Genomic DNA, 115343 nt, shown 5'->3' with positions numbered 1-115343 from the left:
TTAATAAAAATGAAACCGACCTGGAACTACTGAAAAAGGTATATGCCTTTGATCCGGGTTCTCCCGCATTGAGTGTTTTATTGGGGAGAGAAATCAGCAAGCTCGAAAACGGATATCTCAGCCCGCAGCTGAGCCGTAAACTGGTACCGGGCGATATCGTGAGTTTATCTGAATACGATCGGCAGGAGATAGCCGAAATGGAATCCGGATTACGTCGGTTACAGGTATGGATAGATGGTGTAGTTGATAAAGGAAAGCTGAAAGATCCTGAACTGTGGCGTATTTCATCTGCCTATTTAGCTTATATGCAACAGGATTATACGACGGCTGCCAATAAATTACAACAGATCAAAGTAAAAGATCCTGCGCTGAAAGATCACTGGGAAATTGTGAACCTGCTGGTAAATATCAACCAGCAAAAAACAATGGACAGTACGTTTGAATCGCGGTTGCTGTCGTCCTTCCAATGGCTGGATACAAAAATCCATGTCAGAAAGGCCGACGAATGGTATCATTCCGATAAAGATTATTTCTTCAATAAAACCTACCGCAACCTGTTGTTTGCGATCCTGGCGCCACGTTACCACCAGGAAGGCAAGTTCGTGAAAGAAGCGTTGATACGTAGCCGTTGTGAAGCCTTGGAGATGAATGATTATTTTATAGGCGGACAAAGTGGTACAGACCTGATCTCGAATGATATGAAACCGGCAGCATTGCTACAGTTACATAGTTTCCTGCAGCAACCTGGCAAGTCTCCGTTTGATACTTATCTCGCAGATGCTTTCCCCAAAAAACTCAGCCTGGAAAAAGTAATCGGTACCAGCTATATGCGGATACATGATTTTAAACATGCGCAGGAATGGCTGAAAAAAGTACCGGCTGCCAGGCAGGAGGTGTCTTATCAGGTATTCCGGGATCAGCTGCAGGACTTTGGAAATGATGAAGCCGTACAGGGATATACGAGAAAGATAACGCAGCTGCAGTTTTGCGAGCGGATGGTAGCGCTGGAAGAGAAAATGAAAATAGTGCCGGTGCCGGCTAAAGTATATTATGATTATGCCACGGCGCTGTTCAATATTTCTTACTATGGTAAAACGTGGTCTTTCCTGAAAGATTACCGTCCTTCCTCAGATTGGTACGATCCTGCTGACAATAAAGATACTTTTAGAAAACAATATTTCGGCTGTTATTCGGCAGAAAGTTATTACCTGAAAGCCGCGCAGGCCACTACGGATAGAGAGCTGAAAGCCCGGTGTATCTTTATGGCTGCCCGCTGTTCCCAGAAACATATTCCGGTAACCGGAGATGACCAGAAAGATTTTGCTGCCTGGCTGCACAACCGTTATTTCCCGTTGCTGAATAAAAGCTACAGCGATACCCGCTTCTTTCAGCAGGAATATAACCAGTGCAGTTACCTGCGGGATTATGTAAAAAGTGCTGTTAAGTAGTTGACTATTTAAACTGGATCGCTTTTACAGGAGTGATCCGGCGAATAATCAGCGAAGGGATCAGCAGTATCAGCAGGCAAATTATAAAAGTGCCCACATTAATCAGCAGTATCTCTGCCCAATCCAGGGATACTGCTGCTACTGACATATAATAGGATTCTTCCGGCAGTTTGAACAGCCCTGTGCTTTGTTGCAGGAAAGCTAATCCGATACCCACACAGTCGCCAATCAATACGCCCAGTAAAACGATGTAACCCGCCTGGAAAACAAAGATCTGTTGTATATTCCAGTTCCGCATACCCAGCGCTTTGGCGATGCCAATCATATTGGTGCGTTCCAGGATAAGGATGAGAATGGCCGTAATCATATTGATGATAGCCACAATGATCATGATAATAATAATGATTACTTCGTTCTGGTTCTGTAGTTGCAGCCAGTCGAATATGTTGGGATAAATATCGCGTATGGTACGGGTAAACAGATGAGGAGGTAAGAGCTGCTGATCAATATACCGGCTCATGGTATCCATCTGGTGATAATCCTTCAGCATGATTTCATAACCACCCACCTGGTCAGATTCCCAGTCATTCAGCTTGCGTATCAGGTTAAGATCGCCGATGACATAGGTTTTATCATATTCTTCGATACCCGTTTTATAAATGCCGCTGATGGTGAGTTTGCGGGCACGGGGTGGCAGTCCGTTGCCCTGAATAAAATATACAATGACTTTATCATTTACTTTTACCTGCAGTTCCCGGGCCATCACGGTAGAGAGCATGATTTCCGGCGCATAGCTGCTATCGTTGAAATGAAGCAGTTTACCGGATTGCAGGAAACGTTGCAGTTGCGGCCAGTCGTAGCTTTGATCTACCCCTTTGAAGATAATCCCATCCATTTCCTTGTCCGACTTGATGATAGCCGATTTTGTGGCGTAGTTACTGAGCTTTTTGACGCCGGGTACCAGCCGGATACTGTCGGCCAGGGTACGGCTGTTGGTAAAGGGTATTTCTTCGGTTAACGGGCCGGCATTGGGTTGATACTGGTTAATATGCAGATGTCCCCAGAAGCTGAATATTTTTTCCTGGATGACCTGCTGGAAGCCATTTACCAGTCCTGTTGCCAGTATCATTACTGTTACGCTCACAGCAGTTGCCGCTACCGCAATATTGATAATGAATTTTGAAAAGGTAGACGCTTTATTGAAAGCTATCCTTCTGGCAATAAAAAATGATAAACGCATGGCTCAAACCTAGGGAAAAAAGTGGAAAGCAGAAAACGAACGGGCAGGAATCCGGTTGTAATGCCGGTAATATCCCTGATCATTTCGTTAGCTTTGTACAGAAGCGGCATTACTTTGTGTTTTCTGCTTTTAGTTGTAAATTCAAGATCATCAAATAACCCGTATGCGTACAGCAGCATTTATTTTTGTATTGGGCCTGGTCCAATGCCTGTTTCATGGGGCTGCAAATGCCCAGGCAAATGTTATTACACCGGATCATGTATACCATAGTAATATCAGAACGGTAAAATTCAGCCAGGCGGGTGATTTGCTTACAATGCCCATGTATACCGTTGGCTCAGATGAAAAGCTGGAGCTGTCTTTTGATGATATGGATAATGATGTGAAAAACTATTATTATTCCTTTGTATTGTGTAATGCCGACTGGACACCGGCGCAGGTAAATCCTTTTGATTACATGCGTGGATTTTCTGAAACCAGGATACTGAACTACCGTTTGTCGAGTGTATCGTTGCAACGGTATACGCATTACAGTGTGCAGTTGCCGGGTACCAACAGCTATCCGGTGAAGTCGGGCAACTATATGCTGAAAGTATTCCTGGATAGCGATACCTCCCAGCTGGCATTTACCCGCCGGATGTATGTGGTGGAGAATAAGGCAGGCATTACCGGATTTATTAAACAGCCTATTTCGCCCAAACTATTCCGCACTTCCCAGAAAATAAATTTTGAGGTCAATATGGGTTCGCTCAATATCCAGAATCCATTTGATCAGGTGAAAGTGGTGATCCTGCAGAACTATCGCTGGGATAATGCCATTACCAACCTGAAACCACAGTTTATTAACGGCAATGTGATTAAGTATAATGCAGAACAGAATTGTATTATGCCGGGTGGAAAAGAATTCCGGTGGATAGACCTGCGGAGCTTCCGGTTACAGACGGAGCGGGTACGGAACACAGAATATCATAACAATAGTACAGATGTATATGCCGTGCCGGATGTAGAGCGGGCCGATAAAGTATATCAGTTCATCAAGGATGTCAATGGTAAATTTTATCAGGCTACCTTGGAGAATTACAATCCCAACTTTGAAGGAGATTATGCCGCTGTGCATTTTTCTTTCCTGTCGCCGGAACCTTACGCCGGATATGATATGTATCTGCTGGGAGAATTGACCAATTACGAATTTAATGACAACAGTAAACTAACGTATAATCCAGCCAGCAGAGCCTACGAAGGTACCCTGCAACTGAAACAGGGATATTACAACTACATCTATGGCCTGATAGATAAAACCATTCCTGATGGTAAGTTCAGTACAGAATTGACAGAAGGAGATTCCTGGGAAACGGAAAATAACTATACCATTTTATTGTATTTCCGGCCATTGGGCGGAAGGGCTGATGAACTGGTATCCAGTATCACACTGAATTCTATTCTTGACAGAAAGTAAGTAAGGCAACTACTATAAAAAAACGCATACCTGTTGATCAGGTATGCGTTTTTTTATAGTAGTTTTTTTTAGACGCCTACCGTTTGCCGTAGCTTCACAATATTGGCCGCACCGCGTTTAATGATAATACGGGTACCTCTTTCGTAGGTGAAGTAACGGTAAAACCAGTTGATGAATACCACCAGTTTATTCCTGAATCCGAGAAGACTCATCAGGTGTACAATCATCCACACGATCCAGGCGAAGTAACCACTGAAACGCATATTGGAAAATTCTGCTACCGCCCTGTTACGGCCAATGGTGGCCATGCTGCCGAGGTCTTTGTAGTAGAAGGCTTTCATGGGTTTTTGTTCCATGAACAGGCGCAGGTTCTGGGCTACATTTTTTCCCTGTTGTATGGCTACCTGTGCTACCATCGGATAACCTTTCGGGAACCGCTGATCGTTGGTCATCTGGGCAATATCGCCGATGGCAAATATGTTGGTATAACCTTTTACCTGGTTAAATTCATTGACGAGAATACGTCCGTTGGGGAGTCGTACCTCTTCCGGTATGCCCTTCACGGGTACGCCTTTTACGCCGGCAGACCATAACAGTGACTGGGAGTGAATTACTTCTCCGGTACTAAGCGTTACGACTTGTCCATCATATTCTTTTACACCGGTGTTGCACATTACCCGTACGCCAAGGGCCTGCAGGTCGTGTTGTGTCTGGTGGGAGGTTTTTTCTGAGAAGGAAGCCAGCAGCCGGGGACCGGATTCAATCAGGTATACATTCATCAGGTCCTGTGGCAGGTCCGGATAGTCTTTCGGCATGATGTATTTGCGTAGTTCTGCAAAAGCGCCGGCCAGTTCCACACCGGTAGGGCCGCCACCTACCATGACAAAGTTGAGTTTAGGTTTGATCAGTTCCGGATCGGAGAGGAGCAGACTTTCTTCAAATTGTTTCACCACATAGTTTCTGATCTGCACAGCTTCAATGAGTGATTTCATGCCAATGGCATTATCTTCTATGCCTTTGTTGCCGAAGAAGTTGGTATTGCTGCCGGTAGCAAAGACGAGATAATCGTAGCGTACTTCCCCAACGCCCGTTTCCAGGATATTTTCGGTGGAGCGGATGCCGGTTACTTCGGCCATGCGGAAGACGATATTTTTCTGTTTTCGGAAGATGCCGCGCAGCGGAAAGGCGATACTGTCGGGTTCCAGGCCGGCAGTAGATACCTGGTATAGCAGCGGCTGAAAGAGGTGATAATTATTTCTGTCCAGTAGAACTACCTGAACGGGTGCATGTTTGAGCTGTTTGGCAAGGTTTACGCCGCCAAATCCACCGCCTACAATGACTACGCGGGGGAGCGTGGTTTCCGGGATGTTGGGCTGAGTCATAATTCGTCTTTTTATGTTGTACCTCAATTTGCATTGATCTGACAATCTTTTATCTCAACAGATAATACGCTTTGCTATGCGGCAAACGCTGTACCAATGCTAAAGATTCTCAAAATTACGAAACTTTCAGAAAAAAATGAAAGTTTTGATTTTTCTGACGGAGAAACAACAAAAAAATAACCCTGCCGGTCTGCTCATCTGTAGGAGGAGTGGGCCGGCAGGGCTTATAGAGATAGTGGAAAAAAACGTTACTGCAAACAGTATTTAAATATAAAAGCGGCAGCGGCAGCGCCACATAAAGGTCCCAGAATGGGCACCCAGGCATATCCCCAGTCACTATCGCGTTTATCTTTGATCGGCAACAGGAAGTGCGTCAGCCGTGGACCCAGGTCTCTGGCCGGATTGATGGCATAACCTGTAGGGCCGCCCAATGATAATCCGATGGCCAGTACTACAAAGGCTACGGGCAAAGCATCCAATGAACCCAGGCCGGTAGCTGGTTTGCTGATAAATAAAACAGCGATCACAAATACGAGGGTGGCCACAAATTCTGTGAGGAAATTATACCCCTTATTGCGCACAGCGGGAATCGTACAGAAAACGCCCAGTTTGGTGTTGCCATCACTGGTTTCATCGAACTGTTGTTTGTAACAAAGCCATACGAGGAAAGCCCCCAGCATGGCGCCCAGCAGCTGTGCCGCTACATAGGCAGGTACTTCCTGCCACGGGAAATCGCCTTTCAGCGCCAGTGCAAAAGTAACGGCAGGATTCAGGTGTGCCCCGCTGTACTGTGCGGCGCAATAAACCCCAATGAATACCGCCATGGCCCAACCCATGGTGATGACCATCCAGCCACCTCCGTTGCCCTTGGACTTATTGAGGATCACATTGGCCACTACACCGTCTCCCAGGGCGATGATAAAAGCTGTTCCGATTATTTCGGCTAAAAAAGGTGACATAAGCAGTAGATATATAAATACACGTGGAAAAAATTATGCTTCGGTCCAGGCCTGTGCTGCTTTGATAGCCCGTTTCCAGTCGCCGCACAGCCGCTGCCGGGTGGCTTCTTCCATACCGGGGTCAAAGGAGGCGTCTATCTTCCATTGCTGGGCAATGGTGTCGATGCTGTCCCAGAATCCTACTGCCAGTCCGGCGAGGTAGGCAGCTCCCAACGCGGTGGTTTCTGTAATCACCGGGCGGATGACCTGCGCCTGCAGAATATCGGCCTGAAACTGCATCAGCAGGTTGTTTTTGGTAGCACCGCCATCTACGCGCAATTCACGGATAGGCATACCGGCATCCGCTTCCAGGGCTTTGAGTACGTCCATCGTCTGAAAAGCGATGCTGTCGAGGGCTGCACGGGCAATATGTGCTGCACTGGAGCCCCGGGTGAGGCCTACCATGGTGCCGCGGGCATGCTGGTTCCAGTAAGGCGCTCCCAGGCCGGCAAAAGCGGGTACCAGGTATACGCCATCGCTGTCGGGTACCGTCGCTGCCAGCTTTTCTACATCGGCAGAATGCCGGATAATACCAAGGCCGTCGCGGAGCCATTGTACCACGGCGCCGCCGATAAAGATGCTGCCTTCCAGGGCATAGCTGGTTTTACCATTGATCTGCCAGGCTACGGTGGTGAGCAGGTTGTTTTTGGATGGAACTGGTTTGTCGCCGGTATTCAATACCATAAAACAACCAGTGCCATAGGTATTTTTGATCATCCCGGGTTCCGTACACAGCTGCCCGAAGAGCGCTGCCTGCTGATCGCCGGCAATACCGGCAATGGGTATACGATAAGGCGTCAGAATCGCTTCTGAATAGCCATATACTTCACTGGAAGGTTTTACTGCCGGCAGGAGGGAAGCGGGTATGTCGAAAAGAGATAACAGGTCGTTATCCCATTGCATGTCGTGTATATTAAACAACAAAGTGCGGGAGGCATTACTCACATCGGTAATATGGAGTTGTCCGTTGGAAAAATTCCAGGCCAGCCAGCTGTCAACGGTGCCAAAAGCGAGTTCGCCGTTATTGGCTTTTTCGCGGGCGCCGGGTACATTGTCCAGCATCCATTTTATTTTGGTAGCAGAGAAGTAGGCGTCGATGCGCAGGCCGGTCTTGTCTCTGATGAGTTGTTCTTTGCCGGCTTTGATCAGTTCATCGCAGTAGGCGGCGGTGCGGCGGTCCTGCCATACAATGGCATGGTGGATCGGTTTCCCGGTTTTCCGGTCCCATACGATGGTGGTTTCCCGCTGATTGGTAATACCGATGGCGGCGATGTCCTGGCCGGTAAGCCGGGCTTTCAGGATCACTTCTGCGGCCACACTGGCTTGTGATGTCCATATTTCCATGGCATCGTGTTCTACCCATCCCGGTTTGGGAAATATCTGTTTGAATTCTTTTTGTGCTACCGCTTTAATACTACCCTGATGGTCAAAGATAATAGCACGGGAACTGGTGGTGCCCTGATCTAACGAAAGGATATATTTGTCCATAGGGTCCGTTTTAATTGTTTGAAATGACGTGGATATGATGACTGAATTTAAATAATTATAACAATATAACACAATCAGCTGCTGTATGTTACCGGATAGCAGGGGGATATATAAAAAAATTCCCCGGCGCAATAGCTACACCGGGGAAACACCATCTAAAAAAAATAATTTACGGATTACATCTTTTTTGCATCCTCCAGGAATTTGGCGAGGCCAATATCTGTCAAAGGATGTTTCAGTAAACCGAGAATAGAATCTAACGGGCAGGTACATACGTCAGCACCTACTTCCGCGCATTTAACAATGTGGAGTGCACTACGGATAGATGCAGCGAGGATTTCAGTTTTAAAACCCTGTATGCTGTAGATCTGTGAGATCTGAGCAATCAGTTCCACACCATCCCAGTTGCTGTCATCAATACGACCAATGAAAGGAGATACGTAAGCGGCGCCTGCTTTGGCAGCCAGGATAGCCTGACCGGCAGAGAATACCAGCGTACAGTTGGTTCTGATACCATTTTCCGTAAACCATTTGATGGCTTTTACACCGTCTTTGATCATCGGAACTTTCACCACGATGTTCGGGTGAATGGCAGCCAACTTCTTACCTTCTTCAATAATGGATTTAAAATCGGTAGACAATACTTCCGCACTTACATCACCATCTACTATTTCACAGATAGCTTCGTAATGCTTTAAAATAGCTTCTTCTCCTTTAATACCTTCTTTCGCCATCAGGGACGGATTGGTAGTCACCCCATCCAAAACCCCTAAATCGTGAGCTTCCTGTATTTGCGCCAGATTAGCTGTATCGATAAAGAATTTCATACTATGAATAAATTAGTTTGTCAGGAAATAATCGTCATTGCTGGAGTAACTGTCATTAGTGAAAGAGATGGAGAAAATAGCAACCAGGTACGATACTATTGACAAGTAACTAATGACCTTCTATAAAAGAAAAAAAGGCAAGTTACTTATATCGCACCGCTACAACCACCTACCCTTGCTACATTCCTGTCCTGGGGGAGTTCAGTAGGAGCTGGTCGTATAAGACTTGCCGGTTGCAAAGGTAATCCAATACGTTGAATATCCAAATATTATGAAGAGAATTTTTTAAAAATTTTTTCAAAAGGCTGCCGGCGCCTTCTTTTTGAGGGTTTAAAATGTGTAAACTATATATAGGGAAGAACTGTTATTCAGGATACATGTGATTCATCTAAACATACACTGCCATGGATACAACCTTCACAGACAACCCTGCCATTTACTCCATCCTGCTGGTGCCTTTTATCTGTTTTGCCCTGCTTTGCAGCATCTTTAGCCTGATCTGCTGGTGGAAGATTTTTCAGAAGGCAGGCTACCGGGGCTGGGAAAGCATTATCCCTATCTACGGGGCCCTTATCTTGCTGCGTATTATAGGGAAGCCTTGGTGGTGGCTGCTGCTGTACCTGATACCCGGTGTGAATATCATTTTCGGGATATGGACGTTGAATCTGCTCAGCCTTAGCTTTGGGCAGGGAACAGGTTTCACCCTGGGGCTGGTATTCCTGGGTTTTATCTTTGCCGCCATCCTGGCTTTCGACCGCAATATTATTTACAAGGGGCCGGCCGGTGATCCCAACCGCCAGCTACAGGATGATATCTCTGCCCTGGGACGGAATTTTCCCGGACAATCGCCTTTTAAGCGGGAAGAATAAAAAGGAAATGAAACCCGTCAGTGCTTTTTCTTTCGTTTGTTGAATAACTCCCGGCTATCCTGGATGATGAGGGAATCATTATCAGGTGCCTGTTTTACGGGGATGGTGGAGCGGAGATACATAGCCGGATTATATTTATACCAGGCCTGTACCGTAACTGTTTTGACCGTATCATTTTTTTCGAGCAGCAAATCCTGCCCGATGATTTTTCCTGCAGACGTTTCGAACCGGATCGTGGCCGTATCCAGCGGAAATATATGACCGCTGCTGAACTTCCCTTCTACATTGAGGTAATACCGGATATCACGTTTGATACTGTCGGCATAATGATTAAAACGGATGCCGGTAACATAGGGCAGCCGGATAGCAGTTTCGAAAACCTGGTTGTCTGGCAGGGTAACGGTGAAGTCTACACGGTAACCTGTTTTTGCCAGCTGCTGCCGGTTGAAGGTAAGATAGCCGTTTTGCACAACGCCGTTGGAGGTGCGTATAGCTACCCGGTTCCAGCGGTAGCTACCCTGCAGAAAGCCGGTGGTACGCTGTACGGAGTTGTCGCTGTATTGTAGCTGCAAGCCCAGTGGTACACGATTATACAGTTCTGCTACGGCAGTGGTATCATACAATGCCTGTACTGCTACTACTTTAGCCTGCTGCGCATGTGCCAGCAGCGAACAACATAAAGTACCGATCAGCAGGTGTAGTTTCAAATGTCTGATTTTACAGTAAACAGTATAAGTATCCCGAGGTAGCAATAATACTGCCATCCCGTGCAGGAGATGGCAGTATCTTATTTTATGGCGGTACTACTTACATCAACGGTTTACCAGCAGTTGCCGGGCAACATACTTACCGAGGATATCAAATTCCAGGTTCACGCGGGAACCGGGTTGTACAGCGGAAATATTGGTGTGTTCAAACGTATACGGAATCACCGCGATGGAAAATTCCTCTTCCGTTACATCAAATATAGTTAAGCTGATACCATTCAGGCAGATACTACCTTTTTCCACCACCAGCGCAGCAAATTCACGTGGATACCGGAAACGGTATAACCAGCTGCCGTTCTGATCTTCGCGGAGGGTGCAGGTACCGGTGCTGTCTACATGGCCTTGTACCAGGTGTCCGTCGATGCGGCCATTGAATACCATGGCTCTTTCCAGGTTTACCTGCAGGCCGGGTGCCAGCTCTCCGATATTGCTTTTGATGAGGGTTTCAGCTACGGCTGCGGTTTCGTAGGTGTCGCCCTGGATGTGGGTCACGGTCAGGCATACGCCGTTATGCGCTATGCTTTGATCTACCTTTAATTCCCCTGCCAGGGGCGTTTGTATGGTGATCACCAGGTTACCGCCTTCCTGCCTGGTAGATACTACTGTTGCTAGTGTTTCTATAATTCCTGTAAACATATAACGAATGTAAGATAATTTCTACACCCTGGGCTGCCAGGGAATTTCATCTACGCCCAACTGCTGTCCTACCCAACGGGATAGTACAAATAGATAGTCACTGAGGCGGTTAATGTATTTCAATACCAGGGGTTCAATGAACATTTCCTGCTCCTGCATACCTACGCAGAGCCGTTCGGTGCGGCGGCATACGCAGCGTGCGATGTGGCAGGTAGATACGGCTACGTGGCCGCCCGGCAGGATAAATGACTTCATCACAGGCAGGTCTTCATTCATTTTATCAATACTGTTTTCCAACAACAGGATATCTGCCTCGTGCAGATCCGGTATTTTCATTTTTGTTTCTTTATCCGGATCGCAGGCCAGTGCAGCGCCGATGGTAAAGAGGCGGTCCTGTATTTCCTTCAGCAATATTTTGGTGTCCGGGTCGGACATATAATCGTTGACCAGACCGATATAGGAGTTCAGTTCATCTACCGTACCGTAGGCATCGATACGGATATCGCTTTTGGGTACTTTGGTACCACCAATCAGGGACGTTTTCCCTTTGTCGCCTGTTTTAGTATATATTTTGAAAGCCATGTGTTGGAAGATTGTTCTATCGCAAATTAAGGTATTCGCAGGAATGCATAAAGCGATTAAAGCGGAGACAGAATAGGTGGATACCTGTGTTCTGTTCCGCTTTAATCGCTTTATATGTTCCGGTAAAGGAAAGAATATTATCCCAGTACAGCCATTTTCTGATTGACACGATCGGATTCAATGACACCGTCGCGCAGGCGTATCACTCTTCTGGCGTGATCCGCAATATCTTCTTCATGGGTTACCAGTACAACGGTATTGCCGGAGGCATGGATGTTACCGAATATCTCCATGATTTCCACGGAGGTTTTGGTATCCAGGTTTCCGGTAGGTTCATCGGCCAGAATCAGAGAAGGATTATTAACCAGCGCACGGGCAATGGCCACACGTTGACACTGTCCGCCGGACAGCTCATTAGGCTTATGTTTACCGCGGTCTCCCAGTTTCACCTTTTCCAGCATTTGCCGGGCACGTTCTTCTCTTTCTTTTTTACCGACACCGGCATAAATCAGGGGCACTGCCACGTTTTCCAATGCGGTCAGGCGCGGCATGAGGTTAAACTGCTGGAATACAAATCCGATTTCCTTTCCACGTACAGTCGCCAGGTCGTTGTCGGCCATCGTACTAACGTCATGTCCGCTCAGAATGTATTTACCGCTGGTAGGGGTGTCCAGACATCCGAGAATATTCATGAGCGTAGACTTGCCGGAACCGGAAGGTCCCATCAGTGCTACATACTCATTTTTGAAGATGTCCAGCGATACGCCTTTGAGTACCGGCAGTTCATTCTTTCCGAGGTAATAACTTTTTTTGATGGCTTCCAGGTGAATAACGGACTTTTGCATGGGAGTTATTTCTTTATGATTTTCGGCACCTTGAAATATTCGTCTGTGGCTGCCGGCGCATTAAGCAGCCCTTCTTCCCGGGTAATGGAAGGTATCACTTTATCTTCCCGGAAAACATTATAATCTTCTGTCAGGTGGAGTAAGGGATCAACCTGGGTAGTATCCAGCTCATTGAGTTTTTCCACGAAAGTGATCATCCTTTGCAGATCTCCCCGTATCTCCGCTTTTTCCTGCTGGTTAAATTCCAGCCTGGCCAGTTCAGCCAGCTGTTGTACCAGGGCGTCGTTTACTTCCATAATCAAATTAAATCAAAAGATAATGAAATATAAATAGTAAATATGATGGTATCCCAAAATTAGTGATAAACGGCCATTTAAGTGCAGAAAGCCTTAAAAGTGCTTTAGGTTGAGCTTTCAGCTTAAAGCTTTTTATTTAACTTGCGACCTATTATGGCTACTAAAAAGGAAATTGTGGTGAGTGGCATTCGCCCCACCGGTTATTTGCATTTAGGCAATTATTTTGGCGCGATCCGTAACTATATCCGGATGCAGGAAGACTTTGACTGCTATTTCTTTGTGGCAGACTGGCATTCATTAACCACCCACCCCGATCCGAAAGATCTGAAGGGAAATGTAATGCGCGTACTGGCAGAAAATATCGCTTCTGGTCTGGACCCTGAAAAAGTGGCGCTGTATGTACAAAGTGATGTTCCGGAGATTGCAGAATTGTATCTCCTCATGAATATGCTGGCTTATGTTGGTGAACTGGAAAGAGTACCTACCTTCAAAGATAAGGTACGTTTGCAACCGGATAACGTAAATGCCGGTTTGCTGACGTATCCGGTATTGATGAGCGTGGATATATTAATTCAGCGCGCCGTGAAAGTGCCGGTAGGTAAAGATCAGGGACAACACCTGGAAATGGCCCGCAACTTTGCACAACGTTTCAACCAGCGCTATGGTGATCTGTTCCCGGAACCGCAGGCGTTTAACTATGGCGATTCACTGGTACGTATCCCCAGCCTGGACGGTAAAGGCGGCAAGATGAGCAAAAGTGAAAATGAAATGGCGACCCTGTACCTGGCTGACACTGATGAGCAAATCCGGAAAAAACTGAGCAAGGCTAAAACCGATAGCAGCTCTGGAGAGGAAGGTGCTCCCATGCCGGAATCCGTACAGAATCTCTTCGACCTGATGAAACTGGTGTCCACACCGGAAAGCATTGCTACTTTTGACGCAGCATATCACGCAGGTACTCTCCGTTATAGTGATCTGAAAGGACAGCTGGGTGAAGACATGGTGAAATTTATTGCACCTATCCGCGAAAAAGCAGCGGCACTGCAGCAGGATACCCAGTACCTGGAAAAAGTAATGAAAGCCGGTGCAGAAAAAGCGAGGGCAAATGCGGCACAAACTTTGCACCAGGCGAAAAAACTAATTGGTCTCAATTACTACCAGTAATCGTAGTTGTAGCTATTTTCAGTATTTACCTTCTATCATCGCATGGCAAAACAGAACAAGATCAAGCACATAGCCATCGCCGGTAATATCGGCGCAGGCAAAACCACACTTACCGAAATGCTATGCAGGCATTATAAGTGGCACCCGCAATATGAAGATGTTGAGCATAATCCTTATCTGAATGATTTTTATGAAGATATGCCCCGCTGGTCTTTCAACCTGCAGGTATATTTTCTGAACGGAAGGCTGAAACAACTACTGGAAATCCAGAACGGAAAAGAAACAGTTATCCAGGACCGTACCATCTATGAAGATGCCCACATCTTCGCTCCCAACCTGTATGAAATGGGGCTGATGACCAAACGGGACTTCGATAACTACTTCAACTTTTTTGAAACACTGAAAAGCATGGTGAAACCACCGGACCTGCTGATCTATCTGCAGGCATCCGTACCAACACTGGTGGCCCAGATTCAGAAAAGAGGAAGAGAGTATGAAGAGAATATACGGCTCGACTACCTGAAACGCCTCAACGAATATTATAATAACTGGATCGAAAAATACAAGGAAGGTCCTTTGTTGGTGATCGATATTGATAAGAATAAATTTCCGGAGAGTGATGAAGACCTCGGAGAAATTATTTCCAGGATCGATTCCCAGTTATACGGACTTTTTTAGATCCACGACATAAAAAAAGAGCAGCTATCACCGTGATAGCTGCTCTTTTTTTATGGGTAGCCTTCACCTTTGATTAACACTTTTCTTTGTTGCTTTCGGTAGCTTCGGTGTATTGTTAACCTGATCATATCCGGCCACGTACCGGCCGTCATTGTTAAACCCGCTACACGATGAAACAGCTTTTCACACATCTTATCATACCCACTATTATAGTTATACCATTAGCAGCAACGGATGCCTGATTACCATACGCTTCCCGTTAGTCTTGCCTGAATTATTAATCAGCCATTCATCATGAAATTATTGTTGTTAACCCTGGTGTGGGTGCAGACAGTATCTGCACAGCCACTATTAACGCCTGTTGGCAGTAATGCCGGTATAGGTGCCTACAGCCGGCATTTTCAGGATGCGATTACCGCATACCGGCATCCGGCGGCTTTATCAGGTATATCGGCCTTCACGGGTGGTAGCTATGCAGAAAACAGGTTCCTGCTTCGTAGCATTACGCTGTATATAGCTGCAGCAGCTATACCGGTGAAACCCGGCGCCTTTGGTATCGGTATTACCCGCCTGGGTAATACGGACTGGTATCAGCAACAACTCAGCCTTTCCTATGGCAGGGCGCTTGGCAACAGGTGCGGCATCGGACTGCAGTTTAGTTATGAAACCACCGCGGTAACCGGCTATGGGAAGTCGGGTAGGTCAGCTGTTACTATAGGCGGCTTATGGCACATCGATGAAAAATTTCATGTTGGCGGGCAACTGGAAAAAATACCCGGATTGCCGGTTACCTACATCATCGGCGCCGGCTTCGAAGCCTCCCGCAACTGCCTGCTGGCGACAGAAGTCAGCCGTCAGGAAACCACCGGCACAGATGTAAAAGCAACGGCTCATTACCGGATAACTCCCGCTTTGGCCTTACAGCTGGGCTTTGCGGCACAGCCTCCCCGGCACAACGCCGGTGTAATGGTATACTGGCATGCCTGGCGGATCGATATGACTGCCAGCTTTCATCCGCAACTGGGTATCACTCCCGCAACTACAATTATATGGCAACGATCCGCAACACCTGCCGCAGAATAATTTGTTGTACCGGCCTGCTGTTATGCCTGCTGCCGGCCACTGCCCGCCGCCAGGAGGAAGTGCCCATGCCTGCCGTGCTGGAAAATAACCTGGAACAGGAAATGGAAAATACCACCACGGTGCAGGAAGATGATGCACAATGGCAGCGGTTAAATACGCTGGCCCGGCATAAGATTCCCTTGAACCGGGCAGATGAAGCCATGCTGCAGTCACTAGGTATACTCACGCCGGTACAGATCAATAATTTCCTGCGCTACCGGCAGCTATTGGGAGAACTGGTCAGTATTTATGAACTACAGGCGATACCCGGTTTTGATCCGGAACTGATCCGCCGCATCCTGCCATATGTAGCGGTGGGCAACGACTTGGCGCCGCATTATTCCCTGCGCGACTATCTGCATAAAGGTGATCACTCCTTGCTGATGCGCTACGGACAGGTCATGGAGAAAGCAAAAGGTTATCAGCATACCGACAGTACCTTACCTTATTACCGGGGAAGTCCGGGAAAAATGTTTATCCGTTACCGTTATAATTTTTCACATTATATCAGTGCCGGTGTTGTCATGGAGAAAGATGCCGGCGAAGCATTTTTTAAAGGCGCCCAACGACTGGGTTTTGATTTTTACAGCGCACATATTTTTATCAATACCCCCGGAAAAATAAAAGCACTGGCATTGGGTGACTATACCATCAGCATGGGGCAGGGCCTGTTGAACTGGCAATCCCAGGCCTATGGAAAAGGAGCTGCTGTGATGCAGATAAAAAGAGAAGGGGAGGTCTTGCGGCCTTATACATCTGCCGGCGAATTTTATTTTTTCAGAGGCGCGGCTATAACCCTGCAACAGCAAAAATTACAACTCACCGGTTTCGTTTCACATCGACTGCTAGATGGCAGCACTGATACATTGGAAGACGAACGTATTGCTACCGCAGTGATGAGCAGTGGTTATCACCGCTCCATTAATGAGATCGCCAAACGGGGTGTAGTACAACAACGCAGTGCCGGTGGTAATCTCCGGCTTACTGCCGGCAGATGGCAGGCCGGCGCTAATGTGATCTGGCACAGCTTTGTACCCGGTTGGCAGAAAACATTATTGCCGTATAATCAGTTTGATTTCAATGGGCAGCAATTATTAGGTGCCAGTGTAGACTATGCCGGTAGTTGGAAAAATGTACATCTTTTCGGAGAAGCTGCGTGGAGTGATAATGGAAAACCGGCAATCGTACAAGGCTTGCTGACCACTATCGCGCCTGCTATAGATATGGCGATGGTGTATCGTTATTACGACCGTGCCTATCAGGCTTTATATGCTAAAGGCTTCGGTGATAATTACCGTACCGTCAACGAAAATGGATGGTATACGGCGCTTTCGGTAAGGCTGCATGCCCGGCTGAAACTGGACACCTACGCAGATCTCTTCCGGTTTCCGTGGTTGAAGTATCGCGCCAACGCGCCTGGTACCGGTAAAACATTTTTTGTACAAGGTACCTACACTCCCAACAAAAAAGTAACAACGATACTCACTTATCACTACCGGCAAAGTGAAGAAAATACCACACTGCCGGACAATCCGATGAAAGTAACTGCGCCTGTAACGCAGCAGCATATACGTTTGCAATGGAGCCGGCAGCCGGGGAAAAAATTAGGAATACGAACCAGGTTGGAGTATAGCCGGTGGCATACTAGTGCAGCTATACAGCAGGGATGGTTGTTGTACCAGGAAGTGAGTTATCATTTCCAACAGCTGCCCTTGCAGGTAAATGTCAGGATAACACGTTTTTTTGCCGATAGCTATGATACCCGCATCTACGCAGCAGAAAGCAGTGTACTGTATGATAATGCGGTATCCATGCTGTATGGTAATGGATGGCAGTATTACGGGAACCTGAAATGGAAAATAAACCGGCGGCTATCCTGTTGGTTAAGATGCCATCAAACCCTTTACCCGGGAGCATCTGCGATAGGGAGCGGATATGATGTCATGGAAGGAAATCATAAAACAATGTGGCAATGTCAGTTACAGCAACTATTCTGATAAAAGAAAAGCAGATAATTCAGGCGTGAATATTTTTTTTCAAAAAATAGATATCTGATTATCAGTTTTTTGAGCAGTAAAATAATCTCACAAAAAAAATAAGCGGAAGCGGAAATATAATAAAGTCCTTTTTTTTTATAACTTGTGTCTGTTCAACCAAAATCTAAATTGGGTTTAGTTTATGAGAGAGGCGCTGCTACAAGACGCTGGACCCTGGGAAAAGACAATACCTGTTGCCGTTGTTTTCATTTATCATTTATTATTGAGTGGAGAAAATCCAAATAACCAGGTTAAATAAAATAACCATCAGTGCTATGCCATATATGGGGTATACGGTACCGGGAATGGTATGCGGATAACCCTTAGTTGCTGTATTTACGTATAAAATATGAATAGGGAGCCACCTCCCGCTTTTCTTTCTTTCAACCAAAATCTGAATCTTTTTTATGAAAAAGATGCTACTTCTTTTTGCCATACCCCTGGCAATTGTAAGCCAGGCCCAAGCCCAGCAGCGGCAGGTAACCGGCGCAGTAACAGGTAGTGATGGAAATCCCTTACCACTTGTTGCGATCCAGATCAAAGGCACTACCACCGGTACCACTACTGATGAGAAAGGTCATTTCAGTATTAATGTCAAAGACAATCAAACGGTGTTTATCGTTAGAAGTAACGGTTATCAGACACAGGAAGTACAGGTGGGCAGCGAGTCCCGGGTTACTATCGTACTGCAAATAGACACCAAGGAATTGCAGGTGGTAGTCGTAACCGCACTCGGTATCAAACAGGAAAAAGTGACTTTAGGATATGCGGCACAGGATATTTCCGGTGAAGCCATGACGCGAACAGCTCCTTCTAATCCCCTCAGTTCCCTTTCCGGTAAAGTGGCTGGTGCTAACATCATTACGGCCTCCGGCACACCTGGCGCACCTGTGAGAGTGCAGATGCGGGGTGCCACCACAATTGTAGGTAGCAACCAGCCACTTTTTGTTATCGACGGACTGCCTGTAGATAACAGTGAAACCAATACCGCTGGTGATGGCAGTGGTACAGGTGGGGTAACCCAGTCAAACAGGATGGTAGATATCAACCCGGATGATGTGGAAAACATTACCCTGCTCAAAGGGCCTGCAGCAGCGGCATTATACGGCAGTTCCGCCTCCAATGGCGTGGTGATTATCACCACCAAAAAAGGAAAGCGCAGCGCAGAAGGGAAGACCTTTAATTTATCCTATGGTGTGACCATGAACTTTGATAAGGTCAATAAATTACCAGACAGACAAAATAAATATGCGCAGGGATTCAGAGGCGGAATAGCTGCGCCGGATTATATTCCACCCGGAGGTTCCAACGCTTACTCTTTTGGGCCGGAAATCGATACCCTGGTTTACGATGGAGACGGTACTTACCTCTGGAACAGAAATGGCCGGCTGGTAGGTAAAAGCAGTAACCCCGGTGGTAAAAAAGCAGAAGTATACGATCCCTATGATTTCTTTCGTACCGGCGTAGGCGTGCTGCATAACCTGTCACTCAGCGGTGGCAATACATCGCTGGGCTATCGTATTTCTGGTTCGTATTACAACCAGGAAGGGATTATTCCGCTGACGAATTTCAAAAAAACAACCATCGCTTTCTCTACCGACTATAAGTTCAACAATAAACTCAATGTTGTTACCTCTGTCAATTATGCCAACTCTGGTGGCCGCCGGCCGCAACAGGGTAGTAACATCAGTGGGGTGATGCTGGGATTACTGAGAACGCCCCCCACCTTCGATAACAGCAATGGTATTTCAGGTGCTACCGATCCGTCGGCCTACATCCTCGGAGATGGTTTAGGCGAACAACGCAGTTACCGCGGCCGCGGCGTATATGATAACCCTTACTGGACTGTGAATATGAACCCTTACCGCGATAATGTTCATCGCGTATTCGGTAATGTCGGCGTTATCTTTAAACCATTTGAATGGTTATCTATTACAGAAAGATTTGGAGGCGACTACTCTTTCGATAACCGTAAACAGATCTATTCAAAATTCTCTGCCGGTTTTCCGGATGGACAATATTTCGAAGATCAACGTACCACTTTGCTGATCAATAACGATATCTTTGCCACCTTCACCAAAAAAACGCATGATTTCGATTATTCGTTACTGGTAGGTCAGAACCTGTATGACTATACGACAAAGTACCTGCATACCCAGGGGGATGGCTTGAGTGGTAACGATTTTCAGGGTATTACCAACACCGGTAGCAATACCCTCTCCATTTCCAACAGTCAGCAGCGGAAGGTAGCCTTTTACGGTAAGGCGAATATCGGTTTCAAAAATTATCTCTTCCTGGAACTCACCGGCCGCTATGAAGGAAACAGCACGTTACCGGTGAAAAATCAATTCTTCTTTTATCCGGCTGCCAGTGTGAGTTATGTGTTCTCTGATGCCTTGCGGCTGGAAAATAACGTCTTTTCATTTGGTAAATTAAGGCTGGCTTATTCCAGCGTGGGAAGGGGCCTGAATCCATACAGCCTGCAGAATTACTATACCAGAACAGCTCCCGCCGATGGTTGGACAGGCGGTATTACCTTCCCTTTCAATGGCCTGGTAGGTTACTCCAAAAGCAATACCCTGGGCAATCCCGACCTGACGGCAGAAAGAACGAATCAGTTTGAGCTGGGTGCAGAACTGCGTTTTTGGGATAACCGGGTATCTGTTGATTATACCTATTACAACGGAAAAAGTAAAGATCTGCTGAATGCCGTATCGGTAGCGCCTACCAGCGGTTACAGCTCTGTATACCTCAATGCGGCTTCTATGACCAATCAGGGACATGAAGTTACCGTAAACGTACAACCGGTGCGTACCCGCGATTTTAACTGGAATCTCAGCATCAATTATGCACAGAACAGGAACAAAGTGGTGGAACTGGCCAAAGGAATTGATCGTTTCGATTTTAATGGATTCACCGGCATATTTGTATCAGCCATTGTAGGTAAGCAATATGGCTCCCTGTATGGTACCGGTTACCTGCGCGATGATCAGGGCAGGCTCGTGATCAACGACCAGGGACAACCCGGTGATGGTTCTTATGGTTTGCCGATATTATATGCGCCCCTGCAATACCTGGGCGATGTAAACCCTAAATGGACAGGATCGGTTGCCAATAATTTTTCCTACAAAGGATTTACCTTATCTGTATTGTTTGAAACCCGGCAGAAATTCGATATCTGGAATGGTACCTGGGGCGCTATGACGAATTTCGGTACCAGTGCCAACACATTGGATAGAAATACAGAGAAAGTTTTTGAAGGGATAAAAGGTCACCTGGATGATAACGGTCAGCTGATATCCAAGGGCGAGGCGAATGACCTCAAAGGAAAGCTGGATCAGCGTTACTATACCAGTATCGGCAGTGGCTTCACCGTGAACGAACCTTTTGTACAGGACGCCAGCTGGATACGCCTGCGGGAACTGTCACTCGGTTATCGCTTTACCGGTAAAGCATTCTTCAAACAAAAGCCCTGGTTCCAGGCTATAACGGTAACGGCTACTGCAAGAAACCTGTGGCTGAAAACCAACTACACCGGCGTAGATCCCGAAACCAGTTTATTTGGTACCCAGGAAGCACAGGGGTTTGATTATTTCAATAATCCCGGTACAAAAACCTATGGTTTCAGTGTAAAACTGGATTTCTAATTCCCTGATTTAAAATTGAACAGATCATGAAATGCATACATAAATTAGCGCTGACGATAGGGGCAATGGCTTTGATCATGAGCAGCAGCTGTAAAAAATACCTGGATGTAAATACGGATCCGGACAGACCTGTAGTAGCGCCGCCAGCCTCTATTTTAACAGGTGCGGAAGTAACGGCTGCCTATACAATCGGTGGCGCCGACTTCGCGTTGGTAGCCAGTATCCTGTCTAACCAGACGGATGGCGCCAGCCAGCAGTTTGCTTCCTATCAGAACTACCTGCTGGTAGCCGATAATTTTTCCAACTCCTGGAGTAATATGTATCAGGGGATTTTGCTGAACCTGGTAGAGTTGCGCCGCCTGGCAGAAGAAAAGAAGTATTATCATTACAGCGGCACCAGTAAAATACTGACTGCCTATGTACTGGGTACGGTTACCGATATGTGGGGGGATGTGCCTTACAGTGATGCTTTTAAGGGCGCCAATTTTGATTTTAAATCGAAATATGATAAGCAGGAAGACTTGTATAAAACGATCGATGGTTTGCTGACAGGGGCGATTGCAGATCTGAATCAGCCGGCACTGGGTATTCAGCCGGATGTTAATGATGTCATATTTGAAGGCGATGTACAGAAATGGATACAGTTTGCCAACTCTTACCGGTTGCGGTTATTGATTCATCAAACTAAAAAAGATGCGGCCGGTTTTGCGCAGAAGGTGATTGCCGCCGCCGCGGCGCCGGGCGGTATCATCACGCAGGAAGCAGATGACGCGCAGGTGGTGTTTCTGTCAGACCCTTCCCGGGCGAATCCCATTTACCAGTTCAATGTAACACGTGGTGGCTATGTGGCCTATGAAAGTTCCTATCTTATTAAATCCATGCAGGCGCTGGGAGATAGCCGGGTAAGCCGGTACCGGCCGGGTAGCTTCTATGGCAATAAAACATCTCCGGTGATATTTCTTTCCAGTTATGAATTGCAGTTTATCCTGGCAGAAGCACACGAGCGACTGGGACATCATGCAGAAGCCAAAGCTTTTTATGAGGCAGGAGTGAAAGGCTCATTTTTAAAAGTGGGTGCAGCGATCGGTAATTACCTGAGCCATCCGGAAGTGAGTTTTGATGCAGCAACAGATAAACTGAAACTTATCTTAACGCAGAAGTATTATGCTTTGTACCTGCAACCGGAAGCATATACCGATTGGCGTCGGACGGGTATTCCGGCATTAGTCTCCAAAAACGGCGATAAACCGATTCCCAGAAGATTACCTTATCCACAGACAGAGTTATCCTACAATGAGAGTAATGTGCCTACTGGTATCACTTTGACGACCAGAATGTGGTGGGATCAGTAAGACATTTGACAGCAAATAAAAAAAGAGGGCTCATTTGAGCCCTCTTTTTTTATTTTTGTACCGCTAAATCTTACAACATGGAAAATCAGCATGAAGAACAGAATCAGCTTAATATTGAGTTGAATGAAGAAATTGCAGAAGGGCAGTATGCGAATCTGGCTATCATTACCCATTCCAACGCAGAATTTGTAGTGGATTTTGTTAACGTGATGCCTGGTCTGCCGAAGGCAAAAGTCAAATCCCGTATTATACTCACTCCGCAGCATGCAAAACGTTTCATGAAGGCCATGCTGGATAATATCAAAAAATACGAATCCGTACACGGTACTATTCAGGATCAGGAACCTGTTTCCGTGCCTATGAATTTTGGAGGTCCAACCGCTCAGGCATAACTACAGATCCGATGGAACATATTTTTTCTTATCATCATTTAAGGGAGTTCACCCGGGAAGTGTTTATTCACATGGGTTGCCCGGTAGAACAGGCTGCATTGGCCAGTGAAGTATTGGTAGCCGCAGATTTACGGGGAATCGACTCTCATGGTGTAGCCCGTTTGTCGGGATATGTACGTTTATGGGAAGCCGGCCGTATCAACAGCCGCCCGGATATCCGGATTGTGCATGAAACACCCAGTACCGCAGTAGTGGATGGCGACGCAGGTTTAGGCCTGGTAGTAGCTCCTTTTGCGATGGAAGTGGCCATGCGAAAGGCAGCAGTAGCGGGTACCGGCTGGGTGAGTGTGAAAAATTCCAACCACTTCGGTATTGCCGGTTATCACGCCATGAAGGCGCTGGACCAGGATATGATTGGCATGGCGATGACCAATGCCAGTCCACTGGTAGCACCTACGTTCTCCACAGAACGGATGTTGGGTACCAATCCGATTGCCGTAGCTATTCCCGCTAAGGAGCAGCCGGCGTTTGTAGCGGATTTTGCTACCACCACTGCGGCCAATGGTAAACTGGAAATTTTACAACGTAAAAATCAGGAAGCACCATATGGCTGGATACAGGATAAAGAAGGTAACAGCAGTACCAACCCGCACGAACTGAAAGCAGGCGGCGCTTTGCTGCCGCTGGGAGGTGACCGGGATCACGGAAGTCATAAAGGGTATTGTTTGGGAGCAATTGTTGATGTATTTTCGGCCGTTCTTTCAGGTGCCAACTATGGTCCGTGGGCACCGCCATTCGTGAGTTTTCTGCCATTGGCGCCCGATCCGGTAGGAGAAGGACTGGGACATTTCTTCGGCGCGATGCGCGTAGATGCCTTCCGCCCGGCAGATGAATTTAAGTCTCACATGGATAATTGGATCAGCCGCTTTAGAGCTGCCACCCCTGTAGCAGGTGAGCAGGTATTAATACCCGGAGACCCGGAAAGGGAGATGCAACAGCATCGCCTGGAAAATGGGATTCCGGTCTTAGCCCCGGTAGTAAAAGATATGCAGGAGGTAGCTGCGAAATTTAAATTGAATTTCTAATCGCAATCATTCATATTAACCCTCCCGGAATAAGGCTTGTGCTGGATTTCGGTAACTAAGCAAAAACAAATCATATTCAGATGAAAGTGTTAAAATTTGGTGGAACCTCAGTGGGAAAACCAGAGCGTATGCAGTCGGTAGCACAGCTGATCACCGCAGATAACGATCAGAAAATTGTGGTACTGTCTGCCCTGTCAGGCACCACCAACTCGCTGGTGGAAATTAGTCAGTCACTGTCAGAAGGAAAGAAGGAACAAGCAAAGCAGCAAATAGATAAGCTGGAGCAACATTACCGCACTTTCGGGGAAGAACTGGTGAAGCAGGAAGCCGGTCGCGCTGCCGCGAAGGCCATCATTGATGAACACTTCGAATTTCTGAATATCATCCTGAAGATATCCTTTAATGAAGCCCTCAATAAAGATATCCTTGCACAGGGTGAACTGCTGTCTACCCGCCTGTTCTGTGCCTATCTCGAAGAAGCCGGTATTCCTGGTGTACTCCTGCCTGCACTGGATTTCATGAGCATTGATGAACACGAAGAACCAGAGATCCCTAAAATCAAGATCAAACTGGCGAACCTCATCAGTCAGCATAAAGACAACAAAGTATTTATCACCCAGGGATATATCTGCCGCAATGCAAGAGGCGAAGTAGATAACCTGAAACGAGGCGGCAGTGATTATTCTGCATCCCTGATTGGTGCTGCTATCCAGGCATCTGAAGTACAGATCTGGACAGACATCGACGGTATGCACAACAATGATCCGCGGGTAGTGAAAAAGACTTTCCCGATTGATCAGCTGTCATTTGATGAAGCAGCGGAGCTGGCCTACTTTGGCGCCAAGATCCTGCACCCGGCTTCTATCTGGCCGGCACAGCACTTCAACATTCCTGTGAAATTGCTGAACACCATGCAGCCGGAAGCTAAAGGTACCATCATCACCGAAATGCCTAAAGGCAATGGTGTGAAGGCGGTAGCTGCCAAAGATGGTATCATTGCCATCAAAATCAAATCCAGCAGAATGTTGCTGGCATATGGTTTCCTCCGTAAGATCTTCGAAATATTCGAAAAGTACCGCACACCGATCGATATGATCACTACTTCCGAAGTAGCCGTATCCATCACGATCGATAGTGCACAATACCTGGATCAGATCCTGAAAGAGCTGCAGCCTTTCGGTACCGTAGAGCTGGATCATCATCAAACCATCGTTTCTATTGTGGGTAATGAAGTAGCGGCAACGCCTTCTATTATCACCAAGCTGTTTGATGCCATGGATGAAATTCCATTGCGCATGATTTCCTATGGTGGCAGCAGACACAATATCTCTATCCTGATCAATGGTCAGTATAAAGAAAGAACGCTGCAGGTACTGAACAAAGGATTGTTCGGTCTGGAATAATAAGCTTCGTTATACATTATACTAAAACGCACCGGCAGGATGCAGACGCGGATAAACACCGCTGCAGGCATCTTCCCGGTGCGTGTTTTTTTTGATGGGGGCTGTAAATGTCTATGTGGTGAATGGGGGAGCATCCCCCAAAAACAGTTTGGATGGAATGGTGATATTTTAATGTTTTAGGTAGATGACCGGATATAGCTGTTTTATTTTCCGGTGAGCGGGTAATATCGTATAACCATCACTGTTATAACTGTACGGGGCAGTAAAAATAATTGACAAAAAAATGGATAACATATGCCTGCAACGCTTGTTGGCGGGTATATGCTATCCAGTAGACAAAGAAAATATTTATTTTTTCAACCGTTGATCAAATACAAAAGGCTGCATATCCACAATGGTGATTTCCGCAGCTTCCGGATGCAGTGGGTTGATGAGATAGTTGAATTCATCGGCAATCACCACGGAGGGAATACGTAACGCCGCATATTTAGCGGTATCTACCCATTCGTCTCCGATACATTGCAGTTGAGGAGAAGGGGTAAGGGATTGCCAGCCCGAAGGCAGGTCATCTTTGGTGAGCGCCTTGATCGCAATGTGATCCGGAATATGAATGGTAGCGATGCAGAAATCCTGCACAATGTTTTTCAGCGGTATATGCACCAGTACTTCCAGTGCAGACAGGGCCCTGCTGCCGGCGGTATATACTACTGCATGTCCCGGACTGTTCCAGCGGCCTCCATACAGGCGTGCACCCGTTCCACTCAGGTCATTGATGTAAGCGCACTTACTGATCCTGTATACTTCCATGACTTATGATGCATTAATTTAAGCAAAGATACCATGCTCGATGCGGCCCAGCTCATCCTGGATGAGCTGAAACCCAAACGTAGTATCTAAAAGCGAAATAGGGGATTGATAGTTGAAGGCGGGTAATGGAGTTCTCATCCATTCCTTGAAATTCTCGAGTTGACCAAATACTTCTGTACCGCGTTGGTAAAGCTGGGAAAGTAAAATGGCCCGTTCAGATGTGTCAGCAGAAAGTTTTGCGTCGTCTGCATATCGTTGTAAGGTTCGTTCTGATATATGCAGCACCTGGGCAAGCTCTGATAAAGAGAAGGAAAGCTGGCGGCTTAAATTCAGCAAGGCTCTTTTAATAATGCCACTTCTCGAAAGCTGAATAAAATCAAAGTACCCGCTGCCCAGAATATAGGCTGCGCCAGGGTCTTCCACGATCATTAATGCATTCTCCTGAACACGGTATCCTTTTATATGTTTCATAAAAAACCGACATTTGACACAAAAATACAACATTTTGTCGGTTATTGCATCTTCTTATCTTCAAAATACCCGATTTTACGCATTTTGTTGATTTCCAATGACAATACCCCATATTCATCCGCCACCTTGCCCTGTAATACGTAAAAACCACTTTTCTGCAGCGGATACTGCCGTAAACTGTCCGGAAAATGGGTGGTATCTATAAAGCTGCCTTCCCGGTCGAGGAAGGTACCAAAACACATCGGTTCTCCCTTCGCACTGCGAAGAAACTTGGTGGTAACCAGGTAGCCCAGGGTAGTAATGTATTGCCCCCGGTATTGCCCGAACATACGGGCAGGGATATATGTACTTTGATCATGCTGCAACACCTCAAAAGGAGATGTCAGCGGAAATCCCAGGAGGTCTATTTCATCGAAGGCATCTTCATGGGCGTGGTAGGTCAATGTAGGTAGCTGACAGTCAACCGGCGCGCTGGGAAATAAAGACATGGCCGGTACCTGGCGGGTATCTTTTTGTTTAACGAGCAGGCTGCCTTTCCACAATAATTCCTTTTTGGTATGTCCGGTAAATTTAAAGCCCCCGATACGGATCAGTATTTCCAGTTGTTCCGGTGCGGGTGATATCCGGGCGGTAAAATCTTCCAGGTGGAGAAAAGCCCCGTACAATCGCCGGTTTTCCAGGATCCGTTCTGCCAGCCCCTGTTCCAGGCCTTCAATATGAATCAGACCTACATATACCGCGTCACCTTTTATTTTCGTAGGGTAGTCACTGTTATTCACACAGGGGGGATGTAGGGTAACGCCTGTTTTGAGTAGTTCCCGGAAATACAGTTCCCGGTTATAGAAGCCGCCGAAGTTGTTGATAACCGCCACCATGAATTCAGCGGGGAAATAGGTTTTCAGGTAAAGGCTTTGATAGCTTTCCACTGCGAAGCTGGCAGAATGGGCTTTGGAAAAAGAGAAGTTGGCGAAGCTGGCAATTTGTCGCCACACTTCTGTTGCTACATCCAGTGGACGTCCCAGGCGTGCGCAGTTGGCAAAATACAGTGCTTCTATTTTTTCAAAGTCTTTGGAACCTCTGTATTTGCCAGCCATGGCGTGGCGCAGGGAGTCGGCGTCTGCTAATTCCATATCTGCAAAATGATGCGCCACTTTAATCACATCTTCCTGATACACCATAATCCCAAACGTCTCATGTAATAGCGCTTCAATAATAGGATGCTGGTATACGACCTGTTCCGGATGATGATAACGCTGGATGTATTGTTTCATCATCCCCGACTGTGCTACGCCCGGGCGTATGATAGAACTGGCGGCTACCAGGGTGAGATAATCATCGCACGATAGCTTTTGCAGCAGTTGTCGCATGGCGGGAGATTCAATATAAAAACAGCCGATTGTATTTACGTTTCTCAGGTTTTCTTTTACCTGCGTATCAATCATAAATGCCTTTACATGATGAATATCAATCTCCACCTGTTTGTTTTCACGCACCAGCTGAATGGTATCCCGGATATGGCCTAACCCGCGCTGGCTCAGGATATCGAACTTATGCAGCCCGATACGTGCTGCCTGCAGCATATCCAGCTGGGCAGTACAAAATCCTTTGGGAGGTAAATAGGTCGTACAGTAATGATGGATAGGGGCTTCGCTGATCAGGATACCGCCGGCATGTATGCTAAGGTGGTTGGGAAAAGCTTTTTCCGTGGTCATCAGGTTGCTGAAATGCTGTATCTTTTTCTGGATGTCGTCTCCGTCCAATCTGATATCAAAGCCGTTTTCCAGGATTTTATCGATCTCTTTTTTGGGCAGACCATATACTTTGCCCAGCTCCCGGATAATGGCATTTGTCTGAAAGGTAGTAACGGTACCCAGTAAAGCCGTATAGGCGTTACCGTATTTTTCAAAAACATAGCTGATAATTTCATCCCGGTCGCGCCAGGAGAAGTCAATGTCGAAATCCGGCGGAGAAGAGCGGTAAGGGTTGAGGAAACGTTCAAAGTATAGATCCAGCGCAATGGGGTCTACATCCGTAATTTTCAGGCAGTAGGCGATGATGGAATTGGCGCCGCTGCCACGTCCCACATAAAAAAAATCCCGCTCCCGGGCATATCGGATAATATCCCAGGTGATGAGGAAGTAGGCTTCAAAATTCAGCTGGGCAACAATGGCCAGTTCTTTTTCGATGCGTTGCCGGGCAACGGTATGCTGATCACCATAACGATATAACATGCCTTCCAGTGCCAGTTCCCGGAGTTTTTCCCGGTCTTGTTCCACACTGCCTGTGAAATTTTTTTTATTTCGGGAGATGTTAAAATCGACCTCCATGGTACAGGCATCCATGACCGCCAGGGTGTTTTGCACAATATGCGGATGGGCTTCAAAAGCGGAGAGCAGTTGGGCCGGCGTGCGGAATTGTTCGTCCGGATGCGCTGTAGTAGCAGGTTCCAGCTGGGAAATCAGGATGTTCTGATCAATGGCGCGCAGCAGGCGGTGTAATTCGTAATGGGTATCATCCTGAAAGGTCACCGGCTGCATGATCACCAGCTTATCGCGGATGGCGGCGGTATCGGTCCGGAATAGCTGGTTAACTTCGCGGGGCCGGATGCCCAGTAGTTCATGCGGCGCCAGGGCAGCGGGAGAGCGGTTGCCCCAGGCATAGATGACAAAAGTGTGGGGCAGCACCGGCGCGGTATCCGGAAAGGGTTGCTCCGTCTGCAGATAGGCCGAAAGAAAAGCATTGATATGATACCAGCCTTCCTGGTTGCGGGCCAGCAGGAGATATTTGAACGTGTGTTCATTCCTGCATTCCACACCCAGTATCGGTTTGATGAGGTATTCGCGGCATTGCGCCACAAACTCCCAGGCATCGGAAGTATGGTTGATGTTGGTAAGAGCCAGCGAGGTAATACCCAGTTCATGGGCTTTTTCCAGCAGGGTAGATGCCGGCATGGTGCCATAGCGGAGACTGAAAAATGTTTTACAGTTGAGATACATAAACCGGATCGTTGTGAAAAGCGATGGAGTGGACAGACAGGCAGGAATAAAAGAACAAGGGATTATCTTTTAAGATAAGGCATGATGTCTGTAGCAGGCCGGTGGCGGTCTTTGCTGTCGGGCGGCAGCACATTGGTGCCTTTCATCAGGTATTGCCAGCCAAAGCGGTTTTTGATGTGATCAATGGCCTGGTAGAGGGCAATCATTTCCTGACTGTCGTCGAAGAGACTGATCTGGTAGTTGCCTTGTACGAGGTGGCTGAAACGTACGCCTATCAGGCGAACCAGCAATCTCCGGTCATAGGCTTTTTTAAACAGCTCTTTCACTTTTTCCAGCAGAATGTGGTCGGCGCAGGAGTAGGGGATAGACATTTGCCGGGTAACGGTTTCAAAATCCGAGTAGCGGATTTTCACGGTAACGCAGCCGGTGAGTTTATTTTGCTGTCGGAGTTCGAAGGCAATCTTTTCGGTCATGCGTACCAGCTCTGCATGCAGGAATACCATGTCGATAGTATCTGCCGGAAAAGTATTTTCAGTGGAAATAGATTGTTGTTCATAATAAGGCACCACTGGAGATTCATCAATACCATTGGCTTTTTTCCAGAGGGAGATCCCGTTTTTTCCCATCCATGCTTCCAGCAGGGAGATGGGTACTTCACTGAGTGTTTTTACGGTTTCTACGCCGCGGCGCCTCAGTTGGGAGGCTGTTTCGCGGCCTACCATGGGGATTTTTTCAATGGCCAGTGGTGCCAGGAAGCTTTTTTCTTCTCCGGAGAGTACTTCCAGCTGCCCGTTGGGTTTGGCTTCATCAGTAGCTACTTTGGATACCAGTTTATTGGTGGCCAGCCCAAATGAAATGGGTAGACCGGACGCTTTCATGATGGCTTTTCTCAGTTCAGCCGTCCATTTGAGGGACCCAAAAAACTTATCCATGCCGGATAGGTCCAGGTAGAATTCATCAATCGATGATTTTTCATACAGGGGTGCTTTACCTGCGATGATGTCGGTGACTTCCCGCGATTTTTTGCTGTAGTTTTCCAGGTCGCCGCTGCGTACAATCGCATGCGGACAAAGCCGCAGGGCTGTTTTCATGGGCATGGCGGAATGAATGCCATAACGCCTTGCTTCGTAGCTGCAGGCGGCTACGACGGCCCGGTCGCTGCTGCCTCCTATTAACAGGGGCTGACCTTTTAACCGGCTATCCTGCTGGCATTCCACAGACACAAAAAAGCAATCCAGATCAAAGTGCGCAATCGTACGCTGTTGTAAAGTAATCATAAATCCTTCGGTTTACGGCTACAGCAGGATGAAGTAATACACCGTATAAAGAGCGATGCGGATGGCAGACCGGGCAGAATGATGGGCAGGATAGTGACCAGCGGGGCCTGCCAGCCGGAATCACCTGTTTTCTGCTGCTAAGATACTAATTATTTTAGCTTTGCTAAGATAATTAGTAAAATAAGATTGCTTTTTTATCCCCATTGTCAATTTTCGTAACTTTATTGCAACATAACAGGCAGACTATCTGTAGTATAGGAGTGAGGAATGAACGGACAAGGGAATCAGGTGAACGATCAACGTTAAAACTATCTTCCCATGAAACAACCGGATTATACAAAAGAGATACTTATCCTGGTACTGTTACTCATACCGATGGCCTATCTGGGCATTATCTGGCCTTCCCTGCCAGCAATTATTCCTACCAATTTCAATATAGAAGGGGTGCCTGAACGGGTAGGTACCAAGCGGGATTTTCTGTTACTGATGATCTTTTTGTTTTTTACTAATGCTTTGATCTATTTTCTCTTCCGGTATATTCCCAAGGAAGACGAAATAACGGATAGCGGGGAGGTGTCACATAAAGAGTTTTACCGGATCCGTTTTCTGATCCATACCTACCAGGCTGTTTTTACTTGTATCATTATTTTCATGGTGAGTCAGGGAAAACCATTTGCCATGGAACGCTGGGCATTTATCGGGGTAGGATTGCTGTTAACGGCGATCGGCTATTATCTCCGGAACCTGAAACCCAATAACTATGTAGGGGTAAGAACGCCGTGGACGCTGCAGAGTACCGAGATATGGACAGAGACACATCGGATGGCCAGTAACCTGTGGTTGAGTGCAGGCATTGCCGTTATTATCGCCGGTTTTTTCCTGTCACTGGTCACAGGGGTGTTTATTATTTTCTTTATAGCTATAGTATTGGCAGCTTTGCCGTATATTTACTCCTTCAGATTATTCAACAAAGACAAGGGATAATCTGTCAGCAACTTCGTTTATTTTTTAGTGGTCAACGATAAAAAAATGGCGGCTCTTGACAGGCCGCCATTTACTATTTCAAGGAAATGATAGTTGTTTAGAACCAGGCGGCGCCCAGTGCTGCCCGGAATGGCCAGGGGATCAGTGCAATGATCAGGATCAGCGCGATGCCGTAGAAAGTAAGTGCCAGCTTATGTTTCTGCGCATCAGAAGTAGCTTTCTTTACTTTGGATTTACCAATGTGTACCAGCGCAATCGCCAGAACAGCCATGATAGTATGTTCTATAGCAAAGAATCTTAAAGTGGAATCTTTCATGGCAGCACCCATATTGGAGAGAGCCAGTCTGGCTTTTTCACTGGTAACGAAGTACAATACCAGACCTACCAGCAGTTGAATGTCGCAGAAGATCATGAAAAACAGGCCGGCTTTGCTGTCTGCCGCCGTAAATGCTGCTTTTCCGGAAACGCCTTTCAGTGCGCGGATAACCGCCCATAGCCCAGCCAGTACTATAGCCCATCTTAAGATGGAGTGTAGATGTATCATATTGAGTTGGATTTTACCGGGCAAAAATAAGCGAAGCGCCCCGAATATATTTGGTAAATCATAAAAAAAATTGCTAATTTTGTTAGCAAGGTACTAAATTATTTAGGTTATGTCCGTAGTATGCCAGAATTTGAAATATCTGCGTAAGCAAAAAGCATGGACGCAGCAAGAGTTTGCCGATAAACTGGGCATCAAGCGTTCCCTGCTGGGCGCATATGAGGAAGAACGTGCGGAGCCACGTACAGAAGTGTTGGAACAGGTCAGTGATATGTTCCGGGTGTCTATTGATGACCTGTTACGACGCGACCTGGGGTCTCAGAAAGATAATTTCCTGGAAAAACGCCGCCAGCAGAAATTGGGAAATCCCCGCCAGGCCATTCAGTTTGTGCCGGTAAAAGCCGCAGCTGGTTATCTGGCTGGTTATAATGATGATGAATTTATCGAAGAGTTAAACACATTCACCCTGCCTATGCTGGGAGCTGGTGATTACCGTGCATTTGAAATTGCGGGTGATTCCATGTTACCGGTGACTTCTGGTTCTGTGATCGTATGTCACAAGGTGGAAGGCTGGGAAGAGATAAAGAATAACGAAACTTACGTGGTAGTTACTTCCCGGGAAGGAATCGTCTTTAAGCGTATTATCAAGAGTAACCGCACCAAAGCCAGAATTACGCTGGCATCTGATAACCCGCAGTTTGAGCCGTATGCCGTAGAAATGGAAGAAGTGCTGGAATTATGGCAGTCGGATGCGGTGATCAGTAAAGCCGGGCAGCAAAGCCGGATGAGCGTTAACCATCTGGCAGACATGGTCAGCCACCTGCAGGATCAGGTAAGTCTGCTGAAAAAGAAGCTGAAAGACTAAGATCGGTTATTAATAATATACATGGCCAGCAGCAACAGCGCGGTACGGTTACTCCGTTCACGGCTGTTGCTGCTGGCCATTTTTTATAGCAGGAAACCGGTACCCGGGCTGTTGGCGGTTCGTGCTAAAAGTCCTAATTTTAGTACATCTCTGAACTCGTAAATCACCAATCAGATGAGGTTTCATGTTTCTTTTGCCGAGTCATTACGACAATTGCAGAAAAGCGACGACGACTTTGCGGTATTGTTTGAACACGGATCTATGAAGGGGATTATATTTGGTCCCGATGAGATAGATGGGCAGGAACCCCATATACAGGATGAGATTTATCTGGTGATGCGTGGCAGCGGGGAATTTGTGCTGGACGACAAGATCGTAACCGTAGGCCCTGGGGATTTCCTGTTTGTACCTGCTGGTATGGAACATCAGTTTCAGAATTTTACCCCTGATTTATTGTTATGGGTCATTTTTTATGGGCAGGATGGCGGGGAAAAAGAATAATCCGCGTGTGTATTTTGTTTATTTGAAATCTTGTCTTATCTTTGCTGTCCTTAAAAATGTAAAAAAAATAAGAGGCAAAAATTATGTTGATCATTGATTCTAAAGATTGCGAAAACATAGACAAGGCGCTTAAAAAATATAAAAAGAAATTTGAGAAAGCTCGCATTTTACTGCAGCTGAGATCGCGCCAGTCTTTTACTAAACCTTCTGTTAAACGCCGTACTCAGGTGTTGAAAGCTGTTTACAAGCAACAGTTGGCTACCGGTAAATTCGAAGATTAATTATTGTTTTAGCTATCAGCTAACAACAACTCAAAATATTTGATGATTGTAAGGTTATTTAGTAACTTTACAATCATCAATCTTTTTGCGTTGAACGAACCATTATACTCCTTAGCCGAGCGATTCATCTCCTATATTCAGCTCGAAAAGCGATACTCCGAACATACCTGTACGGCCTATCGCAACGATCTCCTCCAGTTTTTCGATTACACTACCGCCAGTTACGGCAGCACTGCTGTAGATGAATTGAGTCATGTTATGATTCGCAGCTGGCTTGCCCGGTTAATGGAAGATGCCATGACCGCCAAAAGTGTAAACCGGAAAATCTCCACCCTGAAATCCTTCTTTAAATTCTGCCTGCGGCTTGGACTGGTCAAACAGTCGCCTATGATTAAAGTAGCGGCGCCGAAAATCAGCCGCCGGTTACCCGGCTTTATTGAAGAAAAGGGCATGAAGGCACTGGAAGATAACCGCAGTCCGGTATCTGTTACCTCCCTGCACATCTTTGCCGACGATTTTGAAGGCACTACCCATCGGTTGATTTTTGACATATTTTATCAGACGGGTATCCGATTGTCTGAATTGATCGGTTTACAGGAATTCCGGGTAGATAAAAGCAGCCTCTCCATTAAGGTGATGGGGAAGGGAGGGAAGGAGCGCGTTATTCCTATTAATGAGGCCCTTTATGCCCAAATAGCAGATTATATGGCAGCGAAGCGCAGCCACCTGGAAGATTTCGAAGGAGGCGTATTGCTGGTGCATCCGCATAGCGGACAACGTTTGTATCCCAAGTATGTATACTTAACGGTACGCAAATACCTGACGGAGCATCAGATTACCACCCTGAAAAAGAAAAGCCCGCATATATTACGACATACGTTTGCTACCCATCTCACCAATAATGGTGCAGACCTGAATGCGGTGAAAGAGCTGTTGGGGCACGCCAGTCTCGCTGCCACGCAGGTTTACACGCATACTACCATTGAGCAGTTGAAGAAGGTTTATAAGCAGGCGCACCCCAAGGCGTGAGGGATTTAGTATCCTTTTAACAAAAAATTACGCATCGGATTAACATTGCATTACAAAAGTGACTATATTAGTAATGAAGTTCTTTCACAACCAACGAGAATGCCTATGACCATAGTCTACAAACTAGAACCTAGATTGTTAAATATTTAAAAAATTAGTGCTATGAACGTACAAATTCAAACTGTGCATTTTGATGCTGATTCAAAACTGATTGATCACGTGAACAAAAAGATTCAGAAACTTAATACATTTTATGACCGGATTGTTAGTGTAGATGTATTTCTGAAATTAGATAATCTAGCACATCAGGTTAAGGATAAAATTGCTGAGATTAGAGTACGTATCCCGCGCCAGGACTTGTTTGTCAAGCACGAGTCCAAATCCTTCGAAGAGTCTTTTGACCTGGCTTTTGACTCCCTTGTAGGGCAGGTTAAAAAACAAAAAGAGAAGAAATTTCAATAATTTTTTAAAATAATTTTGGAAATATTAATCTCTTTGCTACCTTTGCCATCCCGATTCAAAAAGAGGGTCGGTAAAGGTAGCAAAGTTCTTTATGGTAGGGCGTTTTCAAGGAAACAAATAATTTTTTAAATATTTGTAACAAATTGAAAAAAAGATTTTGAGAATTGAAAAAATCTCTTAATTTTGCGCTCTCTTTCAACGAGTTACTTGAAAGAATGTTTTTTGAAAAGATGCCAGCATAGCTCAGTTGGCCAGAGCTACTGATTTGTAATCAGTGGGTCGGGGGTTCGAATCCCTCTGCTGGCTCATCGATTTAGATTGGAACATTTAGAGATTTGAATAAAATATCATTTGAGTCTTTAAACCGGGAAAATCCAAAAATCAAAATTTAGTTAGGGCAGGTTCCAGAGCGGCCAAATGGGGCGGACTGTAAATCCGCTGTCTACGACTTCATAGGTTCGAATCCTATCCTGCCCACCAAAACAGCGTGTTCCGCTTTTGCCCTTGCAGAGGCGGAACATAGTTGTTAAGTGAAAGGTGAAACGTTCAGAAGTTGACAACAGACTATCCAAACCCTGTGGTACAACAGCCTTTATGTTCTTTAACTTATTTCTATAATTCATAAAGTGGAAAATGAATATCATTTTCCGAAAACTGGATGAATTACAAATGCGGGAGTAGCTCAGTTGGTAGAGCGACAGCCTTCCAAGCTGTAGGTCGCGGGTTCGAGCCTCGTCTCCCGCTCGCATTAAATGCAATTTTCAAGCTGTTGTAGCTCAGGGGTAGAGCACTTCCTTGGTAAGGAAGAGGTCGTGAGTTCAATTCTCATCAACAGCTCATTGAATTTTTGAAGAATAGTTGTAGTGAGATGATATCGCATCAACAAGCTCCATAAAATTCGAATTTCGGAATTCGAATTTGTAAATTCCGCACTCCGAAATTAAACTTAGCGTTGTAGCTCAATGGAAGAGCGTCCCACTTTTTATTTTACGGGAAGGCCGTGAGTTCAATTCTCATCAACGGTACAAGTTTGTAAAACCGTTTTTTTAAAACAACTATCAATACAATCTTTACAAACCATCTAAAAAGAAAATAAAATGGCAAAAGAAACCTTTAAGCGGGATAAACCCCACGTAAACATTGGTACCATCGGCCACGTGGACCACGGTAAAACTACCTTGACTGCTGCCATTACCACAATTTTGGCAAACAAGGGTCTGGCAGAGAAGAGAGGTTATGATGAGATCGATGCTGCTCCTGAAGAAAAAGAAAGAGGTATTACTATCAATACAGCACACGTAGAGTATCAGACAGCTAGCCGTCACTATGCTCACGTTGACTGTCCAGGCCACGCTGACTATGTGAAGAACATGATTACTGGTGCTGCGCAGATGGACGGTGCTATCTTGGTGGTTGCCGCTACAGATGGTCCTATGCCACAAACAAGAGAGCACATCCTGCTGGCTCGCCAGGTAGGTGTACCTCGTATCGTAGTATTCATGAACAAAGTGGATCTGGTTGATGATCCTGAACTGCTGGAACTGGTAGAGATCGAAATTCGTGACCTGCTGACCTCCAACGGCTTTGATGGTGATAACGTGCCAGTTATCCAAGGTTCTGCTACCGGCGCTCTGGCTGGTGACGAAAAATGGGTTTCTGCTATCGACCAACTGATGGAAGCTGTTGATACTTATATCCCACTGCCTCCTCGTCCGGTTGATCAACCATTCCTGATGTCTGTAGAGGACGTATTCTCTATCACAGGTCGTGGTACTGTTGCTACAGGTCGTATCGAACGCGGTCGTATCAAAGTTGGTGAGAACGTTGAAATCGTAGGTCTGCTGGAAGAATCACTGAAATCAACTTGTACCGGTGTTGAAATGTTCAAAAAACTGCTCGACGAAGGTGAAGCTGGTGACAACGCTGGTCTGCTGCTGCGCGGTATTGAGAAAACTCAGATCCGTCGTGGTATGGTTATCTGCCAGCCAGGTTCCATCACTCCGCACACTGAATTCAAATGCGAAGTTTACGTACTGAGCAAAGAAGAAGGTGGTCGTCACACTCCATTCTTCAACAAATACCGTCCTCAGTTCTACTTCCGTACTACGGACGTAACTGGTGAGGTTGAAATGCCAGCTGGCGTTGAAATGGTTATGCCTGGTGATAACGTTTCTCTGACTGTAAAACTGATCGCTCCAATCGCGATGGATAAAGGTCTGAAATTCGCTATCCGTGAAGGTGGACGTACAGTAGGTGCTGGTCAGGTTACTGAAATCCTGAAATAAGCATTACAATAATATTACAAGCCATTAGCTTTGGCGATTAAAAACCGGCATTTTTTAATACATTTGCCGGATATCAAAAAGCTGAGCTAATGGCTTGATACACGGGTATGGTGCAACGGTAGCATACGGGTCTCCAAAACCTTTGATCTGGGTTCGAATCCTAGTACCCGTGCCAAGGTTGATAAATAACTAAATGGTTGAATTGTTGTTATTAATAAATAGAACAACTCAACCATTTTTTAGGCTTTAAACAAATTGACCATAAATAGTTAACTTTATCTAATGAATAAGATCAGAAACTACTTCCGCGAGTCTTATCATGAATTGGTTTACAAGGTGTCCTGGCCTACCTGGCAAGAGCTCCAGTCATCTACCATGATTGTACTGATAGCAACAATTTTTGTTACTGCGCTGGTTTGGGGCATGGATGCCGCTTCTAACTTCGTGTTAACGCACTATTACGAAATATTCAAAGCTAAATAAATGGATGCAGCCAATATTCCTGCTCAGGAAACAAAGTGGTATGTACTCCGCGTTGTTAGTGGCAAGGAAAAAAAAGTGAAGGAATACCTGGATATCGAAGTACGTCGCTCCGACTGGGGTAACGTTATCAGCCAGATCTTCCTGCCGGTAGAAAAGGTGTATAAAGTGCAGGCTGGTAAAAAAGTAATGCGCGAAAAAAACTTCTACCCCGGTTATGTGATGATTGAAGCCATCGATGGCAAAATGACGGATGAAGTAATACAGGCTATACGTAACGTATCCGGTGTTATTCACTTCCTCGGAAAAGAAAAACCAATCGCACTCCGTAAAGCGGAAGTGAATAAAATGTTAGGTAAAGTAGATGAACTGAGCGATCAGGGACTCACGATGAGCGAACCTTTCATTGTTGGTGAAACAATCAAAATCATTGATGGTCCGTTCAACGACTTTAATGGTGTGATTGAAGAAGTAATCGAAGACAAAAAGAAACTGAAAGTAACCGTGAAAATCTTCGGCCGTGCTACACCGGTAGAACTGAATTTCATGCAGGTAGAAAAACTCGCTTAAGTTTTTTTTCAATATTTTTGAAGCCACCCTCAAAACAGGGTGGCTTTTTATTTTTAGATCTCCCTATATCCCTGTATTATATGAAGAAGTCTGTTATAGCGCTGTTGGCCAGCCTGTATCTGGGGCTTACCGCCACCGCTCAGTTGAAACCAGCTGCCATTGCTGCTACGATTCCGGAATCTGTTACCGGTTCTCCTGTCACTATCGCCAGATGGTTGAAAACAAATACCAGCAACTCCACCGCTTTTCAACAATCCTTGTTTAACTGGATGGCCACCCGTATCAGTTACGATGCGGCCAATATGAACCGGCAACCCAGTTATAAAGATACTGCCGCCGCTGTGCAACGCACCCTGCAAACCAGGAAAGGGCTGGCGATTGACTATGCCGTATTATATGCACTGGTATGCCGCGAAGGTGGGATCAATGCTTTTGTGGTAAGCGGTTATGGTTTGCAGCAAAATGTGCTGATTCCTGCAGGCACCCATGAATGGGTAGTGGTAAAACAGGAGCATCAATGGACCGTTACTGATCCGGCATGGGGCGCCGGGGTAGTGGAAAACGGCCGTTTCATCCGGCGGATCAACTGGTCCTGGTTCCGGATGGCCCCACAAATAGCCGTCAAAACACATATGCCCTATGATCCGTTGTGGCAGTTGCTGGCTTTTCCGCTCCGCCACGATGAAACGGGCAGTCAGGCTTTTGCGACGGCGGCCAAAGGTGCCGTGTTTGCCTATAATGATACCCTGGCTGTGTGGACGAAACAATCCCGCCTGGAACGGCTACAGGGTGCACTGGCCCGGATACGGCTGTATGGTGGCGCTGTAAATCCCTTTATCATGAATGAGATGGAATGGATGGAACAGGCGATCCGTGTACAGGAAGCCAACCGCGAAATTGCTGCCCGGAATAGTGTGGTAGACCGTTTTAGCGCATTGACTACCACCTATGCGGAAACAGTAAAACGCTATAATAATTATGTGGCCTTTAAAAACCGGCAGTTTACACCGGAGGTATCCGATGCCCAGCTGAAGAAAATGATGGAAGAGATGACTGGTAGCCTGACAACGCTGGAGCAGCAGCTGGGTGGTATGCAGGATGCGGATGCCACCATGCAGCAGCAACTGGAAGAAATGAAGGGGACATTAGCAGCTATCGGCAAGCAGTGGAAGCAGGAACAATTATTTGTGCCGCAATACCTGAGAACGGCGCCTGCAGAACGGAAAAACCTGTTTCGATATAATTAAGGAAGAAAGCGTAATTTTGCGCGCTCTGGATTATAAGGAAAATTTACGGGAAATGCAATGGATTTGTAAAAAAAAGCTCCCTTAAAGCAAAAAGGATGCCCAATTTCAAATACTTTTTGACAATTTCATAATAATATATACCTTTGCATCCCCTTTAAAAGGTTATTTTCGTTCCTTTTAGTTTTGGGAGTTCTCTGTTTGGCAGAGAGCGTTTTAACCAAATTAAATCATATAGTATGGCAAAAGAGATCGCAACGTACGTGAAATTGCAGGTTAAAGGCGGCCAGGCCAACCCTGCACCTCCAATTGGTCCCGCTCTGGGTTCCAAAGGTGTGAACATCATGGAGTTCTGCAAACAGTTCAATGCCCGTACCCAGGATAAAATGGGTAAAGTATTGCCTGTGTTGCTGACAGTTTACACTGACAAATCTTTCGACTTCGTAATCAAGACTCCTCCTGCTGCTGTTCAGCTGCTGGAAGCTGCTAAATTACAAAGTGGTTCTAAAGAACCTAACCGTAACAAGGTGGGTAAAGTTTCCTGGACTCAGGTTGAAGCTATCGCACAGGATAAGATGGCAGACCTGAACTGCTTTACGTTAAACAGCGCTATGAAAATGGTTGCCGGTACTGCACGTAGCATGGGAATTACTGTAGATGGTAAAGCTCCTTGGGAAAACTAATTGTTTCACCCTGTTAAGGCAGGAATCTTAAAATCATTTTGACAATGGCAACTAAAAAGAGAAAAGTAGCTGATGCGAAGCTGGACAAAAATAAAGTGTACAGCCTGAAAGAAGCTTCCAGCTTAGTTAAAGATATTAACTGTACTAAATTCGACAGTTCTGTCGATTTACATATCCGCTTGGGCGTTGATCCTAAGAAAGCAGACCAGGCTATCCGTGGTTCCGTAACGCTTCCGCACGGTACTGGTAAAACCAAAAAGGTTTTAGTGCTTTGCACACCTGACAAAGAAGCTTCTGCTAAAGAAGCTGGTGCTGACTTCGTTGGTCTGGATGAATTTATCCAGAAAATCGAAGCTGGCTGGACTGACATCGATGTAATCGTTGCTACTCCTGCAGTAATGCCAAAAATCGGTAAACTGGGTAAAATCTTAGGTCCACGTAACCTGATGCCAAACCCTAAAACCGGTACTGTTACTAACGACGTAGCTGCAGCAGTTAACGAAGTGAAAGGTGGTAAAATTACTTTCAAGGTTGATAAAGCTGGTATCATCCACGCTTCTATCGGTCGTGTGTCTTTTGCATCTGATAAAATTGAGCAGAACTCTCAGGAGCTGATCAATGCGATCATCAAGCTGAAACCAGCTACTGCAAAAGGTACTTACCTGAAAGGTTTGTCTATGGCCAGCACTATGAGCCCAGGCATTGCAATCGACACTAAATCTGTTCAAAACTAATTGATCACGAGTTGTAGCCGTTGTCTGTAAAGATGGGGCTTGCTACAAACGTTATAATATGAATAAAGATCAAAAACAAGAAGCGATTGAACTGCTGAAAAGTAAGTTCACTCAATATAGCAACTTTTACATCACCAACACTGAATCATTAAGCGTTGCGCAGGTAAATGATCTGAGAAAAGTTTGCTTTGATAAACAAGTGGAAATGAAGGTGGCTAAAAACACCCTGATCCGCAAAGCACTCGAGTCTCTGGATAGCGAAAAATATGCAGGTGTACTGGATTCTTTACATGGTGTAACTGCCCTGATGTTCTCCGATAGCCCTAAAGAGCCGGCGCTGATCATCTCTGCTTTCCGTAAGGCAAACAACAAACTGGAAAAACCTGTACTGAAAGCTGCTTTCGTAGCTGACGAAGTATTCGTAGGTGATAACCAGCTGGTTGCCCTGACCAACATCAAAACCAAAAACGAACTCATCGGAGAAGTTATTGGTCTGTTGCAATCTCCTGCAAAACGCGTTATCGCTGCTTTGCTGGAAAAAGGCAAGAAAGAAGAAGCTGCAGTGGAAGCACCAGCAGCAGAATAAGAGTGGCTGGATCTATTATCCAACACTTTCAACAAATTTGGCTTCCAAGTCACAATATAATTAACAATCATTACAAACATTACATTAAAACATTATAAAATGGCAGACGTAAAAGCATTAGCTGAACAATTAGTAGGTTTAACTGTTAAGGAAGTACAGGATCTCGCAGACGTACTGAAAAATGAGTACGGTATCGAACCAGCTGCTGCTGCAGTTGTTGTTGCTGCTGGTAGCGACGCTCCGGCTGTTGAAGAAAAAACAGCTTTCAATGTAGTTCTGAAATCTGCAGGTGCTAGCAAACTGAACGTTGTTAAGATCGTTAAAGATCTGACCGGCTTAGGTCTGAAAGAAGCGAAAGAACTGGTAGACGGTGCGCCTAAATCTGTAAAAGAAGGCGTAAGCAAAGCTGAGGCTGAAGACCTGAAAGCTAAGCTGACCGAAGCTGGTGCTGATGTTGAAATTCAGTAATTCTTTGCTTAGTATACATCTTTTAAAGGTCAAAAGTGCTTTTGCACTTTTGGCCTTATTCCCTTTGGGAAAGTGTCTTTTTCAGAGAGTCAAAACGGGGAATCACTATTAAGGTGACTTTGACAACGTGCAGAAGGCATAAATAAATTAGGATGGTATTGGCAAAGAAATCTTAATTTCCCTAATTCTTACAAGTCATATAACTGCTAACTTCGAATATGTCTCTAAAAAAAGCCCAAACAAACGAAAGAGTAAATTTTGGAAAGATCAAACAAGTTACTGAGACACCGGATCTGTTGGCTATCCAAATCCAATCTTTCAAGGATTTCTTCCAATTAGAAACCACACCAGACAAGCGAAATAACGAAGGCCTTTTTAAAGTATTTAAAGAGAACTTTCCGATTACAGATACCAGAAATATCTTTAATCTGGAGTTCCTCGATTATTTCGTTGACCCTCCGCGTTATACGATTGAGGAGTGTATTGAGCGTGGGCTTACTTACTCCGTACCGTTGAAAGCGAAACTTCGCCTCAGCTGTAACGATGAAGAGCATGTGGATTTCCAGACAATTGTGCAGGATGTGTTCTTAGGTAACATTCCGTACATGACTCCAAGAGGTACTTTCGTTATTAATGGTGCTGAACGCGTGGTTGTATCCCAACTGCATCGTTCACCTGGTGTGTTCTTTGGTCAATCTGTACATCCGAACGGTACCAAAATCTACTCTGCAAGGGTTATTCCGTTCAAGGGCGCATGGATGGAGTTTGCAACGGACATCAACAATGTGATGTACGCTTACATCGACCGTAAGAAGAAATTCCCGGTTACCACCCTGTTACGTGCGATCGGCTATGAAACAGATAAAGATATTCTGCAGCTGTTTGGCATGGCAGATGAAGTAAAAGCAGACAAGAAAAGTCTTGATAAATACGCCGGCAAAAAGCTGGCTGCCCGTGTTTTAAGAAGCTGGGTAGAAGACTTTGTGGATGAAGATACCGGAGAAGTGGTGAGCATCGAGCGTAATGAAATTATGCTGGAGCGTGATAGCGTTCTGGACGAAGCGAACATTGAGACCATCGTAGACATGGATCTGAAGAGCGTTTTCGTACAGAAAGAAGAGGTGAGTGGTGATTTCTCCATCATCTACAATACATTAAACAAGGATACATCTAACTCCGAGCTGGAAGCCGTTCAGCACATCTACCGCCAATTGCGCGGTGCGGATGCGCCGGATGATGAAACAGCAAGGGGCATCATTGATAAATTATTCTTCTCCGACAAACGTTATGACCTCGGAGATGTTGGTCGTTACAAAATCAACAGAAAATTAGGTCTTCCTACTCCGTTAGACATGAAAGTGTTAACGAAGGATGACATCATCTCCATCATCAAGTACCTGGTACAACTCACCAACGGTAAAGCAGAGATCGACGATATCGATCACCTGAGCAACCGTCGGGTACGTACTGTAGGCGAGCAGTTATATGCTCAGTTTGGTGTTGGTCTGGCACGTATGGCTCGTACCATCCGTGAAAGAATGAACGTACGTGATAACGAGGTATTTACACCGGTAGATCTGATCAACGCCAGAACACTGTCTTCTGTGATCAACTCCTTCTTCGGTACTTCCCAGTTGTCACAGTTCCTGGATCAGACAAATCCGCTCTCTGAAATCACGCACAAACGTCGTATCTCCGCACTCGGACCCGGTGGTCTGAGTCGTGAAAGAGCAGGCTTTGAGGTACGTGACGTTCACTATAGCCACTATGGCCGTCTGTGTACCATCGAAACACCGGAAGGTCCGAACATCGGTCTGATCTCTACCCTTTGCGTACACGCGAAAGTGAATGAGATGGGCTTCATCGAAACACCTTACCGTAAAGTAAGAGAAGGTAAAGTAGATATGCATAAAGTAGAGTTCCTGAGCGCTGAGGAAGAAGATTCCGTAAAAATCGCACAGGCAAATGCTCCGCTGGATGATAAAGGCCACTTCGTAAACGAGAAAGTGAAATCCCGCGAAACCGGTGACTTCCCGATTCTCGACAGAGAAGACGTAGAATTCATGGACGTTGCTCCGAACCAGATCGTAGGTTTGAGTGCTTCCCTGATTCCGTTCCTGGAACACGATGATGCCAACCGTGCGTTGATGGGATCAAACATGCAACGTCAGGCGGTACCTTTGATCAACCCTGAAGTGCCTATCGTAGGTACTGGTCTGGAAGCGAAAGCTGCCCGTGACTCCCGCCTGCAGATTACCGCAGAAGGTAAAGGTGTGATCGAATTCGTAGATGCCAATGAAATACATGTTCGTTACGAACGTGATGAAATACAGAAACTGGTAAGTTTTGAAGATGATCTGGTGATATATAACCTGACCAAATTCGTTAAAACCAACCAAAGCACCTGTATCAACCTGAAACCTTGTGTGAAGAAAGGTCAGCGTGTGGTAGAAGGCGACTTCCTCACGGAAGGTTACGCTACCCGCGGTGGTGAGCTGGCACTGGGACGTAACCTGAAGGTAGCGTTCATGCCATGGAAAGGTTACAACTTTGAGGATGCGATCGTAATCTCTGAGCGTGTTGCACGTGAAGACTTGTTTACATCTATCCACATTGATGAATATGAACTGGAAGTACGTGATACCAAACTGGGTGAAGAAGAACTGACGCCAGATATCCCGAACGTGAGCGAAGAGGCTACCAAAGACCTCGACCAGAACGGTATTATCCGTGTAGGGGCCCACATTAAAGAAGGTGATATCCTGATCGGTAAAATTACCCCACGTGGTGAATCTGATCCTTCTCCGGAAGAAAAACTGTTAAGAGCGATCTTCGGTGATAAAGCTTCTGATGCGAAAGATGCTTCCCTGAAAGCACCTCCATCTACGGAAGGTGTGGTAATCGATAAAAAACTGTTTAGCCGCGCGAAGAAAGATAAGAATTCCAAAACCCGCGAAAAAGCAGCCATCGAGAAACTGGAAAAAATCCACCAGAAGAATGCAGAAGACCTGCTGGAAGTGCTGATGAGCAAATTGCTGGTATTACTGAAGGATAAAACCTCTCAGGGTATTACCAACACTTACGGTGAAGTGCTGATTTCCAAAGGTTCCAAATTCTCTCCTAAAAACCTGGTGAATATTGATTTCATGAACGTAAATCCACTGGGCTGGACAACAGACGAAGTGGTGAACGATCAGATCAATACCCTGCTGCATAACTATAACATCAAGTTCAACGAAGAGCTGGGTCGTTACAAACGTGAGAAGTTCAACATCTCTATCGGAGATGAGCTGCCAGCGGGTGTACTGAAACTGGCGAAGGTTTACCTGGCCAGCAAGCGTAAGTTGAAAGTAGGTGATAAGATGGCAGGACGTCACGGTAACAAGGGTATTGTGGCAAAAATCGTACGTGATGAAGATATGCCGTTCCTGGCAGATGGTACACCACTGGACATCGTGTTGAACCCGCTGGGGGTACCTTCCCGTATGAACCTCGGACAGATCTACGAAACCGTATTAGGTTGGGCTGGTCTGAAACTGGGAGTACGTTTTGCTACGCCAATCTTTGACGGTGCTACTACAGAAGAAATTGCCGGTTATATCTCTGAAGCTGGTCTGCCTAGCTTTGGTCACACTTACCTGCACGATGGTGAAACGGGCGACCGCTTCCACCAGAAAGCAACCGTGGGTGTTATCTACATGCTGAAACTGAGCCACATGGTGGATGATAAGATGCACGCCCGTTCTATCGGACCGTACAGTCTCATTACCCAGCAACCATTGGGTGGTAAAGCACAGTTTGGTGGTCAGCGTTTTGGTGAGATGGAGGTGTGGGCACTGGAAGCATACGGTGCATCCAATATCCTGCAGGAACTGCTCACTATTAAATCAGATGATATCGTAGGCCGTGCCAAAGCGTACGAATCTATCGTGAAAGGTGACAACATACCTAAAGCAGGTGTGCCTGAATCCTTCAACGTATTGATTCATGAGTTACGTGGTCTGGGTCTGGATCTGAAATTTGACTAAGAGCTTTTAGTTACCAGCCATCAGCAGCAATGCGGATGGCTGATAGCTTGGAATATTTCGCAGGAATAAAATTTTTGTCGCTGGCTTACGACCAACGGCTAACAGCTAAAAGCTAATTACAGATGGCTATCAAAAAAGAAAATCGTCCTAAATCAAATTTTAACAGCATTACCATCAGTCTGGCTTCTCCGGATGTTATTCTGGAGCGTTCATACGGTGAGGTGCTGAAACCCGAAACTATCAACTACCGGACCTACAAACCGGAACGTGATGGTTTATTCTGCGAAAGAATATTCGGGCCTGTAAAGGACTACGAATGCTATTGCGGAAAATATAAGCGTATCCGTTATAAAGGTATTGTATGTGACCGCTGTGGGGTAGAAGTAACGGAGAAAAAAGTACGTCGTGAAAGAATGGGGCATATCCGGTTGGTTGTGCCGGTAGTACATATCTGGTATTTCAAATCTCTTCCTAATAAAATCGGTTACCTGCTGGGAATGTCTTCCAAAAAGCTGGAAACCATCGTTTATTATGAAAGATATGTGATCATCCAGGCAGGTGCGAAACAGGAAAAAGGTATGAACTACGGTGACCTGCTCACGGAAGAAGAATACCTGGATATCCTGGATACCTTACCTAAAGACAATCAGCTGTTGCCGGATGAAGATCCCAACAAGTTCATTGCCAAAATGGGTGCGGAAGCGGTAGAAATGATGCTGGCCCGTATTGATCTGGACAGCCTTTCCTATCAGCTGCGTAACCAGGCTGCTACTGAAACTTCCCAGCAACGTAAAGCGGAAGCGCTGAAACGTCTGAGCGTAGTGGAAGCTTTCCGTGAAGCTAATACCCGCGTAGAAAACCGTCCTGAATGGATGGTTATGCAATATATTCCTGTGGTACCACCAGAACTGCGTCCGTTGGTTCCTTTGGATGGTGGCCGTTTTGCGTCTTCCGACCTGAACGACCTTTACCGCAGGGTGATCATTCGTAACAACCGTCTGAAACGTCTGATCGAAATTAAAGCACCTGAGGTGATCCTGCGTAACGAAAAACGTATGCTGCAGGAAGCCGTGGATTCTCTGTTCGACAACTCCCGTAAATCCAACGCGGTAAAAGCGGAAGGTGGTCGTGCACTGAAATCACTGTCTGATGTACTGAAAGGTAAACAAGGTCGTTTCCGTCAAAACCTCTTGGGTAAACGTGTGGATTACTCCGGTCGTTCTGTAATCGTGGTAGGTCCTGAACTGAAACTGCATGAGTGTGGTTTACCTAAAGACATGGCAGCAGAGCTGTTCAAACCATTTATTATCCGTAAACTGATCGAAAGAGGCATCGTGAAAACCGTGAAATCAGCTAAAAAGCTGGTAGACCGGAAAGAAGCGGTGGTTTGGGATATCCTGGAAAACGTACTGAAAGGTCACCCGGTTATGTTAAACCGTGCACCAACCCTGCACCGTTTGTCTATCCAGGCTTTCCAGCCTAAACTGGTGGAAGGTAAAGCGATTCAGCTGCACCCGCTCGTGTGTTCTGCGTTCAACGCCGACTTTGATGGTGACCAGATGGCGGTACACGTGCCTTTGAGCAACGCTGCTATTCTGGAAGCCCAACTGCTGATGCTGTCTTCTCACAACATTCTTAACCCGCAGAATGGTACGCCTATCACCCTGCCTTCACAGGACATGGTACTCGGTCTGTACTACATTACCAAGGGTAAGAAAACAATGGGTGATGTAATCGTAAGAGGAGAGGGTAAAGCCTTCTATTCTGCCGAAGAAGTAATCATCGCTTACAACGAAGACCGTGTTGACCTGCATGCGCACATCCGCGTAAAAGCTGATGTAAGAAATGCAAATGGTGAGCTGGAAAGAAAACTGATCGAAACAACTGTAGGTCGCGTACTGTTCAACCAGTTCGTACCAAAAGCTGCCGGTTATGTAAATGCCCTGCTGACCAAAAAATCACTGCGTGAAATCATCGGTGATATCATCAAAGCTACTGACATCCCTAAAACTGCGAAGTTCCTGGATGACATCAAACAATTAGGTTTCCGCATGGCGTTCCGCGGTGGTCTGTCATTTAACATCAATGACCTGATCATCCCGGATGTTAAACAGGATATGATTGATGGTGCTACCAGCGAAGTAGACGAAGTATGGGAGAACTATAACATGGGTCTGATCACCAACAACGAACGTTACAACCAGATCATCGATATCTGGTCACGTGTGGATACGAAGGTGACAGAAACCCTGATCCGTGAACTGGCGGCCGATAAACAAGGATTCAACTCTGTATACATGATGTTGGATTCCGGTGCGCGTGGTTCCAAACAACAGATCAAACAGCTGGCTGGTATCAGAGGTCTGATGGCCAAGCCGCGTAAGAGTGGATCTACCGGTTCCGAGATTATCGAAAACCCGGTATTGTCCAACTTTAAAGATGGTCTGAACGTATTGGAATACTTCATCTCTACGCACGGTGCCCGTAAGGGTCTTGCGGATACGGCGTTGAAAACGGCGGATGCGGGTTACTTAACCCGTCGTCTGGTAGACGTTGCACAGGATGTAGTAATCAATGAAGAAGATTGTGGTACCCTGCGTGGTATTGCTACTTCCGCATTGAAAGATAATGAAGAAGTAATCGAAACATTATACGATCGTATTCTGGGCCGTACTTCCCTCCATGATGTATATGATCCGCACACAGAAGAGCTGATCGTTGCTGGTGGGGACCAAATCACAGAAGAGATTGCACACAGAATCGAAGAAAGTGCGATTGAAACGGTGGAAATCCGTTCCGTACTGACTTGCGAAAGTCGTCGTGGTGTGTGTGTGAAATGTTATGGTAAAAACCTGGCAACCGGTTATACCGCACAGAAAGGTGATGCTGTAGGTATCATCGCTGCGCAGTCCATCGGTGAGCCTGGTACACAGTTGACACTGCGTACCTTCCACGTGGGTGGTGTGGCTGGTTCTACTTCCGTTGAATCCGGCCTGCAAGCCAAGTTTGATGGTACTATTCAGTTCGATGGTTTACGTACAACCACCTACGAAAATAACGATGGTGAGAAAGTACAGGTGGTTATCGGTCGTACCGGTGAGCTCCGTATCATGGACGTGAAAAATGACCGTCTGCTGGTTACCAACAACATTCCTTACGGTTCTACCCTGCTGGTAAAAGACGGACAGAAAGTAGCGAAAGGTGATCAGATCTGTACATGGGATCCGTTCAACGCCGTTATCGTGTCTGAAATTCCTGGTAGCATCCGCTTCGATAGCATCATTGAAGGTATCACCTTCCGTGAAGAGGCTGACGAGCAGACAGGTCACCGTGAGAAAGTGGTAATTGAAACCAAAGACAAAAATAAGATTCCGTCTATCTTCGTAGAAGGTAATAAGGAAGTGAAATCATACAACTTACCAGTAGGTTCCCACATCGTTATCTCTGAAGGTGACAATGTAAGAGCCGGTCAGGTAATCGTGAAGATTCCACGTATTATCGGTAAACTGCGAGATATCACGGGTGGTCTGCCACGTGTAACCGAGCTGTTTGAAGCCCGTAACCCAAGCAACCCTGCTATCGTTTCTGAAATTGATGGTGTGGTAGCATTTGGTAACATCAAACGTGGTAACCGCGAAATTATCATCGAAAGCCGTGAAGGTCAGATCAAAAAATACCTGGTGCCATTGACACGTCATATCCTTGTACAGGATGGTGACTTCGTGAAAGCAGGTACTTCCCTGTCTGACGGTTCTACTACTCCTGCCGATATCCTGGCCATTAAAGGACCATTTGCGGTACAGGAATACCTGGTAAATGAAATCCAGGAAGTATACCGTTTACAAGGTGTGAAGATCAACGATAAACACATTGAGGTGATCGTTCGTCAGATGATGCGTAAAGTAAACATCGAAGATCCGGGTGATACCCGCTTCCTCGAAGGCGATACCGAAGATAAATTCGAATTCTTTGAAGAAAACGATATGATCTTCGATAAGAAGGTAGTAACCGAAGCAGGTGAATCCGCTACCCTGAAAGCAGGTCAGATCGTGACGCTGCGTCAGGTGCGTGAAGAAAACTCCCTGCTGCGTCGTGCAGACAAGAAACTGGTTGAATTCCGTGATGCAAGTCCGGCTACTTCCAGCCCACTGTTACAGGGTATTACCAAAGCGTCCCTGGGTACCCGCAGCTGGATCTCCGCTGCATCGTTCCAGGAAACTACCAAAGTACTGTCACAGGCAGCTATCAACGGTAAAACCGATGATATGATGGGTCTGAAAGAGAATGTGATCACAGGTCACCTGATCCCTGCCGGTACCGGTTTACGCGAGTTCGAAAACATGATCGTAGGTTCGAAAGAAGAATACGATATCCTGGCATCTTCCAAAGAAGTATTCCAGTTCGACGAAGAAGAATAGTTTATCCGGAGATATTAATAGTAAAAAAGCGTCTGCCATCCGGCAGGCGCTTTTTTTATGGCCCTATACCACCTGCTGCGGGACACTCACTGCCGGGGAATAAGCTGTTATTCTTTTCCTGTAGCTTTTCCTGCAGCATAGGGAATACGTAATTTGTAATTCGTAATTGTTTACTTTTGGCTGCGTAAATATGCAACTCATGGGTTTTATGAAACAATGGATACTTCCGGTACTGGTAATATTGGGGTTATTGGCTGCCTGTAAGAAAGACAGCGATAGTTCCATCCCGGTGACAGCCTCTCACATCATGTTTTTTAACGGTGTACCGGGAACCGCCACCTTCTCTGTATTGCTGGATACACTCGAGGCAGCCAGTGAGGTTAGCTATGGTAAATCTACTTCCTATAAATCTTTCCGGGCACAGAAATACAACCTCTATATTTATGATACCCGTAATCCGGAAAGGAAGATGTATGTGCAGCAGATCAACCTGCGGAATGGCCGTTACTATTCTGTATTTCTGGGCGTAGACAGTATCGGTAAAACACTGACATTGCGTGCTGTGGAAGATGACCTGAACCCGGCATTGGCAGATAGCAGCAAATTCAGGGTAGTCAATTTAAGTGAAGCTTTCCGGCCTAACCGGCAGCCGCTGGTGATGGACATCTGGTCTGGTAAAAACAATCGTTTTTTCAGGGGATTGGGTTATACCGATATCAGTCCCTACGCAACGGTATATGCAGACAGCACCTATGATATTAATTTCCGCTGGATAGATTCCAGTCTGGTGTTTAAGCAGATGCCCCTGCGTGCACAGAAAGGGAAAATATATACCCTGGTTACTACCGGTCATGTATTGACCGCCGAAAAGTTTCAGGTATTCCAGGTAACACATAATTAGCAGCATACAATAGGAAAAGAGGCTAACGTATATGGGTATACGTTAGCTTTTTTTGTAAAAAAAGCAAAAGCTTTATGTTAATTTAACAGGGCTGTGGGAGATGACTGACGGGGAATAGATAATTTGCACGCCATTTTGAGGAACAAACGGAGTATTATGAATCAGGTTAAAAAAATGTTGGTAATGGCAGGATGGGGAATACTGGCACATACGGGTATGCAGGCGCAGGAAGTAGCTGCTCCTTACCTGAATGCCTACACGATTCCGGTGGCAAAGAAAGGTGCTGTTATTGCCCAGGTATATGACCGTACCGGCCATCCGGCGGTTTCCGCTGCATTGGTGGAAGATGCGTCCGGATTATTTACCCTGGAGAAAACAGGGATATTAAAGCTGAAAAAGAAGGCTGGCATCGCGAAAGAAGGGGCGTTTACCTATCCGGTAAAAATTGTGGCCGGTGCGGATACTGCCTCCTTTACACTGGTAGCCGATGCCTTTATTCATAATAAAGTGATTGCCCACAGAGGTGCGTGGAAACACCATGAAGGCAGCCAGAATTCGGTGACTTCCCTGAAAGACGCTATTAAGCTGGGCTGCGCAGGGTCTGAGTTTGATGTATGGTTATCGGCAGATGAGGAACTGGTAGTATCCCATGATCCGGAAATTGGCGGCAAAAAAGTGGAAGGCTCCACCCTGGCTGAATTGCAGACCGTACAACTGAAAAATGGCGACCGGGTACCCACCCTGGATGAGTTTATAACCATCGGCATGCAGCAGCATGCTACCCGCCTGGTATTGGAACTGAAGCCTTCCGGCACCGGCCGCGGACCGTTGCTGGCCACCAAGGCAGTAGCACTGGTAAAGGCCCGTCAGGCGCAGGCATGGATGTATTATATCAGCTTCGATTATGACATCTGCAAAAAAATAAAAGCACTGGACCCGATGGCGAAAGTGGCTTATCTCAACGGGGATAAAACGCCGGAAGTTCTTCGGCAGGATGGCATCTGGGGACTTGACTACCACCAGAAATTTTTCACGCAGCAGCCGGACCTGATCAAAGTTGCCCGGCAGCAGGGAATTACCACCAATGCCTGGACCATCGACAATCCTGCTGTGATGGATACTTTGCTGAAAGAGGGGATCGACTTTATTACCACGAATGAACCGGAGATATTGCTGGAAAAAGTGAAGCCATCATATTAGTTAAAACCTAGCTAAAAAAGCGATAATACAATTTGAAAATCCGCTAAAAGCCTTATTTTAGCCGTTCCATTTTAAAAATGTTATTTAAAGGAGTAAATCTACCTATCAACATGCGCACTCGTAAACAATTTGTGACAAAAGGATTATTAGCGGCATTAGCAGCCGGTTTATTTATGGCCTGCCAGGGAAACAAGTCTGGTAACAGCGCAACATCAGCTAACTCCGATCCCGCCGCAAACCCTACTGCACCTGCAGCTGCCGGTTTTAAGATTGCTTACGTAGATATGGATTCACTGGAAGCGCATTTTGATTATTTCAAAGAGAAAAAAAGTCAGCTGGAGCAAAAGCAACAGCAGATGGAGAATCAGCTGAAAGGTAAAGCCAATGCACTCCGCAGCGAATATGAAGACTTGCAGCGCAAGGCTTCCACACTCACGCAGGAACAGGGTGAAACCGCTCAGCGTTCCCTGATGGCTAAACAACAGCAGCTGGAACAGGAAGCGCAGAACATGCGTGCTTCTTATTCTGAGCAGGAAGCCAAGTTTACGGAAGAACTGCAGAAAAAGCTGGACGACTACCTGAAAGGATTTAATGCTGACAAGCGTTATGCTTTCATTTTCTCTTACCGTGCCGGTCAAAGCAACATATTATACAGAGATCAGGCGTATGACGTCACCTCAGAGGTAATTAAAGGAATCAATGAAAAAGGTGCTACGCCAGCCAAATAAGCGTTAAACCTTAAGAATTTTTTCTACCTTTTAGTCCCGGTTCACCTTTGAGCCGGGATTTTTTTATAACTAACATTATGGAAATCAACCAAACTAACTCGTTTAAGCCATCCCTTGGCTTATTAGATGCCACCATGATCGTTGCTGGATCCATGATTGGTTCCGGTATTTTTATTGTTACGGCAGAAATTGCCCGCAGTGTAGGCGGAGCAGGCTGGATTACCGCCATGTGGGTACTGGCTGGTGTCGTAACGCTGATAGCAGCCCTCAGCTACGGAGAGCTGTCAGGTATGTTTCCTAAAGCCGGCGGACAGTACGTATACCTGCGGGAAGCCTACAATCCTTTTATTGCCTTTTTATTTGGCTGGACGCAGTTCGGTGTGATCCAGACGGGTACCATTGCGGCGGTAGCCGTGGCTTTTGCCAAATTTACGGCGTACCTGATTCCTGCCTTCAGTGAAAAGAACATCCTGCTGGATGCGGGCCCTGTGCAGATTTCGGCCGCACAGGTTGTAGCCATTGTTTCTATTGTGCTGTTAACCTATATCAATACAAAAGGGGTGAAGCACGGTAAGGTGATTCAAACCGTGTTTACACTGGCCAAGCTGTTCTCGTTATTTGGGCTGATTATTTTTGGTTTGCTGCTGGGAGCGAAAGCTGATATCTGGCATGCTAACTGGCAGCATGCCTGGGATGCAGCAGCTGTGAGTAATGTAAACGGCGGGGTGGTATCTGCCGGGCTTTCCGGGCTGGCGTTGTTTGGTGCTATTGCGGTATCTATGAAAGGGTCCTTGTTTTCCAGTGATGCCTGGAACAATGTCACCTTCATTGCGGGGGAGATTAAAAATCCCGCAAAAAATATTGGTCGTTCCCTGTTTCTGGGTACGCTGATCGTGACTATTATTTATGTAAGCTGCAACCTCATGTACTTGGCGGTATTGCCACTGCATGATATTGCTTTTGCTGCCAACGACCGGGTAGGGGTAGCTGCTGCTGAAACCATTTTCGGACATAGTGGTTCCCTGATTATTGCAGTGATGATTATGATTTCCACTTTTGGCTGTAATAATGGGCTGATTCTCTCCGGCGCCCGTATTTATTATACCATGGCGCAGGACAAGCTGTTTTTCCACAAGGCGGGGGAATTGAACCGCAACAGCGTGCCGGGTAATGGTCTTTGGATACAGTGTATCTGGGCTTCGCTGCTGTGTCTTACAGGCCGGTATAACGACCTGCTGGCACTGGTGATATTCGGGGTACTCATTTTTTATGTACTGACGATCCTGGGCATTTTTATCCTGCGGAAGAAGCGCCCTGAAATTGCGCGGCCCTATAAAGCTTTCGGATATCCGGTGCTGCCGATGATCTATATCGTGGTCGCATTATCACTGGCAACACTGTTATTGATCTTTGAAAGTAACTATACTTTACCGGGGTTAGGTATCATTTTATTGGGTATTCCCCTCTATTATATCGCCATGTCGCGTCGGTCAAAGGCTGTTGAAAGCTAAAAAGGACAAATAAAATGCAATTTTCACACAAAAGTTGTATAAAAAAACAGGTCCACTGCTGTAGAACTTGCAGTGGACCCTCTTAATTTGCACCAAGACACAAGAACATATGCGACTTTAAAATTTTGACCCTGTTAATTTGTTTGAATAGAAAACCCGAAGGAGCTGGCAGTATGAAATTGTAAGTATTGTCTGCAAGAAAATAAGGAATCAGAAAAAGTTACTATAGCGGTTGTGGCCCGCGCCTGTTGACGATGCATGGTATGCCTGATGGCAGTGTATGGAGAGCAGGAGGAGATTGTTAGTTGTAGATTTTATTTTGAAACCCTCAAAACGTATAACCATTTAAGTGAATTATATAAATACTACATCCGAAATAAATCATTACCAACAAAGATATTATTGCCAATTATTGATGTGATCATTGCATCATGATTTTAGAGTATTGAAATTATCAGGTGGTAAACCTTGACGGCATCTCAACCCCAAGATAACCATTAAAAGCCTACACGATTTGCATTCTCGAACATTCACATGACAATCTTTTACAATAAGCGTATGGTTTCAACCATGCGCTTCTTTTTTTTAGTGAGATCAACTACCTGGCCTGCGGAAAAAGTATGATGATAAATTTGAATTCATCATTTGTAATTGGGAATTCTTTATACTTTTGCGGGATGTTTACACAGTCATGTAATAAGATATTCAACGCGAGTATCACGGCCTACCACGAGAAAAACGACGTACACACGGCTATATCCAATCCGTATGAAAAAAGCAGTATCGAGCATTTGCTGTTCCTGAAAAACTGGATCGATACGGTGCAGTGGCATCTGGAAGATATTATCCGCGATCCGCAGATAGATCCTGTGGAAGCGCTGGGCATTAAACGGTGGATTGACCGGTCCAATCAGGAGCGTACAGATGTAGTGGAATATATAGACAGTTATTTCCTGGAGCAGTACCGGCAGGTGCAGCCGCAGGCGGATGCAGTCATCAATACAGAAAGTCCGGCGTGGGCGATAGATCGTTTATCTATTCTGGCGCTGAAAATTTACCACATGCAGGAAGAAGCTACCCGTGCGGATGCTACTGCAGAGCACCGGGCAGCCTGTCAGCGTAAACTGGACATTCTCCTGGAGCAGCAGCAAGATCTCAGTACCGCTATTGAAACGTTACTGGCAGATATTGCAGCAGGTAAAAAATATATGAAGGTCTATAAGCAGATGAAGATGTATAATGATCCTGCTTTGAATCCTGTACTGTATAAAAGTGAAAAATAAACCGGCTATCTTGGGCACTTCCAAAACAATATTAGTTACCCGTCTTTCTGCATTCGGAGATGTGGCGATGACCATACCGGTGATGAAGCAGGTACTGGAAAGCAATCCGGATGTCTCCATTGTTTTTGTATCTAACAAAAACTGGGGTGCATTATGTGCCGGTATTCCGCGGCTGGTATTTTTTCCGGCAGATGTAAAAGCGGCGCATAAAGGCGTGAAGGGATTGTACCGGTTATTCCGGGAGATCCGGCAGGCGCATCGGATCGATGCGGTGGCCGATCTGCACAATGTACTGCGCTCCAAAATTGTGCGTACCTTTTTCCGGTTAACGGGTACACCGGTAGCAGCCATAGATAAGGGCCGTGCCGGTAAAAAGGCACTCACCCGCCAGGAAAATAAAGTATTGCAGCCACTCACCAGCACCATTGAACGCTATGCATTGGTATTCCGGCACCTGGGGTTAACCGTTGAAATGGGTCAGAAACCCGTTTTTCCGCCCCAACCGCTGCAGTTATCCGTGCAGTCGGTGACAGGTGCCAAAGGAGAGGAGAAGTGGATAGGAATAGCTCCTTTTGCCACGTATCGCGAAAAAATGTATCCGCTGGACAAAATGGAAACCGTTTTATCGGAGCTGGTTACACAACCCGGCCACAGGATTTTCCTGTTTGGCGGTGGGCAGCAGGAAACAGCCCTGCTGACGGAGCTGGCAGCCAGATACCCTGCGGCCCTGGTGGTAGCGGGCCGTTTTTCCCTCACCGATGAAATGGCGCTGATTAGTCAGCTGGATGTGATGATCAGTATGGATTCTGCCAATATGCACCTGGCTTCTTTATACGGCGTGCCGGTGGTATCCATTTGGGGCGCTACACACCCGTATGCAGGTTTTATGGGATATGCCCAGGCGGCTGCCAATGCCGTGCAGCTCAATGAGCTGGCATGCCGGCCTTGTTCTGTATTTGGCAATAAACCCTGTTTCCGGGGCGACCATGCCTGCATGGAAGGGATCAAACCAGCACAGGTCACTGCCAGGGTGATGACGATCGTGCAGTAAAAAGCCTTTATAGATAAGCTTTTGCAAGGATGTTAGAAAAAAAATGCAAGTTTTTTTTGCAGAAATAAAAAAAGTTATACTTTTGCCATCCCAAACAACAAGGGTATTGCCCAATAGTATAATGGTAGTACGACAGATTTTGGTTCTGTTTGTCTAGGTTCGAATCCTGGTTGGGCAACCAGAAAAAGAGAAGATCACAAGATCTTCTCTTTTTTTATTCATCTTTAAAACAGGCGGTACAGAGCTTTTGTATAAACCGGATCCTGCTTACGATAAGGTGATTTCCCGCTATCCCCATTCCTGCTGTTACGCTATGACTATCCATTTGAACAGGTATACAGACCTTTACAGATATTAGATAAAATAATCATAAAAGGTTGATAATCGCTAATTTAGATACCTTTGTGATCAAACAACATGCATATGAAAAAAATGTTATCCGCTTCACGTTTTTGGCTATCCGTAGCTGCTGCTATTGTTTTTCTGGCTTCCTGTGCCACTTCAAAAAAGGCGATTAATCCGCATACTTACATGAACAAACAATACAAGGAGTTGAAATCGGTATTGAATGACGCAGAAGTGAGCATTATCAAGGATAGTGTAAAAGTAATTTTCCCCAACAATGTGTTGTTTGCCAGTTCTTCCGACGAGCTGAAAGAAGAGGTAAAACCTACTTTTGAGCGTTTCGCCGGTGTACTGAACAAATATGATAAAACAAAGATCCTGATAACCGGCCATACGGATAATACCGGTGCAGCAGCCTATAACCGCGACCTGTCTGAAAAGCGTGCAGCCAGCGCAAAAAGATTGCTGGGCAGTGAAAAAGTAAGCAGCGACCGGATGTTCACCTGGGGCCTGTCTGACCGTGATCCGATAGCAGGCAATGATACAGAAGCAGGAAAAGCCAGAAACAGACGGGTAGAGTTTGTGATACTCTACGATGTCAAACAATAATACCGGCAAAAAGCAGGTAACAAAAAGCCGTTTCAGTGACAAAAGCAACTGAAACGGCTTTTTAGTTATCGGCTTTCTTTAATTTTGTGTATATGAATATGACTGAAGAACAGCTGTTAAGCTGGATAAAACGGGCCATGCAACCCGTAGGGAAAATAACCATCAATGCCGTAACAGAAGGACATCATATTTATTGTGACGGCGTGCAGTTTGCGTTGGTGGATAAAGGAGTGATCTGGTTTAAATCAGATGATGAAAGCGACCTGGTATGGGATGCCGCTGGTAGCAGTACACTCAGTAACACCCGTAAAGACGGCACCATGGTATATCTGCATTACCGCAGTGCGCCGGACGACGCCTACGATGATGAAAAAGGTATGCGCAAATGGGCCAAACAAGGAATAGCCGCCGGTAAAAGAGCCAAAATGAAATGAGAGCCGTCAGGCTCTTTTTTTATTTCAGGGAGATCATCACGGTGCCGGTAGTACGAATATTACCCGTTCTTTGAGCGAATACTGCATAATCTATCAGTATCTCCGGGTATCTGCTACCGTAAGATCAAAGATAAAATATACACCACTGCCAGTGTGGTTAACCCCATCAGGAGCGTTGCCACGGAATATACTTTCAGCATAGCTTTCATTTCCACGCCGGAGAATTTGGCTACCACCCAGAAATACGCATCATTCGCATGCGAAATCATCATAGAGCCCCCACCCAGTGCCAGCATACAAAGTAGTCGTCCGGTCGGGTCATTCAGTCCCAGTGCCGGTAATAGTGGTTCTACAATGGCCGCCGCCGTGATGATGGCTACCGTGGAAGAACCCTGGGCTGTTTTCAGCAAAGCTGCCAGCAGAAAAGGAAAGAAGATGCCTGCCTGTCCCAGGTGAAAGGCGGTGCCCAGGTGCCGGCCCATACCGGTAGCGGCAAGTACCGCCCCAAATGCGCCGCCCGCGCCGATGATCACCAGTATACCGCCGGCTTTTTCTGCCGCTTCCTGCATCAGTGGACTGATAACCGCGGCAGTGCGGGCAGGAAGCTGCATAGCTGCCAGTAAGATACCGATAGATAAAGCAATCACCGGATCGCCCAATATGCCGGTAATGCGGGCAATGGGTGTTGCCTGTTTTTCCAGGCCGGTAAAGGCGCCAATACCAATGAGCAGAATCGGAATGGCTACCGGTAGAAATGCCAGCCATACCGGTATCCGGGGGATTGTTTCCATTTCGGGGGTGGTGACAGCCGGTATATCCGGCAATTTTTTACCTGCCCACGCAGCCCACCAGCAGCCAGCTATAGCGGCAGGAATAGCCACTGCGATACCTGTGAGCATCAGCAGGCCTGGTGATACCCGTATCATGCCGGCAGCAGCGGTAGCGCCGGGATGCGGTGGTATGAGGCAATGCACGGCGTATAAGCCCGCTGCCAGCGAAACCGACATCGTGACCATAGCCACCCGCGTACGCGCTGCTACCGATTTATTCAAACCACTGAGTACAATATAGCCGGAGTCGCAGAAGATGGGCAGGCCTACAATGAAACCGGTGATGCCCATGGCCAGGGCGGCATTTTTTTCTCCTGCCAGTCGTAGTATGAAGGCAGCCATCACGCGGGTACCGCCGGTATATTCCAGGATAACGCCCAACAGGGTGCCCAGCACAATAATAAATCCCAGGGATTTAAGGATGTTGCCGAATCCGTCTTTCATGGCGCTGATGATGGCAGGTACCGGCAGCTGTACGCCCCAGCCCACCAGGAAGCAGGCGAGGAACAGGGCGAAGAAGGCGGGTATCCGATACTTCGCTGTCAACAGGATGATGATACCGATGCCTGCTGCCAGTGACACCAGGAGTTGTAAAAATGCAGTGGTCATGGGGAACGGTTTCGTTCTACAATATAACTAACGGACAAGAATATATTTTCAACAACGTTTTTCCGGAGTGAATATTCTTAATTGGAAAAATCGTAAGTAATTACTAAATTTAATAACCATATGAAAAATACAATCGATTTAAATTAGATGAATTGAATGATTCAACCCATTCAGCCAAAGAAGCAACTGGTAACCCTTGTACGATCTCCACTTATTTCACGTTAAAAAAAACAAAATGAAACCCAGATCAAACATGTTGACAGTGATGGTTACAGCCACCCTATCACTGGTTGTAACCGCCTTCTCCTGCACTAAACCCAATGAGGCCTTCGCGCCATCATCTGACAACAACACCGCTGCTGCCAAAGATGTTAGTGCCGCCGCAGTCAACAGCACCTGGTCGGTGAATTGGGACAACCGCACTACCGGCACCTACAGCAGCGCCGATGCCAACACCGACTTCGGTAACATCTCCGGCTGGAATGCTTCCCGTGCCTACATTTCCAATGGCAGCTGCAGAATTACCCTGCTTAAAAATGCCCTGTCGGGCGCCGGAGGTCTGATCGGCAATATTGATGTAGCAGATGGGGAGGCCTATGAAATGGATTATGATATCCGCTTCCACAGCCAGTTCGACTGGAGTCGCGGCGGTAAGGTGGGATTTGGTTTCCTGGTAGGGGAAGGGAATACCGGCGGCGATCCCGGATGGGATGGCAACGGCGGCAGCTTACGCCTGATGTGGTACAGCAGCGGCCCCGGTCGGGTGTATTTCCAACCCTATGTTTATTATAAAGATCAGCCAGGCGATTTCGGGGATACCTTTGGCAAATCATATCCGGCTACCGGCAGCCTGAACAAAGGACAAACCTATCACGTACACCTCTATATCAAAAGCAATACCGGCAGCAATAAAAATGGTCATGTGCAAATCGTTATCGATGGTACTGTAGTACTGGACACGGATATCCGCTGGACAACCAACGACAGTCAGCGGCTGATCAAAAAAGTTGCTTTCCATACCTTCCGGGGCGGCAGCCAGACCTACTGGCAATCGGATACCGACGGTTATATCTACTATGATAACCTGACTGTGCATAAAATAAATTAGGCACAACGGCAGGTGGTATCGCACCTTTCGGGCAGCTATACGGGAAGATCTTCCTGTATAGCTGCCCGAAGCTGTTTAATTAAGGCTTTATTCTTTACTTTCGGGTTCATTTTCTGCAGGGAACTACACCGCTGCATCATAACAACCTATATATGGAACATCTTTTTACGGCAGATGCTTTGATAAGCCTCTTAACTTTAACCGTACTGGAAATAGTACTGGGAATCGACAACATTGTATTTATTTCCATTTTGTCCGGTAAACTACCGGCAGAAAAACAAAAAAAAGCCCGCCAGCTGGGCCTGGGACTGGCCATGTTTATCCGCGTGCTGTTGCTGTTATCCATCAGCTGGATCATGTCTCTTACACAACCTCTTTTTAACATAGGCAGCTGGATTGGTTTGCAGAACCCGGAATGGCTGGCTAAAACAGCTATTTCCGGCCGCGACCTGATTTTACTGATCGGTGGTTTATTTCTCATTTACAAGAGTACGGCAGAAATCCACGAAAAGCTGGAAGGCGGTGAACATGCTACCTCCGCGAAAAAAGTACATAGCTTCTGGCAGGTGATTATTCAGATCCTGTTGCTGGATATTGTATTTTCTCTCGATTCCGTTATTACGGCAGTAGGTATGGCGGATCATGTGGAAATCATGATTGCGGCTGTGGTAATCGCAGTGGGCGTCATGCTGATTGCATCTGAGTCGATCAGCAATTTCGTGAACAAACATCCGACTGTAAAAATGCTGGCGCTTTCTTTCCTGTTACTGATTGGCGTATCGCTGCTGGCAGAAAGCTTCGATCAGCATATTCCGAAAGGCTATATTTATTTTGCGATGGCCTTCTCCGTATTCATTGAGGTGCTGAATCTGAAAATGAGGGCCGGCGCCTCCAAGCCGGTAAAACTGCATCAGCGGGAGCTGGATGAAAAATAACGCAGCAACGTGTTAGCGAACAAAACGCATGGTTTACGGACTGATTGTCTTCACAAATGTCTGTTAAACCATGCGTTTTGCTTGTCTGGAAATGCGTAATTCTTAATAGTTTTGCGTCTTAATAAAAAAAATGTCATGAACTTTTATACGAGGAAATGGGTGAAGCCGGAGGACCTGAATGCACACGGGACTTTGTTTGGCGGTAGTTTGTTGCGGTGGATAGATGAAGAAGCTGCTATCTATACCATCATTCAGCTGGGTACCAATCGTTGTGTAACAAAATACATGTCGGAAATCAATTTTATCAATTCTGCCCGCCAGGGCGACATTGTGGAATTGGGTATCAAAGCCATTCATTTCGGTACTACTTCCCTGACGCTGGCCTGTGAAGTGAGAAATAAAATTACCCAGAAGAGTATCCTCACCATCGATAAAATTGTATTTGTGAGTGTGGATGAACATGGCAGACCGGTACCGCATGGTAAAACCACCATCACGTATACCGACGAACGATTAAGAGAAGAATAAATCTTTTACCATATTATTTCCTGATGCGTTGCTTTCCCGGCAACGCATTTTTTTTTCCTGATTGCGTAAATAGGATTCCCGATCCGCGTGGGGGTACTTTGATACTCTTCCTAGCTTTGCCCCGCATTTCCCTGTTTTATACCCTGGGCTTTATAGATATTGTATTTATGCGTAAACTATTACCTACCCTCCTTTGCTGCTGCTTTAGTTTCATTTATTGGATGGCTGCTGCCCAAACACCCGGCGGTACTGTAAAAGGAAAGATTACCACTTCCGATAACAAGCCGGCTGCTGCCGTTTCTGTTTTGTTGAGAACATTGAATAAAACAGCCTTATCGGATGATGATGGAAATTTCGTGATCCCGAAAGTGAAACCGGGTCAATATACCCTGGAAGTATCCTTAATGGGACATCATGCTACTGCAACTACCGTAGATGTGGAAGCCAATCGTACAACGGAAGTGACGATACAGCTGCAAACAGCGGCGCAGGGATTGAATGAAGTAGTAGTGACCTCCGCAGCTACCCGCTTTGCCAAAAAACAAAGTGAATACGTAGCCCGTATGCAGCTCTCCAACCTGGAAAATCCGCAGGTATATACTGTTATTCCGAAAGAATTATTTACTGAACAGATTGTGACAGACTTTAAAAGCGCGTTGCAAATGGCGCCCGGTGTAAGTAATGTTACACAGGGTGTAGGTTCCGGTGGTATCGGGCTTTCTATCCGGATGCGTGGCTTCAGCGGCGCCAATGCCGGCGGTGCTATCCGCAATGGTATGGCAACTAACTGGGTATCTATGTCTGATCCGGTAAACCTGGAATCCATTGAAGTGATCAAAGGACCATCCGGTACTTTGTTTGGTGGTGTTATGTTGTCTTATGGTGGTTTGGTGAACCGGGTTACTAAAAAACCTTTGGAAGATACCCGCCTGGAAATAGGTTATACCGGTGGCAGTTTTAACCTGCATCGGGTAAATGCAGATGTAAACCTGCCCCTCAACAAAAATAAAACGATCCTCTTCCGCCTTAATGCGGCAGCAGAAAAACAAAACAGCTTCCTCGACGAAGGCCGCTCCAATACACTGGCAGCTGCACCCGCCTTTACCTTCAAGCTGAATAAACGCCTCACGGTAGATGTGGATTTTGAACTGTTCCATACCAAACGCAATACCACCTATATTGGTAGTGTAGCCAACACCGTAAAAGCGAAAAGCTTTGATGAACTGAACTTCGATTTCAAACACGCCTATACCAATAATGATCTGCAAAGCCGCGCCAATATCTTCAACGCTTTTGCCAAAGTAACTTATCGCATCAATGACCAATGGACTTCTACCACCAGTTATTCCTATGCGAATACCGACAATAACGCCAATTACCTGTTCCTGCTGCTGGGTAAGGAAGATTCCATGACCCGCAGGATCATGCATATCCCCAGCTCCTTTGGCGTCAATCAGGTACAACAGAATTTCAACGGCGACTTCAAAATAGGTCGTATGCGGAACCGCCTGCTGGCAGGACTCGATTATACCCAGGTAACCTCTACGGATACACGTGCTACCGTGAATAATTACGATGTGGTAAAAGTAAATCAGCGTCCGGCAGACATCTCCATAGATAAATATGAACAAATGCTGGCTGCCATGAAACGCACGCCTTACGACAGAAACTATCAGACCTATAGTGCCTATATCTCTGATGTACTGAGTATTACCGATGCATTACTCGTAATGGCCAGCGCCAGAATAGACCATTATAACAGCAAAGGCGATGACTACAGCCAGACGGCTATCTCTCCTAAATTTGGAGTGGTATACCAGGTGGTGAAAGATAAAGTTTCCCTGTTTGGTAACTATACCAACGGTTTTACGAATGTGCCTCCAGGACTGGTATTTAACGCCGATCCGAAAGAAAAAACCACCTTTAAACCGGAACATGCCAACCAGCTGGAAGGTGGGGTGAAACTCGAATTGCTGAATGGTAAATTATCCGGTACCCTTAGTTACTACAACATTGAAGTGAAAAACAGGGTACGGAATGACCCGGAACATCCCAACTACTCTCTGCAGGATGGTACCCAACGCAGCAGCGGTTTTGAGGCCGATCTGATTGCGAATCCGTTCCGTGGTTTCCACGCTATTTTCGGTTATGGTTACAACAGCAGCAAATTTACCCAGGGCGATTCATCTGTGCTGGGACTGCGTCCTACTTCTGCCCCGCAACATACCGCCAACACCTGGATCAGCTACAAACTGATGGAGGGTAAGCTGAAAGGCCTGGGTATCGGTATCGGTGGTAATTATCAAAGTGAATCGTTCTTTATGAACAACCGTACCAAGAGAAAAGATGGTTCCTTCAATAAAGATCCGTTCACGTTTATGGTGCCATCCTTTGTTAAGCTGGATGCCACTATTTTCTACGAACGTCCTAAGTATCGTGTAGGCATTAAGGTGAATAACCTGACCAACAAGGAATACTGGACCAGTGATGCCTGGGCATTGAGAGAGAGTACCCGTCAGTTTGTATTCAACGTTTCCTACAAGATTTTCTAAAGGATCTTAACTTATTGATAACGCCCCGCAATCCACCAGGTGGTGGTTGCGGGGCCTACTTATTATCATCATGTTCGCAAAAAAGACCAACAATTCCGCTACACCAAAAAAGAAAGGCCCTTCCTTATTCAGCCGTATCAACAGCTGGCTGCATCTTTGGTTGGGGCTTAGCTCCGGCATTATCATCTTTGTGGTATGCCTCAGCGGTACCATCTTTGTTTTCTGTGATGATATCATCGACTGGCGGGCAGGTAAAGCCATCTCCGTACAGGAAGCCAAAGGGCCGCAAATGACGCCGGAGCAACTCATTGCAGCCTTCCGCAAGGCCAACCCCGACCGGAAACCATTTTATTTTGTCGCCTATAAAGACCGTACCAGCAGTTTCAAAATAGCTTCTGCAGATAAACAGCAACAATTCAAATTTACCTGGGTAAATCCGTATACCGGTGAAATGCTGGCAACAGATGGTGCGTATTACTTTTTTTATACGATAGCGCATATCCACAGCCAGTTGCTGTTACACGAGCCTGGCAACCTGATTGTGGAGATGGCCACCTTTATCTTTTTACTGGAACTGATTGGCGGACTGATTTTATGGTGGCCGAAGAAATGGAATAAATCAGGTAAAGAACAATGTTTCAAAATAAAATGGAAAGGTAAGTGGAGAAGGGTGAATTATGACCTGCACAATGTACTGGGTTTTTATAGCTTGTTACCAGCTCTGATGCTGACGGTTACCGGGCTTATCATTGTGAATAAAACCATGAACAAAACGCTGCATCAGGCATTGGGCGGACAATCAGGCGCCTATCAGGCAATGCGCAAATTTGCACCGGCCTATGATGCCAACAGTACTGTGATGCCATTGCAGACAATTTTGGACCGCCAGTTTGCACAGGATGGTGTGACCCAGGTAAGGCTCACCATTCCTCCGAAAGACAGCGTTACCACCTATTACGCTATTGCCGGCAGCCGGATCGGATTAAAAGGTTACGACGGTAAAATGACGCTGATGAATAAATATACCGGTGAAGCCATGGCGATACCGGTAGCTTTGCAAAAAGCGGAAAGAATTGAAAATATGAATATGAACCTGCACCTGGGATTCTGGTATGGCTGGACAGGTAAGATCATCACTTTCATGGTGGGACTGATCTGTACCTCCTTGCCGATTACCGGTTTCCTGATCTGGTGGGGAAGAAGAAAAAAAACAAAAAAGCCGGCACCTGTAAAAAGAACTGCCGCTATTGCCTGATGATATAATCCTATTTTATGCGTTCGATATTTGTTGTTTTATTATGCAGTATTTTCTGTTTGCCGCTGTTCGCACAGCAGGATACAGGAAAAAGCTTGCTGATTGGAAATAAACAGGTGTTACATTCCAACATCCTGAAAGAAGACAGACCTTATTGGGTATGGTTGCCGGAGTCTTATAACAGTAAAGACTATACGCCAGGAAAATATCCGGTGATGTACCTCCTGGATGGCGACATGAATTTTCACAGTGCTTCTGCCATTGTACAGTACCTGTCGAGAGGCATGTATGCCATGATACCGGAGATGATTATCATCGCCATTCCCAATACAGATCGTACCCGTGATCTTACGCCTACCCGTTTTATCACTACCCGTCCCGGTAAAAAAGGCATGTTGTATGAAACCAGTGGTGGCGGCGAACAGTTTGTTGCCTTCCTGGAAAGAGAGTTGATCCCGCATATCAATAAAAACTACCGGACCAGCGGCTATCAGCTATTAACCGGCCATTCTTTCGGTGGACTGTTTACCGTGAATGTTTGTCTCAAACATAATCATCTCTTTAATGCCTATATCGCACTGGACCCGAGTTTGTGGTGGGATAATGAGAAACTGAATAATGAAGCAGCCAGCCTTTTAAGTGCTGTTGCTTTCAAGGGTTCCCAGCTGTATGTAGCACTGGCCAATAAAGTATTGCTGCCACAGGACACCACTACAGATCATCCCCGTGCTATCCGCCGTTTTACAACCAGTATACTGCCGGCAGCGGCGGAAAGCGGCTTAAGATGGAACTGGCATTATTATGAGGAGGATGACCATGGCACGGTGGCCTTACCGGGCACCTATGACGGGTTGAAATTTATTTTTAAGGGATACCAGTCGCAGGTAAAACAGCTGGTAGATGCACCGGAGCTGTATACGCATCAATTTGAAAAACTATCACTGCAAAACGGTTTTACGTTTGTGCCATCCGAAGCACTGACAGATGGAATCGGACGTTATGCCCTGAGTCAGGAAAAACTCAACAGTGCTATTCAGCTGTTATCACTTAACGTACGTAATTATCCGATGAGTGCACATGCGCAGCAGATGCTGGCGCAGGCCTACGTACGTATCGGTAACAAAGATAAAGCCCTGGCGGCTTATCAGGCTGCCTTAACCCTGGCACCCAAGAATCAGCAGATCCGGAAAGAAATAGATGCTTTAGCTGCTAAGAAATAATTTATCACGCTACGATAAAAGTCCATTGTTTGCTACTCCATTGTTTGTTAGCCCATTGTTATCCTCAGGCACAGGTAATCCAGCCCGCTATCCCTCGTTATTCACGGTTTTATGTTTGCTCCCCCATTGGCTCAGCTGTTGCCAGATGGGCATCAGTTCTTTCCCGATAGCCGTCAGGCTGTAAGCAACACAGGGAGGTACCGTAGCATAGGCGGTACGGGTGATCAATCCGGCTTTCTCCATCTCTTTTAATTGTAGTACCAGCATTCGTTCTGAGATCTGAGGAATCAGTCTTTTCAGTTCGCTGAAACGTACCGCGGCTGTTTCCAGATTGCTCAGAATAACGAGTTTCCACCTGCCGCCGATCAGGTCGATGGCGTGTACCAGGTCGCAGTTGCCGGCCATCAGCTGTTTGTTCAGGCTGTTGGTCGATTGTTCTTTTCTTTTAGTCATTACACACTTTTTTGTTAGCGGCATACAATGGGCTGCACTGCAATTTACCAATAAAGTATCTATCTACTTTTACAGGCTTATATCAGTTAGTATCATGAATAAAATTGCATACATCGGTTGTCTGGGCCTGGTGAGTATTATTACGACGGAATTCGGCATCATTGGTATACTGCCGCAGGTAGCAGCCCACTACGGTATCAGTATAGACAGGGCGGGTATTTTATTGAGTGCTTTCGCATTGGTGATTGCCTTGACGGGACCCTTTATGACATTATTGGCTGCGCGTTTTGACCGCCGGAATGTGATGGCACTCAGTATCGGTATTTTTCTGCTTGCAGGTATGGTATCCCTGTTGTCTCCACCATTCTGGTTATTGCTGTTGGTAAGGGTATTGCCGGCATTTTTGCAGCCGGTATTTATTTCTACTGCCATAGCCGTTGCCGTTAGTAATGCCGGTAAAGGCGAAGCGCACCGGCTGATGGCGGTGGTGCTGGGTGGTATTAGTCTGGCAACGGTAACTACTTTGCCGGTAGCCACCTGGCTGGCGGGTGTATATGGCTGGCAGGCCTCCTTTGGGCTGCAGGCACTGATGAGCGGGATCGCATTGGTAGCTATATTATGGCTACTGCCGCCTATGCCGGTAACCGTCCGGAAGTCGTATGGGGCACAGCTGCGGGTGCTTACCCAGCCCAATTTCCTGCTGAGTGCCGTGATGAATTTTTTGATGATTGGCGCCTGGTTTTGCAGCTACAGCTATTTTGCCGACTACCTGGGAAAGGTAAAGCATATGGATACCGCCATGATCAGCAGCATGATGTTGTTGTTTGGTATTACAGGCGTATTGGGTAACCGGCTGGCCGGGAAAATGCTGGGGAAAAGTGTGGCCGGTACCACGGCTTTTTTTCTGGCGGGTACGTTGTTGCTCCCTGTAGGGCTGTATTATGCCGGCGATAATCAGCTGCTGACGATCTTCATGATTGGCCTATGGGGATTGTTTTATGCTCCCTGCTTCCTGACTGCTTCCGCCTACATTATTGCTGCTGCTCCGGAGGCATTGGAGTTTGCCAATAGCTTTTCTACCTCCTGTGGTAACCTGGGCGTTTCGGTAGGGACGGCAGTCAGTGGGATGGTCATTGCCTCATATGGGGTACAATATACCCCGTGGACGGGTATGGTGTTTGGCGGGGCAGCATTGCTGGTAATGTACTGGCGTAGCAGGTTACGGCCGGCGGCGGCTAAGGTGCCGTGCATGGCACAATGATTGTTGCGTTGCCGGTATGAAAAAAGTAACGATATCTACCTTCATCCGGGTGCTGGGACTGGGCATTGTGAGCGGTATGCGTGGTGCGATGGGCCCTGCTTTTGCCAGCTATTATGTGAATAAACATCCTTCCCGGGAACTGAATAAATCGCCATTGGGATTTATGAAAAAAGAGGCTACCGGTAAATTCCTGCAGACCATGGCGGCGGGTGAACTGGTGATCGATAAGGCGCCGTCTACAGGTGACCGTACTACAGTAACCGGTCTGACAGGGCGGGCGCTTTCCGGCGGCCTGGTAGGAGCTACCTTGTACCAGGCGAAAGGAGACAAGGCATGGCAGGGCGCACTGATTGGCGCTGCAGCAGCGGTGGCCGGCGCCTATGCCTTCTTTTACCTGCGGCAATATGCCGGTAAAAAACTAAAGGTAAGGGATGCTGCTGTAGGTGGTGTGGAAGATGCTATCGCAGTGGGTATTGCCGCCGGTGCTGTCATGAAATAGGAGGTCGGTATGATCGGATAGGTGGTCATTATATCGTGACTATTGCCGGTTCCGGCAGGGTAACGTGTACGTGTATACGCGATTATTTTTTTTGATATTTTTCTCCCACACTTGTTTTTTATGGAAAAAGTATTACATTTGCGTCCCGTTTAACGGTGCCCAATAGTATAAAGGTAGTACGACAGATTTTGGTTCTGTTTGTCTTGGTTCGAATCCAGGTTGGGCAACAAAACGTGATACAATTTTATAGTTAAATTGTATCACGTTTTTTCTTTTTTAGACGACTGACTATCATATACTCATACACGCATTCAATACTCTCCTTTAATTTTTTACGGTACTATTTTATAATAATATTCTTGTTATAATAATCAAAAAAATATATCTGATTATCGGATAAATAACATATTGTTCACTTCTCATGTTTCTTGAAAATTTGTAATCCAGGGAGCTTCGAGTAAACTATATTAGAACCCTTGCTTCCTACTAAGCATTCTTGTGATATTTTAGCCAAGTCGTACAAACATTGAAGAACGTTCTTAAAAGTCTCGAAATCGGTTGTGTTTTTCTTCTTATACTTGATTAGTCTAATCTTCGCAAACACACATTGAATTATCGAAATTGGGGTTGAAATTTTGGAGTTTAGATTTACACAATGTTTTTTCCTGGACTGAGGAAAAACGAGTTTCCTGATCAGGTATACCATTAACAATTTTATGTTACTCCCCAAGATTTAAGAGGTGAATAACGTGTTATTAATATATATACCGATCAGTATTTCCTGTCGATAACTCTGAGGAATATGAAGATCATGTGTAGCTGTCAAACCAGTCAAGGGCGGCTTCATATTTTACTGTAACTGGCACAATGGGTTCTGAAAGGGAAGTTGAATGGTCCCAAACAAAGTATGTAGATCCTGGAAAATTCATTTCAGAAAAAGGAAATATGGGGTTATTTTTATTTATATCTAACAGGCTTCTTATTTATGGATTTGCTCGAAGAAATAATGCCGTTTTACACAAAGGCAATGAGAACAGCGATCGTTGCAGAAGATGTAGTGACAAAGAAGTGGTACCATGTCTTTTCTGTAATTGAACTTTTGCCGGAGGAATTTCTACCTTATAAAATTCCAGACCAGACTTGGTATAAATATAGAACTATTAGACCGAAATTGGAAGGGAAATGGGATATCTACAAGCTTAACCTGGTGGTGGAAGAAATGGCTGATGTTGGTAAAGCCATCGAGTATTTTAAGAACCCTTTACAGCAAGGTAAAGCGGTAGATATTACCGATCATTTTATAAACGGGAAGTTCTCGATGGAGCCTGCGGGAGCCTCCCCTTTAGTTTTGCCCTCCAATATTTATACTACCGAGGGGGTCGGCGCAATCTTGCCCAAAAGAGATTCTGGCCTTTTAGTATGGACGCAAATTGATACAGATAGGGTGGTGCAGCAGAAGTTTCAACAAACAACCGGCAAGGAAAAGGAAATAATTAGTAAACTTACCTCTGAGTGGCTGGGTTTTGATCTCTTTACCTTTCCTGAGCATATAGGCAATATGTATCTATCGTTGCCTAATCCCTACTTTAGAAAACTGAATTTTACACATCAATCTAACCCGGAAGGTATCATCTACAATTTATTGCTGCGGCAAGGAATCAAGAACGAGCTGCTCTCTATCCATATTACTGATTGGCATGGCGATGAAATTGCTTTTGATGGGACCTTCGATATCAACGAGAAAATTGGCTTTTTGAATTTGCCGCATAAACCGGGAATGATCGAAACAAGGGTCTATAATAAAAGTAAACATTTGATTGCTATGCTGCCAAAGGCGGCTTTCATACATCGTATCAACTTCGGCGTATCGATTGGGCACTCTAAACTTAAAATCAACAGAGAGGGAGAAAACCCGGTTATCATTCAAAAATATTCAACTGAACAAACCGTGAAGGTGGGAGATGCTGAGCAACTGAACGAAACTTACTATTTTAAAACAGGAGAAAAAAGCAGGCAGTTTCAGAGGCATCAGAGAAGGAATGAATTTCATTTTTTTGCTGCTGGCCAAACTGAGGTAGATAAAGTTGAAACCAAGACGAAAGCACGAAAGATCGTTAAGGAAATTATCAACCAAGCAAAGGATAGTTGCTACTTGGTGGATCCCTATTTCATGGTAAATGATTTGATTGAATACGCCTATCAAATAAAAAATATATCGGTCACCTTGCGGATCCTTAATTGTAAAGGCAAAGACTTTGTTAATAAGGAGGAAGCTCAGAAATTATATGACGCCATAGAGGAGTATAACAAAAAGCCTTATCAAAAAATAGAATGTAAAATGCTTATGGGATCTACCCTACATGATCGTTTTATTATTACCGATACCAATGCTTATTTTCTGGGAACCTCTTTCGCTGAAATCGGCAAACGAGCCGGCTGTATTGGGAAAATTCCAAATTCGAGTGATCTGCAGGTTGTAGATCAGGTAGAAAAGTGGTTTTGGAAGGAAAGCGTGACTTTAATGGAGTATATTAATAGCAAGGAATTATGAGCCGGCCAATATTTCCGACTAACCCTAATAATACGACACGAATGCATGATGATGGTCAGCCTGTTTATTGGTTCTACCATAAGGAGTCATTTCCTGTCGATCCACCTTTGCTATATCAACAACTTATTGCAGGTGCAAAATCCTTCATTGAAATTTGGAATCCTTATTTTAACGTGCCGTCAGGAACTCCAGGCGATGCAATAATCTTTACCTCTGTACAACTGCAAGTTACCATTAAGTTATTAACACAGAAGGGCATGACAAGAGGAAATCCATATTTACAGGCAGTAGAAAATGCCATGCAGATAGTGATTCCTGCCAGTCGGCAAGTTCGCTTTGGTCTTCGCGTAGTTAATAAATCAAATACAACTATGGAAAATTGGTGGTTCCATGATCGAATGCTAATAATTGATAAAACCAATTTTTATTTAGTAGAGGCTCCTATTGGTCATCATATTTCCGTCCAAGGTTCAACAGGTATTTATTCTGTCAAAGACCATGCAACGCAGTCTTTTATGCGACAATTATTTGATATTTACTGGTTACAAGCAAGCAATTGCGAGATAGCAGTAAAAAACCTATACTTGTAATGATAACAAAGAGTGAATATCTAACCATACATATTGATACCTTGCTGGTGCGGGAGCGTCAGGATCGTTTTATAACTTTTTTGAACGGTGCCGGGTTGCCTGCAATACTTAAGCCATCAATGATAAAGTTTGCTCAGATTGCACTGGCCTCATTGGATAATAGGACAGTTGATCAAAGTCTGACAACCGATTACTTTGATCTAGATCCTGCGGTAGGAGCAGAATTGGATCGGATCATTTCGCTTGACTCCGTATATGTTGGCATTTTTGAAGATAAATCTGCCTCTGCAATATTAAATGAAGTTTGGGCACGGCTGTTTAAAGTGGCCCTGAAAATGGATTATGATAGGTTTTACATTTCAGAAGCAGACAAATGGATGCAGGCCTGGTTGGAAGAGCAATGGGCCAATGCCATAGCGGAAATAAGTAGACCACTTGATTGCAAGCAAGTACTTACAATTATTAAAAACACCGAGTTACTCTATAATTTCATAAGGTTCTTTATTACTCTTCTGCCAAATAAATGGCTAGAGAGTGACTGGTTGGCTTGGACGAGAGGAGAGGAAAGGCCCGAAAAAATGATGGTACATTTGCAACATGAAGACTATATTTTTGAGCAATACTGCCGGCCGGAAACTAGTGTAACGGAACCAATGGAATGGGCGTTGCTCAAACGTATGCAGGTGATTAGTCAGCATCTGACATTTTCAGAAGAGTTCTCCTTGAAAGGATACGTGCTGCGAGAAAGAAATGTTGCGATGTGGATCCAGTATTGGGATAACCTTCGCCACCCAATACTGCAGGCAGCCGCTTTGAATGCTATCAAAACCGACGAAAAGATAAGGGATATACTTTCCGCTTTGATTAGTGGAAAAAAAGATCTTAAGACCCCGCCATCGGAGCTTGCCCTTTTGCTGCTTGATAAATTTTTTCATCTATTGAGATATTCGTGGCAGATGTTAACCCAGTATGAGCAAGACAGCTCCGGGTCTGCTTCCGAAATTTTCAAGGAAAAAAACGAGCTTATGCAAAGTAGGAGGTTGGCATTGCAAGAATGGAAGGTATATAAGCCTGTATTGGGTAGGGAAATAGTTACATTGATTAAAGAAGTAGCCTCGCCGATTTATATTGCTGATTGGTTATTTGAACAGCGGCCCGAGTCCAACGGGCATCCCGCATATGCGGCTCATTGCAATATAGAACTTGAATTTTTTAGGACATTGCTCAAGCCTCTGATTGCTAGTATCCCAGTGACAGACCAAATTGAGCTGTTAGAAAAGAAATTTAGTTTTTACAGGGTAAAATTTATTACAGGGTTGCTGGATGGTATAAATGATACAGATGAAAATAAGAAGCGACTGTTGGAGATTCTAAAGCAGCACCTTAAAGCCGATAAGTACATTTGGCTTGGCGTATTTGACGAAAGGGCAACAGAAAATCTCAATATAACTGCAAATGTAATTGTACTATTGTCGGATCCGCGAAAACAGTATCAGTCGTTACTAGATGAGTATTGTACCAATTTTGAAGGATGGAATGTGCAGACAGAGAACTTTGGCTCAGCGGCGGCTAGAGAGTCTTTCCTGTATGCTGCTACCATTCCCTATTTTGAGCGAGGCATTGGAGAGACCTCTGTTGACGAGGATATTTTGTTTTTCAAAGAGGTATTAGATAAAATTATCAGACAAAATAGGTTTTCGGGCAACATAAAATATTATACACCGGTAATTGCAAGGATGGCTTATACGGCCGAAATACTGGGTGTGCAGGAAGTATATGATGCGGTGGTTATTACGAAAGTGGACTCTTTGTTTGAAGTATTGGAAATGCTACAGGAGCGTACCGGCAGTATTAGTGAGGGTAATAAGGATTTGCTGAAAGAACGCGTTGATAGGGAAATGGTATTTGAAAGGCTTAAACTTAGGGAGGCCAACCCCGCGCATACCCTTAAGCGTATGGACGAGATATTGGAAACTCTTCGGTTATAAGGTCAGTTTGATCAACAATGTATGGATCGTACTGCTTGTGTCTCGACATTGGATTATAATTTTTGCTTTTCACCTAAGTTGTTAAGTGGTATATACTTACGGTTACTAATCTTCGTAAACCCGTTAGAAGAAGGTTCGAATCCAGGTTGGGCAACAAAAAAAAGAGAAGATCTGCACAGATCTTCTCTTTTTTTATGTCCTTATTTTTCTTGCTACCAGCAGGTTGCTACTTTTAAATCCCGCTCCGGCGAAAATATTCTTGCATTTTTTCTCTATATTAGAATCAGGATTTATTCCCCCGCCTGTTAACAGATTAACACAACAACTGATCGTTGGATACAGCACCATCTCCTCCCCGTTAAAAATATTGCACCCTCATTCATATCGATTCATTAATAACCTTAAATAAAGAGCATGAATCCGACAACACAGGAGGCCATTTCCCTCTATCCTCCATTAACATTGGCATTGGCTACCGCTTCTGTAGCCGCTTATGACGATTTTGAAGGTAAGACCGTTATTCCTCCACCTGATTATAAGATCTATGCCCGCTTTACGGGCTGGAACGAATGGTTTGGGGAGTGGGGACAGGAAGAACGTTTTGGGCTGATCTTCAAGTACCATGGTCCCAACCCATTGTTGAAGCGATACATTGTCGCTTTCCGCGGTACCAAATCGTATTCCGATTTGTTTGATGATCTGTTCTGGAGTTTTGTGCCGTTTCAGCCTTATCACAACAGCGTTTCGCCGGTACCGAATGTTAGCAGTGGTTTCTATGGTATTTATTCAGGAATAGGTGGTACGATGCAGCACTCTATGCAGCAGCAGGTATTCAGTTTATTACCGGAAGATCCGGGCGAGGTGTATATTACCGGACATAGTCTTGGTGGCGCTTTATCCCAGTTGTTTACGCTGGATGCACGTGTCAGCCGGCCGGCGTTGCCGGTTAAAACCATCAATTTTGCCAGTGCCCGGGTGGGGGATAGTAACTGGGCAGCAGCCTGTCAGGCTGCCGGAGCTACGGCCAGGATTATACGGGTGGTGAATTACTGGGACATTGTACCGGATTATCCGTTTAAGATTTCCGGGTATGAATCCATCGGTACCCAGTTTGATGTGGCTTTCAGCCGGAGTTCTTTATTTCCCAGCTGGTTATCTGATCATAGTTTATTGAATTACCGGATTGTATTGCGCCATTGTTTATACCTGCATCCGCAGGTGTGGGTGGGGAAATTCACCGATGCGATCAACTCCTGGTTTGAGATGTACAGTACAGATATTCCGGCGATCTCCCATGAAGAGTGGGTAGCAGCTGTACAGGCCATTACGCAGCATAAAGAAACAATCCTGCGAAGTGCCAGACAGGAGAGTGGTATTGTGCCCGGCGAAAATTTCTGGGGAATATAAATAACTACGTACTACCTTTTCCGTTAGATATATATTTTCCCTCATCTTCCTGTATTTTTTTATTACAGGAAGATGAGGGGAAAATGGTAACAGCTATTTTTATTTAGCGGTCCATCCGGTGTTGTCAAAGCCGGATTCCTTCACATATAAAGTAGTGCCGGGGCCTCCGTCATTACGGGTATAGAGGCTGCCCACCGGCGCTGTCACCCTGCCTTCTGGACTACCTACACCTGCGAAGATGGTAGATCCACCCAATTGCAGCGTGCCGGCTATTTTGGCATCGCCGGCAACATCCAGTTGCACGGTAGGCGTATTGGTACCAATGCCCACCCGGTTGGTATTAGCTTGTACGAAAATGGCTACATTCTCATCGGTTAAATAATCATGCGCAGAAATCAGGATATCCTTCGTTGTACCGCTACCATTTTTACTGGACCCCATCAGAATACCGGTAACATATGTCCAGCGTCCGGCGGCAGCGGTATTGCCAAATAAACCATATCCGGAATTGGTGACATCATTTTTATCGTAGAAATCAAATACGCAGGAGAAGTTAGGTTCTGCGGCTCTTGTAGGCAACAATCTTAAGCAGGTATTTTGTATGGTAGATTCACATACAATACTGCGGGATACCGTTAGTCCGCCGTTTACGTTGATAGGTCCGGTAGTATTAGCATCCCTGGCAGTAACAGTTCTCAGGGTTTCCCTTGGTAGCTGCGAATCCGGAATCCGGCCATCTGGTCCCAGTGAGGCTACGCCATTGGGAGTACCCAGCTGGGATTGTGAAATTGCATCCGTAATACCGTAGGCTGCCAGTGTGGTACCTTTGTCGGCTTTGTGCTGCAGTGCTGTTGTTAGTTTGGCGGGTGTAACGGCCTGGTTGTCATCGGTGCCATCTGCCACTTCCTGATAGGTGGCGATCCTGACATAACCGGCCGTTGTTTCGGTTGCCCGGCCAATGTTGCCCTGTACGATATAGAAATCGTTTCCTGCGACTGATTGGTCGCCACCGGTACTGGTGTTACGGCAAATAATTTCATCGAAAGGATCTACTTCTATACCATTGACGCCGCCGATCTTACCCGCCAGCGTTACTTCCCAGCGGTCGCCCAGATTGGAAGCCGGATAGTTGGGGTTTGCGGCACAATCAATACCGCCCCGGTTATGCCCTACAGCGCTGAACAGGTCATCGAACTGCCCTTTCGTTAGCGGTTCTTTACGGTCCTGTGCATCCGGCAGATTCAGGATATGTGCCCCGGCCATATCCAGGTCGCCGTTGTTGTTAAAAGTAACGGCATTGTATAGTTGTTTTTGCAGCTTCGCCAATGCCTGCAGGATGGTATCTGCTGCATTGATATTTTCTGCAGTAGCAGGAATGTTGAGGCCTTCCAGCAGTTTACCGGTTACGGCTTCATTTTTTACATGCAGGGTATTGTAGTAACCAGCTACTTCCCCATCAAATACGGTGTCGTTGCGGAGCGCATTTTTCACCAGCCCTGTGAACATCTCAAACAGGGTGGTATAGGTGGCGTAATCTGCTTTTTGGTTGAGGGTATCCCGCAGGCCCTGTACATTATCGATGGCTACTTTGTCTTCTGTTTTGTGCAGGTAGCTGTCCATCCAATCCCAGAACTGTTCCTGGGTGGGGTAATCACCGGTTTTAAACCAGTTTTTCAGGAGATTTTTTTGTTGTATTGCCATGTGTTGAATGCGTTTAGAGTTTCATGATCCAGATAGTAACGATGTAGGACGGGCGGTTGTCGAATGGTAATCCACGGCCTGTCTGACCGCTGCGGTCCAGCGATGGTTCGTTGCTGCCGCGGGAAACAGCGTTACCTCCTCTGACGCCCAGACCATTTCCTTTTTTCAGTTCGGAAGGCATGGCGTGATCGTGTGGTGGCAGGTGATCTACCGACAGGTAAACATTATCCTGGCCGCCGGTAAGTCCTGGGAATGCATAGTCACTGTTAAAGGGCGTATAGCCTACCGGGAATTTTCCACCGCGGTTGCGGGTACCGTTGTTACCATTACAGATAGCCCATCCGGTACGTTCTCCCCGGCCAAGTCCGGTGCCGTCGAAATTAGCAGCGAGGTAAGCAGGAGATACATCCAGTTCTATCACATCACCTTTTTTCCAGATCGCGTTGATCTCCTTTGATAAGGTGGCTTTCAGGAGTTTCAATTGCTGGTCAAATTCCCGCAGACTGTTTATTCTGACAAGATCAGCGAAGTTGAATCCGCCGGCAGCAAATCGTGCCTGCCTGGTGATATATACTTCTCTCGTGGTATCATCGCCGAACAAAGCGTTTTCTTTTTTTTCTTCCACAATAAAAGTACTCATGCCAACAGGTCCGCCGATGAATGGCAGCAGTTCATTCTCCCAGATAATCCAACCATTGCTGATGATACCGGCGCTTTCTGTAAGGCCGGATATAATCACACCATTGCCAGCCATGGCAGTCAGGGAGTGAATGGTATCCTGGCTGTTTTGTTGCAGGTAGTCGAGGGTATATTGTGTGACGGGAAATCCGCCCAGGTTTGAAAAATCTATTCTGCGATGACTCATACTGTTTGAATTTTATAGGTTTTGCCGGCGAGTTTGTAGTTGTCCAGCAATGCCCGCATTTCGTTTTCATTAAATTCCAGGTGTTGGGGTACGGTTACATAGAAGTCAACCGTTTGTTGGCCTATTTCGTCTTTGGTAAAAAGATGAACCGGCTTATGTTCACCTGGCTGATAAAGGAATTGAGGTTTGTCTTCCGCTATCTGGTAGATATACCAGGGTTCGTAGCTGAAAGCGTCGGTGATCCGTATCCGCCGGTTGCTGATGTCGTAACGTTCGTTCAGTAATTTCTCCAGGTATACTACCTGGGGCGTAATTTTCAACCGGTAGATGTTGGCATTGCGGTTACGCCTGAATTGCTGGAAGAGATAGGAAACGGGCGTCGTCAGCGCCTGCAGCCAGGCTACCTGCCTGGGTTGCCGCAGGCGGGGCGGTAATAATAACCGCACGAGTTTCGGATAATTGATCTCAAATATTTTACTCATTTTATTACACTTTGCGGTAGGTAAAAGATCTGCAGATCGTCTTCATCGATGATTCTCAGGTAACCTGCATCGGGATTATACTTCACATCAAAAGGTGTATAGGGTAAATCACCGTAGCGTGCCTGTGCCTGTGTGATATGCGGAATCACCACACCGTCTACCTGTTGCAGGGCATCTATCAGATAGGCCAGTACCAACGTACCATTGAAGGGTTGGTTTTTCAGGTATTCCTTTACCTGTGTGCGTACCGGTTGTTCTCTGGAGGTGCCATCCAGCCGGTAACCGTTGGCATTCAGCACCAGCGGATTGAAATAAACATGCAGGGTTAATTTCAGGCTGTCGGGTTCCTTGCTTTCTATGTGCAAAGGATTCACACCGGCGTCTTTGATCCTGGACATGTATTCGCGGAAAGCTGCCAGCTGTACGGGTAACAGGGCATTAAGGTCGCCGTTGACCACCCTGGCTACTTTCAGCCGCAAGCCTTTACTTTGTTCCGTTACGGCGCTGTAGGCGATGATTTTTCGTTCCTGTACCTGTTCGGTAGTAAGGCCGGTATTATCGTAGTAGTCTTCATCTTTCAGCAGTTCGGAACCATACTGAAATTCCTTTGCTTTATTGGCATACCAGCGTAAACTGTGCGGTGCTTTTTCGTTGATCAGGGTATTGATTTCTACTTTGTGCTGATCAAAAAGATTTTCCAGCGCCCAGGTACTTACCGCAACGATGTAGGTCCACATACGCCACACCGCTGTTTTGCTGGTGCTGTTGAGCGGCGCCAGTGTGTGGGAAGCTTTCACCTGCCGGATAATGTCTTCCTGTATTTCATTTATTGTTCTTGCCATAATACTCGTTATGCTTTTACAAACCTGTGATGTATGTTGTCAGCTCACGCGACAATCTATCTGTATGCCCATGTAGCCAATGCCTCCTTTCATGGCCGCTTCATCTGCAGCCGTGAAACCGTTGGCAGGAATCACAGCGGCATCCCGTAGTTGCTGGAATATCCGTTTGTCGATGACGGCTATATCCGGTACCAGCAGGGTATTTCCGGCTACGAGATCATCTGTGATGCTGCAGTTGTTGACGACTGCAAAATCAAACAGTGCCTGCATACTTCCTTTTCCTTGCAGGGCCAGATCACCGAGGCATTGATGGGGCTTTACCTTAACTGTTTCCATAATTTGCATCTATGTTTAACTGACCATTGCCGGTAATATCAATTTTTACGACCTCCATGCCGTCTGCCAGGAACTGTCTTCTGATTTCATATAACAGTTCCGTGGTGTTGTTATCCTGGAGATATCCGTAGGCATCAATACCCGTAGCCGGAAATTCTTTGATGGTGCCTTTGTTATTGATCAGCAACAGTTCCTGTTGTTGTAGTTCACTGCTGCCGGTTACCAGATCACCGGCGGCTATATCCAGGTCGGTTTCTTTGTTTAATAAAATATCTTTCATGATAGATTCCCGTTAAACACGCCGGTTACGGCGCCGTTAGGCGCCAGTAAACCGGTGGTGTAGTTAATGGTGGCTGTTTTTACGTAAGTATCCACAGCTTCTGCCAGTTTGGTACAGAATATGTCGAGGCCTTGTTCTTCGTCTACATCAGCCGCTTTCATATCTTTAAATGCATTTTTGATCTGCTGTTTCAAACTATTTTTATCCAGGGCCATACAGTTATTTTAAGAGTGTTGCCAATCGTTGTTTGATGGCCACAAATGCAGCTTTGTTCATAGGCGCATAGATGGTGACAATTTCATCCAGCAGATCGTCCAGGCATTTCTTCAGGGATTCTCCGCCGGCACTGAGGGCCAGGCCATCTTTGTCCAGCTCCAGTTGTTTATCACTGATGCGGCATTTTATTTTTGTGATGGCAGCAGTGCTGATCAGTAAATAATTATCCGTGTCATTGATACGGGCAATCAGTACGCTGCTTTTTTCCGGTGGTACAAGGAGAAGACCTTCTTCATAGTCGGTGACAGCTGAGAGGCGTACATCGTAGATGTCGAGTCCCTGCGCGGTTTTTACATCAATGATACCATTGGCTTCATCTGCACGGGTAACCATAGCCGGAATAATGGTGGCTGGTGTACTATTGATTTTCTGCAGTCCCGCCAGCAACTGTGCCTGTTGTCTGCTCATCTTTTTTACTTATTTTAACACCTACTTCGCAAATCCTTCTGGCACCACCTGTACCAAAAGTGACTTCTGTGCTTTCCAGCAGATAAGTACCTTCCCGCTCTTTGTATTGTCGGTCAGTGATTTTTGCTTCGGTGCCGGGTTGAGAAAAGGGTTGCAGGAAAGTGGTGATTTTTCCTTCATAGCCATCGTATTTCAGTTCGTTTAGTTTGCCTGCTGCCAGTTCCCGAAGGGTAGTGGCGGCACTGACATACGGAACGAAGATGGTTCTGATAGGGTCTTTGCTGTCGCCAAAAGAAGCGGTAACCGGTGTGTTGTTTTTATCAAATGTCACTGCTCTTATTTGCAACTTTACATCTGCGGCTTTCCTGAATTTGAGCTGATCGTCTTTGATGACGTTCCAGCCCATGTCGTACCGGACAGGTTGTTTTTCCCGTTCAAATGTCAGTGCCGGTAGTTTCCCGTCGATGGGCTTTCGTCCTTCTTTCGGCGCCTGGGCAATCTGCGGTAATTCCACGTAGGCGAGGCCGGCATACAATACATTTCCGGAAAAATAAACTGTGAGAAACAGGTTTTTCTTTATCCAGTCGAGTACTTCCGTCCCATTTTGATTTTCGAACAAACACTGATTCAGTTTGATGTTTGGGATATTCTCACTCAACCGGATGCCGGTATCTGCCGTCGCGTGTTCCAACATGGCTTGCAGGGTTTTCCCTTTAAAATTCTGCAGGATTATTTTTCTCCTGAGCGGCCAGCTGTAGCCTTCACATTCAATTTCGCAGGGCGTGGCGGCATTGACTCTTTTCACAAAACCGCTGAATTCCAGCTGTAGTTCCTGGTTGTAGCCAAGCCATATTTCCACGGGATCGCCTTCATTCATGAACGAAGCGGCTGCATTATTTACCGAAACGGTTTTCAGGTCGCCGCTGGTATGTAATCTGGCGGTAGCAGGTATTTTAATACTGGCGGTGTCTACAAACGAATGAATGCTTCTTTTGATCTTTACTTCATTCACCTGTGTAAAGCTGTAGCTACCAATGATAATCTGACAAGTAAGCTTAAACATTTAAAATCGGTTTAGATCGAAAGCATGGTCGCTGATGAGGTTGAGCTCATAAGGCTTGACATTTTGTATGCCTGTTACTTCCGGCCAGTTAATATCTGTGATCACTACTTTCTGTTCTTCACTTTTTAAAAAAAAGTTGGTCAGTACACTGTTGATCGTGATTGCTTCGTCTACGCTATACAATGCGTGTAGTTGTTTGATTTCATCTTCCGGAAAATGATTGCTGTCGTTGATGATCACCCCCTTGATACTGATCTTGAAATCTTCCGTGTTGATCAGCTCTTTTATAGTGCCGGTGCGGTTTACCATCGCTGTTTCCACAATGGTTTTGCGGCTGCTGATACGGATAACCGGATTGGGCAGGCTGATACTACGGGCAGGTTGTGTTTCGGATGCAGGAATAATCAGGGTTACCGGCATGAAATACGATTTTCCGAATGCACCTTTATCAAAGTAGGGGCCGTCATTATTACTTTCTTCCGGTTGTTTTATAATATCCAGTACCGGCGGTGTATAACCCCAGGATGCTTTGAAGAGGCTTCTTATATCATAAGTCGTTTTCATAAAAATTATCCTAGTGCATTCGCACTGTTTAAAACTCTGAGTAATGCTTCGGTGACCATTTGTTCCATATCCTGCACGCCTTGCTGCACGTTGTTGGAGGTGATGTTGATGGTATCAAACAATTTCTGCAGGTTGATGATGATATCGCGGCCACCACCACCGGTGATGCCTGCTACCTGTTGTTTGGCGCCTTCCGGGGCGTTATTTTTTGTATTACCCAATCCGGCATAACCTGTACCTGTAATAGGTGGTATGGTAACCGGTGGTTTGGGTGGTCCCGGAATTTTAAGTTTCGGCTGTGATTTGGCATTGAGTACGGATTCATACTCTTTATGGAAAGCGTCGGCGGCGCCTTTTGCGCCTTCCTGCGCGCGCTTGTCCAATCGGTCGCTGAACAGCAGGTTGACTGCATTTTGGCCGGCTTCAAAAGCTTTACTCCACTCTCCTTTAAAGAGATATCCAAATGCTTTTGCGAGACCACTGAAACCTGTCAGCATTTCTTTGACACTGTCTATCACGTAGTCCTTGATGACCTTGTACATGTTCTGCAGCCATTCCCAGGTACCCATAATGGCAGCACGGAATTTTGCAAAGTGATTCCAGGCATAAATCACCATGGTGACCAGGGCGGCGATAGCGGCAACTACCAGCCATGCGGGGTTCAGGCCCATGACGAGGTTGATGGTGCTTTGAGCAATCGTCCACATTTTATAGGCTAGCAGTGTTCCGCCGATGGTGCCTGCCAGTATGCTGATCACACCGGAGTGCTCTCCGAGCCAGGTGGCAGCTACTTCCAGCCATTGTGCCATTGGAATCAATGCATTGTTGATGAAGTCCGTTGCTACCGGTAATAAGGCAGTGCCTATGGACGTGGCAGTATTTTGCAGTGTTTCTCCGAATTGCTGCCATCGGGCGCCGGCTGTTTCACTTTGTGCCTGCATCGTTCCAAAGAAGGCGCCTTTGGGGCCTGTAGCGGAGATCATGGCATTGGTCAGGTGATCTGCCGTGATTTTTCCGGCAGCCATATCTGCTTCCAGCTGTTTCATGCTTAAGCCGGTTGTCCGTGCAATCTCTTTCAGCGGATTAAATCCGGCGTCTGTCATTTTACCCAGTGTGGATTGGGTCAGACTTCCTGCACTTACCACCTCACCGAATGCTTTCGACATGGTATTCATTTTCTCCGCATTGCCGCCACTTACGCCACCCAGCAGTTGCAGGGTTGGTAGCAGTTTTTGTGTGGCCATACCATTTTCAAGGAGGAGCTGTCCATTTTTAATCAGGTCACTGGATTTGAAAGGCGTGGTAGTTCCCATTTGCTGCAGACTGCCTACCAGTGCTTTCGCACTGGTGGCACTGCCGGTAAACCTTTCAAAGGCTACCTGTGTCTGCTGCAGATCCATCGCCATTTTTATCAGGCTTGCTCCGCCTTTTATCATACTGTCGGCCGGGAGAGGGAGGTATTCCTTTTTCTTTGGAGGGGCAGTATCTGCTGCCGGCTCCGGAGGCCTTGGCGGGTTCTCCGGGAGCTGGAGCATAATAGTCTGCATCCTGATGAAAGAGGTATTGAGTGTGGTATTGTTGTTAATCATTGCACGTTGCCAGCCGGATACCCGGGACATAGCAGTAGTTGCTGCGCTGCTTAACTGATTGAATCCATCGCTCGTAGTAATATCTGTCATGTTATATGCTTTTAGCGCACGATGATTATCTTGAAAGTATTGGCAACCCTCTTAACTCTCTTTGCCGGATATCGTGCAGTTGTGCAAATTTCTCTGCCCACTGAGCATCTGTCAGCTGCGAGGTGTCAACCTGGGGCAGATAGTATTCGAACAGCGTTTGAATGTATCCATAGGGATTTCTTTCAAATTCGCCGGACGCCTCGCTTAAAGCTTTTCCACGTCTACCTTTTTGGCTTCGAGCAGTTTGTCCAGCTGTGCGCCTAAGCCATACAGGTAGGATTTATCCTGCAGTATATCTTCGTCGCCCCCCAGCCAGGTTGCTTTCAGAATGGTTTCGTGGTAAGCCAGCGGGTCGCCGGTAATCAGCGTCATGGCATAGCTTACTTCGTCCCGGTTTGGTTTTCTGCAATAGCCTGTTTTGCCATCTGCAGCTGTGAGTTTAAAAACATCTTTGTATTTCTGTTTCCAGCTGTCGATGTGTTCCTGTGAAATGGCTACTGGTTTGTCTACTGTCATAATGTATTATTGTAATTGGAGATGAATAATGATGATATGATAAAAGGCGGATGTAATTAGGCGTTTTGTGTTAAGCCCATGAATACGATTGGCAGGGTGATTTCCATGAATTTGGCGCCCTGTTCCCAACCTTTTTCAAATTCCTTGAACTGGAAACTTTTGATGATATCTGTGCGGGGAGGCGTCTTCTGGTCCTTTACATAGGTCACCACGATATCGGCTGTAAGATCCAGCAGATCTCGGCCACCAGCGCTTCTGACAGCTTCTGCCAGTATATCGTATTCGAATTTCAGCAGTTTGATTTCTCCTTCGTAGGTACGTTTGCCGCGCTGAATGCCAATAGGCTCATCTCCAGCACCATGCAGGTGTTCCTTTTCCTGCGACAGTTTGTATTTGATACCCCGGATACCTATTAATTCCTTACCCAGTACTACCACTTTCATATTGGCCCAGGTGCATTCTTTGTTATCAAAAATCATATTGTAGTGTGTTTAAAAATTAAAAGAAGAGAGAAGATTACTGTTGTAAGGCAGGATTGGTGAATCCCAGTAATACGTCGATTTTTTTGGTGTAGCCCATCGGTACAATAGATGCTTTCACCGTGAGTTTACCTGTGCTGATGACGTTCTGTGCTGCATCAATGAATGCGTGGAAAGCACTGATTTCATCGGCCATGCCGAGGTTTACGGCCGTTTCAATTTTGTTCTGCAGGTATTTGATAACAGGGATGCTGAGGTTGCCGTTTTCATCTACACTGATTTCGTCATTCAGTTCTTCCAGGTAAGTCTGGTAGCAGATGATAGTGGCTTTGTCGATCACACGGCCGAGCGACAGCTGGCTGTAGTCGTCTGTAACCGGAGCGCACATAGGATCATCGTTCAGGAAATAACCGGAGCGGCCTGCGAAGGAACGGAAGAAAATATACCCTTTGTCATGCAGCAGATCTCCTGATGTGATTTCTTCTGCTTTGCGGGTGTTGATGTAGGCTTGCAAAACCGGCAGCGCGCCATCTTTTACGCGACCCAGATTTCTTTGTACCGGAATAGCTGCAGCGCGGCCTAATACCAGTCCTACAGCGGCACTGCCATCGTTGGTGGTGCTGCCGATCACTACACCCACATGGTTGGCATTCAGGGTGCGCAGATCTTTCACGGTGGCGATACTTTCTGTGAGCACGGATTTGCCTTCCACGAGAATGCGTACCGGTTTGTACTGTGCGGCGTATGCCAGTGCCAGTTGCTGTGCCTTGAGAACGGCGGCCAGACTGTCTTTGTCGATACCGTCCTGACTATCTGTGGTGGGTGACTGACGGGTTAAACCCAGTAATCTCACCCGGCCCTGTGCGGCATCCAGCAATTTTTTAGCACCGTCTTCATTGGTCACATCGGCCATCTGTGTCAGGGTAAAGGAGTCATTTACCAGCATGAGGTGCAGCTCTGCACCATTACCTGCCAGGTCATAAAATTCTTTGATGTGGCGATAAGCTGCAACATTGGTGGTCGTTGCGGTGATACCCAGTGCAACGGCTTCTTCCAGACTGAAAATAACTTTGGGTGCGAACAGTGGCAGTGCATCCGTAGCGATGCCTGTCAATAATAAACCCGCTACACCATCTGCGGTTGCAACACTTCTTCCCAGGTTGCCGTTTCCTAATGTAATTGCTACTTTTGGTAATCCCATTTTAAAAAACTGTTTAAATATTTATGTTGATTAATCTGCTGCAGATAGCGCAGTACGCTGCATTGTATTTATTTTTTGCTGCTGAATTTGGCCTGGCTGAACAGGTCGTATAAGTGTTGTTTTTTCGTGTTGCCATCCAACTCCCGGAGGATGGTGCTTTGCAGTTTCTGGAGTACGGCTTCCTGCATAGGAGCCGGTACATTCCGGAGTTCCCGGGTGAAGCATATCAGCTTTTCTTCCAGGCTGGGTTGTTGTCTGCAGGTATTAACAATACTCAATGTATCAATACCGGTTTCGAGGGCCTGCAATACTTTATGTTTGAAGATCGTATCGGCATCTCCGGGTATGATCGTTTCCAGGATGTTGACCATCGGACTTTCCAGGGCTGATTTAATCAGGCGGGTAATACGCAGGGATTCTTCTGCATACCGGTCTATAAACTGATCAAATTGTTGGAGGGCCCACTTGATTTTCAGGCGGCTGTTTTTACAAAAAGACATAGCTGTTTTTTAAAGATGATTAAATTCTTTTTTGGCGTCGAAAGACGGACAGGCTTTTTTGACCAATGGAAAATCCCGGTGCCCCTGAACGATGGCAGTAGGGAACTGTTGCTTTAAACCGGCTACCAGTGCGTGCATAGCGGCACGCTGTGCGGTAGTTCTGTTATCTGTTGGTTTGTTGGTGGCGTCTACACCGCCTATGTAGCTGATGTGCAGACTGCTGGCATTATATCCTGCTACACCATTACAGATACGGTCGGCCGTGGCCAGCTGTATCACCGTTCCTGCCGGATCGATGAGGTAGTGGTAACCGGGATTTTTCCATTGTAGCTGTTCTCTCCAGTACCGCTGGATAGCTTCCGGCCGGGTGTTTTGCGGCGTAGCGGTACAGTGGATGACAATAAATTTTATCGTTCTCATGATTAAGCGGGCATGTTTTGATGTAATACGTCTTCCAGCCGTTCCATTACCTTGGTGTTGTTTTCTATCACACCTAACATCTTCTCGCGGTCATCGTCGAGGTATTGTGTCAGACGATCTTCCAGGCTGATCTGACGTTTCCACAGGATCCAGGCGATGCCTATCAGGACTACAATGGAGAAGGCCTGGTCGCCGATCCTTTGCCAGATACTATTGGCCGGGTCTATCTGCATAATTGCGTGTAACATAGGGGTTAACTTTTCTTTTTTGGGGATGCCTGCTGCCAGTTTTTTTATCTGTTTCAGATGAACTGCTTTTTAGCTGTTATGCGCTGTCAGCAAGCGATTACAATACAAAGGAACAACGTATCAGGTCAAAGAAAAAATCGGAAAACAGTGTTTATTCTTTTATCGTTTAATGATTGAACAAAGGCTTTTCAATCATTGAAAGTGAATTAAAAAAAATGATAGAATGGAAGGAACTTTACCTTGTTAATCACCCTGAAATCAGCTCATTTAAAAGCAATAAAAATTAAACCTCAACAGATGAACAGTTTATTTGTACAGTTATTCCAGGCAATGGAAACAAGAATTAAGACAGCCGTTCCTGCTATCAAAGATGTAGCGCCGGAATCAGGACAGCTGGAGTATAGCAAAGAGATAGCGACAGGGTGGCCGGTGGTATACCTTGATTTTACCAATTTCGTATTTGAAGACCTGGCTGCCGGTGTGCAAACAGCTACCGGAGAAGTACATTGCCGGTTTATTTACCGCACGGTAAATGCGGAAGGCAACTGGGAGCTGGACAAGCCGACAGTACTGTCTTATTATGAGGCAGAAGCACAATTGCAGCAGGCATTGCAGGGATGGAGTATTCCTGGTATTGCACCATTGACCAGGACAAAAATCACCACGGAGAAAAGAACAGATTACTATTGGGTGCGGGTGATCACTTTTCAGTTGAGTTATGAAGAAAGCTTTCTGCCAGCTATGCAACAAACAACGCGTCCTGCCATGGTCTTAGACGGTTCCCGCGGGCATTAATACTTTCCGGGCTAAGCACGTTCACCGTTGATAAAGATTGCTGTATCTTTATTTGATGATTGATAGCTTAGCCCGAAGTATTTATAGCCGATATAATCGTTTATGCGTTTGCGTTGCCATTTTAATGTTTTGTCTGCCAGCTTTCCGGAGTGCGGCACAGGAAAAAATTGTCGGACAGCCCTACCCGCAGGTGATGGCCGCATTGAATGGTACTATAGTGAAATATCTTTCCATGGGCCTGGATGGTAATCCGGATGGTATACGGGCAGATACCAGTGCAACGGTGGTAATACGGGTTAGCCCGGATCAGTTGTTGTTTCGTTTTTTTAATGAAGATGGCACAGCGCGATGGCTGGAAATGGCTTATCATCTTTATCCAGGTACAGATCAGGTAAAACGGTTGTTTATTACCGGTAAAGTAAGCGACATGATAAAATTATACGCCATACTGTATGATGGTGCCATCTGGAAACATTTTCCGATGCCGGTGCAGGTATCGCGGAAGCGGCGGGGAGAGCAGGTACTGTTGCGGATGGATTGTTATATGCCGTATGGTGCGCCGGCACAGGCATGGGGCTGTATGGATATACAGCATTTGTAATAACAGGTTTACGGACAGCTGATGCCCGTAAACCTGTTTGTTGGTGAGGTTGGTTACCATACCCATTGCGGGTATTGGAGTTTGAGTTGTTTGATATCCGGTTGTTCCTGTTTCATGATTTGTTCCAGTTTGATACTGTTACATTGTAACCGGTAAATAATGTTGCTGTTTTTGATCCAGAATTCCTGTGATAATTCCTGTATGGCTATATCATAGCGTTTGTTTTGCAGTTTGATGTGATAGTAATATCTGTACAGCAGGCATTCATCCCTGAGGGCTATCATGTCGGCGGATCGACCTTTTCTGACTGTCGTTACAACTGGTTTGTTGATGAAATTGTTGAAAAGTGATTGTTGTCCTCTCATTTTCTTCGGTGCTTTAGGTGGTATAAAAATAACTGACGGCAAAACGGCATTATGATTGGCTGCCAAAGAACAGGGCTACGTCCGGTTCGGTGCGTTGCAGCTTCTGTAAAATCTGTTGGTCTTTGCAGGCAATTCTGTTGGCTATTACTTTCCAGGCATGCATGACCGTGGTGCGTTCCCTTTTTAACTGCTGGCCCAGCGCTGCGGGCGTGAGGTTTTTGATATATTTTTTACACAGGTACATCACAATGTGCCTGGCTTCCTTGACCTCGTTATGGCGGGATAGGGATAACAATTGTTTCTCCGGAATATCAAGCCTGTTACATACAATTGCGCTGATACAGGTAACGGTAACGGATATATCGGGTTGCCGGAGTTGTACAAAAAAGGACTGTCCGGTTTCCTGTAATATCTGTGCTTCTGCGTCCCGCAGAATGTGATGGAGGCGATATGCCTGTCTGATCGATAAGTGCATTTTGCTCACTGATTACGTTTACACAATAGGGTTCGGGAGGGCAGGTGGCTATTACGGGAACAGCCACTTGCAGGACGGTTATTCACCGTTTTATTGCCTGCACGTTGGTGGATACAGGGAAATGTTGTTTTTAGCCTGTTCCCGGGCTTTTTCAAGTCCTGACCTGTATTGGTGCCTGCCTGTGAATAGATCGGCCGGATCCCGCCAGAAAACAGCCGGCAGATAGGGAGGTACAGTCTGGATCATGATCATAATCGTGATATGAAATGTACGGTTGGTGACGAGGGTGGCTACTTCCTGCCGCATGGCCTCTTGTAATGCATAGGCATTGTGCACGGTTTCATTCATATATTGATCGAGTGAAGGCGCTTCGGTTGTCAGAAACGAAATAATGGCATTTACCCCGATGTTTTCTTCCAGGTTGAAACTATCGGTCCGGATCTTTACAGCCAGGCCGGTTTCCGGATCTTTGCTGTAGAAAGAAGCAGGAGGGGCAGCGCCTTTCATGATGTTGCGGATCATATCGTGGTCGCCGTTCAGGTAATGCTGTTGCAGGAGCTCCAGGAATGGTTGTTCCGCTGTGGTGATCACCAGGTAAGGGCAATCAGCCATCAATGTATCCAGATAATTTTGCAGGGCCTGTGGATTATCCTGGCTGCAATCCCGGGCAGCTGTCTGGTTGGTCATCTCATAAAACCGGATCATATGGATCATACCGGTAGTGGTGTGTACCGGATAATCCGGTGCTACCACCGGATGACGTAACAGATCTGGTTGGGTGAATGCCAGATAGGAGAAATAGGCCATCCGGAAATGGGATTTTTCCTGTGTGTGATGATCCCTCCCTGGTTCACGTAAAGTAGCCGCAGATATACCTTCCCGGTCAAGATAGGTTGGTATGGAATCATATACAATGATGCCGTTTTTTGACATGCGGCCAGGGTTGGCAGTTACATAGGTGGTGCTGTTAAAAGCAGGGCCGGATACCATTTCATCAATGGTGGGATATACCGGTTTAATGGTGTGGCAGCGGCCACAGGTTTGATGACAGTTATCTGCAAACCTGCGGCAGTTGGTTGGGCCGGGCATTGCCTCTTTCATTGAATTTTTCATGTGCTTGTAGGATTAACTAATTAGTAATACAGTCGTTTCAGGATAATAGTAAGGGGCATGGGGATAGTATCGCCAATGATATATTGACGGCATAGGCATCATGGGATACGTTATAAAGTACTCAGAAAACGCTACAGTTGATCAGGTTCGGGGAATATACAGGGTGTGTTGGTTGGAATTGGTAAATGCAGGTGTGCGGGTATACCAGTAGCCATGAAACCGTATTTGTTACGGGCACTAATCCGATTGGTCCTCTCTTCTTTCTTTTCATACACTATACGTTAAGGGATAACTCGTACAAAGTTACGAGTTCACTCAACATCTAGGTTGCGTAGTGACATTCTTTTTTGGAAAAGTTTTCCACTTTTTATGAAGTAACAATTCCTGTAACCACTACGTCAGATAATGGCTGCAGGAATTGTTGTACGTGGGTTATTTACTGCTTACTTTTTTTCTTCGTGATATTCCTGTTCCGTGTTGATAGACCATATGTTGGACTTGCCGGTGATGCCCGCCGCAATATTGTCTACTGCCACCATCGCGGTGAGCATGGAGTGGTCGGAATTGTTGTATTTATGCATGCCGTTACGGCCTACGAGAAAGATATTTTCAAAGGAATCGATATAGCTTCTGATTTCATCGAAACGGTCGTAGGAGCCGAAATAGGCAGGATAAGTTTTTTCCATTCTGAGTACTGTGGCATCCAGTACATCTGCTTTGTCTGCCAGCCCGATTTTGCATAGTTCCGTGATGGCAGTTTGTCTGATCGCTTCATCGCTGAGTGCCCAGAAATTATCTCCTTTGTTACAGAAATATTCCATTCCCACCCAGGTGGTATTGGGATCTTTTACCATGTAGGGGCTCCAGTTATTAAACAGCTGCAGGCGTCCTACTTTCACATCTTTTTCCTGTATGTAGATCCAGGTGTCTTTGAGCTCCAGTTTTTCGCTGGCGCCTGTTTTTTTATTTTTCCAGCTCAGATTTTTCAGCAGAATACCAATGGTGATAAAATCGCGGTATTGCAGTCCGGCCGCTACTTCCCGTACAGGCGCAGGAATATTCGCCTGTAGTCCGGCAATTAATTCCTGTACCGGCATGGTAGAGAAAAAGTAATCGCCTTCCAGCAGTATATCTTTTCCGGTAATGGTATCCGTTGCTTCTACGGCAGTGATACGATTGCCTTTGGTATGTATCTTTTTAACTTCATGCTGCATCAGGATAGTACCACCCTGGTTAGTCACTTGTTGCGCTACTTCTTCCCATAATTGTCCGGGTCCATGCTTGGGATAGAGGAATTGTTCAATCAGACTGGTTTCAACATCTTTCTGATTGATGTCTTTCTTTTTGCCTGCTTCCAGTGTGGATTTTACCGCATGTGCAATGGCCTTCCCAATAGAAATACCTTTGATGCGCTGAGCACCCCATTCTGCGGATATTTTTTTGCAGGAAACGCCCCATACCTTTTCTGTATAGTCTTTGAAAAAGAGGTTATATAATGTTTTGCCGAAGCGATTGATCATAAAGTCTTCCAGGCTCTTTTCGGATTTACGGGGAAACAGCTGTGCCTGGAGATAGGATATCATAATGCTAACGGTAGTGACTAAACCAAGTTTGCGGAGGGTGTCTATCGATAGCTGAATGGGATAAGTGAAAAATTTCTGCAGGAAATAGATTCTGGACAGGCGTTTTCTGACCAGCATGATCAGGTCCGGATTTTCTGCCACCAACGTGTTGGTCTGATTCCGGGAAGACTTCACTTCCCGCGATTTTTGCTGATAACTGATTGTAAAGATTTCTGCGGCTTCTTTGTCCAGCGGCATCATGTTCATCCACCACTCCATTACCCGGTCTGATTTCGAGAAGAAGCGGTGCCCGCCAATATCAATGCGATTACCTTTGTAGTTTACGGTCTTGGATATACCGCCGATATCATGGCTTTTTTCGAGGATAACCGGCACGATATCGGTGCGTTGCAGTAATTCGTAGGCTGCGGTGAGTCCGGCGGGGCCGGCTCCGATGATGATAGCTTTTTTTTGCATGTTGGAAACGAGGTTAGTGGTTGAATGGTTTTGAGGTGTGTAGTGAAGGGATCACGTTGGTAGAAAGAAGCGCCCAGCATCTGGTGGTCCGGGTGATATTCCCCGTACATAAAAGTGGCGGAAACTATTGGACGCTGGCATATTATAAATGGTTTATGGTAAGTATTTCCGGCATAAGAAATACTTATTACCCGTAGGTAAAATCGTTCATTAAAGAGCAGGAAAGGGGGAGCCCTCTCTATACTATACAAGTATAGATCAAGTTACTGAACTGACACGTCAGGCCTTATCAGAGGTCCATCCGGAGCCGGATCATATGTTTACAGGGGATGCCATTTTCAATGATAGGAGTGCTATAATGTTCTACGAAATAATTGTGACGGATACCGGTTATTTCAAATCCCAGTTTCTGATAAAGATATAATTGCCCAACGCTGGAATTGCCGGTGCCAATGAGGATGTGACGGCATTGCAGGGAACGGCATTTTTCGATACCAGCGCGGAGTAATTGCTGGCCAAAACCTTTACCCTGATGCTCCTCAGCGATAGCCACATTATAGATTTCAGCGCCGTTATCGGTCAGTCCCATGACTAGTATGCCGCTAAGCACGTTATCTGTAAACTGTTTCAGTATAATAGCGTCGGAGAGATAGATATGAATGTTTTTTTCGGATGGATCGGCAGACAATAATAAAGCCATTTCTGCGGGTCCTATATGTTGGTCGTTGTCGGTAATCATGCCTGTCAGAATTTCCAGTGATAAAGATAGATAGGTGCCTGTTTGCCTTCACTCGTTGTTACATAACCTTTGTTATCGGGTGTAATCGTAATGGCTTCTCCCTGTTTTTCGATCACATAAGGCAGCTCTGTGGCAGGTTTGGCCATGGCCTGTTCTACGCTTTCTCCGGTATTGCGATGCCAGTAATAAACCGTGGTGAGGGTTTTAATAACGATGTGGTGTCCATCTTTGGAGATGTCGCCGGAGGTCACCCAGGTATAAGGCAGTTTAATTAGTTTTTCCAGTACCACTTTATCCTTGTTGTTAAACAGGAGCTGGTTGGTTTTATACAGGTGTACTGCCTGTTCTCTTTTACTGACTATATACAGTTGTTTGCTGAGTGGGTCTATCATCAGCGATTCCGCATCGCGGGGACTATCGGGGTAATAAAGGGTGAGTACATCCGGCGTTACTGTCATTGTGGTGGCCAGTTTGCCGGCTGGTTCGGGAAAGCGGTAAATACGCACATGTTTCCGTACGCCTTTGTTGTCGCCAATATCGCCTACATATACATATTGTTTGTCTTTTACGGGGCCAGGTCCGGTCGCAATGTCTTCCCAGTCGCGGTTGCCGGCGCCGTCCAGGGATACGGTGCAGATCAGCTGTCCTTTTCCGTTGAGCAGGTATACTTCCGGTTTGTTGCCGCTGTCGTTATGTGTCCAGAAACAGCCTGGCAGGGTGGCGCTGGCGGCGATCCCGGAGGCTTCCGTGATCTTATGGGAATCAATATTGCCTAAAAGTACCGGCGCCTGGGCAACAGACAGGCCCGTCATAGAGCATAAACAGTAAAGCAGGATAATGAGTACACGCATGGGGCTAAATTACTGAAAAGTGGCCGCTATGAGGGATATGCCGTCTTTTTTGAAAAAAAAGGGCAAAATTTTTGTCAGTTATGAAAAATGTTCTACTTTCGCGGTCCTGAATTACTATTGCCTGATAGTATAACGGTAGTACGACAGACTCTGACTCTGTTTGTCTTGGTTCGAATCCAGGTCAGGCAACAAACGACAAAACCCGCTCAGCGAGCGGGTTTTGTCGTTTGTATAACTTTCATAATTGCCCCATTTTCTGAAACTCCAGTCCTTCTTCCTGCACCTCACCCGGATATTTTCTCAATCATCAATAATATGGTAGAATTATCTGAGGGGTAACTGATCCTGAATGGCCGGATATCCAATCGATAGCGAACAGCTGGAGCTTTTACCGGTTCAATGATCTCAGGGAGTTGATGATGGATGAGGATAAAGCTGTGGTGTATCGCATTCAACAATTGCACAACACCTGAGATGTTTATAATCCAGTATTATCCAATAGAGGATAGCAGCCGGTGGTTTTTTTAGTTACTGAAAGTGATGATGTAGAAAAGTTGGGTTGAACTGATATGATGCAGCATTAAACGGAGTGGTAAATTTTGTCCTTAAATAATAATAAATTCGAAAAAAATATAAATGAAAATTATAGTCTTTATTATCATTCTTTTCTCAAATGTTAGCTTGTTTGCACAAACGACGTTGAAATCTAAAAAAAATGGGACTCTTAATTTTAGCATTTTAGACTATGGTATCACACAAGTGGTTCATGGTAGCATTGAACAACTAAAAGCTAGTCCGACTGGTACACGCGGCTGGTTGAAGGATCTGCAGATGCTTAAGGTAACAGACTCCATTCCGCTGAAACTGGAACAGAATTTTGGGATTATCTACCTGGTTGAAGCAAAAGATACAATCGATATCGATGTTGACATCGAATGGATCTATCCTGATAAGATTACCAATGAGCAAGGCGAAACATTTAAATCTATCAGATATACTACAAAAAGACCAACTAATATACCATCAGGGTCTACTTACGGTTTGAATGCGCCTTATGAAATGGTTCAAGGAAAATGGGTGATAAATATTTATATAGAGAATAAGAAAATGGGAAGCAAGTCTTTTCTCGTTTTTTAATGCATGTTGTCAGGTAAAAAAATGTTTATTTGGGAGTAGGCAGTGGGTTATAGCTTACTCCCGATTTTTATATTGCCAATATTGTGGGTGGCTTTCTGCTATGCGAATTTTAATTAAGGTTGTTTACCCCGCACTATGTTGAATTTGAAATATTTTTGAACCCCGAGCGATTGTTGTCGTTTTAAAATATCTTTATTCGATAGAATTTTGAAAAGCTGGAGACTTCAAGTTTTAGTATTTATTGAGGCCAGCTTATCTCTTTACGAGGAAGGAAAAAGCCTTTAATACAATTGGGATTTCTAATACAAATCTGAACATGTGTTTTTTCATGGAAACCGGCACCATCATATAAAGAATTTCCTTCGATAAAAATTCCTCTGACAGAATCAAATGGAGGCTCTCCAAGTTCTCTGATAACCTTATGTATATTTTCAATAACGGCACAATCTAATTCTCTCAGCACTTTGTCTTTGGAGTCTTTTACATCCTTATTAACGGGTAATTTACTTCCTACTGATGCCGCTGATTGTTTTAAACTTTCATACGAAAGCTTCACAAGATCTATCCACTTTTTATCTGTTAAATCAAGACAATTGCCGAGACTTAAGATAGCTCCTAAAACAGCAGGCTTAACAATTTTTGTTTTACCTGGTGGATTTGTAGCAAAATCTAATGCCCTATCATAATTATTTTGCCAAAAATAAAAACCAGCCCCTAACCAATCGTGTCTGTTTTGACTTGCTTTAAGCATTTTTCTACCAGCAACAACTGATCTGCGAACAATATGGTCACATCCGAGGAAGCCTATAAGCATACCTGGGTCTGCAGAATAAATGAAACCTGAAGTAGACATTTAAATGATGGATGAAGTAAATATTCAAATGGGGGAGTGGGATTACCTGGTTGCTGTCTTTTTAGACGCGATTTTGGGAGTGGTAGTTGTTTTCTTAGAATTTATTGTTGCATCTATGACAATATGCCTGATTCCCAAATCATCAATTAACTTAGTCGCTTCCTGAGAAGAAGCAGTCACTTTAGCTCTTTGTTGTACTAAAGCATCTTTTATCCGTTTGTATTCAAGTTGCGTCATACCACGAATTTACTATAATTCCTTTGTTTTTGTGGAAATATTCAAATGATTCATGTTTGTTATGTGTATGATGCTTGATTTAATGAGTCTTCTTTGATTTTTGTACCAGATTTATAGATAATTGAGCAAGACTATTTGCATTAAAAAATGAATTATAATTCAGCTGCCGGTACTAAAAATGAAATTTTAGTATAATTTGTTGGCTTCATCTGAATTATAATTCAGATTTCTCTTTGAAATTGAATCTGAATTTTGCGATAAATAGAATCGAATATTATTATTTGCCAGCCATCCTTAAAACAACATACCTTCCTGCTCCACCACCCAACTCCCTTCTGCTATTTCGGCTTCCAGTTCCTGTTGATCCCAGCCACAGTATCCGATGAATAATTTGATATCCTGACTCGTGATGGTTTTATGGTTGATATGCCTAACAGCAGCCTTAAAATCGCCGCCCAGGTAAATGTTATCGGCAATGAGGGTACCACCTGGTATTAAATCGGGGCGCTGGTGTACAAAAAAGACATGCTCCTGATCTACCGGACCACCTTCATACAGTGGGAAGGGAATGCTTGCCCTGAACTCGTATAGTTCATTAAATCTGCGGGGGAATTGTTTGTTCACCACAAATCCCATTGCTCCCTGTTCGTTATATTCAGCTATAAATATGATCGTCTTCTCAAAGAAGGTATCATCCAAAAGTGAAGTACTGTTGATAAATATACCGGCGTTCATGGATCTCGCATTAGTTTAAAGGGGCAAGATAAATTAAACCAGTTATACTTTTTAGATAAGCTATGGTTAATCCTTGTACAGTTTGAATGAGATAGAAGACCGGCCGATAGACGTAGTGTAAGCTTCAGAATGATTAAATACGGATGAAAACGTAGAAAAATGTTTAACCATCGGCGTGAGTTTATAAGTAAAAATCCCGCCGGATAAGAGGGACCCGATTCTTTACTGGTAATGTGTTTGTCGTGGTTTGGGTTTAGCTGATCTTCCTGCTTGCAGGACTGAAAAATAAAAAGGCTGGAAACGAAGCCCGGACATAGTAGCCGTTTAATGTACGTTTGCGTTAAATGTTTGGGTTAAGGTTATAAATAAATGTATGTGAAAATGATTACCGTATGTTTTGTATACAGTATAGTATTAATTAGTATTGGCCAATACAGATTAGATATAGAGGCAAGCTAGTTGTGATAAATGCGCTATAAACACACCGGACATTATTATGTAGTTGACCTGCCTCAAAATCAGTTGCATACAGATTTTATACACTTAACCTTTTGATCATATTGCCAGATTATATTTGCGGCGCCCGGGCGCTGTATACACGCAGCAAGCCCCAAATCCTATATAGTGTATGACAGCAGATATGCAAAACGATACTGAACTATGGCAACTGGCCAGGGAAAACAACCGAAATGCCTATGAAATGCTGTATCGGCGCTATATGAAACTACTGTTCGTTACCATACATAAACGCATCCCCAATAAAAAAGATGCGGAAGATTTAACCCAGGATATTTTTCTTACCCTGTGGGAAAAACGGAAGGACATTATATTGGAAGGACGTTTTTTCTCTTATATCTATCGCACAGCACAAAACCGGGTGTTGAATTATTTCCGGGATAATAAAATACCCGCCCAATATCTGGAAATCTGGGAGAACCTATCGGAAGACACTACACACTTTATTACCGCTCCTGTTGTTTTTGAAGCGGCTGAACTGTTGGATATGGAACAACTGGTAGAAGAAGCCCGGCAACGGCTTCCCTTCAAAATGAGACAAGTATATGAGCTGCGTTATGAACAACATTTAACTACGGTAGAAATATCTGAGCAGCTGGTTATTTCTCCCAATACGGTCCGCAATCACCTGAAAGAAGTGCGGAAACGCTTTACCAGCGCTATAAAGAAATCTTCTTTCTTTTTGTTATCCCTGCTCTGATAGTACTGTATGCGCTATGCATTTCTCTTTCCATGTTACCAAAAGGTTAATTCGTTTTTTTCAGATAGCCACAGAACCGGTTCCTGTTTCTTTTAAATAGCAGGCCTGGGATTGTCCACTGAAACGCCGGTAAAAAACATATGGGTACAGCACACGAATTAAAAATATTGCTGCAAAAATATAAGGAGGGAAATTGTACTGCTGAGGAAGAAAAACTGCTACGGGACTGGTTTATCTGTATCGGGCAGGATGCATCGCCGGTTAGTTTGTCCGTAGAGGATCAGCAGCGGATGTTGCAGGACTTTACCCGGTCGTCACGTTTTTCTGTACCGGAAACGGCTAAACGACGTTATCTTAAAAACTGGCGTGCTGTTGCGGCGGCGGCTATACTATTGAGTGTGATCCTGATGGGGGGCTGGTGGGCTGCTAACCGGGTGAACAGCTTCTCCCCGTTTACAAAAGAAGAAGTGACTTTCGTACAAATTGAAACAGGCAGGGGGCAGATAAAAAAGATCCTGCTGCCTGATAGCTCGATCGTTTGGTTGAATGCCCACACCCAATTATTTTATCACCCTGATTTTACCCGTCATCGGGAAATCCGACTTTCCGGAGAAGCCCTTTTTGAGGTAGCTGCTGATGAAAAACATCCCTTCACCGTATGGACAGCTGATAGTCTAAAGACAACCGTACTCGGTACACAATTCAATATCCGCAGTTATAACCGGTTGCAGGAAACGCGGATAACGGTGATCTCCGGACGCATACAGGTAACACCGCCACATATGTCCGGCGCAGTGGGTATACTTACCCGTAATCAGGCTTTTCATTTTGATCGTGTCAGCCAAAGTTATATTCAGGTAGCTGTGAATGGTGTAGCAGCTGCAGGATGGAGTAGAGGCGAATGGGCCTTGAAAGACCAGGGAATAGCTGCACTGGCATTGTTATTATACAACCAATATGGTATCACGCTCATTAACCGACGCCCGGGTCTGGATACGTTACAACTGGATATCAACTTTACAAAGCAGCAGGGTGTAAAAGAAATGATGACCGTCTTTTGTTTGCTCGCTAATTGTCAATATCAGTGGAAAGACAGTACAACACTGGAATTATACTAGACGAATGTAAAAAGCAAAGACCCTGCGGGAACAGGGTCATTTGCAAATTGTGTAAAAAAATAAACAAGTAACAAATTTATGAAACTAACGCATCATTTGCGATGCACCCGGCATTTTTTTGCCCGGTGTTATGGGAGTATGTTGTTGACAGTGGTATTGTATGCCTGTCCTATGATTTGTGTGGCGCAACAAAATTACACTGTGCAGATAGAAAAAGGTTCTTTGGAAGCAGCCATTGTACAATTGCGTAAAGCTACCGGCGCCGTGATCGCCTACAACAGAACGGATATATCTTCGCTGCAGGTTTCCGCTGCTACTTACAACGGGCAAAATGTGGAACAGCTGCTGAAAAAACTGATCACCGGATTGCCCGTTCATTTGCAAAGAGAAGGTAGTACCTGGGTACTCCTGAAAGGAGCTATATCTGTGGAGCAGACAGCCCCGGGAAAGCCAGGCAGGATAAAAGGCCAGCTTATTGATGAAATAAATGGGGAACCGGTTGCTGGTGCTACCGTACGTATTGGAGATAAAGGTATCATTACGGATGCGGAGGGGAATTTTTCGCTTTCTCTTCCCAAAGGCAGCTATACGGCTACGGTTAGTTACATCGGGTATGGTACCAAGGAAATCAGCAGCATTACGATAAGAGATAACCAAACCTTTGACCTGCCCATCACCCTGAAAAGACAGAAGGGGAACCTGGCCAGTGTAGTAGTAACAGCCAGTGCCAACAAGGAGAGTATTGCTTCCTTTTATACCCGGCAAAAAAATGCAGCTACGGTAACAGATGGTATTTCTTTTGAACAACTCAACAAGTTACCTGATAATAATGTGGGCGCCACTTTGAAAAGAATCAGCGGTGTGGCGATTATCGACAATAAGTATGTGGTGGTACGGGGAATGACAGAGCGTTACAACCAGGCCATGCTGGACGGCATGGTATTACCCAGTACGGATGCCAATAAAAGAAACTTTGCCTTTGACCTGATCCCCAATGAAATGGTGAGTGAGATATTGGTCAACAAAACAGCTACACCTGACGCGAGTGCGGAGTTTGTGGGTGGACAGGTGATGATTAAGACGCTGGATATTCCTTCCAAAAACTTCACTACTGTCAGCGTAGGGGGAGGCAGCAACAGTCAGACCATTGGCAATGATTTCTACGGCCTTGGCAAAAGGCAGGCGGGAGACTACCTGGCAGTGGAAGGTGGTAATCGTAAAATACCCGACAATACCGTATCCTGGACAATGTATAATCAACAGGAAGATCCGTTAAAGGTCATTGTTGTCAATAATTATAAATATGGCTATGAGGGCGCTATAGAACAAAGCAAACGTTTTAATCCCGATGGATTCAGGTTATACAAAACCACTGCCTATCCTGCGCTTAATTTTAAATACATCATGGGTAGGGTGTATCAATTGAATACCGCACATAACAGCAGGATGGGGTTTACCGGAGGACTTACTTACCGTAACCATACACAGACGGATGAATTTATGACTACCCGCGCACTGGGTATGACCAACTATTTTCCTACTGATAGCGTGGGTAACGGGAAGGTGTATAATTTCAACACTATTGCCACCGTGTTGCTCAATGCAGGATTCAGCACCAACAAACATAAAATCAGTATACGGAATCTTTACAGCCGTAGTTTTTCGGAAGATTACTACCGCTCTCTGGAATTTAATGAAGATATGACGCGCGGCCGCCAACAAATTTCTTTGATAATGCCTGTATTTACCAACATACGGCAACACAAACTGGAAGGAGAGCACCAGCTTACTACCCATGGATTACTGGTAAACTGGTCCGCAGGTTTTGCACGTATGAACCAGCAGTATAATGATGTACGTAGTTTTCAGTACGGACCTACTTTAAATACACACGAAGATTATTACCAGAAAAGTGTACCCTCCAGTAATGGCGAAACACAGGCGTCCTGGTCATGGCCATACCGGATGTGGTCAGATGTAAAACAAACCGATTACACCTGGAGCATAGATGTAAGTCAACCTTTCCTGAAAGGGAAAAGCCTGGTGAAAATGGGATATACGGGCTGGAATAAACAACGCAGCCAGTCTATGCAGGTATTTAAAATTTATACTGCTTACCGGAAACTGGACGTTGAATATCTTCCTTATCATATTCAGATGGATGCGGATCATGTGGGCGTAAATAAAGGACAGACCTTTTACTGGGGAGATCTGGAGAATGGAGATCAGGCGTCATCCGGATCGGAATATCACGCTGTTTATATGATGCTGGATCAGAAAATACAGGATAAGCTGCGCCTGGTGTATGGGATACGTGCGGAAAACTTTGGCCTGGCCAATCAACAGCTGGCGGAACTGAGAAGAATAGCAGACTTTAAACAGCAATACCCCAATAATATCTACAATGGTGTGCAGCCGGTACTCACTGGTGAAAAAAACTGGAACTTCCTGCCTGCGGCTAATATCACCTACAGTATTACCAGCAAAATAAATCTGCGGGTAGCCTATAGTAAAACCATGATACGTCCTACTTTCCGGGAAACGACGGTGACCTCCTTTCCTGATCCTGCGCTTAGTGCTGTCATCAGCGGAGGTAATATCAGTAGTACTAAAATTACGAATAAAGATATCCGTTTTGAGTGGTATCCCGGTGGTGGAGATATGTTGTCGGTTTCAGCTTTTCATAAATACCTGGATAAACCTGTGGAACTGGTGGTGAATTCCGTCAATACTTCCCCCATCAGTATGTCGTACAAAAACCAGCATGCAGCTACCAATAAAGGGCTCGAGATGGAGTTCAGGAAAAATCTGGCCTTTATTTCCACCTTGTTGAAAAACGTCACGTTATATGGTAACGGCGCGTATTTTATATCCAGGGTAGAAACCATTAATATGGTAGATGATCCGGCTAATCCCGGTAAAAAGATGGAGCTGATCAAAGAGCTGGAAAGACCACTGATGGGACAGTCGCCTTATCTGATCAACCTGGGATTGGGATATGAAGACAATAGTTGCAGTGGCAATATTGTCTTTAACCGCACAGGATACCGCCCCAATTTTGCGGTAGATGGTAATCCGGCGCAATCAGAGTTCAGAGCTGCCTATAGCCAGCTGGATCTGCAGATTTCCAAAAAGCTGTTCCATAACAAAGCAGCATTCAAATTGAATATTACTAACCTGCTGAACAGGGAAGAGTTTTATTATCGGAATGCCTATGGTTATAAAGTTGGTACTATCAATGGGAAATACCAGATTATCAAACTAAAATATCTGGTGCCGGCAGAAAGCTATTTCCCTCCTGAATCTGGTCAGCAATTACCTAATTATAGCTATGGAGAATTTATAAAGCTAAATGATAACTATAGTGAAAATCAGGGTGATCAGAAAACCTATAGTATCAAAAGAGGGATTGGTGTCAATTTGTCTTTTACTTATAATTTTTAATATCCGTTCTAAATCATCATCATGAAACGAATCATACATTTTTTTATATTGGCCGGTGTTTTATGTATAAGTGGTGTTGCCTGCAGAAAGGATACAGCGGTAGATGATTTTATTGTATTCGGTGAACTGAATATCAGTAATAAAACAACCTATAATAACCTGGCTGTACAGCTGGAGGGAGTAGATAAACAATTGCCGGTAAGTGAGGTGAAATTGAAGCCAGGCCCCAACCAGTTGAAAGTATGGGGGCTGTCAGGTAATCCAAAAGATAAACCTGTTGCAATTTTTGATACCCTGTTGAACGTTACTGCAAAGAATATTTACAACTTTGTATTGTTTCAGTTGAATACAAATGACAAACCTGTTGTGATAATAAATAATCAGACAGATGAAGCTAAACCGGAGGCGGGTTTTATGAAAATAAAAATGGCCAATTTTGCATCACACTGTTTTCCCGGGAAAATAGATGTGTTGATGAAAATGATGGATTACAATTATGGCGACCTGGTAGATCTGGATGTGATTAAGCAGGTGCAATCCGGTTTCGGTAGTTTTGGAAAATACAAAACATTCGATCCCATCATGAGTGACGGGTCTATCATCTTTTATGTGGTAGATCCGGTGACCCAACAACCTTTGCACCGTGATTTTATCCTGGGGGTTGATATTATGAACTATGCCGGCCAGCGTTTTTATAATGTAATCACGTTATATATGACGGAAAAGGAGAGTAGCCGAGGAAATTTTACAGGCGATGACGGAAAAAAATATGAGGTAGAAGTAAAGTCTTTATTTTTGAATTGATAACCGGTATCATAAAAATACCTGCATATATTATGCAGGTATTTTTATGACTGGTCGTTTGTTAATACAACACTGCAGCATTTACCGCTGATAATAACTACCTGCTGCAAAAATCCTTACGGCCGTTCCCACGGTATTTGCTGATAAGCATCCCTGAGCTGCATCAACACACTGTTATCATTACTGAAATTCACCTGATCAATCTGGGCAATAGGCTGGCCAACGGTGATGGAGTTCAGGATAAAGGCTGCCCGGAACCTGGGCAGATCCTGCAGGTGTACCCGGGTTGTTTGTACCGGAATACCCGCCTGTTGCAACGTCCGCCGGAGCAATTGAAGGGTGATGCCTTCCAGCGCCGGGGTATAGGGGAAAACAAAGGTATCGCCATCATGAAAACCTATATTCCAGATAGATCCCTCAGAGATGTTGCCCGCAACATCTGTATACAACACATCATCGAATCCGCGAAGCCGGGCATTTCTTTTATGGTGCAGTAATGCTACGGCAATGCCGGCATGTTTGATGTGCGGCAGAAATCTTTCGTAGGGAGTTGTACTAACCCGGATGGGTTGGTGACTCATCTCTACAGGTGTTGATTGGGTGATCAATATCTGCAGGTCATCTGCCGAAATCTGTTTTAAATCTGCAGGGGTAGCAAAAATATTCACCCGCAAAGCACAATCTGGATATTCATCCAGCAGCAGGCGAAGATGTGCGGTTACGGGAGCGATGTCTGGCGCACAGCCAAAAAGAAAGCGGGAAGCCGTACGTAGTCGCTCCTGATGAAGGTCCCAGCCTTTGATACGCGCATTACGCGCCTGAATGGCAGTAAAGTGGCCGTTATTCAATGATAAAAGGAGCTGATGCGCAGCTGTCGTTACGGGTTGGCCGTTGATATATTGGCGTAGCATAGGTTTTCATTAATACGGTGTTCAAATAAAATGCTTGTCTGGTGGTAGTTGAACCACTAAAATATTTTTAAAGATAAGGGAGGAAGATGACTTCCGGCCAGTGATATTTAATAGAAAAATAAATGCGTGTATATATAACAATAATACGGTGTTTGCATCGCTGCTATGGCGCGGGATGCAAACACCTGAAGGCAACATTTTATGATTTTGTTAAAATATAAAAATGCTTTTTTTAAAACAGTGATCCCTGGAAATATTTGTTTTTCTCGTAACCAGCTACAGTACCTTTTTTACCAGTCAGCAGTACACTGCCTACATTAGAGAGTTTGGAGATCGGGATGGCATAGGTAATGGTATAGAACCGGCGTTTGTAATTGCTGCTCAGTGAGCCCAATTCCCAGCCTACACCAAACTGAACATCCAGGATCTGCAGACTGATCACCGGCGCAAAAATATTTCTTCTTACACTGTCGACATTATTCTGTGAAAACAGTACACCAAAACTGAGGCCTACATAATTTTTCATCCTGATGTCTACATCTTCGGCGTTTTCCGCTGTAATGATATCCTGCGACTTAACGGTAACTCTGCCAAAACTGACACCAATACCGGCGCCGATGGAATTAAAGTATTCTATCGAACCTTTGGAGTTGTCAGGGGCTTTATTTTCGTACAGGTTGAACCGTAAGCCCGGCAATACAAAGTTTGAATTCAGTGCCCAGCCATTATAGGTGATGTGCTGGGGTGTTTGTTCGGTTGATAAGGTCATTGATTTGGCCCGGGCCGCCGTTACCGCTTTAAATTGTGCGGATAGGGACAGGGCAGATAACAGTAAGGCAACGGTAAAGACAATTGGTGATTTCATTGGTTTAGGGTTTGAGGTGTAAAAAATGCGTAGAAATATAATATAAATATTTAATAAATAAACAAACCGTGGGGTTATACGGCTATAATGATCAATTTTGGGGTCTTAATAGGTTAATTAAAGATAAGTTATTAATACATGCTATGCATTCTTTGCGCGCATATTTCAGGTTTGTATAAAAATGGGTTTATTTATTGAAGAAATCACGCCATTCCTGTTGTTTGGCTGCAGTGTAAAACCGTGTCGGTGTAGAGATACATTGAAAATAGATGTTGTGTTGCAGACAATGCTGACGGATCGCATCAATGCGTATTTTCATCGTAGGAATGTCGGCAAAACTCTTCCGCGTCAGACATACTTTGCGGAGGTTTTTCAGGTGTTGTAATACCGCAATTACATCCCGCCATGTGGTCACCCGGCTATCCAGGAAAGCATCTGCATAGTTGGTTTCCTGTCCGGCTTCAATGGTTACGGTTTCAATAAGGTCAATAAAATCAATGTGGGCCGATTGCATAAAGGCCCGCTTTTCTTCCGGTGATTTTCCTTTCAGGTCTTCCTGCCCGAAGGCTATTGGTAACAAACGCCACAGATAATTTCTGTTTCTGCTATAAAAGAAATCTGCGGTATTTTTTGCAGTATCCGGATTAAAGGTGCCTATGATGAGGGTGGTAGTGGCAGCATCGATCTGATGCTGCCGGAATTTATGCGAAATGGTAATCATGGTGTACGGTTAGTCATATTGTGCAAAGGCCTCCTGATGGGCTGCTTTGATGGTTTCCACCAGAGAGGCAGGCGCCAGTACCCGCATCTCCGCTCCATAGGAAAGCAATTCCATAATGAGATCATGCGTAATATACAGGAATAATCTTACCTGCAGTTCATCCGCATTGTCTACCAGTATTTCCTGGGTTTCATGCAGTGGTAATGTTTTGATGTACTTGCCCTGATGCGGATCAAAAGACAGGATGATTTCTTGCACGGTTTCATCCGCAGGACTGATAATACCGAAGCAGTTCCGGAAATAAGCTGCTACATCATAGGCAGCAGGTAACACAAAATCGTTGCCGGTAACATCCAGTGCGGATAAGCGATCCAGGGCAAATGTTTTGATGTTGTTGTCTTTCCGGTCTTTGCCCAGCAGGTACCAGCGGTTCTTAAACTCTTTTAAAGCATAGGGGGCAAGGGTTCTTTCGGTAGGTACCTCTTCCCAGAATTTCTGATAACTGAAATGTATTTCCTGTTTGTTTTTGATGGCATGCAACAGGGGCGACAGGTTTTCTGTACCCTGCGGTCGTCTTTTTTCCAGATGGATATAAGGCGACAGCTCATGCGCCAGGTTGAGGGAGTTGAACATGTCAAAGGATTCCATCATCCGCTGGAAATTCATGTTGCTGCTCGTTTGCTCCGCGATGGCATAACCTTTCGCTATCCGGGAATAGGAGACATCGATCCCGAAAATGTTTTTGATTTCCCGCAGGTCGCGTTGCAGGGTGCGTTTGGAAAACCCGATATCAAGCGTGTCGTCCTGCATCTGCAGGTAGCCCAATTGGTTTTCCATATAACGTTTTAACTCTTCGTAGCTGCTGTGCGGTGTGGCTTTCAGCTTTTTCAGGATCAGTAGGTACCTGGATATATAGCCCCGTTTTGACATGTCTGTTATCTGTATAGGTAAATGAAAAATGTTTTAGTTAAAGCGGTTAATGACTTCTTCCGGATGATCGTAATATTCGATACCATTGGTATCAGTTAGTTTATATTTCCATTGATCATTTACTTTGCAGTAAATTATTCTGATGGTATCGTTGTCGATAGAAATGTATTTTTCTTCTGCCACCGATCTTTGTGACATATACCGAATATGCTCTCTTTTAGCGGCGAGTTTTTTATACAGCGCAAATGAGTAGTATTCATAATGATAGCCATTGGTAGCCGATGATTCGAGTATTAGTATGTCATTTTTATCATTATCATTCCGCCGGATAAATCGAGAGCTACCGGAGTGGATTAAGATAGAGGATTCCTTTATAAAATGATAGCTCCAGTCCCGTGTATGGTATGTGTCTATCACTTGCTGCAGGCTGTTTTCAATTGCATTCAAATCAATCTGATCCAGCAACATTTTTACATAATTTCTGTTTTCCTTATTATCCCTTAATAATCTCTTCCAGCTGATATCCCTTTCGGAGTTGATTAGGAAACTATGGTTTCTTCCTTTCGTCAGCAAATAATCGCCTTTTGCCAGTAGGGCACGTTCCCACAGAAAATCACGGAATGGCGCTAATCCTTTATCGTTAAATATTTTAGCGGCTTTTTCATAATAGGTCTGAAATAAAGGCAATGCCGTACCGGATGTATCATCGGTAGCAGCTACACCGGCAAAATGCAGGAGGAAGCCTATTTGCCCCTTGAAGTAGCCATGGTTTTCTGCTTTGGTAATGGCTGTTTCCCACGCTTGCTCCCTTAATATCAACCGTGCTTTTAGTCTTTCTTCTTCTACCTGTATGCCCGGAAAACCACTGATCACCTGTTGGGTGTTGGCGAGGTAGGTGAGTATATCTAATGCATGCGGTAGCAAGGCATCGATCGCTTTAAGAGAGGCCGCATATTCGCCTGCATCGTTGTAATAAGTGAGACGGCTGCCTTCTACCAGATTCCGGATAACCCGCATCCAGGTGAGTAATGCAGCGGTGTCATCGTATTGCGTAATAAACCGCGTGAAGCCGTAGAAAAGAACCAGCTCGGGATAGCCCAGGTTATTGTTGATAACGCCGTTGAAAAGTGCTGTTTCATCTATCAGTATTTGATCCGGCAGATAGGTTTTAATAGTGCTTTCTCCGTTTTTAAGTTTATCCAGCAGTTGTATAACATACGTTACATAAGCGGGATCAAAGCAGTGCCATTCTTCATATCTGGCGAAAGAGACCGTTTGTTTGTTATCTCTCAGCTGTTCAATCTGTTTTCTGAATTCCTCATTCCGATTACTGTCTGTTGTTGTTTCATGTCTGGCGGCATAATGATTGGTGGCCGTTACACGGAAGAAATTCAGGAAAGCCGTATCAAAAATGTGTGTTTGCTCGTCGCGGTAATTCCAGAACAGATCCGTCCAGTCGCCATCTATTTTGTTTGAAAATTCTTTCTGATAGTAGGTATTATTGGTTTTGTCCAGGTCTCCTATATACTGTTCAAACTTTGCTTTAAAGTTTTCGAAATCTGTTAAGGGTTTACCCCTGGCATTCATCTTAATGTAGAGTTTATCCGTAAGCCCAAAATCTTTCAATTCGATCGACTGAAAAGTAATGAGGGCTGGATGGTGCTGGGTAAGCTTATTAAAATAACCGGTCGTCTGGTTGAATTTTTCGTGGATACAATCCAGCATGACCAGCATAGATTGGATCGTTGGATCTTTTACCCAGGCCAGGAAAAACCAGGTGGCATTTTTTATGACCTCGCTGAGTGCGCCCTTCACCGTGGCCATATCTGGTGCGCTGTTCACCAGTGCCACACAGAATTCCCGGGAACTGGACCGCGTTTCATAGGTGAATTTTTGCAACACGGCTTTTGCCTGCTCATGCTGGTTATCTTTCACCGCTGTATACCAGTGCAACAAAAATAAGGTGGTTAATCTTTGCTGCCCGTCCAGCGGAATAAATTTTCCCCGGGTATAATTGCCATATATAAAATCAATATCGAGCGGATGCGCGGCATCAAGATGTTTTTTGATGGTATCGAGGAAGGCGTGCCGGATTTCTCCGGCGGTATCCCGCCCCTGTGCATAATCCCGTTGAATGATGGGAATTTCGATACCATCGTTTTCATCTCCCAGTAAAGTCCAGAAAGTATATGTTGAGTTTGACATCTTAGTTATTTTGTAAAGGGGAAACAATATATTTTTTTAAGGTAGCAACAATGGCTGCGAGATAATCTTCCCGATCCTTTCTGCTGAAATGTGTCATGTGGAGAGATACTTCCTGACTGTAGTATTTCAGGAAAACATTCTTCGTGCAGATAGGAATAAAAACGCCAGCCTTGTCTTTCGTAATAATTGTTTTCCGCTTTACCGGAAATACGGCATTTTTATACCCCCTGTTGATGGGAGTATTCAGTAAGGCGAGATTGGAAATATCATTCACATCCACATCATCTCCCTCTTCTGTGTATTTGTCCACAACACGGTTATATAGTTGTGCAAACGCATCCGGTGGCAGTTGTTTGGGAGGGGTATTTAGAAAATCAGTGATGGCAGTTTGCAGCGAGGGATCCTCCATTTGTAGGTGATCCAGTACATCCTGTAGCCAGTTGCACTGATGTTCGCGGCTCTCGGGCATTTCAGACTGTACGGCATGTATATGTTCTATATCCCATTCTTCTGTCTTAAACCTGTGAAAAGGAAAATAAACGTGTGAGGCGGTATTGGCCAGCAGGGTTTCAATATTAAATAACAATAGTACTTTCCGGATGGTATTGTTATGTTCTCCATACGTCAGTTTGGTGATCGGAGCTTGAATAGTTTGTGCAATACTGTTTTCCAGATAAGCTGTAAAGTCGGCCCGGGAAGTAAGTTTAGCAGCAGCAGCTTTAATAGTGGCGATGGAAGTACCGGTAGCTACCAGATAACCTATCTGATGATATAAGGTCCTGTTCTGGTACCATTCCTCCAGGGTCATGTAATATTTTTTGATGCGTAGCCATACCGCATCAATCTTGTCTTGTTGAAGATCTTGCTGAAATTTTCTGAAGGTGTAAAAATCATCTGGCTTAAGTGGTTTTTCTGCCATCAGATCAAAAATGAATTCAATACGGGTGGCATATTTTTTTTCACCGTTACATAAGAAATACCAGAATGCATCGTCCTGCAGCGCATATTCTATTCTATCCCATTCTCCGGCTATTTCCAGTTGTTTCAGGCGGATTTCTTCCGGATGATCGGGAAAGTTGCTGCTTTGCAGAAAGAGGGCGCGTATCAGTTCTGCATTGGTCAGGGCAATTTTCCCCATGTTGATGCGGGTAAAAATATCAATGGGATCTGTGTCGTCATTGATCTGATACCAGATAATATTTACCTTTTTCAACAAAACCGGATAGAGTGTGGAGGCCATCAACCCTTCATCTCCTTTTTTTTCAAACCACGTACGTACGGCGCGGTGTGCCTCACATATATGATAGTAGTCTATATTTTTTTCTTTTTTGCTTTCATCTATTTCGATGAGAAACTGTTCGCTGTTGGGGCGTGTTTCAAAAGTCAGCGTAAAGCGGGAGGCCGCTTTTTTATTGAAGATACTATTGGTAATGTAGGAGATGATGATGTAGATAGTTGTTAAACGTTGTTGTCCGTCTATGACTTCCCATTTATCTTCCTTTTTCTTTACCACTACGGGTTGCAGACAATAAATGTCCGTTTGTTTTTTCTCTTCCCTGTTATCAAATTCCAGCAGGTCATCCAGCAGATCTGTTACCTGTTGAGCCGTCCAGCGGTAGCCCCGCTGATAGGAGGGAATAAAAAACTTTTCGGCCTGTTCTGCCGGACCAGGGGCAAGGTCCTGTATGGTTTTTAGTGTCAGCTTGTTTTCGGGCATCGATGGTTTGGTTATGGGTGAAGGAAATACAGCCCGGTTACGGACTGCGAAATGCTGTTTGTTGTAACAAAGATAGCAGCAGGATGCGCCAGACTATGTCGCGGTAAAATTACCGGTCATCAAATGTTGGTTATTGTTGAATGGTCGGGGAATCGAATGCATCATGACAAAAAAAATGATACTAGATAAGATAGCGCTATGTCTATTAAAGTTAACTAATAATCCTTCATCCGGCGTGTACAACAACTTTGACTTTTATGTAGTAGAATTACTACATCGCATAAAAAAGCCAACCCCGAAGGGTTGGCTGCTGTTTTGAATCGTATACAAGTGCTCCGCTATTCGTAATTATAATTATCCCAGTACGGATTTTTACTCCGTACATTGACAGGTACCCAGAATATGGGGGTAGTCGTATTATTCTGTGCCGCCACTTTGGAAAAGTTATCCGGATTGTTGGTCAACTCTATGGTAGGGTAGTGTACCCGCTCTGGCATTGGTTTCCATACCGATGTACGCCAGGTAAATGGTTCAAGTTTAGGATGCCGTGTTCTTCTCAGCTCTGCCCATAATTCATACGGATGCAGGATGTTCAGGTGAATAAACTTCTGCTGCATCAGTATTTCCATTTTATCATCTACAGCAGGTGCTGCAGCGAACTTATCCTTGATACGGTCTGCCCATGCATTGATGATGGCATCTGTGGGCTTGGTGGGATATAGTAAGGAGTCCAGCGTACCTCTTTTGTATTGGCTGAGCTGATTGATGGTATACCAGAAATTAACCGAGTGGCGTACTTCATCTTTGAGGTGTTCTTCGGCTGATTTACCGGTATTGGCCAGTCCTTTCAGCGCAATTTCTGCCAGCAAGAGGTCCAGTTCTCCGAGAGAAGCCATGTACACCGGCATATTCACGTTGTTGTGAAAGGTTACATGACTATACATGGACTTGGCATTGGTGGTCAGGGAGGAGTTGATATTATCTGCAAAAGCATAATACCGTTCTCCTTTGTCGTATAGTTTGGTTTGTGCTTCTATATTGGCAGAAACACCACGGTAGTCTTTGTATTTGGTGGGCATGGCCAATACAGGCAGTCGGGGATCATCTTCTCCCTGTTTATAGGCGGAGTCTCCGTAGTTTAATCTTTTCATGATAATATCGGGGATGAAAGCGGCGTAGGTATTTTCATACAGGCCCCGTTGCCACGTGCCGCCACTCTTTACATCTACCGCATACCAGAGCGTCCAGGTAAGATCCTGGGTGGGAAGCGGTTTGCCCAGTGTTGCCTGTATCAGCGGCCGGGCGAAGGCTTCATCCACGCCGGCGATTCTGACCAGAAGTTTCAGCCGGGTGAAATTGGCAAAAGCTGTCCACCGGCTGATATCACCTTTGAATACCACGTCCTGTTGTTCAAATACCGTTTTGGCTGCAGGAGAGATCTTCGCGTATACTAACGGTAAGGAATCTACGATATTACCCATGTCCTTGATAATGGAGGTATAGATTTCCTTCGGGTCGTCATATTTCGGAAACAGGTACTGGCTGCCGTTTCGGGCGCCCTGGAAGGCATCGAAGTAAGGAATGGAGTTGAAGAGATCCACCAGTTTGGCGCTTTGATACAGCTTTACCAAGGTGACCAGTTTCAGGTATAGTTCTCCATCCTGCCGGAGTTGTCCGCTACGCAGGTATACAGAGTCCCGGATAGTTTCGTAGTTTTTTAGTTTGGTATAACTGTTTTCAAAAAAGGCCTGGCCGGAGATGGGGAAATCATCAAAGCCATTGCCGCTTACCAGGTCGTTGTAATTGCCGAACCAGTCGTAGCGATAGGATACATAACGTTGGGCAATCTGTTCGTAGCCGGTGATACCGGTACCGCCATTGAGGAGGTAGTACCATTCTCCATAATCCTGCACGAAAATTTTATTGTTGGTGACCAGCTGGGTAAACATGCCAGGCACTACATCGGTAACATTACCGGTGAGCCGGTCCGGATCATAGAATCGGTCTTCTGTATCTTTTTTACAGGCACTGAAACCGGCTGTAATCAGGAGGGCAATATATATGCAAGCTTTTTTCATGATGTCATTTTTTACGTTAGAAGGCTACGTTTAATCCAAATGAATAAGTACGTTGGGAAGGGTAGATGGTGTTTTCTACATACACATCTGCGCCCAGTGCGCCTTCCGGATCTATGTTGGGAATCGATTTATAGATATAGAAGAGATTACGGGCGGCTGCGGTGAGCGTGAGCCGTTGTAATTTCATTTTTCTTACCCACGCTGCCGGCAGGTTGTAGGAGAGGGCGATCTCTCTTACTTTGATATAGTTGTTTTTAAACAAC

106 protein-coding genes, 9 tRNA genes and 1 other RNA gene (2 of these 116 only partly in view) are annotated in these 115343 nt (G+C 45.5%); 64 read left to right on the top strand and 52 right to left on the bottom strand.

Translation table 11 applies throughout. The annotated features are described in order from the left end of the window. Positions 1-1448: the 3' portion of a hypothetical protein gene (locus tag OL444_RS30030; RefSeq protein ID WP_264727144.1), read on the top strand. The gene continues 874 nt to the left of window position 1, outside the view; 1448 of the gene's 2322 nt are visible here — the last part of the coding sequence; its start codon lies off the left edge, out of view; its stop codon occupies positions 1446-1448. Between the two features lie 4 nt (positions 1449-1452). Here the strand turns inward: OL444_RS30030 and OL444_RS30025 are convergent, their stop codons facing one another. Further along, a complete protein-coding gene (locus OL444_RS30025; RefSeq protein ID WP_264727146.1) occupies positions 1453-2688 on the bottom strand; it encodes an FtsX-like permease family protein in 1236 nt (411 codons plus the stop codon). 163 nt (positions 2689-2851) lie between these two features. On the opposite strand from OL444_RS30025, the gene OL444_RS30020 reads away from it, so the two are divergent. Next, the gene (locus tag OL444_RS30020; protein WP_264727148.1) at positions 2852-4144 is read left to right on the top strand and encodes a type IX secretion system plug protein; all 1293 of its coding nucleotides are present in this window, start codon (positions 2852-2854) and stop codon (positions 4142-4144) included. A 68-nt stretch (positions 4145-4212) separates the two neighbouring features. Here OL444_RS30020 and OL444_RS30015 read toward each other — a convergent pair whose 3' ends face one another. The 5 genes from OL444_RS30015 to ffs form a co-directional block, all read right to left on the bottom strand. After that, entirely contained in the window at positions 4213-5526 is a 1314-nt protein-coding gene (locus OL444_RS30015) for an NAD(P)/FAD-dependent oxidoreductase (protein WP_264727149.1), read from the bottom strand. A gap of 248 nt (positions 5527-5774) precedes the next feature. Then, positions 5775-6485, bottom strand: a complete 711-nt coding sequence (locus OL444_RS30010; protein ID WP_264727151.1) for an MIP/aquaporin family protein — start codon at positions 6483-6485, stop codon at positions 5775-5777. Between the two features lie 33 nt (positions 6486-6518). Further along, positions 6519-8012: a glycerol kinase GlpK gene (gene glpK / locus OL444_RS30005; RefSeq protein ID WP_264727153.1), complete on the bottom strand. Its 1494-nt coding sequence runs from the start codon at positions 8010-8012 to the stop codon at positions 6519-6521. Positions 8013-8188: 176 nt separating this feature from the next. Beyond that, positions 8189-8839 carry a fructose-6-phosphate aldolase gene (fsa, locus tag OL444_RS30000; protein ID WP_264727154.1) on the bottom strand — a complete coding sequence of 217 codons (651 nt, stop codon included), beginning with the start codon at positions 8837-8839 and terminating at the stop codon, positions 8189-8191. A 132-nt stretch (positions 8840-8971) separates the two neighbouring features. Continuing rightward, positions 8972-9071: signal recognition particle sRNA small type (gene ffs / locus OL444_RS29995), an RNA gene on the bottom strand. Between the two features lie 172 nt (positions 9072-9243). Between ffs and OL444_RS29990 the strand changes: the two genes are divergently transcribed. Beyond that, entirely contained in the window at positions 9244-9708 is a 465-nt protein-coding gene (locus OL444_RS29990; protein WP_264727156.1) for a DUF5684 domain-containing protein, read from the top strand. 17 nt (positions 9709-9725) lie between these two features. Here OL444_RS29990 and OL444_RS29985 read toward each other — a convergent pair whose 3' ends face one another. From OL444_RS29985 to gatC, 5 genes are all read right to left on the bottom strand, one after another. Continuing rightward, positions 9726-10415 (bottom strand): hypothetical protein, encoded by a 690-nt coding sequence (locus tag OL444_RS29985; protein ID WP_264727157.1) that lies wholly within the window; start codon positions 10413-10415, stop codon positions 9726-9728. A 105-nt stretch (positions 10416-10520) separates the two neighbouring features. Continuing rightward, a complete protein-coding gene (locus OL444_RS29980) occupies positions 10521-11111 on the bottom strand; it encodes a riboflavin synthase (RefSeq protein ID WP_264727158.1) in 591 nt (196 codons plus the stop codon). A gap of 21 nt (positions 11112-11132) precedes the next feature. After that, the gene (locus tag OL444_RS29975) at positions 11133-11693 is read right to left on the bottom strand and encodes a cob(I)yrinic acid a,c-diamide adenosyltransferase (RefSeq protein ID WP_264727160.1); all 561 of its coding nucleotides are present in this window, start codon (positions 11691-11693) and stop codon (positions 11133-11135) included. Positions 11694-11830: 137 nt separating this feature from the next. Then, the gene (locus OL444_RS29970) at positions 11831-12538 is read right to left on the bottom strand and encodes an ABC transporter ATP-binding protein (RefSeq protein WP_264727163.1); all 708 of its coding nucleotides are present in this window, start codon (positions 12536-12538) and stop codon (positions 11831-11833) included. A 5-nt stretch (positions 12539-12543) separates the two neighbouring features. Beyond that, complete coding sequence (gene gatC, locus OL444_RS29965) at positions 12544-12834, bottom strand: Asp-tRNA(Asn)/Glu-tRNA(Gln) amidotransferase subunit GatC (RefSeq protein WP_264727165.1); 291 nt, start codon at positions 12832-12834, stop codon at positions 12544-12546. Positions 12835-12987: 153 nt separating this feature from the next. On the opposite strand from gatC, the gene trpS reads away from it, so the two are divergent. The 9 genes from trpS (at position 12988) to OL444_RS29920 (ending at position 25713) form a co-directional block, all read left to right on the top strand. After that, positions 12988-13998: a tryptophan--tRNA ligase gene (gene trpS / locus OL444_RS29960; RefSeq protein ID WP_264727166.1), complete on the top strand. Its 1011-nt coding sequence runs from the start codon at positions 12988-12990 to the stop codon at positions 13996-13998. Between the two features lie 42 nt (positions 13999-14040). Beyond that, positions 14041-14676 (top strand): deoxynucleoside kinase, encoded by a 636-nt coding sequence (locus OL444_RS29955; RefSeq protein ID WP_264727168.1) that lies wholly within the window; start codon positions 14041-14043, stop codon positions 14674-14676. A 294-nt stretch (positions 14677-14970) separates the two neighbouring features. After that, positions 14971-15759 (top strand): hypothetical protein, encoded by a 789-nt coding sequence (locus tag OL444_RS29950; protein WP_264727169.1) that lies wholly within the window; start codon positions 14971-14973, stop codon positions 15757-15759. Then, entirely contained in the window at positions 15726-17795 is a 2070-nt protein-coding gene (locus tag OL444_RS29945) for a ComEA family DNA-binding protein (protein ID WP_264727171.1), read from the top strand. Before OL444_RS29950 ends, OL444_RS29945 begins: the two co-directional genes overlap by 34 nt. A 446-nt stretch (positions 17796-18241) precedes the next feature. Beyond that, entirely contained in the window at positions 18242-21481 is a 3240-nt protein-coding gene (locus OL444_RS29940; RefSeq protein ID WP_264727173.1) for a SusC/RagA family TonB-linked outer membrane protein, read from the top strand. Positions 21482-21507: 26 nt separating this feature from the next. Then, positions 21508-22833, top strand: coding sequence for a SusD/RagB family nutrient-binding outer membrane lipoprotein (locus OL444_RS29935; protein WP_264727175.1), 1326 nt, complete (start codon positions 21508-21510; stop codon positions 22831-22833). Between the two features lie 77 nt (positions 22834-22910). Then, positions 22911-23225: a DUF3467 domain-containing protein gene (locus OL444_RS29930; protein WP_127040585.1), complete on the top strand. Its 315-nt coding sequence runs from the start codon at positions 22911-22913 to the stop codon at positions 23223-23225. Between the two features lie 11 nt (positions 23226-23236). After that, the gene (locus OL444_RS29925) at positions 23237-24310 is read left to right on the top strand and encodes an Ldh family oxidoreductase (protein ID WP_264727177.1); all 1074 of its coding nucleotides are present in this window, start codon (positions 23237-23239) and stop codon (positions 24308-24310) included. A gap of 80 nt (positions 24311-24390) precedes the next feature. After that, positions 24391-25713: an aspartate kinase gene (locus OL444_RS29920; RefSeq protein WP_264727178.1), complete on the top strand. Its 1323-nt coding sequence runs from the start codon at positions 24391-24393 to the stop codon at positions 25711-25713. Positions 25714-26061: 348 nt separating this feature from the next. Here OL444_RS29920 and OL444_RS29915 read toward each other — a convergent pair whose 3' ends face one another. The 4 genes from OL444_RS29915 to dinB all read right to left on the bottom strand — a co-directional run bounded on the left by OL444_RS29915 (position 26062) and on the right by dinB (position 31264). After that, positions 26062-26520 (bottom strand): RES family NAD+ phosphorylase, encoded by a 459-nt coding sequence (locus OL444_RS29915; protein ID WP_264727179.1) that lies wholly within the window; start codon positions 26518-26520, stop codon positions 26062-26064. An 18-nt stretch (positions 26521-26538) separates the two neighbouring features. Continuing rightward, a complete protein-coding gene (locus OL444_RS29910) occupies positions 26539-26991 on the bottom strand; it encodes an Xre family toxin-antitoxin system antitoxin (protein WP_264727180.1) in 453 nt (150 codons plus the stop codon). A 41-nt stretch (positions 26992-27032) separates the two neighbouring features. After that, on the bottom strand, positions 27033-29987 hold the full coding sequence (locus tag OL444_RS29905) for a DNA polymerase III subunit alpha (RefSeq protein ID WP_264727181.1): 2955 nt from the start codon (positions 29985-29987) through the stop codon (positions 27033-27035). A gap of 62 nt (positions 29988-30049) precedes the next feature. Further along, complete coding sequence (gene dinB / locus OL444_RS29900; protein WP_264727182.1) at positions 30050-31264, bottom strand: DNA polymerase IV; 1215 nt, start codon at positions 31262-31264, stop codon at positions 30050-30052. A gap of 318 nt (positions 31265-31582) precedes the next feature. On the opposite strand from dinB, the gene OL444_RS29895 reads away from it, so the two are divergent. After that, complete coding sequence (locus tag OL444_RS29895) at positions 31583-32248, top strand: SdpI family protein (RefSeq protein ID WP_264727183.1); 666 nt, start codon at positions 31583-31585, stop codon at positions 32246-32248. Positions 32249-32345: 97 nt separating this feature from the next. Here the strand turns inward: OL444_RS29895 and OL444_RS29890 are convergent, their stop codons facing one another. Next, positions 32346-32792, bottom strand: a complete 447-nt coding sequence (locus tag OL444_RS29890) for a hypothetical protein (protein ID WP_264727184.1) — start codon at positions 32790-32792, stop codon at positions 32346-32348. 109 nt (positions 32793-32901) lie between these two features. Here OL444_RS29890 and OL444_RS29885 point away from each other — a divergent pair, with 109 nt between their 5' ends. From OL444_RS29885 to OL444_RS29740, 30 genes are all read left to right on the top strand, one after another. Continuing rightward, positions 32902-33654, top strand: a complete 753-nt coding sequence (locus OL444_RS29885) for an XRE family transcriptional regulator (protein WP_264727186.1) — start codon at positions 32902-32904, stop codon at positions 33652-33654. A 174-nt stretch (positions 33655-33828) separates the two neighbouring features. After that, on the top strand, positions 33829-34155 hold the full coding sequence (locus OL444_RS29880; protein ID WP_264727188.1) for a cupin domain-containing protein: 327 nt from the start codon (positions 33829-33831) through the stop codon (positions 34153-34155). An 83-nt stretch (positions 34156-34238) separates the two neighbouring features. Continuing rightward, the gene (gene rpsU, locus OL444_RS29875; protein WP_264727190.1) at positions 34239-34436 is read left to right on the top strand and encodes a 30S ribosomal protein S21; all 198 of its coding nucleotides are present in this window, start codon (positions 34239-34241) and stop codon (positions 34434-34436) included. Positions 34437-34526: 90 nt separating this feature from the next. Then, positions 34527-35465 carry a tyrosine-type recombinase/integrase gene (locus OL444_RS29870; protein ID WP_264727192.1) on the top strand — a complete coding sequence of 313 codons (939 nt, stop codon included), beginning with the start codon at positions 34527-34529 and terminating at the stop codon, positions 35463-35465. Between the two features lie 162 nt (positions 35466-35627). Continuing rightward, entirely contained in the window at positions 35628-35927 is a 300-nt protein-coding gene (locus tag OL444_RS29865) for an HPF/RaiA family ribosome-associated protein (RefSeq protein WP_264727194.1), read from the top strand. A gap of 232 nt (positions 35928-36159) precedes the next feature. After that, positions 36160-36233 (top strand) — tRNA-Thr (locus OL444_RS29860). A gap of 89 nt (positions 36234-36322) precedes the next feature. Continuing rightward, positions 36323-36407: transfer RNA gene (locus OL444_RS29855), tRNA-Tyr, on the top strand. Positions 36408-36598: 191 nt separating this feature from the next. Next, positions 36599-36671: transfer RNA gene (locus OL444_RS29850), tRNA-Gly, on the top strand. Positions 36672-36692: 21 nt separating this feature from the next. After that, positions 36693-36764, top strand: a tRNA-Thr gene (locus OL444_RS29845). A gap of 111 nt (positions 36765-36875) precedes the next feature. Continuing rightward, a tRNA-Lys gene (locus tag OL444_RS29840) sits at positions 36876-36952 on the top strand. Positions 36953-37024: 72 nt separating this feature from the next. Further along, positions 37025-38212 carry an elongation factor Tu gene (gene tuf / locus OL444_RS29835; protein WP_264727196.1) on the top strand — a complete coding sequence of 396 codons (1188 nt, stop codon included), beginning with the start codon at positions 37025-37027 and terminating at the stop codon, positions 38210-38212. 101 nt (positions 38213-38313) lie between these two features. After that, positions 38314-38387 (top strand) — tRNA-Trp (locus tag OL444_RS29830). A gap of 107 nt (positions 38388-38494) precedes the next feature. Continuing rightward, entirely contained in the window at positions 38495-38695 is a 201-nt protein-coding gene (secE, locus tag OL444_RS29825; RefSeq protein WP_106527941.1) for a preprotein translocase subunit SecE, read from the top strand. Beyond that, on the top strand, positions 38696-39262 hold the full coding sequence (gene nusG / locus OL444_RS29820; protein ID WP_264727198.1) for a transcription termination/antitermination protein NusG: 567 nt from the start codon (positions 38696-38698) through the stop codon (positions 39260-39262). It begins immediately after the preceding gene. Positions 39263-39342: 80 nt separating this feature from the next. Continuing rightward, a complete protein-coding gene (locus OL444_RS29815; protein ID WP_264727200.1) occupies positions 39343-40509 on the top strand; it encodes a transglutaminase domain-containing protein in 1167 nt (388 codons plus the stop codon). A gap of 236 nt (positions 40510-40745) precedes the next feature. Then, the gene (gene rplK / locus OL444_RS29810; protein ID WP_264727202.1) at positions 40746-41189 is read left to right on the top strand and encodes a 50S ribosomal protein L11; all 444 of its coding nucleotides are present in this window, start codon (positions 40746-40748) and stop codon (positions 41187-41189) included. Between the two features lie 44 nt (positions 41190-41233). After that, entirely contained in the window at positions 41234-41923 is a 690-nt protein-coding gene (gene rplA / locus OL444_RS29805) for a 50S ribosomal protein L1 (RefSeq protein WP_264727203.1), read from the top strand. Between the two features lie 58 nt (positions 41924-41981). After that, positions 41982-42509, top strand: coding sequence for a 50S ribosomal protein L10 (gene rplJ / locus OL444_RS29800; RefSeq protein ID WP_264727205.1), 528 nt, complete (start codon positions 41982-41984; stop codon positions 42507-42509). Positions 42510-42608: 99 nt separating this feature from the next. Continuing rightward, positions 42609-42977 carry a 50S ribosomal protein L7/L12 gene (gene rplL, locus OL444_RS29795; RefSeq protein WP_264727207.1) on the top strand — a complete coding sequence of 123 codons (369 nt, stop codon included), beginning with the start codon at positions 42609-42611 and terminating at the stop codon, positions 42975-42977. 218 nt (positions 42978-43195) lie between these two features. Next, a complete protein-coding gene (gene rpoB, locus OL444_RS29790; protein WP_264727209.1) occupies positions 43196-47005 on the top strand; it encodes a DNA-directed RNA polymerase subunit beta in 3810 nt (1269 codons plus the stop codon). A 122-nt stretch (positions 47006-47127) separates the two neighbouring features. Further along, positions 47128-51423 (top strand): DNA-directed RNA polymerase subunit beta', encoded by a 4296-nt coding sequence (gene rpoC / locus OL444_RS29785; protein ID WP_264727211.1) that lies wholly within the window; start codon positions 47128-47130, stop codon positions 51421-51423. Positions 51424-51631: 208 nt separating this feature from the next. Next, positions 51632-52324, top strand: a complete 693-nt coding sequence (locus tag OL444_RS29780) for a DUF4397 domain-containing protein (protein WP_264752046.1) — start codon at positions 51632-51634, stop codon at positions 52322-52324. A 156-nt stretch (positions 52325-52480) separates the two neighbouring features. Continuing rightward, positions 52481-53524, top strand: coding sequence for a glycerophosphodiester phosphodiesterase (locus OL444_RS29775; protein ID WP_264727215.1), 1044 nt, complete (start codon positions 52481-52483; stop codon positions 53522-53524). A 110-nt stretch (positions 53525-53634) separates the two neighbouring features. Continuing rightward, entirely contained in the window at positions 53635-54252 is a 618-nt protein-coding gene (locus OL444_RS29770; protein WP_264727217.1) for an OmpH/Skp family outer membrane protein, read from the top strand. Positions 54253-54329: 77 nt separating this feature from the next. After that, positions 54330-55763 carry an APC family permease gene (locus tag OL444_RS29765; RefSeq protein ID WP_264727218.1) on the top strand — a complete coding sequence of 478 codons (1434 nt, stop codon included), beginning with the start codon at positions 54330-54332 and terminating at the stop codon, positions 55761-55763. A gap of 677 nt (positions 55764-56440) precedes the next feature. Further along, positions 56441-57046, top strand: coding sequence for a DUF4254 domain-containing protein (locus tag OL444_RS29760; protein WP_264727220.1), 606 nt, complete (start codon positions 56441-56443; stop codon positions 57044-57046). Positions 57047-57056: 10 nt separating this feature from the next. Then, positions 57057-58097, top strand: a complete 1041-nt coding sequence (locus OL444_RS29755; RefSeq protein ID WP_264727221.1) for a glycosyltransferase family 9 protein — start codon at positions 57057-57059, stop codon at positions 58095-58097. A 107-nt stretch (positions 58098-58204) separates the two neighbouring features. Continuing rightward, positions 58205-58278 (top strand) — tRNA-Gln (locus tag OL444_RS29750). 242 nt (positions 58279-58520) lie between these two features. Next, a complete protein-coding gene (locus OL444_RS29745) occupies positions 58521-59051 on the top strand; it encodes an OmpA family protein (protein WP_264727223.1) in 531 nt (176 codons plus the stop codon). 92 nt (positions 59052-59143) lie between these two features. Next, positions 59144-59485, top strand: a complete 342-nt coding sequence (locus OL444_RS29740) for a TfoX/Sxy family protein (RefSeq protein ID WP_264727225.1) — start codon at positions 59144-59146, stop codon at positions 59483-59485. A 113-nt stretch (positions 59486-59598) separates the two neighbouring features. Here the strand turns inward: OL444_RS29740 and OL444_RS29735 are convergent, their stop codons facing one another. Further along, positions 59599-60924, bottom strand: coding sequence for a GntP family permease (locus tag OL444_RS29735; RefSeq protein WP_264727226.1), 1326 nt, complete (start codon positions 60922-60924; stop codon positions 59599-59601). Between the two features lie 235 nt (positions 60925-61159). Here OL444_RS29735 and OL444_RS29730 point away from each other — a divergent pair, with 235 nt between their 5' ends. The 6 genes from OL444_RS29730 (at position 61160) to OL444_RS29705 (ending at position 68522) form a co-directional block, all read left to right on the top strand. Then, positions 61160-62032, top strand: a complete 873-nt coding sequence (locus OL444_RS29730) for a polysaccharide lyase (protein ID WP_264727228.1) — start codon at positions 61160-61162, stop codon at positions 62030-62032. A 152-nt stretch (positions 62033-62184) separates the two neighbouring features. After that, positions 62185-62967 (top strand): TerC family protein, encoded by a 783-nt coding sequence (locus OL444_RS29725; RefSeq protein ID WP_264727230.1) that lies wholly within the window; start codon positions 62185-62187, stop codon positions 62965-62967. A gap of 135 nt (positions 62968-63102) precedes the next feature. Continuing rightward, positions 63103-63495 carry an acyl-CoA thioesterase gene (locus OL444_RS29720; RefSeq protein WP_264727232.1) on the top strand — a complete coding sequence of 131 codons (393 nt, stop codon included), beginning with the start codon at positions 63103-63105 and terminating at the stop codon, positions 63493-63495. A 167-nt stretch (positions 63496-63662) separates the two neighbouring features. Continuing rightward, on the top strand, positions 63663-66047 hold the full coding sequence (locus OL444_RS29715) for a TonB-dependent receptor (RefSeq protein ID WP_264727234.1): 2385 nt from the start codon (positions 63663-63665) through the stop codon (positions 66045-66047). Between the two features lie 70 nt (positions 66048-66117). Further along, on the top strand, positions 66118-67302 hold the full coding sequence (locus tag OL444_RS29710) for a PepSY-associated TM helix domain-containing protein (protein ID WP_264727236.1): 1185 nt from the start codon (positions 66118-66120) through the stop codon (positions 67300-67302). 17 nt (positions 67303-67319) lie between these two features. Continuing rightward, positions 67320-68522 (top strand): alpha/beta hydrolase-fold protein, encoded by a 1203-nt coding sequence (locus OL444_RS29705; protein ID WP_264727238.1) that lies wholly within the window; start codon positions 67320-67322, stop codon positions 68520-68522. 87 nt (positions 68523-68609) lie between these two features. Here the strand turns inward: OL444_RS29705 and OL444_RS29700 are convergent, their stop codons facing one another. Beyond that, complete coding sequence (locus tag OL444_RS29700) at positions 68610-68975, bottom strand: winged helix-turn-helix transcriptional regulator (RefSeq protein WP_264727239.1); 366 nt, start codon at positions 68973-68975, stop codon at positions 68610-68612. A gap of 94 nt (positions 68976-69069) precedes the next feature. Between OL444_RS29700 and OL444_RS29695 the strand changes: the two genes are divergently transcribed. The 7 genes from OL444_RS29695 (at position 69070) to OL444_RS29665 (ending at position 77271) form a co-directional block, all read left to right on the top strand. After that, positions 69070-70236, top strand: coding sequence for an MFS transporter (locus tag OL444_RS29695; protein WP_264727240.1), 1167 nt, complete (start codon positions 69070-69072; stop codon positions 70234-70236). A 16-nt stretch (positions 70237-70252) separates the two neighbouring features. Then, entirely contained in the window at positions 70253-70735 is a 483-nt protein-coding gene (locus OL444_RS29690; protein WP_264727242.1) for a hypothetical protein, read from the top strand. A gap of 156 nt (positions 70736-70891) precedes the next feature. Continuing rightward, positions 70892-70962 (top strand) — tRNA-Gln (locus OL444_RS29685). Between the two features lie 758 nt (positions 70963-71720). Continuing rightward, positions 71721-73286: a VPA1262 family N-terminal domain-containing protein gene (locus OL444_RS29680; RefSeq protein WP_264727244.1), complete on the top strand. Its 1566-nt coding sequence runs from the start codon at positions 71721-71723 to the stop codon at positions 73284-73286. Between the two features lie 41 nt (positions 73287-73327). After that, positions 73328-73876, top strand: coding sequence for a hypothetical protein (locus OL444_RS29675; protein ID WP_264727246.1), 549 nt, complete (start codon positions 73328-73330; stop codon positions 73874-73876). Then, positions 73876-75864 (top strand): hypothetical protein, encoded by a 1989-nt coding sequence (locus OL444_RS29670; protein WP_264727247.1) that lies wholly within the window; start codon positions 73876-73878, stop codon positions 75862-75864. Before OL444_RS29675 ends, OL444_RS29670 begins: the two co-directional genes overlap by 1 nt. 414 nt (positions 75865-76278) lie before the next feature. Beyond that, a complete protein-coding gene (locus tag OL444_RS29665; protein ID WP_264727249.1) occupies positions 76279-77271 on the top strand; it encodes a lipase family protein in 993 nt (330 codons plus the stop codon). A 99-nt stretch (positions 77272-77370) separates the two neighbouring features. Here the strand turns inward: OL444_RS29665 and OL444_RS29660 are convergent, their stop codons facing one another. The 17 genes from OL444_RS29660 to OL444_RS29580 form a co-directional block, all read right to left on the bottom strand. Beyond that, positions 77371-78972: a hypothetical protein gene (locus OL444_RS29660; RefSeq protein ID WP_264727251.1), complete on the bottom strand. Its 1602-nt coding sequence runs from the start codon at positions 78970-78972 to the stop codon at positions 77371-77373. Between the two features lie 13 nt (positions 78973-78985). Further along, complete coding sequence (locus OL444_RS29655; RefSeq protein WP_264727253.1) at positions 78986-79837, bottom strand: hypothetical protein; 852 nt, start codon at positions 79835-79837, stop codon at positions 78986-78988. Continuing rightward, a complete protein-coding gene (locus OL444_RS29650) occupies positions 79834-80319 on the bottom strand; it encodes a hypothetical protein (RefSeq protein ID WP_264727256.1) in 486 nt (161 codons plus the stop codon). The genes OL444_RS29655 and OL444_RS29650 overlap by 4 nt, the downstream gene beginning before the upstream one ends. Then, positions 80316-81161: a hypothetical protein gene (locus OL444_RS29645; protein WP_264727257.1), complete on the bottom strand. Its 846-nt coding sequence runs from the start codon at positions 81159-81161 to the stop codon at positions 80316-80318. The genes OL444_RS29650 and OL444_RS29645 overlap by 4 nt, the downstream gene beginning before the upstream one ends. Before the next feature lie 39 nt (positions 81162-81200). Beyond that, positions 81201-81497 carry a hypothetical protein gene (locus OL444_RS29640; RefSeq protein WP_264727259.1) on the bottom strand — a complete coding sequence of 99 codons (297 nt, stop codon included), beginning with the start codon at positions 81495-81497 and terminating at the stop codon, positions 81201-81203. Then, positions 81484-81777 carry a hypothetical protein gene (locus OL444_RS29635; protein ID WP_264727261.1) on the bottom strand — a complete coding sequence of 98 codons (294 nt, stop codon included), beginning with the start codon at positions 81775-81777 and terminating at the stop codon, positions 81484-81486. The genes OL444_RS29640 and OL444_RS29635 overlap by 14 nt, the downstream gene beginning before the upstream one ends. Beyond that, positions 81774-81992 (bottom strand): hypothetical protein, encoded by a 219-nt coding sequence (locus OL444_RS29630; protein ID WP_264727263.1) that lies wholly within the window; start codon positions 81990-81992, stop codon positions 81774-81776. The genes OL444_RS29635 and OL444_RS29630 overlap by 4 nt, the downstream gene beginning before the upstream one ends. Positions 81993-81996: 4 nt before the next feature. Beyond that, positions 81997-82461, bottom strand: a complete 465-nt coding sequence (locus OL444_RS29625) for a hypothetical protein (RefSeq protein ID WP_264727266.1) — start codon at positions 82459-82461, stop codon at positions 81997-81999. Next, positions 82412-83524: a hypothetical protein gene (locus tag OL444_RS29620; RefSeq protein ID WP_264727267.1), complete on the bottom strand. Its 1113-nt coding sequence runs from the start codon at positions 83522-83524 to the stop codon at positions 82412-82414. The genes OL444_RS29625 and OL444_RS29620 overlap by 50 nt, the downstream gene beginning before the upstream one ends. Continuing rightward, positions 83525-84088, bottom strand: coding sequence for a DUF6046 domain-containing protein (locus OL444_RS29615; RefSeq protein WP_264727268.1), 564 nt, complete (start codon positions 84086-84088; stop codon positions 83525-83527). A gap of 5 nt (positions 84089-84093) precedes the next feature. Then, positions 84094-85767 (bottom strand): tape measure protein, encoded by a 1674-nt coding sequence (locus OL444_RS29610; protein WP_264727269.1) that lies wholly within the window; start codon positions 85765-85767, stop codon positions 84094-84096. A 204-nt stretch (positions 85768-85971) separates the two neighbouring features. Then, positions 85972-86283 (bottom strand): hypothetical protein, encoded by a 312-nt coding sequence (locus tag OL444_RS29605; protein ID WP_264727271.1) that lies wholly within the window; start codon positions 86281-86283, stop codon positions 85972-85974. Between the two features lie 56 nt (positions 86284-86339). Next, a complete protein-coding gene (locus OL444_RS29600; RefSeq protein ID WP_264727273.1) occupies positions 86340-86762 on the bottom strand; it encodes a hypothetical protein in 423 nt (140 codons plus the stop codon). Positions 86763-86799: 37 nt separating this feature from the next. Then, on the bottom strand, positions 86800-87963 hold the full coding sequence (locus OL444_RS29595; RefSeq protein ID WP_264727274.1) for a DUF2586 family protein: 1164 nt from the start codon (positions 87961-87963) through the stop codon (positions 86800-86802). Between the two features lie 68 nt (positions 87964-88031). Continuing rightward, complete coding sequence (locus OL444_RS29590) at positions 88032-88463, bottom strand: hypothetical protein (RefSeq protein ID WP_264727275.1); 432 nt, start codon at positions 88461-88463, stop codon at positions 88032-88034. Between the two features lie 9 nt (positions 88464-88472). Beyond that, positions 88473-88883: an N-acetylmuramoyl-L-alanine amidase gene (locus OL444_RS29585; RefSeq protein ID WP_264727277.1), complete on the bottom strand. Its 411-nt coding sequence runs from the start codon at positions 88881-88883 to the stop codon at positions 88473-88475. Between the two features lie 2 nt (positions 88884-88885). After that, complete coding sequence (locus tag OL444_RS29580) at positions 88886-89131, bottom strand: hypothetical protein (protein ID WP_264727279.1); 246 nt, start codon at positions 89129-89131, stop codon at positions 88886-88888. 297 nt (positions 89132-89428) lie between these two features. Here OL444_RS29580 and OL444_RS29575 point away from each other — a divergent pair, with 297 nt between their 5' ends. Together OL444_RS29575 and OL444_RS29570 are read left to right on the top strand one after the other, a co-directional pair. Beyond that, entirely contained in the window at positions 89429-89926 is a 498-nt protein-coding gene (locus OL444_RS29575) for a hypothetical protein (protein WP_264727282.1), read from the top strand. Between the two features lie 124 nt (positions 89927-90050). Beyond that, positions 90051-90527 carry a hypothetical protein gene (locus OL444_RS29570; protein WP_264727284.1) on the top strand — a complete coding sequence of 159 codons (477 nt, stop codon included), beginning with the start codon at positions 90051-90053 and terminating at the stop codon, positions 90525-90527. Between the two features lie 53 nt (positions 90528-90580). On the opposite strand, the gene OL444_RS29565 is transcribed toward OL444_RS29570, so the two are convergent. The 6 genes from OL444_RS29565 to OL444_RS29540 all read right to left on the bottom strand — a co-directional run bounded on the left by OL444_RS29565 (position 90581) and on the right by OL444_RS29540 (position 96109). Further along, on the bottom strand, positions 90581-90892 hold the full coding sequence (locus OL444_RS29565) for a hypothetical protein (RefSeq protein WP_264727286.1): 312 nt from the start codon (positions 90890-90892) through the stop codon (positions 90581-90583). A 49-nt stretch (positions 90893-90941) separates the two neighbouring features. After that, positions 90942-91367: a helix-turn-helix domain-containing protein gene (locus tag OL444_RS29560; RefSeq protein ID WP_264727288.1), complete on the bottom strand. Its 426-nt coding sequence runs from the start codon at positions 91365-91367 to the stop codon at positions 90942-90944. A gap of 90 nt (positions 91368-91457) precedes the next feature. Further along, entirely contained in the window at positions 91458-92480 is a 1023-nt protein-coding gene (locus OL444_RS29555; RefSeq protein WP_264727290.1) for a hypothetical protein, read from the bottom strand. Positions 92481-92923: 443 nt separating this feature from the next. Further along, positions 92924-94519: an NAD(P)/FAD-dependent oxidoreductase gene (locus tag OL444_RS29550; RefSeq protein ID WP_371878078.1), complete on the bottom strand. Its 1596-nt coding sequence runs from the start codon at positions 94517-94519 to the stop codon at positions 92924-92926. 289 nt (positions 94520-94808) lie between these two features. Next, the gene (locus tag OL444_RS29545) at positions 94809-95258 is read right to left on the bottom strand and encodes a GNAT family N-acetyltransferase (protein WP_264727292.1); all 450 of its coding nucleotides are present in this window, start codon (positions 95256-95258) and stop codon (positions 94809-94811) included. 5 nt (positions 95259-95263) lie between these two features. After that, positions 95264-96109 (bottom strand): hypothetical protein, encoded by an 846-nt coding sequence (locus OL444_RS29540; protein WP_264727294.1) that lies wholly within the window; start codon positions 96107-96109, stop codon positions 95264-95266. Between the two features lie 118 nt (positions 96110-96227). On the opposite strand from OL444_RS29540, the gene OL444_RS29535 reads away from it, so the two are divergent. Together OL444_RS29535 and OL444_RS29530 are read left to right on the top strand one after the other, a co-directional pair. Next, positions 96228-96298, top strand: a tRNA-Gln gene (locus tag OL444_RS29535). A 447-nt stretch (positions 96299-96745) separates the two neighbouring features. Next, positions 96746-97246 carry a DUF3859 domain-containing protein gene (locus OL444_RS29530; protein WP_264727296.1) on the top strand — a complete coding sequence of 167 codons (501 nt, stop codon included), beginning with the start codon at positions 96746-96748 and terminating at the stop codon, positions 97244-97246. Positions 97247-97484: 238 nt separating this feature from the next. Here OL444_RS29530 and OL444_RS29525 read toward each other — a convergent pair whose 3' ends face one another. The 3 genes from OL444_RS29525 to OL444_RS29515 form a co-directional block, all read right to left on the bottom strand. Then, positions 97485-98099, bottom strand: a complete 615-nt coding sequence (locus OL444_RS29525; RefSeq protein ID WP_264727298.1) for a hypothetical protein — start codon at positions 98097-98099, stop codon at positions 97485-97487. A gap of 42 nt (positions 98100-98141) precedes the next feature. Further along, positions 98142-98336, bottom strand: coding sequence for a hypothetical protein (locus tag OL444_RS29520; RefSeq protein WP_264727300.1), 195 nt, complete (start codon positions 98334-98336; stop codon positions 98142-98144). A 294-nt stretch (positions 98337-98630) separates the two neighbouring features. After that, positions 98631-99071 carry a YqgE/AlgH family protein gene (locus tag OL444_RS29515; RefSeq protein WP_264727301.1) on the bottom strand — a complete coding sequence of 147 codons (441 nt, stop codon included), beginning with the start codon at positions 99069-99071 and terminating at the stop codon, positions 98631-98633. A gap of 628 nt (positions 99072-99699) precedes the next feature. Here OL444_RS29515 and OL444_RS29510 point away from each other — a divergent pair. The 4 genes from OL444_RS29510 to OL444_RS29495 all read left to right on the top strand — a co-directional run bounded on the left by OL444_RS29510 (position 99700) and on the right by OL444_RS29495 (position 105653). Continuing rightward, positions 99700-100287, top strand: a complete 588-nt coding sequence (locus OL444_RS29510; RefSeq protein ID WP_264727303.1) for an RNA polymerase sigma factor — start codon at positions 99700-99702, stop codon at positions 100285-100287. 140 nt (positions 100288-100427) lie between these two features. After that, entirely contained in the window at positions 100428-101405 is a 978-nt protein-coding gene (locus OL444_RS29505; protein WP_264727305.1) for a FecR family protein, read from the top strand. A gap of 78 nt (positions 101406-101483) precedes the next feature. After that, a complete protein-coding gene (locus tag OL444_RS29500) occupies positions 101484-104849 on the top strand; it encodes a TonB-dependent receptor (protein WP_264727307.1) in 3366 nt (1121 codons plus the stop codon). A 21-nt stretch (positions 104850-104870) separates the two neighbouring features. Further along, positions 104871-105653, top strand: a complete 783-nt coding sequence (locus tag OL444_RS29495; protein ID WP_264727309.1) for a hypothetical protein — start codon at positions 104871-104873, stop codon at positions 105651-105653. A gap of 116 nt (positions 105654-105769) precedes the next feature. On the opposite strand, the gene OL444_RS29490 is transcribed toward OL444_RS29495, so the two are convergent. From OL444_RS29490 to OL444_RS29455, 8 genes are all read right to left on the bottom strand, one after another. Then, entirely contained in the window at positions 105770-106564 is a 795-nt protein-coding gene (locus OL444_RS29490; protein ID WP_264727311.1) for an aminotransferase class IV, read from the bottom strand. Between the two features lie 232 nt (positions 106565-106796). Beyond that, positions 106797-107429, bottom strand: coding sequence for a hypothetical protein (locus OL444_RS29485; protein WP_264727313.1), 633 nt, complete (start codon positions 107427-107429; stop codon positions 106797-106799). Between the two features lie 187 nt (positions 107430-107616). Further along, positions 107617-108150, bottom strand: coding sequence for a uracil-DNA glycosylase family protein (locus tag OL444_RS29480; protein ID WP_264727315.1), 534 nt, complete (start codon positions 108148-108150; stop codon positions 107617-107619). Between the two features lie 9 nt (positions 108151-108159). Continuing rightward, positions 108160-109080: a helix-turn-helix transcriptional regulator gene (locus OL444_RS29475; RefSeq protein ID WP_264727317.1), complete on the bottom strand. Its 921-nt coding sequence runs from the start codon at positions 109078-109080 to the stop codon at positions 108160-108162. 33 nt (positions 109081-109113) lie between these two features. Then, a complete protein-coding gene (locus OL444_RS29470) occupies positions 109114-111285 on the bottom strand; it encodes a DUF262 domain-containing protein (protein WP_264727319.1) in 2172 nt (723 codons plus the stop codon). Between the two features lies 1 nt (position 111286). Beyond that, positions 111287-113002 (bottom strand): DUF262 domain-containing protein, encoded by a 1716-nt coding sequence (locus tag OL444_RS29465; protein ID WP_264727321.1) that lies wholly within the window; start codon positions 113000-113002, stop codon positions 111287-111289. Positions 113003-113340: 338 nt separating this feature from the next. Then, the gene (locus OL444_RS29460; protein ID WP_264727322.1) at positions 113341-115080 is read right to left on the bottom strand and encodes a SusD/RagB family nutrient-binding outer membrane lipoprotein; all 1740 of its coding nucleotides are present in this window, start codon (positions 115078-115080) and stop codon (positions 113341-113343) included. A 16-nt stretch (positions 115081-115096) separates the two neighbouring features. Then, positions 115097-115343, bottom strand: the end of a protein-coding gene (locus OL444_RS29455) for a SusC/RagA family TonB-linked outer membrane protein (protein ID WP_264727324.1). The gene runs 3296 nt beyond the window's last position; only the last 247 of its 3543 coding nucleotides appear in the window; its start codon lies off the right edge, out of view; its stop codon occupies positions 115097-115099.

The sequence above is a fragment of the Chitinophaga nivalis genome, from assembly GCF_025989125.1.
Taxonomy (GTDB): domain Bacteria; phylum Bacteroidota; class Bacteroidia; order Chitinophagales; family Chitinophagaceae; genus Chitinophaga; species Chitinophaga nivalis.
This window is presented reverse-complemented; position numbering and strand designations above follow the sequence as displayed.

Excerpts from the sequence above, each read along its gene's own strand:
- OL444_RS30025 (WP_264727146.1), bottom strand. The coding sequence starts at position 2,688 with ATGCGTTTATCATTTTTTATTGCCAGAAGGATAGCTTTCAATAAAGCG.
- OL444_RS30020 (WP_264727148.1), top strand. The coding sequence starts at position 2,852 with ATGCGTACAGCAGCATTTATTTTTGTATTGGGCCTGGTCCAATGCCTG.
- OL444_RS30015 (WP_264727149.1), bottom strand. The coding sequence starts at position 5,526 with ATGACTCAGCCCAACATCCCGGAAACCACGCTCCCCCGCGTAGTCATT.
- OL444_RS30010 (WP_264727151.1), bottom strand. The coding sequence starts at position 6,485 with ATGTCACCTTTTTTAGCCGAAATAATCGGAACAGCTTTTATCATCGCC.
- glpK (WP_264727153.1), bottom strand. The coding sequence starts at position 8,012 with ATGGACAAATATATCCTTTCGTTAGATCAGGGCACCACCAGTTCCCGT.
- fsa (WP_264727154.1), bottom strand. The coding sequence starts at position 8,839 with ATGAAATTCTTTATCGATACAGCTAATCTGGCGCAAATACAGGAAGCT.
- OL444_RS29990 (WP_264727156.1), top strand. The coding sequence starts at position 9,244 with ATGGATACAACCTTCACAGACAACCCTGCCATTTACTCCATCCTGCTG.
- OL444_RS29980 (WP_264727158.1), bottom strand. The coding sequence starts at position 11,111 with ATGTTTACAGGAATTATAGAAACACTAGCAACAGTAGTATCTACCAGG.
- OL444_RS29975 (WP_264727160.1), bottom strand. The coding sequence starts at position 11,693 with ATGGCTTTCAAAATATATACTAAAACAGGCGACAAAGGGAAAACGTCC.
- OL444_RS29970 (WP_264727163.1), bottom strand. The coding sequence starts at position 12,538 with ATGCAAAAGTCCGTTATTCACCTGGAAGCCATCAAAAAAAGTTATTAC.
- gatC (WP_264727165.1), bottom strand. The coding sequence starts at position 12,834 with ATGGAAGTAAACGACGCCCTGGTACAACAGCTGGCTGAACTGGCCAGG.
- trpS (WP_264727166.1), top strand. The coding sequence starts at position 12,988 with ATGGCTACTAAAAAGGAAATTGTGGTGAGTGGCATTCGCCCCACCGGT.
- OL444_RS29955 (WP_264727168.1), top strand. The coding sequence starts at position 14,041 with ATGGCAAAACAGAACAAGATCAAGCACATAGCCATCGCCGGTAATATC.
- OL444_RS29950 (WP_264727169.1), top strand. The coding sequence starts at position 14,971 with ATGAAATTATTGTTGTTAACCCTGGTGTGGGTGCAGACAGTATCTGCA.
- OL444_RS29945 (WP_264727171.1), top strand. The coding sequence starts at position 15,726 with ATGGCAACGATCCGCAACACCTGCCGCAGAATAATTTGTTGTACCGGC.
- OL444_RS29940 (WP_264727173.1), top strand. The coding sequence starts at position 18,242 with ATGAAAAAGATGCTACTTCTTTTTGCCATACCCCTGGCAATTGTAAGC.
- OL444_RS29935 (WP_264727175.1), top strand. The coding sequence starts at position 21,508 with ATGAAATGCATACATAAATTAGCGCTGACGATAGGGGCAATGGCTTTG.
- OL444_RS29930 (WP_127040585.1), top strand. The coding sequence starts at position 22,911 with ATGGAAAATCAGCATGAAGAACAGAATCAGCTTAATATTGAGTTGAAT.
- OL444_RS29925 (WP_264727177.1), top strand. The coding sequence starts at position 23,237 with ATGGAACATATTTTTTCTTATCATCATTTAAGGGAGTTCACCCGGGAA.
- OL444_RS29920 (WP_264727178.1), top strand. The coding sequence starts at position 24,391 with ATGAAAGTGTTAAAATTTGGTGGAACCTCAGTGGGAAAACCAGAGCGT.
- OL444_RS29915 (WP_264727179.1), bottom strand. The coding sequence starts at position 26,520 with ATGGAAGTATACAGGATCAGTAAGTGCGCTTACATCAATGACCTGAGT.
- OL444_RS29910 (WP_264727180.1), bottom strand. The coding sequence starts at position 26,991 with ATGAAACATATAAAAGGATACCGTGTTCAGGAGAATGCATTAATGATC.
- OL444_RS29905 (WP_264727181.1), bottom strand. The coding sequence starts at position 29,987 with ATGTATCTCAACTGTAAAACATTTTTCAGTCTCCGCTATGGCACCATG.
- dinB (WP_264727182.1), bottom strand. The coding sequence starts at position 31,264 with ATGATTACTTTACAACAGCGTACGATTGCGCACTTTGATCTGGATTGC.
- OL444_RS29895 (WP_264727183.1), top strand. The coding sequence starts at position 31,583 with ATGAAACAACCGGATTATACAAAAGAGATACTTATCCTGGTACTGTTA.
- OL444_RS29890 (WP_264727184.1), bottom strand. The coding sequence starts at position 32,792 with ATGATACATCTACACTCCATCTTAAGATGGGCTATAGTACTGGCTGGG.
- OL444_RS29885 (WP_264727186.1), top strand. The coding sequence starts at position 32,902 with ATGTCCGTAGTATGCCAGAATTTGAAATATCTGCGTAAGCAAAAAGCA.
- OL444_RS29880 (WP_264727188.1), top strand. The coding sequence starts at position 33,829 with ATGAGGTTTCATGTTTCTTTTGCCGAGTCATTACGACAATTGCAGAAA.
- rpsU (WP_264727190.1), top strand. The coding sequence starts at position 34,239 with ATGTTGATCATTGATTCTAAAGATTGCGAAAACATAGACAAGGCGCTT.
- OL444_RS29865 (WP_264727194.1), top strand. The coding sequence starts at position 35,628 with ATGAACGTACAAATTCAAACTGTGCATTTTGATGCTGATTCAAAACTG.
- tuf (WP_264727196.1), top strand. The coding sequence starts at position 37,025 with ATGGCAAAAGAAACCTTTAAGCGGGATAAACCCCACGTAAACATTGGT.
- secE (WP_106527941.1), top strand. The coding sequence starts at position 38,495 with ATGAATAAGATCAGAAACTACTTCCGCGAGTCTTATCATGAATTGGTT.
- nusG (WP_264727198.1), top strand. The coding sequence starts at position 38,696 with ATGGATGCAGCCAATATTCCTGCTCAGGAAACAAAGTGGTATGTACTC.
- OL444_RS29815 (WP_264727200.1), top strand. The coding sequence starts at position 39,343 with ATGAAGAAGTCTGTTATAGCGCTGTTGGCCAGCCTGTATCTGGGGCTT.
- rplK (WP_264727202.1), top strand. The coding sequence starts at position 40,746 with ATGGCAAAAGAGATCGCAACGTACGTGAAATTGCAGGTTAAAGGCGGC.
- rplA (WP_264727203.1), top strand. The coding sequence starts at position 41,234 with ATGGCAACTAAAAAGAGAAAAGTAGCTGATGCGAAGCTGGACAAAAAT.
- rplJ (WP_264727205.1), top strand. The coding sequence starts at position 41,982 with ATGAATAAAGATCAAAAACAAGAAGCGATTGAACTGCTGAAAAGTAAG.
- rplL (WP_264727207.1), top strand. The coding sequence starts at position 42,609 with ATGGCAGACGTAAAAGCATTAGCTGAACAATTAGTAGGTTTAACTGTT.
- rpoB (WP_264727209.1), top strand. The coding sequence starts at position 43,196 with ATGTCTCTAAAAAAAGCCCAAACAAACGAAAGAGTAAATTTTGGAAAG.
- rpoC (WP_264727211.1), top strand. The coding sequence starts at position 47,128 with ATGGCTATCAAAAAAGAAAATCGTCCTAAATCAAATTTTAACAGCATT.
- OL444_RS29780 (WP_264752046.1), top strand. The coding sequence starts at position 51,632 with ATGAAACAATGGATACTTCCGGTACTGGTAATATTGGGGTTATTGGCT.
- OL444_RS29775 (WP_264727215.1), top strand. The coding sequence starts at position 52,481 with ATGAATCAGGTTAAAAAAATGTTGGTAATGGCAGGATGGGGAATACTG.
- OL444_RS29770 (WP_264727217.1), top strand. The coding sequence starts at position 53,635 with ATGCGCACTCGTAAACAATTTGTGACAAAAGGATTATTAGCGGCATTA.
- OL444_RS29765 (WP_264727218.1), top strand. The coding sequence starts at position 54,330 with ATGGAAATCAACCAAACTAACTCGTTTAAGCCATCCCTTGGCTTATTA.
- OL444_RS29760 (WP_264727220.1), top strand. The coding sequence starts at position 56,441 with ATGTTTACACAGTCATGTAATAAGATATTCAACGCGAGTATCACGGCC.
- OL444_RS29745 (WP_264727223.1), top strand. The coding sequence starts at position 58,521 with ATGAAAAAAATGTTATCCGCTTCACGTTTTTGGCTATCCGTAGCTGCT.
- OL444_RS29740 (WP_264727225.1), top strand. The coding sequence starts at position 59,144 with ATGAATATGACTGAAGAACAGCTGTTAAGCTGGATAAAACGGGCCATG.
- OL444_RS29735 (WP_264727226.1), bottom strand. The coding sequence starts at position 60,924 with ATGACCACTGCATTTTTACAACTCCTGGTGTCACTGGCAGCAGGCATC.
- OL444_RS29730 (WP_264727228.1), top strand. The coding sequence starts at position 61,160 with ATGAAACCCAGATCAAACATGTTGACAGTGATGGTTACAGCCACCCTA.
- OL444_RS29725 (WP_264727230.1), top strand. The coding sequence starts at position 62,185 with ATGGAACATCTTTTTACGGCAGATGCTTTGATAAGCCTCTTAACTTTA.
- OL444_RS29720 (WP_264727232.1), top strand. The coding sequence starts at position 63,103 with ATGAACTTTTATACGAGGAAATGGGTGAAGCCGGAGGACCTGAATGCA.
- OL444_RS29715 (WP_264727234.1), top strand. The coding sequence starts at position 63,663 with ATGCGTAAACTATTACCTACCCTCCTTTGCTGCTGCTTTAGTTTCATT.
- OL444_RS29710 (WP_264727236.1), top strand. The coding sequence starts at position 66,118 with ATGTTCGCAAAAAAGACCAACAATTCCGCTACACCAAAAAAGAAAGGC.
- OL444_RS29705 (WP_264727238.1), top strand. The coding sequence starts at position 67,320 with ATGCGTTCGATATTTGTTGTTTTATTATGCAGTATTTTCTGTTTGCCG.
- OL444_RS29700 (WP_264727239.1), bottom strand. The coding sequence starts at position 68,975 with ATGACTAAAAGAAAAGAACAATCGACCAACAGCCTGAACAAACAGCTG.
- OL444_RS29695 (WP_264727240.1), top strand. The coding sequence starts at position 69,070 with ATGAATAAAATTGCATACATCGGTTGTCTGGGCCTGGTGAGTATTATT.
- OL444_RS29690 (WP_264727242.1), top strand. The coding sequence starts at position 70,253 with ATGAAAAAAGTAACGATATCTACCTTCATCCGGGTGCTGGGACTGGGC.
- OL444_RS29680 (WP_264727244.1), top strand. The coding sequence starts at position 71,721 with ATGGATTTGCTCGAAGAAATAATGCCGTTTTACACAAAGGCAATGAGA.
- OL444_RS29675 (WP_264727246.1), top strand. The coding sequence starts at position 73,328 with ATGCATGATGATGGTCAGCCTGTTTATTGGTTCTACCATAAGGAGTCA.
- OL444_RS29670 (WP_264727247.1), top strand. The coding sequence starts at position 73,876 with ATGATAACAAAGAGTGAATATCTAACCATACATATTGATACCTTGCTG.
- OL444_RS29665 (WP_264727249.1), top strand. The coding sequence starts at position 76,279 with ATGAATCCGACAACACAGGAGGCCATTTCCCTCTATCCTCCATTAACA.
- OL444_RS29660 (WP_264727251.1), bottom strand. The coding sequence starts at position 78,972 with ATGGCAATACAACAAAAAAATCTCCTGAAAAACTGGTTTAAAACCGGT.
- OL444_RS29655 (WP_264727253.1), bottom strand. The coding sequence starts at position 79,837 with ATGAGTCATCGCAGAATAGATTTTTCAAACCTGGGCGGATTTCCCGTC.
- OL444_RS29650 (WP_264727256.1), bottom strand. The coding sequence starts at position 80,319 with ATGAGTAAAATATTTGAGATCAATTATCCGAAACTCGTGCGGTTATTA.
- OL444_RS29645 (WP_264727257.1), bottom strand. The coding sequence starts at position 81,161 with ATGGCAAGAACAATAAATGAAATACAGGAAGACATTATCCGGCAGGTG.
- OL444_RS29640 (WP_264727259.1), bottom strand. The coding sequence starts at position 81,497 with ATGGAAACAGTTAAGGTAAAGCCCCATCAATGCCTCGGTGATCTGGCC.
- OL444_RS29635 (WP_264727261.1), bottom strand. The coding sequence starts at position 81,777 with ATGAAAGATATTTTATTAAACAAAGAAACCGACCTGGATATAGCCGCC.
- OL444_RS29630 (WP_264727263.1), bottom strand. The coding sequence starts at position 81,992 with ATGGCCCTGGATAAAAATAGTTTGAAACAGCAGATCAAAAATGCATTT.
- OL444_RS29625 (WP_264727266.1), bottom strand. The coding sequence starts at position 82,461 with ATGAGCAGACAACAGGCACAGTTGCTGGCGGGACTGCAGAAAATCAAT.
- OL444_RS29620 (WP_264727267.1), bottom strand. The coding sequence starts at position 83,524 with ATGTTTAAGCTTACTTGTCAGATTATCATTGGTAGCTACAGCTTTACA.
- OL444_RS29615 (WP_264727268.1), bottom strand. The coding sequence starts at position 84,088 with ATGAAAACGACTTATGATATAAGAAGCCTCTTCAAAGCATCCTGGGGT.
- OL444_RS29610 (WP_264727269.1), bottom strand. The coding sequence starts at position 85,767 with ATGACAGATATTACTACGAGCGATGGATTCAATCAGTTAAGCAGCGCA.
- OL444_RS29605 (WP_264727271.1), bottom strand. The coding sequence starts at position 86,283 with ATGACAGTAGACAAACCAGTAGCCATTTCACAGGAACACATCGACAGC.
- OL444_RS29600 (WP_264727273.1), bottom strand. The coding sequence starts at position 86,762 with ATGATTTTTGATAACAAAGAATGCACCTGGGCCAATATGAAAGTGGTA.
- OL444_RS29595 (WP_264727274.1), bottom strand. The coding sequence starts at position 87,963 with ATGGGATTACCAAAAGTAGCAATTACATTAGGAAACGGCAACCTGGGA.
- OL444_RS29590 (WP_264727275.1), bottom strand. The coding sequence starts at position 88,463 with ATGTCTTTTTGTAAAAACAGCCGCCTGAAAATCAAGTGGGCCCTCCAA.
- OL444_RS29585 (WP_264727277.1), bottom strand. The coding sequence starts at position 88,883 with ATGAGAACGATAAAATTTATTGTCATCCACTGTACCGCTACGCCGCAA.
- OL444_RS29580 (WP_264727279.1), bottom strand. The coding sequence starts at position 89,131 with ATGTTACACGCAATTATGCAGATAGACCCGGCCAATAGTATCTGGCAA.
- OL444_RS29575 (WP_264727282.1), top strand. The coding sequence starts at position 89,429 with ATGAACAGTTTATTTGTACAGTTATTCCAGGCAATGGAAACAAGAATT.
- OL444_RS29570 (WP_264727284.1), top strand. The coding sequence starts at position 90,051 with ATGTTTTGTCTGCCAGCTTTCCGGAGTGCGGCACAGGAAAAAATTGTC.
- OL444_RS29565 (WP_264727286.1), bottom strand. The coding sequence starts at position 90,892 with ATGAGAGGACAACAATCACTTTTCAACAATTTCATCAACAAACCAGTT.
- OL444_RS29560 (WP_264727288.1), bottom strand. The coding sequence starts at position 91,367 with ATGCACTTATCGATCAGACAGGCATATCGCCTCCATCACATTCTGCGG.
- OL444_RS29555 (WP_264727290.1), bottom strand. The coding sequence starts at position 92,480 with ATGAAAAATTCAATGAAAGAGGCAATGCCCGGCCCAACCAACTGCCGC.
- OL444_RS29550 (WP_371878078.1), bottom strand. The coding sequence starts at position 94,519 with ATGCAAAAAAAAGCTATCATCATCGGAGCCGGCCCCGCCGGACTCACC.
- OL444_RS29545 (WP_264727292.1), bottom strand. The coding sequence starts at position 95,258 with ATGATTACCGACAACGACCAACATATAGGACCCGCAGAAATGGCTTTA.
- OL444_RS29540 (WP_264727294.1), bottom strand. The coding sequence starts at position 96,109 with ATGCGTGTACTCATTATCCTGCTTTACTGTTTATGCTCTATGACGGGC.
- OL444_RS29530 (WP_264727296.1), top strand. The coding sequence starts at position 96,746 with ATGAAAATTATAGTCTTTATTATCATTCTTTTCTCAAATGTTAGCTTG.
- OL444_RS29525 (WP_264727298.1), bottom strand. The coding sequence starts at position 98,099 with ATGTCTACTTCAGGTTTCATTTATTCTGCAGACCCAGGTATGCTTATA.
- OL444_RS29520 (WP_264727300.1), bottom strand. The coding sequence starts at position 98,336 with ATGACGCAACTTGAATACAAACGGATAAAAGATGCTTTAGTACAACAA.
- OL444_RS29515 (WP_264727301.1), bottom strand. The coding sequence starts at position 99,071 with ATGAACGCCGGTATATTTATCAACAGTACTTCACTTTTGGATGATACC.
- OL444_RS29510 (WP_264727303.1), top strand. The coding sequence starts at position 99,700 with ATGACAGCAGATATGCAAAACGATACTGAACTATGGCAACTGGCCAGG.
- OL444_RS29505 (WP_264727305.1), top strand. The coding sequence starts at position 100,428 with ATGGGTACAGCACACGAATTAAAAATATTGCTGCAAAAATATAAGGAG.
- OL444_RS29500 (WP_264727307.1), top strand. The coding sequence starts at position 101,484 with ATGAAACTAACGCATCATTTGCGATGCACCCGGCATTTTTTTGCCCGG.
- OL444_RS29495 (WP_264727309.1), top strand. The coding sequence starts at position 104,871 with ATGAAACGAATCATACATTTTTTTATATTGGCCGGTGTTTTATGTATA.
- OL444_RS29490 (WP_264727311.1), bottom strand. The coding sequence starts at position 106,564 with ATGCTACGCCAATATATCAACGGCCAACCCGTAACGACAGCTGCGCAT.
- OL444_RS29485 (WP_264727313.1), bottom strand. The coding sequence starts at position 107,429 with ATGAAATCACCAATTGTCTTTACCGTTGCCTTACTGTTATCTGCCCTG.
- OL444_RS29480 (WP_264727315.1), bottom strand. The coding sequence starts at position 108,150 with ATGATTACCATTTCGCATAAATTCCGGCAGCATCAGATCGATGCTGCC.
- OL444_RS29475 (WP_264727317.1), bottom strand. The coding sequence starts at position 109,080 with ATGTCAAAACGGGGCTATATATCCAGGTACCTACTGATCCTGAAAAAG.
- OL444_RS29470 (WP_264727319.1), bottom strand. The coding sequence starts at position 111,285 with ATGTCAAACTCAACATATACTTTCTGGACTTTACTGGGAGATGAAAAC.
- OL444_RS29465 (WP_264727321.1), bottom strand. The coding sequence starts at position 113,002 with ATGCCCGAAAACAAGCTGACACTAAAAACCATACAGGACCTTGCCCCT.
- OL444_RS29460 (WP_264727322.1), bottom strand. The coding sequence starts at position 115,080 with ATGAAAAAAGCTTGCATATATATTGCCCTCCTGATTACAGCCGGTTTC.